Below are 115,343 nucleotides of genomic sequence, written 5' to 3' on the forward strand. Positions count from 1 at the left end.
AAGGCAGAAGGCAGAAGGCAGAAGGCAGAAGGCAGAAGGCAGAAGGCAGAAGGCAAAAGGCAGAAGGCTTTTATGTTTATTACTAGTACGTGAACGGGCGCTCTAGTGATGATGAATCGGAATCTCAACGACAAACTCCGTACCTTGTCCCGGTGCAGAATGGCACCACAACTTCCCGCCATGTTTCTCAACAATAATCTGATAGCTAATTGCCAACCCCAAGCCTGTGCCTTTTCCCACTGGCTTGGTTGTAAAGAAGGGTTCAAACAGTTGTTGTTGAGTTTTCTGCGTCATCCCAGCACCATTATCAGCAATCCGAATGAAGATGTGACTTGCTTCCACATCAGACTCTTTTTTTGGCAGACATTCCCCTATAGTTGGCTGGAGTAAGGAGTGGGGAGTAAGACTGATGGTAGGATTATCTCTACCAATGATGCCAGTGTTGATCGTAATGGTCGGTGAGAAATTAGTAACTGTTTCTGACGGATTAGTTGTTATTTCTAAAGGCTCACACTTCATCTTTTCTTCTAAAGCATCGAGCGCATTACTAATCAGATTCATGAACACCTGATTTAGCTGTCCTGGATAACACTCCACTGAGGGCAAATCTCCATACTCCTTGATGACAGAGATAGCAGGATGACCAGGCTTCGCCTTGAGCCGACTGTGGAGAATCATTAAGGTACTTTCAAGCCCTGTATGTATGTCTACCTGCTTGTTATCCGACTCATCGACACGAGAGAATGTCCGCAGCGATCGCACAATCTCCCGAATGCGTTCTGCACCCACTTTCATTGAGTTCTGGAGTTGACTCAAGTCGCTCACTAAAAAGTCTAAATCAATCGCGTCTATCCGCTCTTGAATCAGGGCTGGAGGCTTAGTATAGGTAGTACGATAAAGCTGCAACAGACCTAAGATGTCTTGGAAATATTCTTGGGCGTAGATCAGATTGCCGTAGATAAAGTTAACTGGATTATTAATTTCGTGAGCCACACCAGCAACTAACTGACCTAAGCTCGACATTTTTTCACTTTGAATCAACTGGGTTTGAGTACGTTGCAACTCCCGCAAGGTTTGTTCCAGTTTAGTGGCTTGCTCTTGGGCTTTCTGAGTCGCTGTCCGGCTAGCGGCGTAGAGTTCAGCTTGCTTAATCGCAATCAGGAGTTGGTCTTTTACCGATTGTAGAAGTTCTACTTCGCTATCCATCCAAGGACGTGGTTCATGACTCTGACTACAGCTAATCACGCCGATAGTACCTGAAGGTGTCTGCATCGGCAGCACTAACACAGAAGCACAATCAAAAGACCGGACGAACTCTCGAAAAATCGGGTCGCTCACCATCTCAATATCATCAATTCGGAGCACTTCCAGATTTAAAACCTGCTGTGCTAATAGTCCTACCGCCTCGGCTGGATAGCAACCTCTACGGTCGGGTAAATCAGAATTTCTCGCTTCCTTAACGACTTCCCAGTATGCTTCAGCATCATAGGGACAATACCAAGCAAATTGACAACGATCAACGTTCAAAATCTGGCGAATTTCCTGGACTGTAGTTTCGAGAATCGTATTCAGTTCCAGGGAATTACGGATTTGGTTCGATAAACGATTGAGTAATGCTTCCCTGGCAAAGAGTTCTCGCAGTTGTGCTTCCGAATCCCGTAGGGCGGATTCAGCCGCTTTGCGTAGGTTAATGTCTTGGACAACACTCAGGAAGTACTTCGGTTCACCTTGGGGAGTACGCACCAGCGATGCAGTGATTTGCACCCAGATTAACTGCCCATCTTTGCGAATGTAGCGCTTTTCTAGCGTATACGTTGGGATTTCATCTGCTAAAAGCGATCGCACATTTTCCATATCGATTAGTAAATCGTCAGGATAGGTAATGTCTTGGAATGTGTGTTCTAACAATTCCTCACGGGAGTAACCCATGATGTTGCAAAACTTCTGGTTAACCCGCACAAATCTGCCATCTGGTTCAGAATGGTTAATCCCAACCGCTGCTTGGTCGAAGGTAGTGCGGAAGCGTTCTTCACTCTCACGTAACTCAGCTTCAACTTGTTTGCGCTTGCTGATATCAATAAAAGAAGCAACAGCGGCATAGGGCTTTGTTTCATTAGGGTGAAACAACGGTTGTGAATTGATGCTTAGCCAAGTCAGGATTCCATCGGTTTGGAGGATTCCCATAATCACATCCGTAAAGGATTGTCCAGTCCGGAGTGTTACGTGGATTGGGTATTCCTCAGGGGGAAATAGCTTACCATCTTCCTTAACCGCAGATCTGAAAAAATCAAGACAACTTAGCCCGATTAATTGCTCCGCTGTCAGGCCCAAAATGCTTTCTGCTGCTGAGTTACAAGTGTAAACGATACCGTTAACATCGAGTAAGATAATTCCCTCTGCCATCGCTGCAACCAAAGAGCGATAGCGTTCCTCCGATTCCTTTTGCAACGCTTGCGCTTGCCGACGCTCTACTGATTCCTGTTGTAACTGCTCAATCGTCTTTGTCAGTGAAGCGGTTCCCCAAATTGCTTCGCTTGCTTTTTCTCTAAGCCAACGATAGTCTTCTTCGCTGTCTGGTTGGGACTCCTCTGTTAGACTACGATGTTCTTGAAATTCAGTGAACATCATGATTCCACCAATTTCACCTGTCCGAGTATACCAAGGTTGAAGTTCCCACTTTACCCTTTGCCAAAAGCCATCAGGTTTGATGAAATAATCGGAGTCACCTCGCTGGGGTTGTCCAGCTAAACACAAGGCATAAATTTTCTGCCACCGTTTCAGAGAGTAAGCGGTAATGGGATGATGAGAGAGTTGGGTAATATTCTCCTGCTCTCCAACTCTCGCTTGTTTCTCCTGAAATAGGGGAAAGACTTCATAATGAGAGCGACCAATCAGGTTTTGGTTATCCAGCGAGTAATCCGTCAGCCACCGACGAGATGTAAGCAGGTAACGCATGTCGTGATCAAGCATAGCAACGGCAGCAGGCGTATGTTCCACAAATGCAGAAAATATCTCTAAATTGGCTACGTCAGCGGATAGATTTCCAAGTTGCATTGATCAAACGCTCAATTTTTTTCTCTTGGGCAGCTTGTACGAGAGACAAAGACAAACTGATTGACCTTTATAAGTTAGTACATTGAACTGCAAGGTCATAGGATTTGGAAGGATTAAATCTTTTTCAAAGCCTTCCTTATCTGTCATACAAGCAAGATGACTTGATAGATCACGTCATTCAGTCGGTTTCTTAGCTTGATGTAACTGTGAATACCTTTATGAGATGATTGATAGGAATTTCCAAGGGGTACATACTTGAATGTTGCAACAAGTTTTGATGTAACTAAAGAATGATCTTGTCAAGATGTGGGAATAGAACACCAATTTCCTCACTTCTAGAAATTAAGCTTAAATATGTGCGTTCTTGTTTCCTGTACAGGTAATATTCCTATTGGCAATGGCAGCGTCAAGCGATCGCAAGAGAGGATAAGTCAAAATGCACACCTTTGACAAGGTCAACATCAAAGAGGAGGCAAAGCAAGGGACGGGCACTAAAAGTAACAGATGGAGCAAAAGAGGTGATTTCTGCATAGATATCTCCCCGAAAAACTTTCCTCCACATCTCCTGCCTTCCCTAACTCTCCTCTAGGCTTACTAAACTCCCTTTTCATAGAAAAACTTCCATAAGCTTCAAGCTGTGGGATTCTCAAAAAAGAGCAATTGCAGGATACACAAGCATCGTGACATTGAGCATCAATTCTAGTTCATCACCCAAGCCTCCAACATCGTTTCCGAGGCAGACCGAAACCCAAAGGATTTTGACATCCCCCAAGCTTTCCACAACCAAGGGGAAACCGGACTCAAGCCATCCCGCTCCCGAAGTCATGAACGCCAGTGCGAGTTCTCACACAACAAAAGTTAAGTACTCCAAAGACTTAGCGTTCCATCGTGAGTTAAAGCGCCGTGTCGAAGAATACTTTCAACAAACTGAGCTACCACAACGCGACCCTCCGCAAATGTTTCGTAAAACTGCCGTTATCTTGTCGTGGTTTGCGATTTCTTGGGTATTGCTCGTATTTGTCGCAAGTAACTGGTGGCAAGCTGGAGTGTTATCAGTCTCTTTGGGCTTGGCGATGGCAGGAATTGGTTTTAGCATACAGCATGATGGCGGTCATGGGGCTTACTCCAAGCAACAATTCGTCAATCAGCTAATGGCAATGAGCCTAGATCTGCTGGGCGGCAGTTCCTACATTTGGAAGTGGCAGCACAATGTCATTCATCATAGCTATACCAATCTTGTGGGAGTTGACCATGATATTGACCTGGGAATCTTGTGTCGTTTCGCTCCTCAGCAACGACACCTCTGGTTTCACCGCTTTCAACATATCTACCTCTGGCCGATATATGGTCTTTTAGCGTTTAACTGGCATTTCTACTCAGACTTCCAAATACTTATACAAGGTCGGATTGGGGAACATCGTTTTCCCAGACCCCAAGGTCGAGATTTAGTGGTGTTCGTGCTGGGAAAGGTAATGTTCTTTAGCTGGGCTTTCCTGATTCCTGCTCTATTTCATCCACTGTGGCAGGTAGTTGTTTGCTATGTGCTGACTGCGTTTATTGCCAGTTTTGTACTGAGCATTGTGTTTCAGGCAGCCCACTGTGTTCAGGAAGCAGATTTTCCAAGCCTTCCAGCAAACTCGAACCACGTTAACAATTCCTGGGCAATGCATCAGGTAGCAACGACTGTTAACTTTGCTCGTGATAATCGCTTATTGACTTGGTATGTGGGTGGACTGAACTTCCAAGTGGAACATCATCTGTTTCCAGATGTCTGTCATATCCACTATCCCGCTCTTGCCCCAATTGTTGAATCGGTGTGTTCCCAGTTTGGGGTTAAGTACGCTTCACACCCAACTTTTCTCGCTGCGATAAACTCCCATGCCCGTTGGCTACGGTTGTTAGGATGCGCCTAATCTTCCAACTGAAGTTAGGCAGTTTTTGGTTACGACAATAATAAACGTCGGAAGGGTTGTAATGGTTAGTGGTTAGCTAGAAAAATGTCTAATAATCACTAATCATAAATTCCCCTTACGAGCTATGTTTAGTGCTGACCACCTAACTTACTAACGTTTCATGAGTGACTTGGCTACTGCGATCGCGCAAACCACAATTAACTGGTCTAGCTTGCTGCAACAGTTACTTGATCGAGAATCTTTATCGATCAATCAAGCATCACAGCTAATGCAAGGATGGTTGAATGAGGAAATTCCTGAAGCTTTATCAGGTGCGATTCTTGCCGCTATCCAAGCCAAAGGCGTATCTGCCCAAGAACTAGCAGGGATGGCAGATGTGTTGCAATCTCAATCGTTACAAAAGACAGCAATCGACCACAAAACACCTGTCATTGATACCTGTGGCACAGGTGGGGATGGTGCATTAACCTTTAATATCTCAACGGCTGTTGCTTTTGTTGCGGCAGCGGCTGGTGTCCGGGTTGCGAAGCATGGTAATCGTTCTGCCTCAAGCCTAGTTGGTTCAGCGGATGTCCTGGAAGCTATGGGCGTTAATTTATCCGCGACTGCCGAGAAGGTGCAAGCGGCACTGGATGAAGTGGGTATCACATTTCTTTTTGCTCGTGGTTGGCACCCAGCGCTGAAAGCCGTTGGGCCACTGCGACAAACACTGAAGGTACGAACAGTGTTTAACCTTTTAGGGCCACTGGTGAATCCGTTGCGCCCTACAGGACAAGTGCTTGGGGTATTTGATTCCAAGGTTGTCGCAACTGTTGCTCAAGCGTTGTGCCAGATGGGAACTCCAAAAGCGATCGTCCTGCATGGACGGGAAAAACTTGATGAGGCAGGTTTAGCCGACAAAACTGACATGGCGCTCCTTTCGGAGGGTGATGTGCGGCTAGCAACCCTAGATCCCCAACAGCTAGGCTTAACTCCAGCACCAACAAGCGCCTTGCAAGGCGGGAATGTTGAAGACAATGTTTTGATTTTGCGGAATGTTTTGCAAGGTAAAGCAACACAGGCACAGCAGGATGCTGTGGCATTAAATGCCTCACTCGCGCTTCAAGTCGGTGGGATTATTCCTCTGGAAGACCATAAAGCCGGGATTGAGCTGGCAAAGGAGGTCATGAATAGTGGTGCGGCTTGGTCAAAGCTGGAGCAGCTAGTAGGATTTTTAAGCTAAAGATAGCCAATGCTCCAGTTATAAAAAGATTTAACGAGAGAATTTTATTTACTGGGCTAAATACACCTACCGGCTGAGTTCTGGCTACATTGGAGGGAAGACGGGTTCAAGGAATAGCCACTCCTATGCTGCAAGCAGAACAAGTATTACATGAGCGTTATCAGCTCAAGCAAAAGCTGGGACAGAATGCAGGGCGTCAAACTTGGTTGGCTGAGGATATCGGGGTGTCACCGACTGAATTAGTGGTTGTCAAACTGCTGGCGTTTGGTGGTGAGGTGCAATGGGATGATTTAAAACTATTTGAGCGAGAAGCGCAGATACTCAAGCAGCTCAATCATCCCCGTATCCCTAAGTATCGGGATTATTTTCACATTGATGAGCGATCGCTTTGGTTTGGCTTGGTGCAGGAATATATTCCAGGGAACTCTCTAAAGGCACAACTAACCCAAGGTAAGCGATTTACGGAAGAACAAATTCGTAAAATCGCTGTCGATGTTCTGTTGATTCTAAAATTTCTCCATCAACTCCTTCCCCCTGTGCTGCATCGCGATATTAAACCCAGCAATCTGATTTGGGGTGAGGATGAGCAGGTTTATTTGGTAGATTTTGGGGCGGTACAAGAGCGATCGCATCAAGAAGGAACAACGTTTACTGTGGTGGGAACCTATGGTTACGCACCGATGGAACAGTTTGGTGGCAGGGCGATACCCGCTTCCGATCTTTATGCCTTGGGTGCAAGCTTGATTCATCTGCTCACCGGGACAGCACCGGCTGACTTGCCCTCTCGAAATTTGCAAATTTGCTTTGAAGAGCGGGTACACCTTAGTCGTGGCATGGTGAACTGGATAAAGGCGCTGACAGAACCTGCACCAGAGCAACGCTTTCAGAGTGCGGCTGAAGCACTTTCTGCGCTGAAATACGGTATCGTACTTGACAAACATGAGGATAGTCGAGAGGTGCCTTTAGAACTCACCCCGATGAAATCCCCAGCATTTGTCAATAATTCTGGGAACAGTAATTTACTGGATTCTTCAGTACCCGTTCCTGATGAAATTAAGGGTTGGAATTGGGGTGCGTTTTTGATGCCGTGGTTGTGGCCGCTCACCAATCATGTTTGGATTGGGCTGTCCTCTTGGGTACCTTCTCCTAGTTGGGTAATGATTGTTGCGATCGCATTAGGGGGTAAAGGCAACGAATGGGCTTGGAAGAGTAGACGGTGGCAGAGTATTGAACAGTTCAAAATGCACCAACGCCGTTGGACAATTGCTGGAATTTTTATTTGGCTACCGATGATTTTATCGATTCTTGCCGAAGTTCTTGATTAGCGTTAGAGATTCCGATAATACATTGATTGTTAATCACCAGCTTCTAGAGGTGCAATTAATTGCGCCCCTAGGGCAAAGATATCCTGAATTAGGGAGATGCTTTTATTGCTACCTATCTACTACCCAGAGTTCTAAAAGCTAAATTAGAGGAAACTCGGCTTAGAAGCATCAAGAACCAAATGCTAAAAGCAGGACAGGTATTACAAGAGCGTTATCAACTCAAGCGAAAACTAGGGCAGAATGCGGGGCGTCAAACCTGGCTGGCAGAGGATTTGCTAGTACCAGATGAATTAGTAATTGTCAAGTTTCTTGTCTTTGGCGGCGAGGTACAGTGGGATGACTTGAAACTATTTGAGCGGGAAGCCCAGGTTCTCAAACAGCTCAACCATCCTCGTATCCCTAAGTATCGGGATTATTTTCACATTGATGAGCGATCGCTTTGGTTTGGCCTAGTGCAGGAGTATATCCCAGGCTCATCATTGAAGGAACAGCTAATTCAGGGTAAACGCTTTACAGAAACACAAGTTCGCAAAATCGCGGTTGATATTCTGAAAATACTAGAGTTTCTTCATCGCCTCAATCCTGCCGTCTTGCATCGTGACATCAAGCCCAGCAATCTGATTTGGGGTGAGGATGAGCAGGTTTATTTGGTCGATTTTGGGGCAGTGCAGGAGCGATCGCATCAAGAGGGAGCGACGTTTACCGTCGTGGGAACCTATGGTTATGCACCAATGGAACAGTTTGGCGGCAGGGCAGTGCCTGCTTCCGATCTTTATGCTTTGGGGGCAACATTGATTCATTTGCTCACTGGGTGTGCGCCTGGAGACTTGCCGCAACGGAATCTGCGGATTGGCTTTCAAGAGCAGGTAAACCTCAGCCGTAGTATGGTGCAGTGGCTCGAAAAGCTAACAGAACCAGCTCCAGAGCAACGATTTAAGAGCGCCTCACAAGCACTTTCTGCTCTGGAATCCGGCATGGTACCTGACAAACCTAGAGACAGCCAGCTCATGAAGCCAGCCGTAGCCACCGTCGTGAATAATTCAGGGTGTGGAGATTTATTTAATTCCTCAGTGCCAGTACCTGATGAAATTCAGGGTTGGAATTGGGGTGCTTTTTTGATGCCTTATTTGTGGCCGTTCACCAATAAAGTTTGGATTGGACTGCTTGCCTTAGTGCCGCAAGTTGGATGGTTAGTTGCGATCGCATTGGGGGCAAAAGGCAATGAATGGGCTTGGAAAAGTAGAAAGTGGCGAAGCATTGAACAGTTCAAAGCCCATCAACGAGGCTGGACGATTGCTGGGCTTTTTATTGGGATACCAATGGCTTGGATCTATATCGCGATCATCGCTGGTTTCCTAGGTTCTCTTTAAAAACTCTGGGTTGGGAGATAATACACATGAACTTTGGGAGTTTTTTACCCCATCACCTCATTACCCCATCGTCAAGGATAGTTATTAGAAACCTACCCTTAAAAGGAGTAGGAAAGAGAATTCAGTTTCACTAAAGATATTTGGCTTAAAACCATCAAGAACCAAATGCTAGAAGCAGGACAAATCTTACACGATCGCTATCAACTTAAACAAAAATTGGGACAAAATGCAGGGCGTCAAACCTGGCTAGCAGAGGATTTGCAAGCCATTCCCGCCGCATTGGTGATTGTCAAGCTGCTGGCGTTTGGGGGTGAGGTGCAGTGGGATGACTTGAAACTGTTTGAACGGGAAGCCCAGGTTCTCAAACAGCTCAATCATTCCCGGATTCCCAAGTACTATGATTATTTTTCAATTGATGAGCGCTCTTTATGGTTTGGATTAGTCCAAGAATTTATTCCCGGTGCCTCTCTTAAGGAGTTGCTGAATCAGGGGAAACGGTTTACTGAAAAGCAAGTTCGCCAAGTTGCGATCGATGTTTTGAATATTCTGATTTATCTGCATGAATTGAAGCCGCAGGTACTGCATCGGGATATTAAGCCGAGTAATTTGATTTTGGGTGAGGATAAACAGGTCTACTTGGTTGATTTTGGAGCCGTTCAAGACCGAGCCGTCAAAGAGGGGGCAACGTTTACGGTAGTCGGAACCTATGGTTATGCACCAATGGAACAATTTGGCGGCAGGGCAGTTCCAGCATCTGACCTCTACGCACTGGGAGCCGGTTTAATTCATCTGCTCACAGGTACCGCTCCGGCTGACTTGCCCCAAGATGATTTACGAATTCAGTTTAGCGACAAGGTAACCCTGACACCCAGCTTTAGCGAATGGCTGGAAAAACTCACCGAGCCATCCTTGAAACGTCGGTTTAGCACGGCTGACGAAGCCATGAAAGCTCTCAGCTTTGGTATTCAAACTCCTGAGAACGCGGCATTGTCTGCTCCTGTTAGTACTGGACGACTTCGCCCACCGTTTGGGACTCGCGTTCAGGTGAGTCAGTCTCCCGAACGGCTACGAATTGTCATCCCTGAACGTAGCCCAAGAGGTAAGCAAGGGCTTGTGCTGTTAGGCAGTTATGCTATGTTTGCGCTCGTTGGCATTCTCTGGATAGTGACTAATGTTGGAATCCCCTTAATTGGATTGCCATTTTTGACAGCCCTCTTGATCTTCTCAATTAAATACACACAGTTTCGCCATCAACGCACTCAAGTTGACTTCAACCGCAATACGAGCCGTTTTGAACTGCAATGGCAATGGTTTAACTACGTCATTACTCGCTATAAAGGGTCACTTTCAGACATTATGTATACGTGTTGCTACAGCAGCAAAGATGGCGCAAAAGTCCTGATTACGGGTATCGAACCCTATTCCTTTGGTCACGGATTAACGGAACTGGAATGTGCTTGGTTGGCGCAAGAAATCCAAAGCTGGTTAAACCTTAAGTAAAGACGGCTTCAGAACTACGGGGAACTGCCGCATTAACTAACGGTAACAATGGGCCGGCTTGGTCGGTACCATTCACCGCCAAGTCGCTGTGACATAGGTAAATCCGCTCACCAGCACGCCCCAATAAGTCTCGCAAAATCCGCTGCAACCGTTGACTATCCGCCGCGATTTTATCGTCTTCTGTCCAAGGGCGTCCTGACCACTCATGGAGAAATAAGTTAGCGCCAAACAGAGTCGCTGCACCGCCTTTGTCCCAGAGAGGAGAACCCGCATCAAGCCAGAAGTGCCAACGGTGGAAGCGGCGATTGGCACGGTATTGGAAGATGGTAGCTAGAGTGATGGTGTTATTCGCTGCTGGGGCAAGGCGACGAACGGGGTGAGGATTGGCGGTAACGGTACCACGACGCAGCAGTTGGATGAACTGACCAATCGTTGTGTGGGCTGGGGTATCTTTCCTCGTTATCCCGGCTTGGCTTGCGGCATCAGAGGGCGTTTTCCGGAGGCGTCCATCGACTTCCCAGTAGTGTTGCGCGGTTTCCATCAGTTCCCGCAGTGCGGCTAACTGATCGTAGGGAAGGTTACTACCATTCCACAAGAATTTCTGAATTGCTCGGTCAAGAACGACGACGCAGGAGGGAATCAGCCGTTGTTGTTGTTGCGATCGCTGTAATTCTAACCATTGCACAATCTCTGTATAAGCGGCTGTTGCACGATGCCCCAATCTGTCCCAACGGGGAAAAGATTCCACGGGTAGCAAGTTGGGTTGTTCTAGGTTAGGGGAATAGCAGTAATCAGCGAGTAATCCTGCACGAACTGGGTCAATATGAGGTGTGGTGATCGGTGATTCCCCCTCGTCTAGCGGTACCTCTTGCTTGCGACTTAGAACCACCAGCATTTCGGCAACGGCATCCCGGTCAACTAAGCGTCCTAAACTCGGATAAACCAGGGCTAAGAGCGTTAGGAGGGCACGAATCATTGGCGAACTGATCAGGGGACGCTGGTCGTTCAGCGGTTCTACGGCTATGTTATGACTGGTGAGGATTTCGGTGAGTGTATAGCGTGCGATCGCATCTAAACCAGGAGCAATAACCGCAATTTCTCCGGGTTGCACTTGTCCCGATTGTACGCCTTCAATAATCACCTCAGCCGTCTGCCTTAACAGTGCGGCACGAGAGGTGGTTTGCATGGACTGTAATGACTCCGGTAGTGTAGACAAAATCACTGAGTCGCTGACTAAATCTACAGCAATACCTCCTAAAGGTTCTGCTAGGGAACCAATCGGTAGTGTATCCAAGCTTTCAATCTGGCAACGTCCTGCCAAGCCCTCCAGGTAGTTGGGGTCAGCATTCAAGCCCAAGCGTACCTTACCATCAGGGTTGTAGGTAAATGCGCCAACCGCTCCTTGGTCTAAGAGAAGCTCAAATAAGTCGCGTGCGATCGCAGGATAATCATCTACATCATCGGCTAGTATCGCTTGACATCGCTGTCGCAAATGCTGCTGATACGTTGCATCTTGCAACAGTTCAGACCAATACAAGTCGCAAATTATTCCATACGTCAGAAACCCCTGATCGAGACACCAACGCCGCCAGTTCAGGAGCATCTGTCCAATACACTCCCAAAGTTCCGGTGTCCCCTGATCCTCCAGGAAACCCGCTTCGAGAAGGCTTGGAATATCCTCAACGGCTGTCCCACTCACCGCCGCCAACTGCAACAAGTCCAAAATCCGACGCACTTTCGCATCCTCATTCGCCCCTGGTAGCTGTGTTCCCCAGCGTTCCAACTCAGCCTGCCACAACTGGGTTGCCAACTCTTGCTCGGTTTCGGGACGTAGCCGCAAGGGAAACTGTGCCCTGAGATTCAACCGCTGAATTAATAGCGGCCAAAATAGCATCACCTCATCCTGAAAAAAACCTAATGGTGTTTTAGACAGTATTGGGTACCGTCCTTGGATTGCCATTGTCAACCGATCAGCCAAATCCCGCCGGGTATCGTCATTGGCCGCAAATACTAATATTCCTGGGGCAAGCCTTTTGTCGCGACGGCTCATCCGCGAGAAGGGACGAGAAAGCGATCGTGACTTACCGATGTCCGCTTCAATCCATTGGCAAAATTGACTCACAAGGCGAGTTGTCTTGCCACTGCGCGTTGCTCCAGTTATCCAATGTGAATGTTGAAGCACCAATCTCTTTTGTGTAAATCTGTTAACATACCACGTACATGGTATCTAAAATCTCTGGCATTACAGAATGTCAGAACTTACCGGAATTACCTTCTATTTTGAAACCTTTGTTTCGATGAAGCTAAACTTTCTCTTCCGTACTGCCAATCGATGGTTCTCCGATACACCAGAAAGAGCCTTAGACCAAGCTTACAAAGCTGCCTTAATGATTAAAGTCATTGAAGATGAGCATTTTAATGGCAAAAAAATATCCGCTGAATCTGCTAACTACGGCGATAGTGTAATTTCCTATTTCGAGTCAGAGCTAAAGAAATACTTGAAAACTGTCAAATTTAGACTGGCAGAATTTCGAGGCAGTCGCTCTATTTTCAGCAATTCTGAGCAAAGAATGCTGAATGCCAATCGTACAGATACATTTAATAATTCTAGTCAATATTATTCTAATGAACTCAATGAAAAACAGTCAATTATTTTTGAAAAACTGAATTTCATTGATGAAATAATCAGTAAGTATATAGAAAAGAAATCTCCTATACCTTCGGCTTCTTTAATCCCAATACCTCAACCCAAAGCCAATCAAGTTATCCAAACTAGCTCCAATCAACTTGTTACTGACCAAACCCCTAAACAACCCAAGTCTTTGCAAAAAGAAGCTGTAACCAAAAGGGGTGTAGTAACTAATGTTGAGACGGTTTCTGACAAGACAGGTGTATTACCCAGGTCAATTTTAAGGACATTTAATAGAATTCAGAGTGAATTAGATCCCAAAGCTGAAGAAGAAGTCGTTAAAAATTTCCGCAACTCTAAACTTAAAACAATAATTTCCCTTAAATTTATCCTTACCTTAATTATTGTTCCCATTCTAACCCATCAAGTCACAAAAACCTTAATTGTTGGTCCGGCTGTTGACCACTTCAGAAGCGATAACAACCCAGTTATCTTCTTAAACCTTGATATGGAAGAGGAAGCTTTTGTTGAATTGCAGCGGTTTGAAGAAGAACTAAAGTTTAAGAGTTTGCTAGGTTTTTCTCCTGAACTGTCTCAAGAGAAAAGGGAAGAGCAAGTGAGAGAAAAAGCCGTTGAAATGGCAAAAGAATATAGAGATCGAAGTGCCAATGCTATTAAAAATATTTTCTCAGATCTCCTTTCCCTTGCCGCGTTTGGTTTGGTTATTTTTAGCAGTAGGCAAGATATTATAGTTTTAAAATCTTTTATGGATGATATTGTTTATGGTCTCAGTGATAGTGCCAAGGCGTTTATCATTATCTTGTTTACTGATATGTTTGTGGGGTTCCACTCACCTCATGGCTGGGAAGTCATCCTTGAAGGTGTATCCAAACATCTAGGAATTCCAGAAAGCCGAGATTTCATATTTTTGTTTATTGCAACGTTCCCAGTTATTTTGGATTCGGTTATTAAGTACTGGATTTTCCGCTATCTAAATCGGGTGTCACCTTCGGCAGTGGCTACTTATCGCAATATGAATGAATAAGGATAAGCTGGTAATGCTCATAAACCGTTGACTAATTCTTTTTAAGTCAGTGCCATTCCGCTTAGATGGTCAGTCAGTAATTATTGGAACTTTGTTTTTGAAGAATATCACCACTGATTGACTCTGAGTTTTGTTGCAAAACTTCAGCCATACTCTTATAAATTAAAGCTTTGAGAATTGACTGTTCCTCTGGACAACGGTAGAGAATGGTAGGGTCTTCCGGTAAGTCTTTCATACCCTCAATAATTGTATAGTAATTGGGAATTTGGTTGAGGACGCAATTAATCAACTTATGCCGCCATTGCTGGATTGAAAAGGCTGCTTGATAGGGTTGTTTAAGACAATCTTCTAAGACACTGTCAACTTCTTTAATTACTAAATGCAAGGTTAAGTTAATTAACTTAGGAAGCATTCATTACCTCAAGTTTCAATGATTTAGTTTTGATTTGTATGATGATTGTTCTGGAGCCTTCCCTAGGTCGTAATAGCTAAAAATAGAAATTTATTAGCACTGACTCAGCCTTCAGTAACACTAAGTTGTTGGCAAGGAATAAAAGAACTGTTAGTCTTTGTGCAAACTTCTAAAAAACCTTCTAGCCCAGCATCAAACATCTCACGCTGACCAGGAAAGATAACTCGCTCAAAATTAAACTTGGGACTATTTGTAATTCGGATAACTTGAACTTGACTAGTGGTGTTGATGTAGAAACATAAAATTTTGCGATCACTTTTAAAAGCGGTGGCTTTCTCAGAGGCAGTAAGTATCGACATCAGAGTTCTGGTGAGAGTGAGTAGAAGAAAGCACCTGGGAGATAGACCGATAGGCAAGTTAGGTAGCAGTTGGCGTAGAAGACATACACATTAAAAGGTCTACCGTTTACATTTGTTCGGTACTCCCAGGTATGGCATAGGAGTTGGTCATTAAAAAGATAACTATTTCTGTATGCGTTGCACTTCTACCTAGCAACAGAACTAATGTTAACTATCTGTGTAACCTCAGTTACAACGCAGCCGAGGGAGGGAAGGTTATCTATGAAGATTTTAATTTTCTACACAACAACATTACTGCTCCTCAGCCTAGCTGCCCATCGTTTCGCGATAATGCATTAAAGTACAAACAGCTAATTCCTTACTACTCTCTCAATTGGGTAGTGTATGAAGGAAGCAAACTCTTTATGATCACCTCAAGTCAAAAGAATATTCAAGGTTTAATATGAACGTGGATATGTTTGCTAAGCAAGTACAAGCCATTCACTGGCGCTTAGCTGATATGTACCGAGGCGCAGATGGTGCGCTACAGCCAACATCAGATTTACTGCTACCCGTTGCCTTCAAAGAACTCGGTACAGCCTCAGAAGCACTACAGGTAGCTGCAGAACAACTGCTTGAGCAGACTGAAAAACTAGCCACAACACGAGCGCAGGTTGAAGCAGAACGGCAACGCTACAAAGAACTCTTTGAGTTCATGCCAAATGCTTACTTGGTAACCGATGACCAAGGGAAAATTCTGGAAGCTAATCGTGCTGCGGCTACTCTCCTCAACATTGAGCAATCATTTCTACCTGGTAAACTGCTTGTTAGCTTCATTCCTCCCCAAGAACGTCGGACATTTCGCAACAAGCTTCTCCAGATGCATCGGTCTGAATGGGTACAGGAGTGGGCACTGAGTCTACAACCCCGTCATGGTGAAGCCTTTGAGGCGACTGTGAATATATCCGTTGTTCGCGAGGTTCTAGACCAGGCGGTTACCCTGCATTGGATAGTACGGGACATCAGCGAGCGCAAGCGGGCACTTAAGGCGCTTAATACTAGTGAGTATGACTCTTACCATGATCGTCCTTGGCATTGCTATTCCAAAGGTGAGCTGATTCACCTAGAACCTTCGCTGTTGTACATTGTTCGTCAAGGTCTGGTAAAGCTAAGCACAATGAGCGAAAGCGGCGACGAGATATTGATGGGGTTGGTCGGGTCATCAATGCCTTTTGGCTCTAGCCTGACCTCACTGCCGATATACCAAGCCATTGCATTTTCGGATGAAGTTCAGTTAGTTAACATTTCCCTATCAGAAATTGCAGGTTCTCCTCATCTTACTCAAGCTCTTTTGTCGCATATCAACGCACGCTTACGGCAAACTGAATTACTTTTAGCCATTGCTGGAAAGCGACAAGTGAAAGACCGTCTATATCACCTATTGCAGTTGTTAAAAAAGGAAATTGGTCAAAGTGTTAGTCAAGGTACTCGTTTGACTGTTCGGATAACGCATCAGGACTTAGCAGATGCCTGCTGCACGACGAGGGTGACAATCACACGATTGCTTAGTAAGTTCCGCCAAGAAGGTAAGATTACTTTTGATTCTAAGCAGCACATGATTATAAAGAATGAAATTTAACGGAAGTGCTTGTTATCTGTGAACCGTTAACAGGTCATAGTTAACAAGCCTCTGAGTGTTCTTCTATACAGATTTATATGACTAATTTTATCCTTTAGATAGATGGACTTGTACAGAAAGCAAATCTCTAGATAGAGTTAAAACAAATGAGCTTTTAACTAAAACTATAAATATAGGATTTCCTAAGTACTCAGTCTCGCTAGGAAAGGCTAAATATTTTCTAAATTTGAATAGAAGGAGTTCAACATGCCTGGTCAAATGTGTTGGTTACCTGTTCTTGGAGCAGGTGAAGAAAAGGTCTTACACTTACGGAATTATCCCAATGAACCTTGGAAACCTTACACAGCTTGTTCAAGCTATTTCGTTTCTGACTACACGATACCACAGGGTTCTAAAGGATGGGCAACCTATCAAAGACTAATTAAGAATGGCTGGACTATAGTGCCCAATGCCCAAGCCTATAGTTTACAAAAATCAGCAAAACTCGAATTGAAAGTCTAGTTCCTACTGTTTGTGTCAAAAAGCTTTGCCTTCAAGAAAACGTTAAGCTGCTTATTTGACACAGGAGAGGATTAGCGCAAGGAAATAATAGGCGATCGCAAAAACCAAATAAGTAAAAGGAGGTTGAAAATCAATGAATCCAAGTTTAATAGCAACACCAAAATTTACAAGGAATCAAAGAATCCGCTTTGCTGGCAGCTTAGGCAAAATCAAAAGCTATCAGCCTGGTTCAAATACCTGGACTTATGTTGTTGAGATGGAGATGGAACAAAACCCTGATTTTGATAGAGTTGGCAACGAGGCAAGCATTCTCCTCGATGAAGCAGACATTAATGGGTATTAAAAAAAGGCAGAGGGCAGAAGGAACAAAGGCTGATACTTTCTACTTTTGGCTCCGTTGTTAACGGGTTACTTATTTCTGCTGCGCTGCACGAGGCTTCTCACTTAATCGCTTACGTTATCAACTTGCATTCTCTAAGTTTTCTCCTAAAATCTGGATGATGGGACACCATGATACATTGGTGGTGTTGGGCAATACGCTGCGTCCATAGCTGTAGGTCAGATTTAGGAGACAAAGATGTTAACGCTCTCACCAATCAGTGACATCATTCAACAGCAACGCGAATTCTTTGCCACTGGCAAAACGAAAGATGTTGCCTTTCGCCTGGAACAACTTAAGCGTCTCAAGCAAGCGATTCTAGACAACCAAGCCGCTATCCTTGAAGCCGTTAATGCTGACCTCAACAAACCTGAATTTGAGGCGTATGCAACTGAGATTGGTGTAGTTAGAGAGATTGATTACGCCATCAAGCATCTCAAGTCTTGGGTTAAGCCCAAAAAAGTCAGCACGTCTATTGAGCAATTTCCCTCCTCCGCCTGCATTTATCCTGAACCGCTGGGAGTCGTGCTGATCATCAGCCCTTGGAACTACCCGTTTCAGTTGATGATTTCTCCCTTGGTAGGTGCGATCGCAGCAGGCAATTGCGCGATTCTTAAACCCTCAGAACTTGCGGCGAATACGTCCCGCATCGTCACCCAGATTACCGAAAAAACGTTTGACCCTAGCTATATCACCTCTATTGAAGGTGGTGTGGAAACAAGCCAACAACTCCTAGCCGAAAAGTTTGACCACATCTTTTTCACAGGTGGCACGAAAATTGGTCAAATCGTCATGGAGGCAGCAGCTAAACACCTAACACCCGTAACCCTAGAATTAGGCGGCAAGAGTCCCTGTATTGTCGATTCAAATGTCCATATAGAACACGCTGCCAAACGAATTGCTTGGGGCAAGTTTATCAATGCGGGTCAAACTTGCATTGCCCCGGATTATCTTTTAGTGGATCGCACAGTTAAAAATGACCTGTTGACGAGCATCAAACAGTACATCCAAGAATTTTACGGCGATGACCCCGCTAAAAGCCCCGACTATGGCAGGATTATTAACCAACGGCACTTTGAACGGCTTGCCTCATTTTTGAACGAGGGTCAACCTTACATTGGGGGTCAAATTAATCCAGAGGAACGATACATTGCTCCTACTGTCATTGATGGGGTCGATTGGGATACACCAGTAATGCAAGAGGAAATCTTTGGCCCAATTCTGCCAGTACTGGAATACTCAGACTTGTCAGAGGCGATCGCTAAAATTAATGCACGTCCAAAACCCTTAGCCTTGTACCTCTTCTCCAAAGATCAGCAGAAGCAGGAACGAGTCTTACGGGAAACCTCATCTGGGGGAGTCTGTATTAATGACACGGTGATGCAGGTGGGTGTCTCGGAACTGCCGTTTGGTGGTGTTGGTTCTAGCGGTATTGGCAGCTATCATGGCAAGGCAAGTTTTGATACCTTTTCACACCAGAAGAGTGTATTGAAGCGATCATTTTTACTTGACCTAGATTGGCGGTATGCTCCTTATCAAGGCAAGCTAAAACTCATCAAGCGGATTATCGGGTAAAAGTTTTAAGGAAAGGTCTTGTTATTTCCGGGTAGTCTTAAAGGGGAATCTCGCTCTCGCGGGAGCAAACAGGCTATGTTTCACCTGTTCATCCCAATGAAACCCCCATTCAGGTAGAGGTGTGTGTTTTCAGGTCTTTCCCAAACTAGCTCTCGTCAAAGAAAAATTGTTAACGTTGTCCTCCGGCACGGTTGGGGTTATATGCGAGGACTTCTCCTTGGGGGGAAAACTGAAGAACCTTCACTACCCCCCCCATTAGTGCTATGTAATATATTGGTGGAGCTTGGCCCTGTCTACGTTAAGCTTGGACAACTGCTTAGTACGCGCCCCGACCTGTTACCCCCACCCTATATTGAAGCCTTAACATCCCTGCAAGCTGAAGTCCCACCAGTGGCTTGGGAAGCAGTAGAAGCGATTATCCGCAAGCAGCTTTCTCAACCAATAGAACAAATTTTTAGCATTATTCATCACCAACCTGTTGCCGCCGGATCGATCGCCCAAACTCATCGCGCTAGGCTTATTGATGGACGTGAGGTGGCATTAAAAATACAACGCCCAGGCATTGATAGAGTTGTCGAGCAAGATATTAGGTTGCTTCGCGGCTTGGCACGGTTGGTCAATCGCACGGCTGTGGGGCAGTATTACAATCTAGTCTCTGTCGTTGAGGAATTCGCGAGTGCCTTGCGGGCTGAGCTAAATTTTACCCAAGAAGCCAGTTACACTGACACGCTACGGCGCAATCTCTCCAAGAGTTTTTGGTTCGATCCGCAAAAGCTCGTTCTTCCAGAAATTTATTGGGATTTGACGAGTGAAAAGTTACTCGTTATGGAGTGGCTGACTGGCGTTCCCCTATTACAGGCAGACATGAAGGGGACAAACTATGGGGGCAATGCCAAAGCCGAACGCCAAGCCCTTGCCGATTTAATTGTTAGAGCTTATTTTCAACAATTTTATATCGACGGCATATTTCATGCTGACCCTCACCCTGGAAATCTGTTTTATATTGAGCCAGGGCGTATTGCTCTGATTGATTTTGGTTTGATGGGTCGTTTAGACCCCCGCACGCAGCAGATTTTGATCGAACTAATTTTGGCGATCGCAAACTTAGATAGCAAGCGGTGTAGCCAATTAACGCTGGAACTGGCAGAATCTACTATCCCTGTGAATCTTGCTCACTTAGAAAATGACTTTGACCGATTGCTACGACGTTACTACAACCTAAACATAGCGGAAATTAACTTTAGTCAGTTAACCTATCAGGTGTTGCAAATTGCCCAGAAACACAAAATTCGTGTTCCCAGCAACATGGGATTGTATGCCAAGACTCTTGCCAATCTAGAAGGGGTAGCTCGCCAACTCGACCCTGATTTCAATTTAATCGAGCAAGTTAAACCCCTAATGGCAGATTTATTCCGGCAACGATTAATTGGACATGCTCCCCTGCAAGACCTTTTAAGAGCAGCCCTGGATATCAAATCCCTATCCCTAGAGGCTCCTCGCCAATTGGAGATGTTATTAGATCGGGTGACTTCTGAAACATTGCAATGGAACATAGCCGTGCGAGGACTTGACCCAATTCGCCGTAGTCTCCATAGTGTAGGTAATCAACTAACCTTCGGGATTGTGACAGCCGCTATCCTGATTGGTGCTGCAATGATTTTTTCCCAAGCTCCCAGTAATCCAATTTTCTTTTGGGTGAGCGGTAGTCTCTTTGTGGTGGCTAGTGTAATCGGCTTGTGGTTGATAATCAGCATGATTAGAAGTGGACGAGTGAAGTAGTTAGAGTTCAATAAGAACTGTACGCAAACAATAAAGTTCTTTACTAAGTGGCACACAGGTACAAATACTTAGAATAGAACTGTTTACTATCTGTATGCAGGACTGCCTAGACGGAGCCAGTTCCTACGATAATCACCTTCCAAGTCGTGTTCAGAACACGTCACGCGAAGTGAGATGAGCTTCTATTTCCTGACGCGATCGCCAAACAGGACGCAACTTTTTACTCGCGAACAGCCTCAACTGCTCACCTCTATTATGGGAGTCAGGTTGAGTGGCATTGCCGTAACTCGTCAGCGCCATTGCTCGGACTGGGTTAGAAAATTCGATCGCGGCAACATAGGACTCTCCTCCAATAGCTTCAAAACGCTGGTCTTCTGATGGAACAAACCAAAGCGTTCGGAAAAGACCGAGGTCATCGGCACCCCCATTAGCAGGCAAATCCATGTCGCCAACACGCAAGCGGAAAACGTCTCCCCACGGTACGTCCAACGCTCCATAAGCAGCCTCGACCTTAGTAGCTGCGGATTCCAGTGCTGCCAGAGCGCTAGTTGGATCGGCAAGACCATCAGGTGTCGCAAATGGGGCATTCTCATCCCAAGGAATGGCAAACAAGTTGGAGAAATCGACAGCTTGCTGCCAGAAGGCAAAAAGTACTGCACCACGGCTATTGGCATCAGCCTTACGATCCCAAGCACTTAGCACATCAGCCGCCCGACGTGCCAACTCTCCACCCTGCTGTTGTGCAGCAGCAATTAGATCGTCGAGCAAGCGATCAGCTAGTTCCATGCGTGTCGAGTGCTTGTACTCGACCATTTCCTCGAAGGAAATTTGTTTATCCTCAGCAAGCATATGAGCAGAGCGTTGCGCCCGGAACTCCATGAAACTGTGTGGTGCCATGTAGGGTGGATAGTTATCCGGATTGATTGCAGGTGGGAATGTTGTTGTCCAGGGTGGATCGTTGGCATTCTGTAGCCAGCCGCTTGGTGGATCGATTACGCGGGGTAAATCGCGGTAGGGGTGAAGTTTCGTCCACAACGTAGCCGATGTGTTGCCAGGAATGATGCTTGACCAAGATTCAAAATCGCCTTGACTTCGGACTGGCACTTGACCATTAAATAGATGCAGAATGTGTCCGTCTCGATCTGCATACATCACAGTGAACATCGGAATCTGTAAGCGCTGGAGAGCAGTTTCAAATTCAACCAGGTTTTTGGCACGCGCCATATCCCACCATTCCTCCAATGCCCCAGGCTGGTCAAGTCCGACGACCCGTAAGGCAATGACTTTGCCGTCTTTCTCGGCAACAATTGGCCCGTGAACGGAGCGTCGTACTATTAATGGTTCTTGACGTAGAGTGCCGTCAGCCTGCCTAACTTTAAGGGGTTTTTCTTCTGTCTCAAAGGCTCGAACCTTACCGTCAAACTGGTATCCTCCATTTGCTAGTGTCAGTTCGTAGGCATCCCATCCATCATGGGTGTTTACGGTGTGAGTCCAGCCTTGATAATCGTTGAATGCAATGTTTAAAACGGGGATACCGACCAGTGATGCTCCATAGGCATCGATACCTGGGGCAGTCAGTTGGGCTTCATACCAAAGGAATAAATCAGACCAAAGCAGGTGTGGGTTTGCCAGCAGCATCGCGTTTCCACTGGCAGATTGGGAAGGTGCGATCGCCCAACCATTAGAACCCATTTTTTGCCCAAACGCGGTACTAGCAGACTGCTCTTCGCTAATGTCTTCCACGCGATCGGGATTGACAACAAACGTGAAATGAAGCACCCGCTGGAGGTGAGCCAGTACATCCACTGCGCTCACTGGCAGTACAGTCTCAACTTCGTCATCAATTAGCTCGGCATGTTCTTTGGCATAGGCGTTAATCCCTTTGGCGAAGGCATCTAGATAGCCGCGAAAGGTTGGGCTTTGCCTGTCGTACCATTGACGAGAGCGATCGGGAACTCCCATTGTTTGAACCCACCGATCTGACTCTAAGTAATCTTCACCCCAGTATTCTGCTGCCCGTCCTCGTGCCTGCCCGTAGAGACGCAGAATGAGGTTACCGTGACTTTGCATCTGCGCCCACCCAAAGGCGTGGAACAGCTCCTTTGCATTCTGGCTATAGATATGAGGAACCCCATAGGTGTCCCAAAGAACTTCAGTCTTTTTTGACTCAGCAGCGAGGCTGTGGATGCCTGTGAGTAAGGTAAAGACAAGAGTGAAAAGCAGGAGTAGTCGGAGCGATCGCTCAAAGGGCAACGGCAGAGGCGATCGCCTTCTAAAACCAGTTTGTTTTGACAGTACAGAGAACATTTATTTTTAAACAATGTTTGATATAAATTGACAATTTAAGCTTCCTGTGCAGTAGCTACGTGTCGAAATTAATCAGGCAAGAGCCTGCACTAGCCAACAGCAGCATCGTGGTCAGGCATTACCTTCTCCACATCCCGCAACATCGGGAAAGCGTACCCTGCCAAGCCAATGAGCAACATGCAGATAGCACAGAACACATATAGTAGTGCCATCCCTGCACCTGCCCCCGTGCCGAATATCCAGCCAAACACGGGAGCGAGACTTCCTCCCGGCTTCATTGCTGGTTCAAAGACGTAATCCGCCAGAGAGCCGCCGAGCAAGTAGCCGATGGGGGAAGTAACCATCACGCTCATGGAACTCGCAGCAAACACTCGCCCTTGCCAATCAGGTCTTACCTTGCTCAACCAAATCGCTTGAGAGCAACTGCCAAGAAAGGGGAAATTAAAAGAGGAACAGAACTGTGCTGGAACCCAAATCGACAGGTTCTGACCCAATCCAAATACAGTTTTGCTCAAGCCCGCCCCCACCATGCTCATGAGTACGGCATGGATTCGGCGCTTTGGTCCCCCCCAAGTACTCATGAGCGACGCTCCAAACACGCCACCCACACCTGCTGCCATCGACACGCTTGCTAATGCGGTGGCATTATTATCAGAGCGGGCAAGAACCATTGGCGAATAGACAGCAGCGCCAAAGTCATGAGCTAGCTGGAACACCGACATTACTACAACCAGTGCCATCAGGCTGGGACGCGCCAAGATGTAGCGGAAGCCGAAGAAAAGTTCCTGTCGGATGTTCTTTCGGGGTTGCGGTTCTGTCGGAGTGCGGGGAGGTTGGGGAATGGGTACGAGGAGTAGTGTTGTAACTGCGATCGCAAATGTTATGAAATCAATGCACAAAATTCCGCTCAGACCAATGACATAGTAGAAAGACGCTGCTAAAGCAGGGGCAATAATATCGGCACCGTAACTCGCTAGGAAATCCAAGCTGCTGGCGCGACTATATTGCTCCTTGGGAACTAGCAGCGAGACTGAGGCAGAGTAGGCAAGTAACTGAAGGCAGCTAAACGCACCGTTGATTGTGCTGGTTACATAGATATGCCAGATTTGCAGGTTGTTGGTCAGATAGAGCAGGAGGATGATGAGTGTGGAAAGACCTACTGCCGCGTCACAGGCAACAAGCAGTAATTTACGGTTCCAGCGATCGACAATCATCCCAGCCAAGGGCGAAATCAAGACGTTCGCTAGACGGTTAAAGAAATAAACCAAGGCTAATGCTGTTGCTTGCCCCGTCAGTTGCCAAGCCCAGAGGGTAAGGGCAAAGGTGGTCATGTAACTGCCGACAATTGAGGCAGTCTGACCGCTCCAGATGATGAGGAAGGTACGCAGACTAGCAAGCTGTTTTGTTATCCTCATCACGTCTTGCTTCGCTCCTCGATTAGGTACTTAAACAAGTCGTCGAGGACGAGGTTGGCTGTCAGAGGGCTACCAATAGTCCAATGGTCTTCCACCTGATAAACCCTACCTTGCTCAACTGCGTCCAGCTTCAACCAGAGAGGGTCTGACTTGAGCCGATTCAGATTCTCTCGCGCCGATCGCACGGTTGCTAGAGTATCGCTGTGACTCCACGCTAATATGACATCCCCATCGGCATAGCGCATTAGCTCCTTGCTTATCCTCTCCCCCATCATCCTGCTGTTGTCCCGAACTTGAGCCGGTGGACGAGGTAATCCGATATCTTCCAAAATTGTGCCGCCAAAGGAATTCTGGAAGAAGATGAATATCCCCTCCGGATAAACACCGATGAGTGAAATGCTTGTTTGCTTCAGTCGTCCCATCTGAGCTTTAAAGCGTTCTATACGCTCGTCGTACTGAGCCATCAATTGTTTTGCCTTATCGGTCATTCCCAGCGCCTCGGCGTGTAGCGCCAACGCTTCCTTCCATTCACCAATTCTGAAATCGGTAATAACAGTGGGCGCAATTTTCGAGAGCTTATCGTAAACTGGCTCGGCGTTCCATTTTTGAGCCAGAATCAGGTCAGGCTTCAAAAGGAGAATTTTCTCAAGGTTTACTTGTTCGCTGTAGCCGAGAATCTCAACATCCTTGAGTTTGTCGAGTACAAATGATGGCACATTCGATACTGCGCCGATAGGCTGAACGCCCAAAGACAAGAGACTTACGACTGCATCGCTAACCAGTGCAACGACTCGCTGGGGATGAGCGGGGACACAAGTTTCACCCAGAGCGTGCTTGACCATTCGGCAGGGAGATTCCAGCCGCTCTTGTGTCTTTGGAGAATCGCCATCGTGGGGTGCAGCCTTCACGGATTCAGATAACTGTGAGCCAGTAGAAACAGAATCTTGGGATAAACTGCCGCTGCAAGCGCAGACTAGCCCAAAGGCAAGCAGTGCAAACAGGCACAGTTGGATAACCCTCAGAGTCAATTTAAGCCCTGGCCAATGGCATGAAGCCGTTGGCGAATTTGAAAAACCTAACCCCCCAACCCCCTTCCCTGCAAGGGAAGGGGGAGCAGAACTCCCCTCTCCTCTTAGAGGAGGGGCTAGGGGAGGGGTCAGACCTCTCGTGAATTTTCTCTTTCTCCCCATATCCCCATCTACTATCTTTGAACGCAACTCGGTATCAATCCTTGCATCACCAGCTAACGCGGTAGCCAACACTTATTGTTCTGCCACTGGCTGGACTGACAAAACTCTCAAAGCCGCTCCGTAGCGATTGGTCGTAGGCTTGGAAATATTGATTGTCGAGCAAATTCCGGATGCCGATTTGGAGCATTCCAGGACCGAGTTGGATGCTGCCAAGATAATCCAAAACAACATAGCTCTCGACGGGTGAAAGATCGATTCCGTCTTCAAAAGCGCGATCGCGATTGCCTACTAACACAGCCTGAAGACGATTCCGCCAACCTGGAGTGGTTTGATGCTCGACAAAGGCAGTCAGCTTCAACGGTTGGATGCGATCGTTTCCGAGAGCTAAGTACCCTTCATCATCATCGGGAAGATCGACCTCCCCTTCTGACCAACCCAGCGTACCACCTAGCGAAAAACCGCCACCGGGCTGCCAATCGAGAGTTGCTTCTATGCCGTAAATCCGCTCTGGAGCGCGGACAAGTTCAAAGAAATCATCAGTAGGTATGAGGGCTGCGCCCAAATCGGATTCGTTGAAGAAACCAGCTAAAGACACCTGCACCTTAGACCAATTGCCGCGTACCCCGATTTCGTAATTGTTAACCTTTTGCGGTTGAAGATCGCGCACGCTGCTTTCAAAGTTAAATCCGGCGGGTGGCGCAAACAGAACATCTACCAGATTGGGCACTGAAAAGCCCTGAGCATAGTTGGCATACAAACTCACTTCATCGGTGGCTTGATAGACAGCACCGACATTGAAGACAATATCATCAAAGTTACGTTTGCCGCCTTCTACCTCGTCACCCAAAAAACTGGTGTAGCTGGGAACGCTAAGATCAAAGCGATCGTAACGCGCTCCACCGCTTAGAGCGACGCGATCGCTCACGTCCCATTGCAGTTGGGCAAACAAACCCAGGCTTTCGACATCATAAGGAGGAACAATAGTCTCCTCACCAATTTTGCGGAATACTCGCCCCTCACTGTTATCGAACTCTTCAGAATCGAAAAGATTTCTGAAAAAGGAGTTCTCCTCGTTTGCGTAGTCGGCTCCCCAAAGGAGGCTGACCGTTTCCTCTTGATTAAAGGGTGTCTCAATCTGCAACCGTGCGCCCCAATTTTCGGCTTCCACAACCCTTTGGTCAATACCCTGATCGCGGTTTCGCCGATCGCGACCTTCAGTGTAAACTGTGTTATCTCGGAAGTAGGCTTGCAGCCCAAGCTGACTACCGAATACATTCTGGTTCGTGTAATTGAGATTGAGGGCAGTATTGCGATCGCTTTGCGGGGAAGTGCCAATGAAGTCGATGCCCTCTTCAAAAACGATGGCGCGGGGTTTTTGTATGCCAGGAATATCGTCAATAATTGGGTCTGAGATCGCGTTGGTATCTCGTTCAGTAGAGTAGTGACTGGCACTCAGTTCCAGCCGTTGTTGGTCATTAATGTCCCATCCCACCTTACCGAGTAGGTTGAAGGTTTCGCTTTCATCTATCCCCTGAGTGATGGCAAGGCGATCGCCTTCGGCATCAAAACTTGCTCCAACATCGTCCCGCGATAGATTAATGATCAAGTCAACATCGCCTTCATTGATCTCAAGTCCATACTCTTGGTAATTACCAAAACTTTCTGCTTCCAACTCTCCTAATGCCGCCGTGACACCTACTTCTACCGTAGTCCTCAGCCGTTGCTCTTCATTGGGCTTTCGCGTAATGATGTTGATGACACCGCCAGTTGCTCCTTGACCATAGATCGCACTTGGTCCGCGCACCACCTCAATGCGCTCGATGGAAGCTGGATCGATTGTTTGTAGCTGTCTGCCAAAATTACCAGAATTCGTATTTTGAGGGACACCGTCAATTAAAACTAGGGGCGCACGACCCCGCAAAGAAGCGGTTGTATCAGTGAAAGCCCTTTCGGTAGGAGGTCCATAGCCAGGAACTGTTTGAGCAAGAATGTCTTGTACGTCCCTTGTAACGGTGGCTTGTTGCTCGATCTCGTCACGAGTAATCACCGTCACCGATCGCGGCACTTTTGGTAACTCTTGTGCCGTGCGCGTTGCAGTGACTACAATTTCAAGTTCTGTTTCTTCCCCATCTCCGATAAGCTCTTCTTCCCCATCCTCTAGCACTGGAGCCAAACTTAGAGTCAAACCGCTCTCAGTCGAAATCACCTCCACCGTCGGCGTTCCCGTCTCTCCAATGACGGCAACTTGGATACTATTCGCATCGAGCTGAGTCACACTGACAGAACTAATTCCTTCTGCTGGGTTGTCTGCGCGAAACTCGTCACCCTCTGGAAGCACTAGCACGGCATTGGGGATATCAGCAATTAAGCTATTGCCCTCACTTCGGGTTTCTACTTCTAGCGAGTCTCCATCTTGGGTTTCTAAAATGACTTCAAAGCCGATGTCTGTTGGGTTAAGTCGTACACTTGTTACTTGTGCAACACCCGACTCGACCTGAGCGACTGGTGATGAACCTGCTGAGTTTGGCACAGACTCCTGAAATAACCCCTCCGCACGGGTAAGGGGAAACTCTATCTCGCTAAGACGGGGAATCGTCGTCCTTGGGAATTGAGAACTGGAAGCCTGGGGAGAACTTTTCTCCATCTCCCCATCTGGCACTGCTGTCCCTAAAGCTTGGTTGGGATTAGGCTGAGCCGAAACGCTCAAAGGCTCTGCCAGCACTGGCGGCATAATGCCAATACTGAGCAGTGCAATGATTGAAAACGGTAGATACAGTTTCATGACTTCTCCTCACCCCCAATAGGGGCAATCGAGTGTTGATTGTTCCCTAAAGGTTTTAATAATTATTCTCAATAGCACCCGCTCAGAATAAAACGGTAATGTTACTAAGGTCAAGAAAAGGATATGAAGATTTGTATAGTATTCCTACTTTGCCAAGAACTATAATCTGTACACCCAGCCTTTGAAAGTGTGTAATGCTTGTACCACTTGCCTTGTGCGGTAACTTCTTGTCTAAATTTGAATAGGTTAAAAATAAAAGTTCTGATAACTCCTTGACGAGATTAAAAGAATTGCTGTATCTTAACAAAGTCTAATCGAAAATAACTATCAACAAGCTCATGGAAGACCTCAACTAAAAACCTCATCAGGAAACACCTTGACCCTGAGGTCACTATCTTGCAAGTTTTTCCTTGACTGTATAGGTTCACAAGACTAAAAAACAGTACAACAGTAGTGCAACCCCATAGAGTTGCAGACTCACACTGCCAAGCTAAAGCATATTGAAGCGAACAAAGACCTGTTCCGAATGCTGGTTCAAGCATCCGGGTTCCTAATAGAGAGCCTTAGATGAAAGCCTTTGTTCACAGTTCTGGCACTTCCCAGCCGCGATTAGTAATACCAATTCGCTAAATACTTGCTACAAATATTTTTCTTGCTCCACCTTAAATAACAGGGTTGGGGGTGAATGTGTAGCGCCCTAAAAGTGAAATGCAATAACTGCCAGCGAATGAGATCGCATTCGTCAGTATTTCTTCGCCTTAACGAAATTGGGTTTAACTAAACTCGCCAGATTCAAAACGTCTGGTTTGCATCGAATCGAGTACGAAAAGTAATATGGCTCAACCTTTCAATGAGTATCCAGAAATCCTCCACAACTGCTCAACTTGGGTGGATCTTCTGCGCCAAAGAACTCTACATCAACCCGAACAACTTGCTTTCACGTTTTTGCCGGATGGAGAAACAGAAGGCGAACAGCTAACCTATCGAGAATTGGATCGGCGCAGTCGAGCGATCGCATCTCAACTTCAGGCTTTAAATTTAAGTGGCGAACGTGCCTTATTGCTTTATCCCCCAGGACTCGATTATCTGGCTGCATTTTTCGGGTGTTTGTATGCAGGAGTCGTCGCAGTTCCAGCGTACCCACCGCGCAACCAACGCAACACTCCTAGAATCCAAGCAATTTTGGCAGATGCACAGGTGGCGATCGCACTCACGACAACGGCAGTTCACTCCAAGGTGCAATCCCTCCTCACACAAAAAGCTGACTTGGGGAATTTACAGTGGCTGACGACGGATAACCTGGCGAGTGGGATAGAAGAGAGTTGGCAAGAGCCTTTTATAAAAAAAGATACGTTAGCGTTTCTGCAATACACTTCGGGTTCTACAGGAACACCCAAAGGGGTAATGCTGAGTCATGGCAATTTGCTACACAATGCCGCCATGACGTACCGCGTAATGGAGCATTCGCCCAGCAGTAAATTTATTTCGTGGCTGCCTGCATACCATGACATGGGACTCATCGGTGGTATATTGCAACCGCTGTATGGGGGTTTCCCGTGCATCCTAATGCCTCCAGCCGCATTTCTCCAGCGTCCTTACCGCTGGTTGCAGGCGATTTCCCAGTACAGAGGTACAACCAGTGGTGCGCCCAATTTTGCCTATGAACTCTGCATTCATAAAATTACACCAGAGCAACTCGATACACTGGACTTAAGCAGTTGGGATGTAGCGTTTAACGGTGCTGAGCCGATTCGGCAGGATACTCTGGAGCGATTTTGTGCAAAATTTGCACGCTGCGGCTTTCGTCCTTCAGCCTTCTATCCTTGTTACGGGATGGCGGAGGCAACGTTGATGGTTTCGGGTAGCCTCAAAAGCGCTCCGCCGACTGTCAAAACAGTCCGGGTAGATGCTCTAGAATGCAATCGGATTGTCGCGGCTGATGCTGATAACGAGGATGTTCGCACCTTGGTTAGCTGCGGTCAAAGCCTGCCAGAGCAGCAAATTGCGATCGTTCATCCCGAAACATTAACCCGTTGCCAACCTGATGAGGTCGGTGAAATCTGGGTATCAAGTCCAAGTGTGGGTCAGGGATATTGGAATCGCTCTGAAGAGACAGAGCCGACGTTTCAAGCTTACCCATCCGACACGGATACAACTGTGGAGAAAGAGCCTTTTTTACGAACTGGTGACTTAGGCTTTTTGCACAATGGGGACTTGTTCATCACAGGTCGAGTCAAGGATTTAATTATCATTCGCGGTCGCAACCTTTACCCTCAGGATATTGAACTGACCTCAGAACGCAGCCATCTAGCATTGCGATTGGGCAGTAGTGCAGCCTTTGCTGTTGAGGTTGAGGGTGAAGAACGCCTGGTGGTGGTGCAGGAGTTGGAGTTTCGCCAGAAGCCGGATGTTGAGGAAGTCATTGCCGCCATTCGTCAGGCAGTGGCTGAAGAACATGAGGTGCAAGTCTACGGGGTGGTTTTAATTAAGCCTGGGAGCATTCCCAAAACCTCTAGTGGCAAAATTCAGCGCCGTGCTTGTCGAGGCAAGTTTCTGGCAGGCGAACTGGATGCGATCGCTAGCAGTATTCTAGATACTTCTATTGTTGTAAACAATGAGAGGAGTCTAACCCGTGAAACCCTACTGGCAGTAGAGCCAGAAGAACGCCAGCAGCTTTTGGAGTCTTATCTTCAAGAGCAAGTAGCGCGAGTGTTGAGAGTAGCGCTCTCTGCAATCGATTGCCAGTCGCCTTTAAGCTGCTTTGGTCTTGATTCGTTAATGGTTTTCGAGCTAAAAAACCGGATTGAGGTTGACTTTGGGGTAGAGGTTGCGATCGCAGATTTCTTTGAAGGTACGAGCATTGCCCAACTAGCGACGCAAGTACTCAACCAAGTGACAGCAGCGGATTGGAAGCCCGTTTCGGTGTCTATCGAGCGAGTTCAGAAAACCTCTGCCGTTCATCCTCTTTCTTTTGCCCAGCAGCGATTGTGGTTCATCGACCAGTTGGAGAAGGGTAACCCTGCCTATAACATTTCCGTGGGAATTCGCCTAAAGGGTTCGCTAGATGTGGGGGCACTGGAGCAGAGTTTTAACGAAATTGTGCGGCGACACGAAGCACTGCGAACTAGCTTCAGCATTGCAGAAGGTCAACCCGTTCAGGTCATTGCGCCTTCTGTGACAGTGACTCTACCAGTGGTGGATTGCCAACAACTTCTCGAATTGGAGCATGAGTCCCGATACTGTTCGGATAAAGCCGACCTAACCCCCCCTACCCCCCTTCCCTACAAGGGAAGGAGGGAGCAATACTCCCCTCTCCTTGCAGGAGAGGGGCTGGGGGAGAGGTTAATCGAACAGTATTGGCATGAGTCCGAAGTACAGCGTATCGCTACCGAGGAAGGCCAGCAGCCTTTCGACCTGACGAGAGAACCATTATGGCGTGTCAAACTGCTGCGCTTGGGTGAACAGGAACACGTACTGCTGCTGACCTTGCACCACATTATCGGTGATGAATGGTCGGTCGAGGTGTTCATTCGAGAGATGGCAGTCCTCTACAAAGCATTCTTAGCTGATAGTCCCTTACCTCTATCAGAACTGCCCGTTCAGTACGCTGACTTTGCCTATTGGCAGCGGCAATGGCTTCAGGGAGAACTGCTGGAAACTCAGCTTTCGTACTGGAAGCAACAACTCAACGGTGTTCCGTCAGTTTTGCAACTGCCCACAGACCACCCGCGACCCGCTGTTCAGACGTATCGAGGAGCGCGTCAATCGCTGGAGTTACCCAAATCACTCGCTGATGCGATCCAAGTGCTATCTCGTCAAGAGGGTGTCACGCTGTTCATGGTACTCTTGGCAGCATTCCAGACGTTCCTCTACCGCTATACAGGGCAGGACGATATTCCTGTAGGCTCACCGATTGCCAACCGCAACCGCAGCGAACTTGATTTACTAATTGGCTTTTTTGTCAATACTCTAGTGCTGCGAACTGACTTGGCAGGGAACCCCAGTTTTCGGGAACTCCTCAGTCGAGTGCGTCAAGTGGCTTTGGGAGCGTATGCCCATCAGGATTTACCCTTCGATCAACTGGTCGAGGCACTGCGACCTGTAAGGGATGCCAGCTATACGCCATTATTTCAGGTGTCATTTACACTCCGGAAAGCTCCGCAATTGGAGGAGATTCCTGGATTGGCGTTGAGCCTGTTAAACGTAGAAACGTTGACGGCGCAGTTTGATTTAAGCCTATTTGTTGACATTACAGAGCAAGGATTAATTGCCTCATTTGAATACAATACCGACTTGTTTGAGGCTGCGACGATCGCGCAAATGTTGGGGCATTTTCAGAACTTGCTAGAGGGCATTGTCTCTAATCCCAACCAACGCCTTTCGGACTTGCCACTGTTGGCTCCAAGCGAGCGGCATCAACTGCTCGTGGCTTGGAATAATACACAGGCAGAGTATCCTACAGATTTGTGTATTCATCAGCTATTTGAGGCACAGGTAGAACGGACACCAAATGCGATCGCTCTAGTCTTTGAAAACCAGCAACTAACTTACCAAGAGTTAAACAATCAAGCCAATCAACTGGCGCACTACCTGAAACAGTTGGGTGTGGAACCAGACGTGCTAGTGGGTCTGTGCGTAGAGCGCTCCTTGGAGATGGTTATCGGGATACTGGGCATTCTCAAAGCTGGAGGCGCTTATGTGCCGTTAGACACCGCCTATCAGAAAGAGCGGCTGGCTTTCATGTTGGAAGATACTGGGGTATCAGTACTGTTGACCCAGGAACGGCTTTTAGAAACGCTGCCCGAACCCACAGCTAAAGTCGTTTGTTTAGACACAGATTGGGAATCGATACAAGTCCACACTCACAGCTCAATCCAAAATCCAAAATCTAAAATCCCAAATCCTTCCAGCCTAGCCTACGTCATTTATACCTCTGGCTCCACGGGTCAACCAAAAGGCGTTTTGGTAAGCCATGCCAATGTTGTCCGTCTGTTTGCTGCTACTCAGCCCTGGTATCACTTTAACGAACAGGATATTTGGACACTCTTCCATTCCTATGCCTTTGACTTCTCCGTTTGGGAAATCTGGGGTTCTCTTCTCTATGGCGGGCGCCTGGTGGTGGTGCCTTACTGGATTAGTCGATCGCCTGAGGCGTTTTACGAGTTGTTGTGCAAAGAACAGGTAACGGTTCTCAACCAAACGCCTTCAGCTTTCCGCCAACTGATTCGGGCTGAAGAAACGTTGGGAGTTAACCCAGATCTGAGCCTTCGGCTAGTCATCTTTGGTGGAGAAGCCTTGGAATTGCAAAGCTTGAAACCCTGGTTTGAGCGACATGGTGACAAGGTTCCTCAGTTAGTCAATATGTACGGCATTACAGAAACAACCGTGCATGTTACCTATCGCCCACTAACAATGAGCGATCTGATCGGGATGAGCAGTGTTATCGGTCGCCCAATTCCAGACTTACAGGTATATGTGCTGGATCGGCATCATCAACCTGTGCCGATTGGGGTTCCCGGTGAACTGTACATAGGTGGCGCTGGTTTAGCTCGTGGCTATCTCAATCGCCCAGAATTAACGACCGAACGGTTTATTCGCAATCCCTTTGATAACCAACTAGATGCACGATTGTATAAGTCCGGTGATTTGGTACGCTATCTGCCCAATGGTGACTTAGAGTACTTAGGGCGGATCGACCAGCAAGTTAAGATTCGGGGCTTCCGTATCGAATTGGGAGAGATCGAGGCAGTGTTGGGACAGCATCCCGCAGTGCAAGACGTTGTGGTGATGGCACGGGAGGATATCCCTGGTGCTTTGCATTTGGTGGCTTATGTTGTCCCCAACCCCAAGCAAATGCCCAACATCAGTGAGTTGCGCCACTTCCTCCAAACAAGGTTGCCCGACTATATGATACCCGCCAACTTTGTGCTGCTAGAGGCACTGCCGCTGACATCAAACGGTAAGGTAGACCGTCGGAGACTACCTGCACCAGAGGGTCATCGTCCGGATTTGCAAGAGGTTTATCAGGCTCCCCGTTCTGAGGTGGAACGAGCGATCGCAACAGTTTGGCAATCAGTATTGCACCTAGAAAAAGTGGGTGTTCACGATAATTTCTTTGACCTCGGTGGTCATTCATTATTAATGGTTCAGGTTAATAACAAACTACGGGATGTTTTTAACTGCGACTTGCCCATCGTAACAATGTTTCAAAACCCGACAATCAGCTCTTTGGCTCAGCATTTAAGTCAGAAATCAGAGGAAACATCTGCTTTTGACGCTGTGCAAAATAGGGTTCAAAAACAATTAGACGCTATCAACAAACGCAAAAAATTATTAACGAAGCAACAAAACACTCACTAAAAATCGAGTGTACTGAGAAGAGAAAAGCTAATGGGTATTGCAGAACCATACGATTCAATCGAAGGAATAGCCATCATCGGCATGGCGGGTCGTTTCCCTGGAGCCAAGAATCTCGATGAGTTTTGGCAAAATTTACGAGATGGAGTGGAGTCCATTTCCTCCTTCACCGATGAAGAGTTAATCGCTGCGGGAATAGACCCAGCCGTACTGAGTGATGCCAATTATGTCAAAGCGGGTGCAGTATTAGAAGATATCGAGTTATTTGATGCTTCGTTTTTTGAAATTAATCCTAGAGAAGCTGAACTAACAGACCCACAACATCGCCTATTTTTAGAGTGTGCTTGGGAAGCCCTCGAAAGTGCTGGTTATGATTCCCAAAGGTGTGAAAGTCGAATTGGAGTTTACGCCGGGGCAAGCCTGAGTAACTATTATTCCTTTGATTTAAACCGCGATCGCATGGGTTCGGCGCAATGCTACCAGACGCTAATTGGTAATGATAAAGATTTCCTCACAACTCGCGTTGCTTACAAATTAAATCTCAAGGGACCGAGCATTACCGTTCAAAGCGCCTGCTCTACGTCATTGGTTGCTACTGCGATCGCTTGCCAAAGTTTGCTGAATTACCAGTGTGATATGGCGTTGGCGGGTGGGGTTTCCATTCGAGTACCCCAAAAAACGGGCTATGTGTACCAGGAAGGAGGAACGTTATCGCCTGATGGTCATTGTCGCGCCTTTGATGCCCAGGCTAAGGGAACAACGATTGGGAATGGTTTGGGCGTTGTCGTTTTAAAGCGGCTATCGGAAGCGATCGCAGATGGCGATTGCATTCATGCTGTGATTAAAGGTTCAGCCATTAACAACGATGGTTCTCGGAAAGTTGGGTATACAGCGCCGAGTGTGGACGCTCAAGCCGAAGCGATCGCAGAAGCGATAATGTTTGCAGAGGTTGAACCCGAAACAATCAACTATATTGAGGCGCACGGCACTGGAACCGCTTTGGGCGATCCAATTGAAATTACAGCGCTGTCCAAGGTTTTTCGCGCTAGGACTGAAAAAAAGGCTTTCTGTGCGATCGGTTCGCTTAAAACAAATATCGGTCATTTAGATGCAGCAGCAGGCATCGCAGGACTGATTAAAACTGTTTTAGCCCTCAAACACCAATCCATACCGCCGACACTGAATTTCGAGCAACCCAACCCCCAGATTGATTTCGCCAACAGTCCTTTTTATGTCAATACAACATTTTCCCCCTGGAAAGCAGGGCTGACTCCTCGCCGTGCTGGTGTGAGTTCGTTGGGGATGGGTGGAACCAATGCCCATGTAATTCTTGAAGAAGCCTTAGTGCTGCCAGCGTCTAGCCCTTCTCGTCCTTGGCAGTTGTTGGTACTCTCTGCCAAAACCGAGTCAGCACTAGAAACGGCTACAACAAATCTCGTACAACACCTCACCCAGCATCCCGAACTAAACCTAGCCGATGTCGCTCATACGCTTCAAGTGGGGCGTAGAGAATTCAATCATCGTCGAATGTTGGTGTGCCGGGATATCGAGGATGCCGTTAATGCATTAGAAATGCAAGATGCTCAACGAGTTTTTACCCACGTTCAAGAACCGTGCAACCGTCCTATCGCCTTTATGTTTCCCGGACAGGGAGCGCAGTATGTGGACATGGGCAAAGAACTTTACCAGACTGAGGCGACGTTCAAAGAGCAAGTTGATCGCTGTTGTGAATTGCTCAAACCGCACTTGGGGATAGATTTGCGATCGCTAATCTATCCCATTGAGTCTGAGGCTGAAGGTGCAGCAGAGAAACTGAAACAAACTGCGATCGCTCAACCCGCCTTATTTGTCATCGAGTACGCCTTAGCTCAGTTGTGGATGTCATGGGGCATTTCTCCTCAGGCAATGATTGGTCATAGTCTTGGGGAATATGTCGCAGCTTGCCTCGCTGAAGTCATGTCTCTTGAAGACGCTTTAGCTCTAGTTGCGGTTCGAGGGCGACTGATGCAGCAACTCCCAACAGGAGCAATGCTTGCTGTTTCACTGCCTGCAAGTGAGGTTGAAACCCTACTCGATAATCAATTATCCTTAGCTGCCAGCAATGCTCCAGCCTCGTGCGTGGTTTCGGGAACCCATGACGCTATAAATGCCTTTCAAAACAAGTTACTAGCTCAAGGGATAGACTGTCGCCACCTGCATACCTCCCATGCTTTTCATTCCCCGATGATGGATGCCATTTTGGAACCCTTTATCGAGGAAGTTAAAAAAGTCAAACTGAATCCTCCTAAAATTCCCTTTGTCTCCAACGTCACGGGAACCTGGATTATTACTGCACAAGCTACAGACCCGAATTACTGGGCGCAGCACTTACGCCAAACAGTTCGCTTTTCATCGGGTATCACCCAGTTGCTGCAAGAGCCGAATCGCATCTTGTTGGAAGTTGGTTCTGGATGTACCTTGTGTAGCTTCGCCAAAAAGCATTTAAACGGGGAAGATGGGCAGGTTGCGATCGCATCGTTACGCCATCCCAAGGATGAACAGTCTGATGTTGCATTCTTGCTGAATGCCTTGGGCAAGCTGTGGCTGTCTGGAGTCGAGGTGGATTGGTCAAGATTTTATACCGATGAGCGCCGCCATCGCCTTCCCTTGCCGACGTATCCGTTTGAGCGTGAGCGTTACTGGATTGAACGCCAAAAACGTGCGAATGCGATTGCTTCAACTCAAGATTCACTGACCAAAAAACCGGATATTGCTGATTGGTTCTACGTTCCTGTTTGGAAGCAATCTGTATCTCCAGCGTTGCTCGAACAGAAAAAGTTAGTAGCACAAAACTCTTGCACGCTCATCTTTGTCGATGAGTGTGGCTTGGGTGAAGCACTGGTAAAACAGCTCGAACTTGAGGGGCAGGACGTAATTACTGTGGCTGTTGGGTCGGGGTTGACAAATTTGAGCGAATGCGCTTTCGCCCTTAATCCCCGACAAGGCAATGACTATGAGGCTTTACTCAAGGAACTTTTAGCACAAAACAAGCTGCCCAAAACGATTGTTCATTTATGGAGCGTCACTCCTTACACTTCCACAACATCAGAACTCAAATCCCTTGAGGAAAGCCAAGCCAAAGGATTCTACAGCTTGCTGTTTTTAGCCCAGGCACTTGGGAAACAAAACACTACTGATGAGTTTCAAATTACGGTCATCTCCAACAATTTGCAGTCAGTGACAGGACTTGAAAGTTTATGTCCGGAAAAGGCAACTGTACTCGGAGCGGTTAAGGTTATTCCGCAAGAATATCCAAACATTAGCTGTCGCAGCATTGATGTTGGGTTAACCTCTCCCCCAACCCCTCTCATGAATAAAAGGCTTCGTCCTCTGTCCTCTCCCCTTGTAGGGGAGAACGAGAGGGGTGGAGAGGGGAGTATTACTCCCCCCTTCCCTTGCAGGGAAGCCGGAGCTTTAGTGAGGAGGCTGGGGGGGTTAGGTTTTTCCGCTCCGAACACTATTCCCTTAAAAGGAACTTGGGAAGAACACAACCTCACAAACCAACTGCTAGCAGAACTAACAGCCCAATCCCCTGATTCAGTTATCGCCTACCGAGGTTTGCATCGCTGGGTGCAAACCTTTGAACCAGTCCGATTGAATGCAACTCCTGAAGGGACACCAAAACTGTTAAAGGAAGGGGGAGTTTATCTAATTACAGGTGGACTCGGAGGTATTGGACTTGCTGTGGCGGAATATCTAGCCCAGACGGTACAAGCAAAACTAATCCTCGTGAGTCGTTCAGCGTTACCCAACCGAGATGAATGGGAAAAATGGCTGGTTACTCACACTCAGCAAGATAGTGTCAGCCACAAGATTCGGAAAGTGCAACAACTGGAAAAGTTGGGGGCTGAGGTTTTAGTTGTCAGTGCTGATGTGACTGAACTCGAACCAATGCGAAAAGCGATCGCGCTAGCGCACCCGCCAAGGGCGATCGCAACAGCACAGCAGGAGTTTGGTCAGATTGATGGAGTCATCCATGCAGCCGGAGTTCCTGGGGGCGGCATGATTCAGCGAAAAACACTGGAGGAAGCTGAAAGGATTTTGGCTCCCAAAGTCAAAGGAACGCTGGTTCTCCATGAACTCTTCAAAAATACCCAGTTGGATTTCTTAGTTATCTGCTCATCACTGAGTTCAATTCTGGGGGGATTCGGGCAGGTAGACTATGCCGGAGCGAATGCCTTTCTTGACACCTTTGCTCACTGGAATTATTCCAAAAACGGCACGTTTACTATATCTATTAACTGGGATACCTGGCAAGAAGTCGGGATGGCAGTCAATACAGCCGTGCCACTCAAACTCCAATCCTTGCAAGCAGAGAATCTTAAAGAAGGAATTTTGCCAAACGAAGGTGCAGAAGCATTGGGTCGTATTTTGGGGGTTAAACTGCCTCAAGTTCTAGTATCGACTCGTAATTTTCAGATGCGGGTCGAGCGAGAAAAAGATTTAGGCGCATTACTGTCCTCAGAAATTTTAGACACGGCGAACCTACCCGAACCGACACACTCGCGACCTAACTTGAATAATGCTTACATTGCTCCAAGAAATGAAATTGAGCAAACACTAGTTAACATCTGGCAAGGGTTGCTGGGCATCGAAAACGTAGGGATTTACGACAACTTTTTTGAACTTGGGGGAGATTCCCTCATGGCTGTCCGAGTCATTGCTCAAGTTCGAGAAGCCTTCCAGATAGAACTGTCTTTATCAAGCTTGTTTGAAAACCAAAATGTTGCGGGTATGGCGGAGTCTATTGAAAGAGTTCGCGGGACAGTTCAAACACTTCAGTCTTCTATCAGTACGGTGCTTGGCGATGGAGCGATCGCCAGCAAAGAAGCCGATCGCGAGGAAATTACATTATGAATCAAACAATAGAAGAATTTCTCTCTTATCTCAGTAACTTAGATATCAAATTATGGGTGGATGGCGACCGCTTGCACTGTAGCGCTCCAAAAGGTGTGTTGACAGCAACATTGCAGGCTCAACTGGCTGAACGGAAACCAGAAATCCTCACGTTTCTCGATCAATATAATTTCGATCGCTTAAGCGCTCGTTACCAACCTCTTCCAACGCTAACGCCCAATTTAGCGGAGCGATACGAGTCATTCCCTCTCAATGAAATGCAGCAAGCTTATTGGATTGGCAGAAATAGCTTCTTCGAGGGGGGGAATGTTGCCATCCATGTCTATACCGAGATTGAAAGCACTGATTTAGATTTAGAGCGGTTCAATCTGGCATGGCAGAAGTTGGTTGAACGTCATGATATGCTGCGAGCGCTCGTGTATTCTGACGGACAGCAGCAGGTTTTAGAACGGGTTCCTCCCTATCAGATTCAACTGTTGGATCTGCGGGGACAAGACTCGGATACCATGACTTCTAAATTGGAAGTTATTCGCGATCGCTTATCTCACCAAATTCTGCCGATTGACCAGTTTCCCCTGTTTGAGATTTGTGCGACTCAGCTCGATGACCACCATTTTCGCCTGCATATCAGCGTCGATGGTTTATGTGTTGACGGCTGGAGCGCTCAAGTTCTTTTGCAGGATTTGGTGAAATTCTACCAAAACCCCGACGTTACCCTGCCTTCTCTAGAGCTTTCGTTCCGGGACTACGTTCTAGCAGAGATTGCGTTTCAAGACTCCCCAACGTTCCAACGCTCCCTAGACTATTGGCAGAAGCGTCTTCCTACATTACCGCCAGCACCGGATTTACCTCTGGCAAAAGCTCCCGGTTCCCTGACACAACCTCAATTTAAGTGTTGGGATACGCAACTGGAACCGGAAGTCTGGCAACCTCTGAAGTTACGAGCCGCTAAAGCAGGTTTAACGCCCACTGGAATTTTACTTGCTGCCTATGCTGAGGTGCTGACGCTTTGGAGTAAGAGTCCCCGATTCACGATCAACGTGCCGCGTTTCAATCGTTTACCGTTACATCCCCAAGTCAACGACATTATCGGGGAGTTTGCCTCATTTACGTTGTTGGAAGTAGACAACTCCGGGCAAGAGCCGTTTGAAGTTCGGGCAAGACACTTGCAAGAACAACTCTGGAAAGACTTAGAACACCAATATGTCAGTGGGGTAAGAGTACTGCGAGAACTATCCAAAGTTCAGGGCAGGACTTCAGGCGCGATCGCACCCGTTGTATTTACCACAACTCCTCAAAGCGTAGGCAGCCATCTGGATTCTTCAAGAGCCTCCTTATTCAAAGAGTTGGGAGAGGTCGTTTACACCATTAGTCAAACGCCTCAAGTTTGGCTGGATTGTCAATACATGGAGGCAGAGGACTCCCTGTTCTTGAACTGGGATGGAGTGGAGGATTTGTTTCCTGCCGGACTGGTGGACGACATGTTTGATGCGTTCTGCTGTCTTTTAAGGCGACTTGCAACTGAGGAGGAGGCTTGGCAAAAAACAAGGCGGCAGTTGATACCGCCCAAACAGTTGGAACATCAAGCAGCCATCAATGACACTGCTGTTCCCATGCCAGAAAAGCTAATTCACACCTTGTTTGCTGCCCAAGTATCTCAGCAACCCCAGCAAGCGGCTGTGATTACACCTAACCGCACTCTTAGCTACGAAGAGTTGTACCGTCGCTCGAATCAAGTCGGTCATCGATTGCGGCAATTGGGTGCATTGCCCAACACTCTAGTAGCCATTGTGATGGAGAAAGGTTGGGAGCAGATTGTTGGTGTGATGGGTGTACTCGCGTCTGGTGCTGCCTATTTGCCCATCGATCCGGGATTACCGAAAGAACGCCTTTGGTATCTGCTGGAGAATGGCGAAGTGAAGTTAGTTTTAACTCAGTCTTGCTTGCGCGATAGCGAAGCGCTGCTGCGAAGCGCAGATCGCTTAGAGTTCCCAGAAGGAATTCAGTGCCTGTGCTTGGATAACGAGGAGTTAGCAGGTGAAAGCGACCAACCTTTAGAGCCAGTCCAAAACCCTGATGACCTTGCTTATGTTATCTATACCTCTGGCTCAACGGGTTTACCCAAAGGGGTTATGGTGGCTCATCAGAGCGTTGTTAACTTAGCGCTCCACACTAATGAGTCTTTTAAGGTGAGTGCTAGCGATCGCGTACTGGCTCTCACAGCTCTCAACCATGACCTATCCGTCTATGACATTTTCGGACTTTTGACAGCAGGCGGAACGCTCGTCATCCCCGACGCTTCAGCGCAACGCGACCCAGCTCACTGGCTAGAATTAATGCAAAAGGAACGGGTCACAGTCTGGAACTCCGTACCTCCGATGATGGAGATGTTGTTAAACTATGCCGCCAGTCGTTCTGACGTGCAGCTTCCAGATTTACGCCTAACATTTCTGGGAGGAGATTGGCTGTCGGTTACGTTGCCTAATCGATTGAAGGCTCTGGCAACAAACGTTCGCCTAGTCAGTATCGGTGGACCGACTGAAACCACTGTTTGGAATATCTGGTATCCGGTGGAAGCCGTTAACCCAGACTGGAGAAGCATTCCCTACGGTCACCCCATTGCCAACACAAAATACTACATTTTCAATGAAGCGTTGGAAGACTGTCCTGTTTGGGTTCCGGGAGAACTCTACTGTGCTGGGATGGGGCTAGCCAAGGGGTACTGGCGAAACGAAGAAAAGACTCGCGCCAATTTTATCAATCATCCTGTCACGGGGGAACGGCTGTACAAAACGGGAGATTTAGGGCGCTATCTGCCCGACGGCACGATTGAGTTTTTGGGACGAGCGGACTTCCAGCTCAAAATTCGGGGCTACCGAATTGAACCTGGGGAGATTGAAGCAGCTTTAGTACAGCATCCAACTGTGGAGGCATCGGTTGTTAAGGTAGTTGGCGAACAGCGAGGACAAGAACGCTTGGTTGCTTATCTAGTCTTAGAGCAAGAGCAAGTCCCCGCGCTTGATGAACTGCGAAGTTTCTTGAGGGAAAAGCTGCCGGAATACATGATTCCCTCTGCCTTCGTCTGGCTGGATGCCCTGCCCCTATCGCCAAATGGCAAGGTAGACCGTCAAGCACTTCCTGAACCCGACACAATCATTGCCAAGCCGGAAAAATCCTTTGTGCCACCTCATACCTCCCTTGAGAAGGTGATGGCAGGTATCTGGGCTGAAGTTCTGGATGTAGAACAGATTGGCATCCACGACAACTTTTTCTTGGATTTAGGGGGAAACTCCCTGCTAGCCACTCAGGTTATGGCTCATGTGCGTGAAACCTTGCAGATTGAGCTACCCCTGCGACATTTCTTCGAGTCACCTACCGTAGCTGAGCAAGTGGCGGTAATTCTCCAAGACTCAGCACAGCGAGCCAAAGTTGAAGCCATTGCTCAACTGGTGTTGAGTCTTGCTGAACTTTCGGATGACGAAGTGGACAAAATGCTGGCTGAAAAGACACTAAGTTAATCGAGGCATCGTAAACAAAAATGAGTTCTTTAAAGCTTTCTGCTAAACGGCGTGCGCTGCTTGAGGTGTTGCTTCAAGAAAAAGGGGTAGATTCTTCGCCTATTGAACGGATTTCTCGCAGAAACAGTAGCGACCCTGTTCCACTATCCTTTGCTCAAGCAAGGCTGTGGTTTCTCGATGAGTTAATGTCAGGCAGCCCTTTGTTCAATATCTCTACTGCCCTTCGCCTGAAAGGGTCACTCAATGTGGCGGCGTTTGAGCAGAGTTTGAATGAAATCATCAAGCGTCACGAAGCCTTACGCACCAATGTTGTCAAAGTTGATGGGCAACCCTTTCAGGCGATCGCACCGACCTCGACCTTAACCTTACCCCTGGTGAACTTACAGGAATTCTCTGACGTTGCGCGAGAAGCTGAAGTCTTAAGGTTAGCTCGTGAGGAAGCAAAACGACCGTTTAATTTGGAATGCGATCGCTTATTACGAGCTACACTGCTACGGTTGAATGAAACCGAGTATATAGTCCTATTCACCATCCATCACCTCGTCTCTGATGACTGGTCAATCGGAATACTGATTCGAGAACTAACTGCGCTTTACGAAGCCTTCAACCACAACCATCCCTCACCCTTGCCAGAACTCCCAATCCAGTATGCAGACTTCGCTCTTTGGCAGCAGCAGTGGTTGCAGGGAGATGTACTCCAGAATCAACTCTCCTACTGGAAACAGCAATTGGGCGGTCATCTTCCCATCCTCCAGTTGCCGACAGATCACCCCCGACCCGCCGTTGCTACCTTCCGAGGTGCGAGTCAATCCTTTTCCTTGACTGCCGAACTCACTGAAGCACTCAAGGTACTGAGCCAAAAAGAAGATGCCACGCTCTTCATGATTCTGCTGGCAGCGTTCAAGACACTGCTATACCGCTACACGGGAAGCGAGGATGTTGTAGTGGGTTCGCCTATTGCCAACCGCAATCGAGCGGAAATAGAAGGGCTGATTGGTTGTTTTGTCAATACCCTAGTCCTGCGAACTGAGTTGTCTGGCAATCCCACGTTTCGAGCGCTGCTGCGTCGAGTGCGCGAGGTCACATTAGGAGCGTATGCCCACCAAGATTTGCCATTTGAGAAGCTCGTTGAGGAACTCCAACCAGAGCGAAACCTGAGCTACACGCCTCTGTTCCAGGTGATGTTTGTCATGCAAGACAACGTATCGATGTCTGCATTAGAGCTGTCGGATTTGACTTGGAGTCCCCTGACAAGCAACAAAGACACCACGGATTTTGATTTGACCCTGTATGTCACAGAAGTAAGAGGAGAACTGGTTGGAACGCTGGAATATAGTACTGACTTGTTCGATGCAGCTACCATTGCTCGGATGGCAGAGCATTTGCAAACGCTGCTCTCAGGGATTGTTGCCAATCCCGAACAGCGCCTGTTTGAGTTGCCCCTACTCACAGCAACAGAACAGCATCAGGTGCTGGTGGCGTGGAATGGTACCCAGACAAACTATCCGCAGGAGCGATGCATTCACGAGTTGTTTGAGGCTCAGGTGGAACACTCGCCCGATGCGATCGCGGTGGTATTTGAAGACGAGTACCTGAGCTACCGGGAACTGAATCAACGGGCAAATAGAGTGGCACACCACTTGCAAAAGTTGGGTGTCAAGCCAGAGGTACTTGTCGGCATCTGTGTAGAGCGTTCCCTAGAGATGGTGGTCGGGATTCTGGGAATTCTCAAAGCGGGTGGAGCTTATCTACCACTAGATCCAGCGTATCCGCAAGAGCGTCTGGCTTTCATGATGGAGGATGCTCAGATCTCGTTGTTGTTAACCCAAGAGCGGTTGAAGGAATGGCTCCCTGAAAACAAAACTCAGGTCGTTTGCTTGGATGCAGATTGGGAGGTAATTCACCGAGAGAGTTTGGAGAATCTTGTTAACAGCGCTACATCTGAGAATCTGGCTTATGTGATTTATACGTCAGGATCGACAGGACAACCCAAGGGGGTGATGATTCAACATCAGTCTTTAGTGAACTACACCCAGACCGCAAGTGTTGAATATTCAATCTCATCTAGCGAGCGCATCTTACAATTTGCATCGATTAGTTTTGATGCCGCAGCCGAAGAAATATTTCCCTGCCTAGCACAAGGCGCAACCCTAGTGCTGCGTACTGATTCCATGTTGAATTCAGTACCAGCATTTTTACAACAATGCCGTGAAAAGTCGATAACTGTATTGGACTTGCCGACAGCTTTCTGGCATCAACTCACTGTCGAATTATCTGAGAAACGGTTGCAGCTACCCGATCAACTGCGTTTGGTGATTATTGGTGGAGAACGGGCGCTTCCGGAGCGGCTAGCAATGTGGCAGAAGCAGGTGGGCAAACGAGTACAACTCGTGAATTCTTACGGTCCTACGGAAGCGACTATCGTGGCAACAATGAGCAATCTGTCGAAGATGGCAGAAGTGGACGCCAGATTGCGAGAAGTACCGATTGGGCGTGCTATTCCTAATGTTCAGGTTTACGTGCTAGACCCTTACCTGCAACCCACCCCGATTGGAGTACCAGGCGAACTTTACATTGGTGGTGCAGGGTTAGCACGCGGCTATCTAAATCGACCAGAATTAACTGCCGAGAAATTCATCAATATACCGCTTGCACAAATCCAGAAGACTCCTCCTAAAGCCCCCCCTTACCAAGGGGAGATTAAGGAGGGTAATTCCAATTCAGGCAAGAAGTCTAATTTAGAGAGTTCTGAGTTAGAAGAAAACTCTTATTCAAGACGCCTCTATAAAACCGGAGACTTAGCCCGATATCTGCCCAGTGGGGAGATTGAACTCATCGGACGCATTGACGACCAAGTGAAAATCCGAGGCTTTCGCATCGAGTTGGGTGAGATTGAGGCGGTACTGAGCCAACACCCAGGTATCAGAGAAACTGTCGTGGTAGTTCGGGAGGATGAACCAGGGAATAAACGCTTGATAGCCTATGTCGTTCTTCAACCAGAGCAGATACTAACGACTACAGAACTGCGCCGCTTCCTAGAGAAGAAGCTGCCTCAGTATATGCTGCCAACGGTTTTCGTGATGCTGGATGCTCTACCGCTCTTACCCAGCGGCAAAGTGGCTCGTCACGCACTACCTGACCCTGACACAGGCAAATCCGAGTTAGAAAAAACCTTTGTGCCGCCTCGTACTGCTGTCGAGAAAGTGCTAGCCAGCATCTGGAGCGATGTTCTGAGACGGGAGTTGGTCGGAGTAGAAGACAACTTCTTTGAGCTAGGTGGAGATTCTATCCTCAGCCTGCAAATTATTTCCAAAGCTAATCAGGCAGGTCTTAAGCTTGCCCCCAAGCACCTGTTTCAGTACCAGACAATTGCTGAGTTAGCTGAAGTGGCGGGTACAACCCAGACACCGCAGGCAGAACAGGGCTTAGTAACGGGTGTAGTGCCTCTCACTCCTATCCAACACTGGTTTTTTGAGCAGGATCTTCCAGAACCGCACCACTGGAACCAAGCCGTTTTGCTGGAATTGCGGCAAGCGCTGAACCCAGAGGTATTAGATAAGGCAGTGCAGCACCTGTTGGTACACCATGATGCACTCCGTTTGTGTTTTGAGCGGCAGGCATCCCATTGGCAACAAGTGAACGCTGGTTTTGTTAAATCCGTATCCTTAACACAGGTGGATTTGTCAGCGCTGTCGGAATCGGAGCAGGGAGCGGCAATTGAAGCGGCAGCAGCCCAATTGCAGGCTAGTTTAAATCTGTCTGAGGGTTCGTTAGTGCGGGTCGCTCTGTTTGACCTTGGAGCTAACAAACCGGGGCGTTTGCTACTCGTCATCCACCATCTGGCGGTCGATGGTGTCTCGTGGCGGATTTTGCTGGAGGATTTACAGACGGCTTACCAGCAACTCAGTCGTGGAGAAAGCGTTCATCTACCACCGAAGACGACCTCTTTCAAGGATTGGGCAGAGCGACTGACTCAATACGCGAAATCGGGAACGCTAGAGCAAGAGCTGAACTATTGGCTTACCGAATCCCACACGCAAGTCTCCCCGCTACCAGTAGACTATCTGGAGGGTGACAACACCGAGGCTTCAGCCCGCACCCTATCAGTGTCGCTCAGCGCAGAGGAAACCCAAGCTCTGCTACAAGACGTACCGCAAGCCTACAATACCCAAATTAACGACGTGCTACTGACTGCCTTGGTGCAAGTTTTTGCCCAGTGGACGGGTTCGCCGTCTCTGCTCGTTGATTTAGAGGGACATGGGCGAGAAGAACTATTCGAGGATGTGGATCTATCGCACACGGTAGGTTGGTTTACGACTGTATTCCCCATCCTGTTGAATCTGGAGGAGAGTTCTCATCCAGGGGAGGCATTGAAATCAGTTAAGGAACAGCTACGCTGCATTCCCAATCGAGGTATTGGCTACGGTTTGCTGCGCTATCTTAGCGATCGCACGGAAATTACCACGAAACTGCGCGAACGTCCCCAAGCTGAGATACTTTTCAACTACCTGGGTCAGGTTGATCGCGTTTTGTCAGGATCGCCTCTGTTTCTACTGGCAAACGAGTCTAGCGGAACTGCTCATAGCCTCAAGGGAAGTCGCGGCTATTTGTTAGAAGTGAACGGGCTGGTGGTGAAGAACCAACTGCAATTGCATTGGACGTACAGCGAGACTATTCATAAACGAGTCACCGTTGAGAGGCTGGCAGAGAGTTTTGTGGAAGCGTTGCGATCGCTTATCGCCCACTGTCAGTCTTCTGATGCAGGCGGCTTTACCCCTTCAGACTTCCCACTGGCACAGCTTGGACAAGACGAACTCGATGCAGTATTGGGCATGGTTGAGTTTGAAGGAGGAGCAATCCGATGAGTGTCAAAACTGTTGAAGACGCCTATCCTTTAACTTCTTTGCAACAGGGAATACTGTTCCACAGCCTTTATGCTCCATCATCTGGGGTGTATGTCGAACAAATGAGCTTTGACCTGTCTGGAACGTTGAACGTTTCGGCATTTACCCAAGCTTGGCAGCAAGTGATAGATCGGCATTCAATCTTACGAACTGCCTTTGTCTGGGAAAAGCTTAAGAAGCCACTGCAAGTAGTGGGTCGGCAGGTAAAACTCCCCTGGGAAGAGCACAACTGGCAGGGAATCAGCCCCATAGAGCAACAAGCACGGCTGAAGAATTTACTACGAGCAGAGCGAAAGCAAGGCTTTGAGCTGTCTAAGGCTCCGCTGATGCGCTTAACCCTAATCCAGCTAACAGAGGCTACCTATCACTTGATTTGGAGCCATCACCACTTACTGCTTGATGGCTGGTCTACTCAGTTAATCTTTAAGGAAGTCATTGCCTACTATGAAGCCTTTTGCCAAGGTCAGCAACTCTCCTTAGAACGCCCCCGTCCTTACCGCGACTACATCGCCTGGTTACAGCAGCAGGATTTGTCTCAGGCAGAAGCTTTTTGGCGGGAGAAGCTTAAGGGTTTTACAGCTCCAACACCCTTAAGCGTAGACCAGGTTTTTCGGACGTTGCCCGACCAGAAGGAAGACTACGAGGAGCAGGAAATTAGGCTATCAGCCAAAACAACAGCAGCATTACAGTCACTAGGACAGCAGCAACGTCTAACGCTGAATACCCTAGTGCAGGGAGCCTGGGCTTTGCTTTTAAGTCGCTATAGCGGTGAGGAAGACGTGGTATTTGGGGCGACCGTCTCTGGTCGTTCGTCTGCCCTAGCCAAAGTAGAGTCTATGGTGGGACTGTTTATTAATACCCTACCGATACGAGTGCAGGTCGCTTCTGAAGAGTCTCTTGTGACCTGGCTACAGCAACTCCAAGCCCAACAAACTGAGGCGCGTCAGTACGAATATAGTTCGCTCGTGGATATACAGGGATGGAGTGATGTCCCTAGGGATATGCCTTTGTTTGAGAGTATTGTAGTTTTTGAGAACTATCCCGTAGAGGCACACCATAGGGAGCGAGTTGCAGACCTAGAGATTGGTAATGTTCGTGCGTTTGAACAGACAAACTATCCCCTAACTGCGATCGCATTACCCGGTTCGGAGTTGGTGCTGAAGGTTTTGTACGATTGCCATCGGTTTGATAGTGCAACCATTACCCGAATGTTAGGTCACTTCCAAACCGTGCTGGAAAACATGGTTGCCAATCCAAAGCAGCGCCTTTGTGAGTTATCGCTGTTGACCGAAGCCGAACGGCATCAACTGCTAGAAGCGTGGAATGAGACTCAAGCTGAATATCCCCAAGATTCATGCCTTCACCAACTCTTTGAAGCGCAAGTCGAGCGAACCCCCAACGCCATTGCCGCAGTCTTTGAAGACCAGCAACTAACGTATCAAGAACTCAACGCGAGGGCGAATCAGCTAGCACACGACTTGCAAAAACTGGGCGTGGAGCCAGAAGTGCTGGTGGGAATTTGTGTGGAGCGATCGCTTGATATGATTATCGGCATCCTCGGCATTCTCAAAGCTGGCGGCGCTTACGTTCCCTTAGACCCTGCCTATCCTAAAGAGCGATTGGCTTTCATGTTGGAGGATGCTCAGGTTTCGGTGCTGCTGACTCAACAGCGCCTTTTAGAAATACTTCCCGAACACACAGCCAAAATCGTCTGCCTGGATGCTGACTGGGAAATAATACAAGCCAGCGATCGCAGCTTAATCCAAAATTCACCCCCCCAACCCCCCTTGCCAAGGGGGGAGTACAAGGAAAAGCTTTTATCCTTGAGGGACACAGGGGAGTCAACGGGGGGAGTCAAAAGCCTAAATTCTTCCAACTTGGCGTATGTAATTTATACCTCTGGTTCTACAGGAAAGCCCAAGGGCGTTCAAATTTCGCATCGTGCGCTTGTTAACTTCCTATGTTCCATGCGTCTTGCTCCGGGACTGAGTGAGCAAGATATACTCCTTGCTGTCACCACGCTATCTTTTGATATTGCTGGCTTAGAACTTTACTTACCCCTAATTGTCGGTGCCCGTGTGGTCATCGCTAGTCGGGAAGTAGCGGCTGATGGCATTCGGTTGTCAGAGTTGCTGACTCACTCCGGCGCTACGGTGATGCAAGCAACGCCTGCAACTTGGCGAATGCTGCTAGCGGCTGGATGGCAGGGTAACAAGCCGCTAAAAATACTTTGCGGGGGTGAGGCTTTATCACGGGAATTAGCGAATCAGTTGCTGACTCGCTGCGATTCTCTCTGGAACTTGTACGGGCCAACAGAGACGACCATCTGGTCTACCCTCTATCAGGTAAAGTCTGGAGATGGGGCGGTTCCCATTGGTCGTGCGATCGCAAACACTCAAGTTTACATACTAGACCACCGCTTGCAACCCACTCCTATGGGAGTTCCCGGCGAACTCTACATCGGTGGCGCAGGAGTAGCCCGTGGCTATCTCAATCGCCCCGAACTCACTGCCGAACGGTTTATATCCAATCCTTTTAGCAAGCAACCAGAGGCGCGACTTTATAAAACTGGAGACTTGGCGCGTTATCTCCCTAACGGAGACATCGAATACTTGGGGAGAATTGACTATCAGGTAAAAATTCGCGGCTTCCGAATTGAACTGGGAGAAATCGAAACTGCCTTGGCTCAATACCCAGGCGTGGAACAGGCAGTTGTTCTAGCCAGGGAGGATAGCCCCGGACTCCAGCGCCTAGTCGCCTACGTTGTCCTTAACGAGCAATCCCCCAATCCAAAATCCACCCCCCCCATCCCCTTAGTAAGGGGGGAGCAAAATCCAAAATTGAGTGAGTTGCGGGACTTCCTGAAAAAGCAGCTACCTGACTACATGGTTCCTTCTGCCTTTGTGCTGCTTTCTGCTCTACCACTGACACCCAACGGCAAACTAGATCGCCGCACCTTACCCGCACCAGACGCAACGACGCTGGCAGGAGAAACAGTCTTTGTTGCACCTCGAACTCCAGTTGAGGAAGTGCTGACAAACCTTTGGGCAGAAGTCTTCAATCTAGAACAAGTTGGCATCAACGATAATTTCTTTGAATTGGGAGGACATTCTCTACTAGCCACTCAGTTAATTTCCCGGATACGAGATACATTTCAGGCGGAGTTACCCTTGCGCTGCCTGTTTGAATCGCCAACTATAGCCGAACTAAGCGATCGCATTGAGGCAACCCGTCAAACTGAATCAGAACGACACGCGCTGCCCTTAGTACCCGTTTCGCGTTCTGAGGAGTTGCCCTTGTCCTTTGCTCAAGCACGGCTGTGGTTCCTCGATCGCATCGCTCCCGGTAACTGTGCTTACAATATTCCGGCTGCTGTGCGCCTGACTGGAGTGCTGAACGTGCAAGCATTACAGCAGAGCTTGAACGAAATTGTCCGCCGCCACGAAGCCTTACGCACTACCTTTGCGATGGGGAACGAGCAACCCATTCAGGTTATCGCACCCTACCTGACTCTACCGCTACCGATAGTAGATTTGCGTGAGTTACCGGAAGTCGAGCAACAGGCTAAAGTTCAGCAACTCGCCGTCAAGGAGGCTCAATGCCCGTTCGACTTGGAGCGAGATTCACTACTGCGAGCAACGCTGCTGCAATTAGGCGAAACCGAGCATATCGTACTCTTAACAATGCACCACATCGTTAGTGATGGTTGGTCAATGGGGGTACTCGTCGGGGAAGTAGCAGCACTCTACGAAGCATTTTCCTGCGGGAAACCCTCTCCCCTCCCAGAATTGCCCATTCAATATGCAGACTTTGCGGTTTGGCAGAGGCAATGGTTGCTCCAGAAAGCGCTAGATGCTCAACTAAGTTACTGGAAACAGCATTTAGCTGGTGCTCCCGCTACACTCAAGTTACCCACGGATCGATCGCGCCCAGCCGTTCAGACGTTTCGAGGTGTCACCACTCGCTTTGTAATCTCGAAAGACTTGAGTGATGCGATCGCTATCCTCAGTCGCCAGGAGGGAGTTACTCTATTCATGCTCCTGCTGGCTGCCTTTCAGACGCTGCTGTCCCGTTACACCAATCAGGACGATATCGTTGTTGGCACCGATGTCGCCAACCGCAACCGCAGCGAACTAGAACCACTCATTGGTTTCTTCGTCAACCTTCTCGTCTTGCGGACTGACTTATCAGGCAACCCCAGTTTCCGGGAGTTGCTGCGTCGGGTGCGCGAAGTCACGTTAGGAGCCTATGCCCACCAAGACATGCCCTTCGCGAAGTTAGTAGAGGCTCTAGGCGCAGAGCGGAATCTCAACTATACCCCTCTATTTCAGGTGTTGTTTGTCCTCCAAAATGCTCCAATGCCTAGTTTGGAACTTTCAAGGCTTACCCTTACTCCCATCGAGATTGAAACTGGAACGGCGAAGTTTGATTTAGCTCTGTTTATGGAAGAAACCGAGCAAGGACTTATTGGGACTTGGAATTACAGCACCGACCTGTTTGATGCGTCCACCATCACTCGTATGTCAGGTCAGTTTGAAACGCTATTAGGCAACATTGTTAAGCACCCCGATACTCCAATCAAGGCACTAGAAATGCTCTCTGAAACTGAAAAACAACAGCAAATTCTAGAACAAGAACAACGCAAAAAGGCTAAATTCAACAAATTCAAAAGCGTTAAACCCAAGGCGGTAAGTTTACCTCAAGGAGATTTGGTAAAAACTGATTACCTAACCCAAGGCGAAACTCTACCGTTAGTCGTCCAACCAACGGGTGAAGATATTGATTTTGTAGATTGGGCAAAAAGCCATCGGGAATTCATAGAAACCCAGTTACTTAAACACGGAGCGATTCTTTTCCGAGGCTTTAATATTAATTCAGCGACTGAGTTTGAAACTGTTGCTCAAGCTATTTGTCCAGAGTTATTCGGTGAGTATGGCGACTTACCACGAGAGGGCGTTGAGGGTAAAGTCTATGGCTCCACTCCATACCCAGCAGACAAAGCAATTTTGTTCCACAACGAAAGCTCCCACCTGCAACGTTTTCCTCTGAAAATTTGGTTTTTCTGCGTCCAACCCGCACAGCAAGGTGGAGAAACGCCAATTGTAGATTGCCGCAAGATGTATCAGCTTCTCGATCCAAAACTGCGAGAACAATTGGCTACCAAGCAACTCATGTATGTTCGCAACTACATCGAAGGGCTAGATGTAAGTTGGCAAGATTTCTTCAGAACCACGGATAAAGCAGTGGTTGAAGAGTATTGCTCTAAAGCTGGAATTGATTTTGAATGGCTTCCAGAAAATGGGTTAAGAACTCGTCAAATTCGACCCGCGATCACAAAACACCAAAAAACTGGCGAACTAGTCTTTTTCAATCAAATCCAGTTGCATCACCTATCTTTCTTAGACCCAGCCGTTCGAGATTCTTTGTTATCGCTATTTGGGGAAGAAAAGCTACCACGTAACGTTTGTTACGGTGATGGTTCTCCCCTAGAAGAGTCAGTTATCCAAGAAATTACTGAAATCTATCAGCGATCGCAAGTCAGTTTCCCTTGGCAAAAAGGAGACATCCTGATGTTAGATAATATGTTGACTGCACATGGTCGCAATCCTTATGTTGGCTCACGAAAAATCGTAGTAGCAATGGGAGAAATGATAAATCTTTAAACCTTTACATCTCAACTAGGATTTTGTAGTACTATTAAGTCAGTAATCTTTGACTTGTACTCTATTTCAAATCCTTTGTTGTCTTAATAACGAAACAAGAGAAGACACAAAGAGTTGGAGAAATCAATGACAGTTAAAATAATTGAGGGATTTCAACTTTCCCCTCAACAAAAACGACTATGGTCGTTACAGCAAGATAGTCTTGCTTATCAGATCCAAGGTGCTATCCTCATCGAAGGCAATCTCAATCGAGAAGTCCTAAAAGTAGCCCTGCAAAATGTAATCAATCGACATGAGATTTTGCGGACAACCTTTCGGCGCAAGCCAGGAATTAAAGCGCCTATTCAAGTTGTAGCGGATAGTAGTGTTCTCTCTTGCCGTGACATCAATCTAAGTAATTTAGGTTCCAAGCAACAAGAATCCAAAATCGAGGAAATCCTTCAGAAAGAAAGACAGCAAGCCTTCGATTTTGTTCAAAATCCTTTATTGCGTTTCTGCCTGCTGATACTGTCAGCCCAAAAATATATTTTGCTCATCAGCCTGCCTGTCATTTGTGCTGATAGTAAAACATTAAAAAATCTAGTTGAGGAGATTTGCCAGTCTTACATCGCTTCTCTTCAAGGGGAGACATTGCCTGATGAAGATGAAATTGTGCAATACGTCCAATTTTCTGAATGGCAGAATCAATTACTTGAAGATGAGGATGGATTAGCTGGTAAAAAGTACTGGGAGAAGCAAGATTTTTCTGGGCTGACACCGTTAACTTTGCCTTTTGAAAACAAACTCAGTGATATCCCAGCCAATTTTGAATTCAATTCTATTGAGTGTAAGCTTGAGCCTGATATTGCTGCCAAAATCGAAGCACTAACGCAGAAACACGAGACTTCGGTTTCTACAGTATTGCTAACGTGTTGGCAGATTCTGCTGTGGCGGCTGACAGGGCAGCAAAATATTATCATCGGTACTACATTCGATGGTCGCCCCTATGAAGAGTTAGAGCGATCGCTAGGATTATTCGCCAAGTATTTACCCTTAACTTGCTACTTCGAGACTCACTCCAAATTTAGTGAAATCTTAAGTCAAGTTAATCAATCGGTTCATGATGCTTACGAATGGCAAGAGTACTTTACAGATACCGAGCATGATACGGATATAGGATTTTTACCTTTTGGCTTTGAGTATGAAGAATGGTCATCTCAAGACTCGGAAGCTGCTGTGCATTTTTCACTGTACAAACACTACATCTGTCTCGACCGATTCAAAGTAAAACTTTCCTGCAATCGTTACGATGACTCAATAGTAGCTGCATTTCAATACGAGAAAAGTTATTTTTTAGAAGATGATATTAAACGTCTGGCAGAACGGTTTTATACCTTAGTAGAAAGCCTTGTCAGTAATCCAGAAGCGGCTGCGATTAAGCTAAATATTTTGAGCGATCGCGAACGACAGCAGCTATTAGTGGAGTTCAATCACACGGCTGTCGATTATCCAAAAAAAACCTGCATTCACAAACTATTTGAAGACCAAGCCGCGAGAACACCAGATAATATTGCCGTTGTCTTTGAAGAGCAAGCATTAACCTACCGCGAACTCAATACCCGTGCTAACAAACTAGCCCATTACCTACAGCAACTAGGTGTTAAGCCGGATATGTTAGTGGGGCTACTTGTAGAACGCTCAATTGACCTGATTATAGGACTGCTTGGCATTCTCAAAGCTGGGGGAGCATACCTTCCCCTAGACCCCACTTTGCCCCCTTCTGGCATTGCGCTTCGGTTGCAAGATGCTCAAGTGTCATTGCTCCTTAGCCAAACATCGTTAGTTAAAAGCAAAGAACTTCTGACGAACAACCAAGAACAAAGAACAATCATTTGTCTAGATACAGACTGGGAGAAAATAGATCGAGAATGCGATCGCAATCCGGCTAGCAACGTTAAACCAGAGAACTTAGCCTACGTCATCTACACCTCTGGTTCTACTGGTGTTCCCAAAGGCGTTGCGATCGAACACCAGCAACTCCTCAACTACCTGTACAGCATCCAGGAAATCCTCAATCTTCCCACAGGTGCCAGTTATGCGACAGTGTCCACCTTTGCTGCTGATTTGGGTAAAACGGTAATCTTTCCAGCCTTGTGCAGTGGTGGATGTTTGCATATACTATCTAGCGATCGCGCTTCCGATCCGCAAGCCTTAGCCGATTACTTCCAGCGCCATCCCATCGACTGCCTCAAGATTGTTCCGTCTCACCTGAAAGCCTTACTGACTTGTGAAAATCCCCAGCAAATTCTACCTCGCCAGCGACTAGTACTCGGAGGTGAAGCTTGTAGTTGGGACTTAATCAGACAGATTCAGCAGCTAGCACCAGAGTGCCAAATTCTCAACCACTACGGCCCAACCGAAGCCACTATCGGCGTTCTCACCTATCCAATAACCAACAATCCATCCGCTACATCTACCCCTCTTTTTAACGAGGAGGAATCAAAATCCGTTGCCAAATTCTCTGCTACAGTTCCCATTGGTCGTCCCATTGCCAACACTCAAATCTATCTGCTCGACTCTGAAGGGCAACCCGTCCCCATTGGCGTACCAGGAGAATTGCATATTGGTGGTGCAGGGTTAGCACGAGGCTATCTACATCGACCAGAACTGACTGCCGAGAAATTCGTCAATAATCCTTTTATTCCTGGAGAGCGGCTTTACAAAACCGGGGATTTAGCTCGTTACTTACCCGACGGAACTCTTGAATTTCTCAGACGAATTGACAACCAAGTCAAGATACACGGCTTTCGCATTGAGCTAGGAGAGATTGAAGCCGCATTGATGAAACACCCTGGCGTCAGTGAAACCGTCGTCATAGCGCAGGAAGATGAACCAGGCAACAAGCGCTTAGTTGGTTATGTAGTACCCAAACACAAATCGGCTCCAGCTAGCAGCGAGTTGCGAAGCTTCCTGCTAGAGTGGTTGCCAGAATATATGGTGCCGTCTTTCTTCGTGCAGCTCAAGGCTCTACCGTTGACACCCAATGGCAAAGTCAATCGCCAAATGCTGCCAGCACCGGATGCGTCTAGACCTGAGTTGAAAGACACCTATGTCGCACCGCGCACTCCTTTAGAGGAAAAACTGGCAAACCTCTGGGCGGAAGTCCTCAAGGCTGAGCAAGTTGGCATTCACGACAACTTCTTTGAATTAGGCGGCGATTCCATTATTAGTATTCAAATCGTTGCTAGAGCGCATCAAGATGGCATAGAACTTGCTCCCAAGCAGCTTTTTGAAAACCAGACCATTGCCGAACTCGCAGCCGTGGCTAGCCTGAATCAGGGTGTTATGGCAGAACAAGGGATGGTAACGGGTTCAGTACCTCTCACCCCAATTCAGCACTGGTTCTTTGAACAAAATCAGCCTGACTCCCACCACTGGAACCAAGCTGTTTTGCTGCAAGTGCGTCAAGTGATCGACCCAGCGCTATTGCAGAAGGTTTTACATGGATTGCTAGAACATCACGATGCGCTACGCCTGTGTTTTGTTAAGGCGGAATCGGGATGGAAACAGATTAATGCTGATTCCAACGGGATGGTGCCATTTCAATGCCTGGATTTATCGGCAGTATCACCAGAGCAGCATAAAGCGGCTATTGAGGAAGCAGCGACTGAACTCCAAACCAGCCTAAATCTGGCAGAAAAACCGCTGATGCGGGTTGCTCTGTTTGACTTGGGTGATTCTCAGCGCCTGCTCATTGTCATTCACCACTTAGTCATTGATGGTGTCTCCTGGCGAATTTTGCTGGAAGACCTCCAAACTGCTTACGAACAGCTAAGTCGAGGTGAAGCAATTGCACTACCATCCAAAACGACTTCGTTCAAGCATTGGGCGGAACGATTGAGAGAGTACGCGCAGTCAGAAGTTGTTCGGCAAGAGCAAGACTATTGGTTGGCTCAAGCTCAAAAATCAGTTCCCCGCTTGCCAGTGGACTATGCAGGAGGCGACAACACTGAATACTACTCAGATAAGGCTGACCTAACCCCCCCAGCCCTCCTCACTAAAGCTCCGGTTCCCTACGAGGGAATGGGGGAGTCGGACTCCCCTCTCCTTGTAGGAGAGGGGCTGGGGGAGAGGTCTCTCTTGCAAGATTGTGATAACACAGTGGCTTCAGAAAAAACGGTATCGATCGCTCTGAGTGTAGAAGAAACTCAAGCTCTACTCCAGGAAGTCCCAGCCGCCTATCGAACACAAATCAACGACATATTGCTAACGGCACTCGCACAATCATTTGCACGATGGACGGGTGAGCGATCGCTATTAGTTGAATTAGAGGGTCACGGACGAGAAGATATTTTCAACGATGTCAACCTATCGCGTACAGTCGGCTGGTTTACCACCCACTTCCCAGTGCTGTTGGATATTGGGGAAGCGTCTAACCCTGGAGAAGCGCTCAAGGCAGTTAAAGAGCAACTGCGCCGTATTCCGAATCGAGGCATTGGTTATGGCGTGCTACGCTATCTGAACGAAAACCGGGAATTGACGGAGCAACTGCAAGCGTTGCAGCAACCGGAAGTGAAATTCAACTATTTGGGGCAGTTTGACCAAGTTTTATCGGAATCCTCGCTGTTTGCACCTGCTGAAGAATCTTGCGGACAAGAACGCAGTCTGCGGGGAAGCCGAAATCGCTTGCTGGTGATTAATGGATTGATTGTTTCAGGTCAGCTTCGATTGGATTGGAGCTATAGCGAGAAGATTCATCACCGAAGCACGATTGAGAATCTAGCTGAGAGTTTTGTTGAAGCGTTGCGATCGCTTATTACTCACTGTCAGTCTCCCGAAGCTGGAGGGTACACACCCTCAGACTTTCCTCAAATGCAGTTTAGCCCGAAAGAGCTTGACGAACTCCTTGCAGAACTCTAGCCAATCAGTAGGTGACTATAAATGGACAATAGAAAAAATATTGAAGACATTTATCCCCTGTCGCCTACGCAGCAGGGCATACTCTTCCACACCCTCTATACACCCAAGTCAGGAGTATATGTCGCTCAGATTAGTTGTACCTTTAGCAACTCCCTCGATGTTTCACTGCTAAAGAAAGCTTGGCAGTTAGTAATAGAGCGACATCCAGTATTGCGTACCTCTTTTCATTGGGAACGTCGCGACCAACCCTTTCAGGTTGTTTATCGGTCTGTAAACTTGCCTTGGGAGCAGTACGATTGGCAAGAAGTTTCGTCAACTGAGCAACACGAGTTGTTAGAGAATTTCCTAAAAGGCGATCGCAAACGGGATTTTGACATCAACAAACCACCGTTGATGCGACTGACGCTGATTCAACTCGCTGAGGATAAGTACAAGTTTTTCTGGAGCAAACACCATCTGATTCTAGATGGGTGGTCAACAGCCGTAGTTTTCAAGGACGTTTTTGATATTTACTCAGCACTACAACAAGGTCAAAATTTGCCATTGCTCCCCAGCAGACCTTACGCAAATTATATTGCTTGGTTGCGGCAGCAAGATTTGTCTCAAGCCGAGGCTTTTTGGCGGCGTACTCTCAAAGGTTTTACTACACCTACTCCCTTAAAAGTAGAGCGAAATTCTGGAGACTCCCCTAGCGGACAGGAAGACCAGGATGAGCAGCAAATCCAACTATCTGAAGCGACAACATCTGCCCTCAAGACTCTGGCGCAGCAGCATCAGCTAACTCTAAACACTCTCGTGCAAGGAGCCTTCGCTTTACTCTTGAGTCGTTACAGTGGCGAGGAAGATATCCTGTTTGGGGCAACTTCTTCGGGTCGTCCGACAGACCTAGCGGGAGTTGAGAATATGGTGGGTGTTTTTATTAATACCCTTCCAGTACGAGTCAGCGTTCCTTCTGAGGAGTTTCTTCTACCTTGGCTAAAGAAACTACAAGCTCAACAAATCGAGGCTCGACAGTATGAGTACAGCCCCTTAGTAGAAGTCCAAGCCTGGAGTGACATACCACGGGGGATGCCGTTATTCGAGAGTATTTTGGTTTTTGAAAACTACCCTGTGGACTCTTCCTTAGCGCAGCAAAGCGAAAGCCTGGATATGCGGGAATTTCGTTTTGTGGAATCAATAAACTACCCCTTGACTGTGGTGGTAGGGAGTGGTTCAGAGCTGTCATTAGATATTTGGTATGATTGCCAACAATTTGATGCCGCCACGATTACCCGAATGTTAGGGCATTTCCAAACGTTGCTAGAAGGGATGGTTGCCAATCCTGAGCAGCGCCTAAAGGACTTGCAGATATTGACACAAGCTGAACAGCATCAGCTACTGGTGGAGTGGAATCGCACTCAAGCTAACTATTCTCAAGGTCAGTGCATCCATCAGTTGTTTGAAGCTCAGGTAGAACGGACACCCGATGCGATCGCAGTCGTTTTTGAAGGCGAGCATCTAACCTACCGCGAACTGAACGAGCGGGCAAACAAAATCGCCCACTACCTGCAAAAGTTGGGTGTGGAACCAGAGGTGCTAGTAGGAATTTATGTTGAGCGGTCAATTGATTTGGTAGTCGGAATTTTGGGCATCCTCAAAGCAGATGGCGCTTATCTCCCGCTTGACTTAGCCTATCCACCGGAGCGCCTAGCTTTCATTTTGCAGGATGCTCAGGTATCAATCTTACTGACTCAGCAGCAACTGGTGAGGAGGTTGCCAGAACATCAAAACAAGGTTGTTTGCTTGGATACAGACTGGAAAAGTATTTCTCAGGAAAGCCTGGAGAACCCTATCAGTCAGTCCACCGATGAGAACCTAGCGTATGTCATCTACACCTCCGGCTCAACAGGTCAACCCAAGGGTGTCTTAGTCAACCATGCGAATGTCACCCGACTATTTGCAGCCACTCAGTCTTGGTTTCACTTTAATGAACAGGACGTGTGGACTTTGTTTCACTCCATTGCCTTCGACTTCTCGGTTTGGGAACTTTGGGGTGCTTTGCTTCACGGTGGCAAATTAGTAATAGTGCCTTACCTGGTCAGCCGTTCGCCCAGAGACTTCTACAAGTTGTTGTGCCAAGAGCAGGTGACAGTACTCAATCAGACGCCTTCAGCTTTTCGTCAACTGATGCGGGAAGAACCGTCTTCAGCTAATACGGACGACCAAGCGGCGGGTTGTCCTGCCCAAAATTTTTGCTTGCGCTTGGTTATCTTCGGTGGAGAAGCGTTGGAACCCCAAAGTTTGAAACCCTGGTTTGACAGCCACGGCGACCAGTCTCCTCAGTTAGTGAATATGTACGGCATTACAGAAACTACCGTACATGTGACTTATCGCCCCTTGACGGCAGCAGATACTGGGGCGTGTTTTCAAACTTCCCCGTCAGATTCAGCTCCCCCTAAATCCCCCTTAAAAAGGGGGACTTTAACTGAATTCTCTCCCCTTACTAAGGGGGGCTGGGGGGGATCTCCAGGCAGTGTTATCGGTCGTCCGATTCCAGACTTGAATATCTATTTGTTGGATAAACACTTCTCACCAGTGCCAATTGGCGTTCCCGGTGAATTGTACGTTAGTGGTGCTGGCGTGGCGCGTGGCTATCTGAATTGCCCAGAACTGACTACTGAGCGGTTTATTTCCAATCCCTTTAGCACAAATCCGAGCGATCGCCTTTATAAGTCCGGTGACTTGGCACGTTATCTACCAAATGGAGAGATTGAGTATCTAGGGCGCATTGACGATCAGGTGAAGATTCGGGGCTTCCGCATCGAGCTAGGGGAAATTGAGACAGTCTTGGGTCAATACTCCAATGTGCGGGAAACGGTAGTTTTGGTTCGGGAGGATCGACTCGGTGACAAGCAGTTGGTCGCTTATATTGTCCCCAACTCCGAGCAAGCCCCCACAAGCAGCGAACTGCGAAACTACCTAAAAGGGCAAATGCCTGAGTATATGGTGCCATCGGCTTTTGTGATACTGGAGGCGCTGCCGTTGACGCCTAACGGTAAAGTGGATCGTCGATCGCTACCCGCACCCGACACACTCAGACCGGAACTGGACGAGGCTTTTGTTGCACCTCGCACGCCTGTAGAAGAGTTATTGTCTGGCATCTGGTCTCAAGTTCTGAACCTCGAACGGGTTGGCATCCATGACAACTTTTTCCATTTGGGTGGACACTCGTTGCTGGCAACCCAAGTGATGTCCCGCTTGTATAAAACCTTCCAGATAGAGTTACCCCTACGCTGTTTGTTCGAGTTACCTACTATTGCTGGATTAGGAGAGCAGATTGAAACAGCGATAAAGGCTGGGTCAGGACTAGCCGTTCCGCCTCTTGAGCCAGTTTCACGAGACAAAGCCTTACCCCTGTCCTTCGCCCAACAACGGCTGTGGCTGCTCAACCAATTGGAGCCTAACAGCCCTTTATACAACGTTCACGCCGCTGTACGCCTGACAGGTCTACTCAACGTCACAGCACTGGAACAAAGTTTCAACGAAATTGTTAGGCGTCATGAAGTGTTACGAACTCGGTTTGTTGCAGTCGATGGGCAACCGTTTCAAGTCGTTGAACCTGCCTCAACTTTGACCTTACCAGTGGTACATTTGCATTCGCTCCCTCCCACAGAACGAGAAACTAAGGTTCAAAATCTGGCTCAAGAAGAAGCAAATCGACCCTTCAACTTAGCCGAGTGTCCATTACTGCGATGCTTGCTGCTGCAACTCGATGAAAATGAGTACGTGTTACTACTCACTATGCACCATATCGTTTCTGATGCTTGGTCTGTAGGAGTACTTATCCGAGAGATAGGAGAACTCTATAAAGCGTTCTGTGCTAAGAAGCCTTTACCACTAACTGAACTCCCTATCCAATATGCAGACTTTGCTGTTTGGCAAAGGCAGTGGTTGCAGGGGGAGATGCTAAAGACCCAACTAAACTACTGGAAGCAACAACTAGAGGGTGCTCCTCCTCTACTGCAATTACCGACAGATAGACCGCGACCGACACTTAGAACGTTCCAGGGTGCAGCGCGATCGCTTATCTTACCAAAGCCCTTAACCGAGGACATCAAAAACCTCAGTTCCCGCGAAGGAGTAACCCTGTTCATGACCCTTTTAGCAGCATTCAAGACCTTGCTGTACTGCTGGAGTGGACAAGACGATATCATAGTAGGCTCGCCGATTGCCAACCGCACGCGATCGGAACTTGAGGGGTTAATTGGATTTTTTGCCAACACCCTAGTTCTGCGTACTGATTTGTCTGATAATCCTAGTTTCCGGGAATTGCTAGGTCGAGTACGCGATCGCACTTTAGAAGCTTACACTCATCAAGATTTACCGTTTGAGAAACTAGTAGAAGAATTGCAGCCTGAACGGAATCCGGGCTACAACCCACTATTCCAAGTGTGGTTTGTCCTCCAAAATACTCCTACACCATCCTTAAATCTGCCAGATTTGAATATCGCTGCATTAAATATTGACAGCGACAGGGCAAAGCACGATTTGAGGCTTGAGCTAGAGGAAAGCGAAGAAGGTCTTAAGGGTTCATTGGGCTACAGAGTAGACTTATTCAACCCAGAAACCATCGCTCGCATAGCAGAACATTTTGAACTACTTCTGAAACAGATTACTACAAACCCCAATACTAAGATAAATAGTCTCGCAGAAATCCTTGCTGAAGCCAATAAACAACAACAACTCATCCAAGAAAAAGAGATTGAAAAGGCTAGTCGGCAGAAGTTCAAAATGACTAAGCGGAAGTCTATCAGTAACGTTTAAGTTCATTCTAAGTAAATAACTGAATCATGAAAGATGCAGAAATCAACCAATCTAGTATCAAAAAACTAGGAGCATTCAAGCGGCAAGTCATCAGCATTGCTCAAGAAGACTTGGTAAAAGCAGAATATCTAGAGCCAGGTAAACTATTACCTCTAATAGTTGAGCCTTCTATAAACGGTTTAAATCTTACTGCTTGGGCTGAGAACAATCGACCGTTTATCGAAACCAATTTACTAAAAAACGGCGGTATACTTTTCCGAAACTTTCAGGTCAATGGAGCCGCTGATTTTGAGAATTTCATTAAAGCTCTTTCTGGGGAGCTATTAGAGTACTCTTATCGCTCAACACCACGCAATCATGTCAGTGGCAACATCTACACCTCAACCGAATATCCAGCCGAGCAATCCATTCCGTTACACAACGAAATGTCCTACTCCCGCAACTGGCCTATAAAAATTGGCTTTTACTGCGTACAACCTGCACAGCAAGGAGGAGAAACACCGATTGCTGACAGCAGAAAAGTTTTTCAGCGCATCGATCCAACCATCCGAGAAAAATTTAGACAAAAACAAGTCATGTATGTACGAAACTACAGACATGGACTCGATCTTTCCTGGCAAAATGTTTTTCAAACAACCGACAAATCTGAGGTAGAGCATTATTGCCGCAACAATAGCATTGAGTTTGAATGGTACGACCAAGATAGTCTAAAAACACGCCAAATTTGTCACGCGGTTGCCATGCATCCCAAGACGGGGGAAGACGTTTGGTTTAATCAAGCCCATTTGTTTCACGTATCAAGCTTAAACTCCGCTGTTCGAGAAGGTCTTTTTGCTGGGTTCAACGAGGAAGAATTACCACGTAATGCTTATTACGGTGACGGTTCGCCAATTGAAACCTCAGTATTAGACGAAATTCGTGATATTTATAAACAAGAAGCCATTACTTTTGTCTGGCAGACAGGAGATGTATTGTTACTTGATAATATGTTGGCTTGTCACGGTCGGAATCCATTTGTCGGTCTCCGAAAAGTCTTAGCAGGTATGGCAGAACGGTTTGGCAAATAAGTCAAAATAACCAAATTAATCAGCAGAATTTAGAGCATAAATTAAAAACAGAGGTATTACTATGAAAAATGAAATCATTGAGGGATATCGACTTTCTCCTCAACAAAAGCATCTGTGGTCATTGCAACAATTTGATGCAACACTACCTTACCGCGTTCAGTACGCTATTCTTATCGAGGGAAATCTCGATCCAAAACGTTTAGAACTCGCCTTAGAGAACGTTGTCAATCGACATGAGATTCTTCGTACAACCTTCCGCTGCTTACCAGGAATGACCATTCCTCTTCAGGTCATCACTGACAGCAGTACCTTATCAATTCATTATCACGACTTAAGAAGTTTAGACACTCAAGAACAAGAGGTTAAATGTGACACCCTCTTTGATGAAGTACTTCAACGACATTTAACTCTTGAAGATGGGATATCTTTCTATGCATCTCTAGTTATTCTATCGTCTCAAAAGCATTATCTGATTATTAGTCTTCCTGCTCTTTGTGCCGATATAGCCACCCTCCTGAATTTAGTAAACGAAGTTATCAACTCATATGCTACAAATCATAAAAATGGACAATTATTAGATAGACCTACTCAGTATGTTGATATTGCTGAATGGCAAAATGAACTCTTAGAATCAGAAGATACAAAAACAGGAGTAGAGTTTTGGCAAAGACAGAACTTTGATGCTGCTTTTTGCTTAAGGCTACCTTTTGAAAATAAATTTGATGAAATAATAGATTTTCAACCTAACTCTCTGAATCTCAGATTCAATCACGATTTAGTATCAAAGATAGAAGTACTGGCTGAGAAGTATAATAGTTCACTCTCTGTATTTTTATTGACTTGCTGGCAGATTCTGCTATGGCGTGTTACCGGACAGCAAACGATTATTGTAGGTAGGGCTTTCAATGGCAGAAAATATGAGGAGTTAGAGCAAGCGCTAGGTTTGCTTGCAAAACATTTACCGATAACTGGTCATCTAGAGAGGAAACTAAAGTTCAGTGAAATTATTAAGCAAGCTGACGAATCAGTTAGTGAGTGTTACAAGTGGCAAGAGTACTTTGATTGGGATAAAGTGCTCAATTTAACTGAGAATAACCAAGAGCCAGCATTTTTCCCCTTTAGTTTTGATTATTCAGAACAGCCTGAAATTTATTGCACTAATGAACTGTCATTCTCAGTTGATAAGCAGTATGTGTGTTTTGACCGATTCAAGGTTAAACTCTCCTGTCTCCGCCAAAATGATTCTATAACCGTAGAATTTCAATACGATTCATCTTTATTGGATGTAGAAACTATTGAACGCTTGGCGAGTCAGTTTCAGACGTTGTTAGAAAGTGCTGTCAAACATCCCGAAGTAGAAATCGGAAAACTAGAAATTCTCAAGCCTAGCGATCGCAAACAACTATTAGTCGAATTCAACCAGACGCACGCCGATTATCCGCTAGATCGTTGCATCCATCAACTCTTCGAGGAACAAGCAGAACGCACACCAGACAGTGTTGCTGTTGTCTTTGAAGACCAGCAGCTAACTTATGCTGAACTAAACAGGCGATCTAATCAACTGGCTCATCACCTCCAGCGACTGGGAGTTAAACCAGATGTGTTGGTGGGACTGTTTGTAGAGCGTTCTCTCGACCTGATTATAGGACTCCTCGGTATCCTCAAAGCTGGCGCAGCCTACGTTCCGCTAGACCCTGCTTTACCCAAAGAGAGTTTAGCGTTTAGGTTACAGGATGCCGGAGTATCGGTTCTTTTGACTCAACAACAGTTAGCCGAAAAGCTTTGCGATCGCACAGCGCAGGTGATATGTTTAGACACCGATTGGGAGGTTATCGACCGAGAGAGTCAAGAAAATCTTAGCAGCGACGTTAAATCAGAGAATTTAGTCTATGTTCTGTTCACCTCTGGCTCAACAGGTAAACCCAAAGGCGTTGCTGTCGAGCATCGGCAACTGCTTAATTATGTAAATGCGATCGCAGAAAAGCTAGACCTTTCCGTCTGTACCAGTTTTGCCACCGTTTCCACCTTTGCCGCCGACTTAGGCAACACAACTATTTTCCCTTCTCTATGTAGTGGCGGGTGTCTCCATGTAATATCATCTGAGCGTGCATCCAATCCAGAAGCACTAGCCGACTATTTTCAACGCCATGCGATCGACTGTCTCAAGATTGTTCCATCTCACCTTACCGCTTTACTAACCTCTTCTAATCCCAAACGCATCTTGCCTCGGCAACGGCTAATTCTTGGTGGTGAAGCTTGTAGTTGGACGTTGATTGAGCAAATTCAACAATTAACCCCACAGTGTCAGATTTTCAACCACTACGGGCCAACAGAAACCACCGTAGGCGTACTAACCTACCCAATAACCAACAATCCATCCGCTACATCTACCCCCCTTAAAAAGGGGGGCAAGGGGGGATCGAAATTTACTGCCACTGTTCCGATTGGTCGTCCCATTGCAAACACCCAAATCTATCTGCTGGACTCTGAGGGGCAACCCGTCCCCATTGGCGTACCAGGAGAATTACATATTGGCGGTGCGGGAGTTGCCAGGGGCTATCTAAATCAATCTGAACTGACTGCCGAGAAGTTCATTAATAACCCCTTCTTAGAGAGTGATGAACTAGAAGAAAATTCTTCAATTCAAAACTTAAAACTCAAAATTCAAAACTCTTATTTGTATAAAACTGGAGATTTAGCCCGTTACTTACCAGACGGAAACATTGAGTTTATCGGGCGAATTGACAACCAAGTCAAAATTCACGGCTTCCGCATAGAGCTAGGTGAGATTGAAGCCGCCCTAAGACAACACCCTAGCATCAGCGAAACCGTAGTCATAGCGAGAGAGGACGAACCAGGCAGAAAACACCTCGTAGCTTATGTTGTCCCTAACGAACAACCTAAAAATCCAAAATCCAAACTCCAAAATCTAAAATCGAGCGACCTGCGCGGCTTCCTACAGGAAAAGTTACCCGAATACATGGTTCCATCAGCGTTCGTGCGGCTGAAAGCTCTACCCCTGACACCAAATGGTAAGGTAGACCGCCAAGCACTGCCAGCCCCGGACATGGCTCGATCTAATTTGGAAGAAACATTTGTCGCACCTCGCACGACGGCTGAGAAAATTCTGGCTGAGATTTGGACTCAGATTCTCCAACTTGAAACGGTAGGAATCCACGATAACTTCTTCGAGTTGGGTGGAGATTCCATCCTCAGTATGCAAATTATCGCCAAAGCTAACCAGGCTGGTCTGCAACTGTCCCCCAAGCAACTGTTTGAGCATCAAACTATTGCCGAACTTGCAGCCGTGGCTGGCACGAATCGAACGATTCAAGCCGAACAGGGTCTAGTGATGGGTTCAGTGCCGCTTACCCCCATTCAACACTGGTTCTTTGAACAAAATCTTCCCGATTCGCACCACTGGAACCAGGCTGTTTTGCTGGAAGTGCAGCAAGCGATCGCTCCGGTACTATTAGAGCAAGCGCTGCAGAAATTGCTCGAACACCACGATGCTCTACGCCTGCGCTTTGTTCGCCAGGAATCGGGGTGGCAGCAGGTTAACGCCAGTCCTGACGCAATCGTGCCGTTTACCCACGTCGATTTGTCAACCGTGTCAGAGATAGAGCAAGAATCTGCTATCTCTGACGCTGCTACCAAACTCCAAACCAGCCTAAATCTCTCCTCAGGGCCACTGGTGCAAGTGGTTCTGTTTGACTTGGGTGCATCTAAGAATGTATTTGAAAAGTCACCTAATCCCCCTAACCTCCTCACTAAAGCTCCGGCTTCCCTACAAGGGAATGGAGGAACTGGACTCCCCTCTCCTAAGAGGAGAGGGGCTGGGGGAGAGGTTAAGCCCAGTCGCCTGCTGATTATCATCCACCACCTAGCCGTTGATGGCGTTTCCTGGCGAATTTTGTTAGAAGACCTCCAAACCGCCTACCAGCAAATTAACCAAGGCGAAGCTATCCAACTACCACCGAAAACTACTTCCTTCAAGCATTGGGCGGAACGATTGCAGGAGTACGCACAGTCAGCAACACTCCAGCAAGAGTTGGACTACTGGCTGGCTGAGTCTCGTCAGCAGATTGTTCACCTACCGATAGACTTTCCTGGAGGCAACAATAGCGTAGCTGAAGCTTGCACAGTATCGGTAACTCTCAGTCGGGAAGAAACCCAAGTGCTGCTACAAGCAGTACCAGCAGCATATCAAACCCAAATCAACGAGGTTCTACTTGCAGCGCTGATGCAAGCGTTCGCTCAGTGGACAGGTGAACGTTCTTTGCTTATTGATCTAGAAGGTCATGGACGGGAAGCAATTTTCGATGATGTAGATTTGTCGCGGACTGTCGGCTGGTTTACGACCATCTTCCCCGTATTGCTGGATATTGAGGAAGCTTCTAGTCTGAGAGATGCCCTGAAGGCAGTCAAAGAGCAGTTGCGGCGTATCCCTAATCGAGGCATTGGCTATGGCGTGCTGCGATATCTCTCAAAATCCTTGCAACTACATTCACCGAAGGCTGAAATTCGGTTTAACTATCTGGGTCAGACTGACCAGATATTCCAAGAGTCATCTTTGTTTAAACCCGCTCAAGAGTCCTGCGGAGTGGCGCGCAGCCTGCGGGGAAACCGAAGCTATCTGCTAGATATCAATGGAATTGTTGCAGAAGGGCAACTACGACTGGATTGGACGTACAGCAAGGCAATTCATCGTCAAGCCACGATTGAACGGTTGGCTGAGAGTTTTATAGAAGCGTTGCGGGAATTGATTAACTGCTGCCAGTCCCTTGAGGCTAAAGGGTATACTCCTTCTGACTTACCAAAAGCATCTACCCCAACGGGTAAGGTAACTGTTGCAGCTTTAAACGCTGAAGCTGTACTCGACCCCAGCATCTACCCTGATACATCATTTGAGCCTACAACTGAGCCATCTCATATCTTCTTGACTGGAGCAACAGGCTTTGTAGGAGCGTTTTTACTCTACGAACTCCTCCAACAAACTACGGCTGATATTTATTGCTTAGTCCGTTCCCCCAATGCCGAGTTAGGGAAAAAGAGACTTCAAAGCCATCTCGAATCCTATTTGCTCTGGGATGAATTGCTAAGCCGCCGCATTATCCCCGTTGTGGGGGATTTGTCTCAGCCGCTTTTGGGTCTTTCTGAAGAGCAGTTTCAAGTTATGGCTGGCAAAGTTGATGCCATCTATCACAATGCTGCATCGATTAATCTCATTCATCCTTACTCTACTCTCAAGGCAGCGAATGTTCTGGGAACGCAAGAAGTGCTGAGGTTAGCTAGTCGCATTAGAGTGAAGCCCGTCCATTACATTTCGACCCTTAGCGTTTTGACTTCAGCGAGTCATGCTGAAGTTAAGGGGATTCAAGAACTTTACCGCTTTAACCACAGCCAAGTGCCATCGGGGGGCTATGGTCAAACTAAATGGGTTGCTGAGAAGTTAGTCGCCACTGCAAGAGATCGCGGATTGCCTGTTTCTATTTATAGGCTGGGGCGCGTATCGGGACACAGCCAAACGGGTGTCTGTAACACCAACGATCGCCTTTACAGAATGCTCAAAGGCTTTATCGAGCTTGGATTTGCCCCAGATGTAGATACAACAGTGGATATGACTCCTGTGGACTATGTGAGTAAAGCGATCGCTCATTTATCCAAGCAAGAACAATCCTTCGGCAAGATATTTCACCTATCTAATCCTCATCCCATCCGCTCATTCGAGTTGTTTAACTGGATTGGCGAATTTGGCTATCCTATCCAATTGATGTCTCATAATCAGTGGCAAGCCGAGTTTCTCAATGCTGCGGAGCGTTTCTCAGATAATCCTCTGTACCCACTCATCCCGTTTTTTGCTGGAATGGAAAGCGATCGCACCAGCACTCAAGACTCTTTAGAAAAAACCTCAAACTCAGCCGCATTAAAGTTTAATTGCCACAATACAACCGAAGGACTGACAAATACCTCAATCGTCTGTCCGTCAGTCAATTCTGAATTGCTCCAGACCTACTTCTCTTATCTCATTCAAAGCAGTTTTCTTCATGCCCCACATGTAAGAAATATGTCGTGTTAGCTGACAAAAATTTCCAGTCCATTTTAATGGACTTCAGCTATGAGCTAGGGATTTGAATCCCTGGCGGATTACAGCGTAGTTACAACCTCTAAAACTAACCAACATTTACCTCCATAACCCTAAAATGCAAACAACAGACAGCACAATTTCACGCCAACAAAAGTATCTACATGAACTAATTGAACGCTACACTAAGCGGACAAAAACCTCCAAACAACTCACCCAAACCTATCGTCCAGTTCTCGCAGATATTAGAGCCTCCGAAGGGTTTAGCCTCCCCTTCAAAGAACTTTTCTATCCCATCGTTGCCCAGCGCTCTCTTGGCTCCCGAATATGGGATGTGGATGGAAATGAATATATTGATATCATGATGGGCTTAGGAGTTAATCTCTTTGGTCACAATCCGCCCTTCATAAAAGAAGCCCTAGAAGAGCAACTTGAGAAAGGCATACAAATCGGCCCTCAATCAGAATTTGCTGGTGAAGTTGCAGAGTTGATTTGCGAACTCACAGGAATGGAGCGAGTTGCGTTTAGCAATACGGGTACAGAAGCGGTGATGACGGCGATACGATTAGCACGATCGGCAACAAACCGCAATAAAATTGCGTTATTTTCAGGCTCTTATCACGGTCATTTTGATGGAACATTAGTTAAAGCAAAAACAATAGATGGAAATCTACAGATAGTTCCCATTGCTCCAGGAATACCCCCATCTGTTGTAGAAGATGTTTTGGTTTTAGAGTATGGAAATCCTCAGTCACTCGATGCGATCGCAGCCCACAAGCAAGAATTAGCCGCTGTTTTAGTTGTACCTGTACAAACAACACGACCTGACTTACAGCCCAAAACATTTCTCCATCAACTGAGACAATTAACTCAAGAATCAGGAATCGCCTTAATCTTTGATGAAATGGTAACAGGCTTTCGCATTCATCCGGGTGGCGCACAGGCATGGTTTGGCGTTGAAGCCGACTTAGCCACTTATGGAAAGATTGTCGGTGGCGGTATGCCGATTGGAATTATTGCGGGAAAGGCTGCCTATATGGATGGCATTGATGGCGGTATGTGGAATTATGGCGATGCCTCCTATCCTCAAGCGAAAACAACATTTTTTGCAGGCACTTTTTGTAAGCATCCACTCACAATGGCTGCTGCACGATCTGTCCTTAAGCATCTAAAAACTCAAGGGTCTACTCTTCAAGAGCAATTGAATCAACGCACATCGCAGTTTGTTGCAGCCCTAAATAATTGCTTTGTAGAAAATGCATTGCCTATCCGCATGGCGAATTTTGGCTCACTCTTCGGTCTTGCTTCCTCAGGAAGTTCTGCCCCTTCGGAAAATTCTACATCTTCGCAGAGCATCGAGTTGTTACGCTATCACCTACTCGAAAGGGGAGTTTATCTACTCCGAGCGGGTGGTTATCTATCTACAGCGCATACCGATGCAGATCTTGACTACATTGTCCAAGCGATTAAAGATAGTGCAGAACAACTACGAAATGCAGGCTTGTTACCTCCGCTTTCTCCTAAATTGCCACACTAAACAACTGCAATGACAACGACATCAACCTCTAGCTCTTGGGTAACTTGTCCCAAGCAAAATCCTCAGGCAAAACTGCGACTATTTTGTTTCCCCTACGCTGGTAGTGGGGCTTTGAGTTTTCGCACTTGGTCTGATAGTTTGCTATCAACTGTCGAAGTTTGTCCGATTGAACTGCCTGGACGAGGAAGCCGACTGATGGAATCTCCGTTCACTCAGCTTTCTGCTCTCATCCCAGAACTCGCTTGCACCCTGCGTCCTTACTTAGACAAACCTTTTGCATTCTTTGGTCACAGTTTGGGGGGACTCGTCAGCTTTGAACTGGCTCAGCAACTCGGCAGAGACTATGGATTAAGTCCAGTTCACTTATTTGTGTCCGGTTGCCGCGCTCCTCAAATACCTACTCCACGCCCACCCATCCATGCTTTGCCGGAATCAGCATTTCTGGATGAACTGCGCCGACTCAATGGCACACCTGAAACGGTTCTAGAGAACGCTGAACTGATGCAGTTACTTCTTCCTGTTCTGCGGGCAGATTTTGCCTTGCTTGAAACTTATGTGTACGCTCCCAAACCACCGCTAGATTGCCCCATCTCTGCCTTCGGGGGCTTGCAAGATCGAGAGGTCAATTGCGACGAATTAGAAGCTTGGCGGGAGCAGACAAATGCAGCCTTCTCATTACAGATGCTTCCTGGCGATCATTTTTTCCTGCACTCAGCGCGATCGCTTTTACTACAATCGCTCTCTAACAAACTGCATCAGACCGAGCTTAGTTACGACTCAAGAAGCTAAAGGCGTTTCTTGTTCCTTGTAAATGTCATCTTCTCTGTTAATGAAGACTTCAGACAATGCCTGATAAGCTTCTGTCCAAGCAGCCATCACTTCTTCTGTAGCGGCTTCCCTCAATACATCCTTCATCGCTTGCAGTAAGCTCTCTCCTACAATAAAGTACTCTTCCGGTAAGACCTGAGTCTGCACATGGCGATGAGCAATCCTTTCAACCATTGACTTTAAAGCAGGCTGATTGTCAATTTGGCTGGCATAAGTATAGATAGCTGTTGCCAATTTTACAGGTTGAGAACCATCAGCTTGAGCCGACATATCAAACTTGTTTCTTACCTGTGGGTACTTCTGAAACATAATTTGATACATTCGAGTCGTGATTTGTTTCCCTTGATTTTTTAAGATGGGTGCTGTGGACTTGACGATCTCGATTGTTTTTTGGCTAACCATATTCAGAACTTCTCATTTAGTGAGCTTCGGTTCATCGCGGTTTTGTTTACCGCTTTGTTTCTAAGCCCAATATAGTGAGCATTCCGAATGACTTCTATGAGCTAGCTCAAACAGCAGAGCTAATCAAAGGATATCAGCGGTTCCTCAGCTTCACTCGCCGACCAATTGGCACACACATCGGCGTTCCCACGACTGGATCTGGCACAATCCGACAATCTAACTCAAACACCTCTCGTACCATTGCTTCCGTCATCACCTGCTCTGGTACTCCTTGAGCAATAATTTGCCCCTGTCGCATTGCCACTATGTTATCGGCATAGCGACAAGCTTGGTTCAAGTCGTGCAGCACCATGACAATCGTTCGTCCCTCACTCTGGTTCAACTCATAAAGCAAATCCAACACCTCGACTTGATGGGCCAAGTCCAGAAACGTTGTCGGTTCATCGAGCAAGAGAATAGGCGTATCCTGAGCTAATGCCATGGCAATCCATGCTCGCTGTCGCTGTCCTCCTGAGAGGGTGTCGAGCGCTCGGTCTGCCAACTCGATCATTCCTGTAGTCATGAGTGCCTTTTCGACAAGACACTCATCGTCTTTCGACCACTGCTGCAACCAATTCTGATAGGGATAACGACCTTGAGCCACCAAATCTCGAACGGTCAAACCTTCCGGAGCCACTGGACCTTGAGGGAGAATCCCCAGTCGCTTTGCTACAGCTTTTGTAGATAGCTTGAAAATGTCAGCACCATCGAGATAAACCGCGCCAGCACGAGGTTTCAGTAACCTTGCCAGTCCCCGCAACAAAGTTGACTTACCGCAGCCGTTGGGGCCAACCAGGGTAGTAATCTTTTCTAGAGGAATTTCCAGGTCAAGGCTCTTGATGATGGATACCCCATCATAAGCTAGAGTCAGCTTGCGAGTTGAGAGTCGGTTCATAGGGTGCATTGGTCGGTTCATCACTTGCGGTTGCGGATTAGTAGGTAGAGAAAATAGGGCGCACCAACTGCTGCGGTAATCACGCCGCAGGGAATCTCGATGGGTGCAAAGAGTATCCGCCCCAACCAGTCTGCCAGCACCACTATCAGTCCACCCATCAGTGCCGCTGTGAGCATCAACCCTTCATGATTTGGCCCAACCAACTGACGCCCCAAGTGCGGTGCCATCAAGCCGACAAGGCTAATCGTGCCTGCCGTGGCAACTGCTGCACCTGCCATTGCCGCACTCGTCAGCAATAGCAAATTCCTCTGCCACTCAACCTGCATTCCCAGTCCTCTAGCGATGTCGTCTCCCAGAGAGATTATGTTGAGTTGTCTCGCCCACACTAACGACAGTGGCACAAACACAGCCAGCCAAGGCAGCAATGATCTGAGGTGTTCCCAACTGCGTCCGTAGACACTTCCTGCTAGCCAAACCAATGCCTGAGTGACACTATCGATTTCACCAAAGGTAATCAGTAACGTTGTCAACGCGCTGATGACAGCAGCAATGCCGACACCAACCAAAATCAGACGGATTGGGGAACTACCCTTGTCCCATGCCAGTAAGTAAATGAAGATAGCGACAGCCAACGCACCAACGAAGGCAGACACAGGCAAAGCAAACAGGGGAACATTTGGAAACAGAACAATCAGGGCGACGGCAGCTAAACTCGCACCCGCATTCACGCCAATTATCCCCGGTTCTACCAGGGGATTGCGCGTTAAACCTTGAAGAATGGTGCCGGAGATACCTAATGCTACGCCAACACCGAAGGCAACTAGCGTTCGGGGTAAGCGTAGCGTGTTGATAATAAAGGGGTAGTCCGGGTTAGCTGTGGGTAATCCCACGAGAGTTTTCAAAACTTCCAAGGGTGGGATGGGATACTCGCCCTGTCCTACACTCAGTACCATTACTGCAAGAATGACCGCACCGAGTACCAACAGTGTCGATGGAACGTGTCGCTCTAGGCGGAAAGACAGAGGTAACTGCCAGGGACGAATGACCAGCCAGCTTTTTCTCATCGCTTTACCTTCCACCGAGCAAGATAGATGAAAAATGGCGCACCGACAATAGCCGTCATTACTCCTACAGGTAGTTCCTGTGGTCGGATTAGCAACCGCGCCCCAATATCGGAGATGAGCAGTAATATGGCACCAAAAACAGCACAATAGGGCAAAATCCAACGGTAATCCACGCCGATGAGAAAACGGACGATGTGGGGGATGATAAGACCAACAAACCCGATTGGGCCTGCGATCGCAACAGCACTCCCTGCTAGCAAAACGATACTCACAGCCGCGAGTACTTTCACCCACACGGTTTGTTGACCCAAGCTGCGGGCGACATCCTCACCTAGAGTAATGGTGGTGATTTGTTTGCCTAAAGCGAATGCGATCGCTAATCCGATAATGATGTAAGGCAATACTTGCGACAATAAGGTGAAATCGCTACCCGCTAAGGAGCCAGCCAGCCAGAAGCGAATTTCATCGAGTGTCCTCTGGCTGAGGATGAGGATGCCAGTCATAAGGGAATAGAACAGAGCCGTGAGAGCCGCACCTACTAGGGTGAGGTTGAGCGGGGTGAGTCCTCCACGACCGAGAGAGCCGAGAAAATAAACGCTAATGGCACTAGCTGTTGCACCGAAGAAGGCACACCCAGCATAGACACTTGGAGAGGAGGTGCCGAAGAGGAAAATGGCGATTACTACGGCTAGAGCAGCCCCCCCATTGATTCCCAAGATTTCAGGGTCAGCTAAGGGGTTACGAGTTAAGCCTTGCATGAGCGCACCAGCGACAGCTAAAGCGGCACCGACTAAAACGGCAATTAGCGATCGCGGCAACCGTACAGTGTAGATAATCAGATGGTCGGTAGAGCCATCAAACGCTGTGAAAGCGTCATAAATCGTGCTAAGGGGAATCTTAGCTGCGCCCAAAGTAATGCTCGCCACCAAAAGCGTTAGCAGAATTAACAAACTCAGTGCCAAACCGATTAGGAGTAAGGGACGCACTCGTTTTATACTTGACCCATTTGTAGTAGCGCTCTCGATTGCCAATCGCTTCTTTCCTCAATCGTTGTCGATAATAAGGGAAACTATTGTTGAAGTTCCCCATTATTCCAATTGCCTTCCACACGGGTTCCATCGGCAAAAATGTAGACACCTTGCCCCTGCCTCTGGCCGTTGCGGAATTCTCCTTGAAAGCTGTCTCCACTGGAATACTTGCAGGCTGCTTGACCGTTTAACTGACCCTCGCTAAACTTTCCTTCACAGCGATCGCCATTGGCAAACGTGTAGACCCCAGTACCGTTGAACTTCCCGTTACTAAACTCGCCCTCGTAACGATTTCCATTGGCTTCGGTGAAGACTCCTTTGCCATTAAATTGACCATCACTAAATTGACCTTCGTAGCGGTTTCCATCGGCGAAGGTGTAAACTCCTTGACCCTGTGGCTTACCGTTGCTAAATTCCCCTTCGTAGCGATTCTTGTTGGCGTATTCCCGGACACCTTTACCGTTAAATTGACCATTGCTGAATTGACCTTCGTAGCGCCCCCCTTCAGCAAAGGTGTAAACCCCTTGACCATTAGGCTGACTATTACGCAGTTCGCCTTCATAGCGGTTCTTGTTGGCGTATTCGCAAACTCCTTTGCCGTTGATTTGACTGTCGCTGATTTCTCCAGAGCAACGATCGCCATTCGCTAAGATGAAGGTTCCCGTGCTGCTGGGATTGCCATCCGTGAATTGTCCCTCGTAACGACCCCCATCGGCTCTAATGTAAGCTCCCATGCCGTTGGGCTGACCGTCACGAAACTCGCCTTCGTAGCGATCGCCATCTGCGTATACCCGAACACCTTTGCCACTCGGCGTGTCATCGGTGAACTCTCCTTCGTAACGCCCTCCTTGAGCAAAGGTGTACACTCCTTGACCTTGTTTCTTCCCGTCTGTGAAATTGCCTTCATAGCGATCGCCATTGGCGTATTCGCAGGTGACTTTGCCGTTAAGGCTACCGTTGGTCATTTCCCCTTCGCAACGTCCCCCATCGGGTAACGTCACGACGGCTGCCACTGCTGGCAGTGAATTACTGATTACGCCTGCAATCTCTAAGCTTGAAGCAATTAATAGGGTTATTCCGAAGCGCCTGATTGTCCGCAGCATAACTCTGAAAAACCTCTAAACTCCTTGATTTGGTGAACTCTTGCTGGTTGTTGTAATGTTTATGAATCACATCTGGCTTGACTAAAGGCAAATCGACATTAGTAGCGTCTATTAAGCTTATTGGGCAGGTACGGAGAGCGGAACTTCTTCCTGTTGTTCCTGACGTTCCCGTTCAAGCTGTTCTTGACGCTCCTGTTCCTGTCGTTCCTGTTCCTGACGTTCTTGACGCTGCTGTTCCTGACGCTCCTGTTCGAGTTGCGATTGGCGTTCCTGTTCCTGACGTTCCCGTTCAAGTTGCGATTGGCGTTCCCGTTCCTCGCGTTCTTGTTCAAGCTGCGCCTGACGCTGCTGTTCTTGACGTTCTCGTTCGAGTTGTGCTTGGCGTTCCCGTTCTCTCTGCTGGCGTTCGCGCTCGTTCTGTGCTTGACGTTCACGGGCTTGACGGTCAAAATCAGACCCTGCGAGCGTAAAGTTAATCGTTACTCGAACCGCAACGCGCCTTCCGCCTTCTGGTTTTGTAAACTTCATCTTTCTCGCAGCAGCGATCGCAGCTTCCCTAATTTGACTATTACCGCTACCTTCTGCGATTGCCGAATCAACGACATTGCCACTTTGATCCACCACAACCCGGACAACTGCGTTACCTTCTTTGCCATCCAGGATGGATGGATATTCAGGCGGACAGCCACTAATGCAACTCACTCCTCCTCTTCCAGAACCAGTCCCAGAACCAGTCCCAGAACTGCCTGGGACACCGTTTCCTGACCCTGGTCGTGGGGGTGCTGAACGATTAGCTGCCACCGCTCCGCCTGATGTAGGGTTAGCAATGGAATCGCCACCACCAACTGAAGTAGTTTCAGAGGAACTCCCACCACTGAAACTCTCTCTAAATTGCCGGGAGTCCGGGGAGGAACCTTGAAGTGCCTGGGAAGCACCCCTTGGTCGTGGAGGTGCTGAACGATTTGTTGCCACTGCTCCTGGGGATGCGGGGTTAGCGTTTGAGCTGCCCTCACCTGGAGATGCTGTGGGTTGGGAGGAACTGCCGCCCAGTCTTTCTCTAATTTGCCTAGCAACAGTTGAGGCATCTGAAAGTAGTCCAGAAACCCCTGTTGGTCGTGCGGGTGCTGAGCGATTCGTTGCCACTGCTCCTGGGGATGCAGGGTTGGACTCTGAGGAGTCATCCGTTGGTGATGCTGTTGATTCTGACTGAGTGGGTTCACTCAAGCGTTCTCTAACTTGCCTCGTGTCTGAGTCAGTTTGAAGCGGTTGAGAACTTCGATCTGGGCCCGGAGGTGCGGAGCGATCGATTGCTACCGACTCCGGTGGTGTAATAGGGGCAGGTTCTGAGGATTTAGAAGTCGGTTCCTGGGGAGGTGTGATAATGGGTCTGGGTTCCGTTGTCGGTTGAGTTGGCGGAGCTAGTGCGGCTGGTGCAGGTGGCGCGACGGGTTGAGGCGGCGCTGCTGGTAGATTGGGTACTGGTTGGGTCACCGCTCTTTGAGGTGCTGCGGGAGCTGAGGGTGCGGGTTGAGCTTTTTGTGTGAGAGGTACTGTGGGGATTGTGGGTTGAGGTATCGGAGGCTTGGGAGCCTCAGTTTTAATGGGTTGCTGTGGCGTCGGCTCCGGCTTTGGAGTATCTGTTAGCGGTTTCTCTTCGGTATCTGGTTCTTCAACCACGATGATTTCAATCGGATCATCGGCAAGTTCCGGCTGTTTCGCCCACAGCCAGCTTATGCCGAAACCAAGTACCACATGAAACACGGCTGAACCGACAAGGCTAATTGTCAGGAACTTCTTGAGAGCCTCTTGTTCCTTCTCGCGTTGCTCGATGCAGAAGCTTGAAATGCTCATGCCCTAAACACTTTCCCTAATTACCGGAGCGCATACCGTCTGAATCGCTCCACATTATTGCATATAAGTTGCATTAAGTGTTAAACCATAAAATGACTGAGGTGTTATTGTCAAGAAAAACAACTTGAGGCATTGCGCCAGGAGCGTTCGGCAAAAACCGAAGAATCACGACGCTTGTATTCTTTAATACCTTGACAAATAATTTCAAATCCGTTGCTCCTGTTGAAATATTTGAAGCTCAAGCACTTGACGAATGATCGCAATAATATGCTATAGGTTCAAGCCCTATTTCCATCCCTCCCCGGACACGCTGTCAAACTTCGCTCTTTAGCGCCTTCTGAAGGCTTTCAGGTAATGTCATCCCCTGCTTGGTTAAAATCTTTTTCATTAAGTCGCATGTAGTAATATGGCTTTGCGACGCCTGTCAAGTAAGAGACTTTAATGCAGTTGCAACGGATTCCAAGGCAAAAAGTGGCTTAAAACCAGATATAACAGCAGTTTTAGCCTTCAATTCGTTGCTGAAAACTTTCTCGCCACTCCCCAATACGCAAGATTTTTTCACCGGGATACTTGACAATGAGGACTATTAGCAATAATTCTATTGAAAAGAATTCTCAGCTTGTTCTCGCCCAGTAAGCCGAAAAACTGGCTGAGCTTTTTGAGTCACTATTGCCAGAAAGTGCATGCCAATTATCACGTTTTTTAAGGCAGGTGGAATTGTCGCCTGGCCTTTACTCTGTTTTTCCTTAGTGGCAGTTGCCTTGATTGCCGAACGGTTAATATTTTGGTTTCGGGTTACTCGTCGCCAACAGCGAGTTGTCCGTGAGGTTTTGAAGCTCTACCAGCAAAACCCAAACATTGCTATCAACTATCTACGGCAGAATGCCGATCTGCCTATTGCGAAAATTTTCCTCGAAGCCTTAGAACTCGATCGCCCCAACCCAGAAGAGTTCCGCCTCGCCTTAGAGAGTGCAGCACAGGCGGAACTGCCAACGTTGAAACGGTTTAATACCGTGTTTGATACGATTGTCAGCATTTCTCCACTGCTAGGTCTGTTGGGAACGATTTTGGGCTTAATGACTGCTTTTTCTTCCCTGAAGATTGGTGATGTCGGGGGTAGCCGCACGGCGGGAGTCACTGGAGGGATTTCTGAAGCCTTAGTTTCGACAGTGATGGGGTTAGTTGTAGCCATCTTCACCCTCGTTTTCGCCAACATGTTTCGTGGCTTATATCAACGGCAGCTAGCGTTGATTCAGGAGTACGGTGGTCAATTGGAACTACTGTATCGCCGTCAATACGAGCAAGGGAGAGATGTCTATGCGACTTCCCGATGAATCAGAGAAGCCAGCGGAAATCAACATCGTGCCGATGATCGACGTGATTTTCTCGATTTTGGCGTTTTTCATCATTTCGACGTTGTATTTGACCCGTTCAGAAGGGCTACCCGTGAATTTACCAGGTGCGGCAACGGCACAAAGTCAGCCCAGCACCAAAATTACTGTGACGATTCAGCCGGATGGAGAAATTGCACTCAACCGTAAGCCGATTGAGTTAGAAGCTCTTGAGCAGGAAGTGCGATCTCTTGTAGAACCGAATTCTGAATCGCTCGTGATCGTCAATGCCGATGAAAAAGTCGATCATGGTCGGGTGGTAAGTGTGATGGATCGCTTGCGTCAAGTTGAGGGGGCAAAATTAGCGATCGCAGCCCAGAGACAGTAGTCGCGATCGCTCTCGACTTTATAACCTACATTCTGCCCTTCGAGTGTCACAAACAGTCATCGCCTAATTGCGCTAGGCATTTTGTGCGATCGCTCCTCATACCAGAACTCAACCAAAAAGCGATCGCACTATGCCAAACTCATTCATTGCCAACATCACTCAATTGCCTTAAAACACTCACGCTTGAAAAATAACGGAAAGATTATTCGCTGGCATAGCATAGGTTTCGACTAGCGAAAGATTTTGGGCTTGAGCAACTGCCACCACCTCATCCAGATCCCGCACACCCCACTCCGGGTTTTGCGCCCGAAGACTCTCATCAAAATTAGCATTGCTGGGTGCTGTATGCTTGCCCCCTTGTTTGAAGGGCCCGTAGAGATACAGAACGCCATCCCGTGGAAGAATCCGTCTCGCCCCTGCCAACAATCCGAGACAGGCTGACCAGGGGGAAATGTGAATCATGTTAATGTTGACGATCGCCACAATTGGGTTTCGTTTGAAGTCTATATCCTGCAACGGTTCCGGTAGTTCATCCTGCTCCACATCCCAGATTGGGTCACGGACATCCAGTGCGATTGGGGGATACAAGTTATCCGCAGGACAGTGTTCTCGCCATGCTGCAATACTGCCTCGCGCCAATGGGTTTGGGTCAGACGGAATCCACTTACGAGGCTGGAGTCGGGGCGCAAAAAAGACTGCATGTTCTCCTGTCCCACTAGAGACTTCTAGCACTGTGCCTGTGGGTGGCAGTACTTGTAAAAGTACATTTAGGATGGGTTCTCGATTTCGTTGTGTGGCAGGGGCATACTGTCGGGCATCTAGGGATTCATTCATCTGGGCCGTGTGGATTGGTCGGAACTTAACCATTTTCACTTAGGGTAAGTCCTCTCCAGCTTATTTGCTATTGCGATCGCCCTTTACTAATTAAATCCTCCTTTTGATAGGCTTGAGCCGAAGCAGAAGCAATAATTAGAATTGAATTCAGAAGAATCGCTAAATTTTGAGTAATTTTAGCTCATGGCAGTTTCCGAAAATCGAGAAGCATATATACCCTACCGTCGTACCGATATCATCGATCTTTGCCTGAAAGATGGTCAGTTAAATCCCGCTGATACTGAAACATTTAAAGATTTTTGTCAAATTCTATCTGCTTTCTACCACTTTCGCTTCCATAAAACATTAGAAATTATCAAAGATAACTATGTGATATTCAACCCTAATGCGGACGTTCAACCCCTGAACGAGCCGAGTCTCGACCAGTACGACGAGATGGAAGCGAAAGTAGTTGCTGCGTTCAAGCATATTTTAGAAAGAGCCAACTATATTCCCTTGCCAGAATCGATCATGCAACACGCCTTAGGTAAAAAGTCTCTAATTAACCTCAGAACCCAGGTTGATTTTAATGACTTTGATGATGTTCTCTATTATTACCGGGGTGATACTGATAAGACAATTAAAGTTAAAAAATTCTTCTTCTGGAAGGAAGAAAAGACGATTGATATTTTTGAACGAATTGTTTTATTGATTAAGTTCAAAGGAGCAGGATACTTTCGTGCTAAGAAGCCAAATAAAAATAACTTAGAAGAACTGAAGTTTACTCCGGGTAAAATGTATGTCTACTTTTACAAGAATATCCCGAAGCACGATGTTGACCTACTCTTCCCAAATATTGAAACAAGTATGACTTGGAAGGATCGGCTGCTATTTGGTATTCCAGCTATTGGTGCTGCAGTTCCATTAATTCTAAAAGCATTGCCGAATATTTTATTGCTCATTGCTGCCATTTTGCTGGTGTTCAATGCACCATCCCTGGTGAACTTATTGAATGTTGAACAGGATAAGCTGCGGAATGTAATGCCTATTTTAGTAGCGACCCTATCATTGGCAATGGCATTGGGTGGATTTGCCTTCAAACAATACAGCAATTACAAAAGCAAGAGAATCAAATTTCAGAAAGACATAACTGATACGCTGTTCTTCAAGAACTTAGCCAACAATGCTAGCGTCTTTCAGATGCTTATTGATATCGCTGAGGAAGAAGAATGCAAGGAAATTATTCTGGTGTATTACCATCTCCTGACTAGCCCAAAACTACTCAATCCTGAACAGCTAGACTCTCGAATTGAGACTTGGATGGAGGAGAAATTAGGCACCAAAATTAACTTTGATATTCATGGCCCCTTGGACAATCTGCAAGATATCCGGGGAAGGGTGTTCGCGGATGTTAAAGATGCCGATGCGCCTGAAGTGCCATTGCTGTCCTATGATAACCAGGGATACTGCCACGTTCTTCCACTGAAGGATGCTAGGGTTGTGATCGATTGGGTTTGGGATAATGCCTTTCGATATAACGGAACACCTTTGTAGAAAAGCTTTTGATAAATGCGATCGCAGGTAGTTTTCTGGCAAAGGCGATCGCACTACGATATTGTTAGGTCAAGCAAGTAGGAGTCCTCACTCAATGACCACCCTAGCTAAATGGTCAGTTGCAGACTATCATCGCATGATTGCGGCAGGCATTTTGTGCGATCGGCGTGTGGAACTGCTAGTTGGAGATATTGTCCAGATGAGTCCAGAAGGGCGATTACACGCCTCGCGTATTAGAAAAGTTGCTAACTACCTCCGCAGTCTTCTCAATGACTTAGCACTGGTGTCTGAAGCGCATCCGATTACACTCGATTAAAAGGACTTGTCATTACTAGATGCACAGAATTCTTATGGCTATCAGAAGTGAAAGTTCCTCTATGCTGAACCAGCTTGGTCTATCCCTCCGCGATATGCGATCGCTCTTTACCATAGCTTGAATTGATACCAGGACATCTCACAGTTCCATTTAGAAATATTTGATCTCTCCTTTCATAGTGCTGCTGATAACCTGGGTAATCATCCGATTACGCCGTGAGATGCGTTATAAAAAAAGCCTCTCATGTTGAGAGGCTTTCTAGATTGAGATTGAGTGGGAAAGGTTAAGTATTAACCCGCAACAGCTACCGCACCTGCAATCGCTGAAGCCGCCCCAGAAACAAGTGCTGTCCAGAATAGCCACCAAGCTGCTGACGCTGCCGCTTTGCGAGTTTCTTCTGCTTGTTTTTGCGCTTGATACTTGACTTCATCAAGACGTCGTTGTGCTTCCGATTGGATGCGTTCTGCCCGTTGCAACACACTATTGCGGGTACGCTCAATTTGGTCAATGACTCGGTTAGCGTCTGCCTCGGAAATATCTTCACGAGAACTCACAATTGCAACTAAAGTGTTGCGGTCAAACTGACTTAAGCGATCGCGCATTGCGTCAAAACCCGCTTGTGGGTCATCAAACAACTTACGCAAGTCAGTCTTGATGCCATCGTAGTTGAGTTCGGGTCGCTCAAGGCTGTTGAGGTAGTTGCGGATTTTGGCAAAGGTGCGGTCAATCACAGACTGGATGCTGAGTTGCAAATCCCGCAGTTGTCCCATCACTTGGTCGCGGACACCGAGGATATTATCAACAATGTGGTTCACATCCTGCTCAGAGATATCCTCCCGTTGAGACAGAAGGGAAACTAGGGTAGAACGGTCAAAGTGAGCAAGGCGATCACTCAGACTCGACACGCCAGCACGGGGGTCATTGAGCAGGAGTTGGACATCACGCTTGATCCCTTCGGGATTCAGTTCATCCTTACCCGTGGAACGCAGGTAATCTGCGATCGCACCTTGGAAATCCTGCACCTGCTGCTGAGTCCGACGAGCAAGACGACGGGGAGCCTTAACAATGTCGCGAATGGTAGATTGTACCTGGTCAATGATCTGATTGACTTGCTCCTCACTCAAGTCCTGCCGTTGAGAGAGCAACTTCACTAAGGTATCTCGATCCATTGAGGCTAAACGTCCTCTGATCGCCAAGGCTCCACCTTTCGGGTCATTGAGCAGTCTGCTTAAGTCACGCTGAATCCCTTCAGGATTTAGTTCCGACTTACCCGTGGAGCGTAGGTAATTGGCAATTGTCGATGTTGCCTGGTCGTATTGCTCTTTCGCTTTTCCGGCGAGTTTTTGAGGCGTGTAGCTGATGCGAGTCCACGCTCCTTCGATCTGATCGAGCGTTCGATTAATCTGATCCTCGCTCAGGTCTTGACGCTGATTCAAAAGCTGTACCAAGGTATCACGGTCAAAGCGAGATGCACGGGAGCGGAGAGCGGCAAGTCCAGCTTGTGGGTTATCCAAAAGCATTTGCAGTTCCCGATTGATGTGATCGGGATTCAGTTCAGCTTTACCCGTATCGCGTAGCAAGGATTGAACCTTGAGCCACTGCGCTTCGGCTTGTGCCTTAGCCGCTTCTTGCAGTTCTTGTGATTCTCTCAAAGCGCGATCGCGTGCTGTTTCAAGCTGAGGAATGATTACGTTAGCGTCTTCTTGTGTAATGTCCCCACGCTGGCTCAGAATCTGGGCGAAGGTAGAACGGTCAAACTGGGCAAGACGATTGCTCAGTTGTCCAAAATCTGCATCCGAGTCTTCCAGAATTGGCGTGAGGTTGAGCTGAATTCGTTCTGGAGTCAGCTCTTGTTTCGGGGTGGTGAGCAGATATTGTTCTACCTGGCGCAACAGAGCAAGCGATCGCCCACGCTCTTGGGCGGCTCTGGCTGTAGTCAAAACTTCTAAGCGAATCGATTCCAACTGTGTAGTCAGCAATCGGATTTCCTTGTGGGTCAAGAGACCCCGTTGTTGTAGCACATCAGCAAAATCTGAGCGGTTTAGCTGCTCCAATTCCTGAGCAACAACTTCTGGGTCTGCTTCCGGGTCATAAAGCACATTACGGAAGTCCCGATCAACTCTTTCCCCTCTCAAATGCCAGCTAGGAGTATTGAGCAAGTAGTTTTCTACATCTGTCCGAACTGTGCTGGGGGGTAGTGCTGGTGTATTGGGATTCACCTGAGATGCAATTTTACCCGCCTGAGCACCCGCTTGGTCTCTAACTGTTTTTAGCTGACCGACAATTTTTTCGACATCAAAGTCGGAGAGGTCAGTACGTCCCATCACCATGCCAATCAAGCTGTTAACACCCATTGTCATCGCCTGAGCGACAGGACCTGTAGCTTTTTGAGGCTGACCACCACCACTGCTTTGACCAGGCAGTCCGGACTGGCGGAGTTGACGCACTTCTGAAATGAGTTCGTCCAGCTTCTGAGTAAATTGATTGCCAACTAACTGATCGGGTGTAGCTGACCTAATAAAGTCGGAGAAGCCTGCCATGGGATCGCCTTGTGGTGTCGGCAGTTGGTTCACGGTTTTCTTCCACGCGCCTTCGAGTTGGTCTGCAAGGCGATTTATATCCCGCTTGGATAAATCGCTCCGGCTGCTGATCAAATCCACAAAGGTTTGTCGGTCAATATTGCGAAGGTGATCGCTGCCAGCAATTTGCTTTAAATTCGGGTCATTCAGTAAGTTTTCAAACTCTTGCCGAATCGATTGGATATTTAATTCTGGAGGTCGTAGTGCTTGGATGTAGTCCTCTACGTTCTCCCGAAGACTAACTGGGTCAATCGCTGAGCTGAATTCACGACGCACTGCCGACGCGGCGGCTTCTGCTGTGGCAACGACTTGGCGACTCGCAGCCCCGCCCCCAATTGCGGCGGCGGCGGTTCCCACAATCGCCTGAAAACCGGAAGTCGCGGCATTCACCACTGAGCCGATTAGAGAACCCACAGTTGTTGAACTGACCCAAAATAGCAGCGAGAAGTACGTTGCCCAGATGACTAAGCCAACAATTGCCCCTAGTCCTGCACTCTCAAGCAAGCTCAGCTTCACCGCCAATAAACAACCGAGGAATAAAGCGATCGTGACCGTTATCAGAGTCCAAATCCCTACACCTGTACTGATTTTGCGGATCGTACCGCCTACGCTACCTCCTTTATCATCGTGAGTATTATCGGAGTCTGATTGATGCCCTAAGTAAGAAATACCAGCGGCAACAGATAAATTTGTTAATAATAGCTGGATGCCAAACGCCAGCAATACTCCAGCAATCAAGGCAGTCAAGAATTGTGGTCCACTAAAGACCAATGCCGCATCCTCTGCCGTATCAATATCTGGATTAACTGGCACTTGTGCTAACCACAATGCCCAGCTACTAAGCTTTAGTGCCATTCCCCCACTCTGAAACATGATTTCTTCCTCGTTCAATGTTTATGTGTCGCGTAAGTCTAAAGATTGCTGGAATAGCTCGCCCTACTTCGGCAAAAATCACAGTCTTTAAACGACAGAATCGTTGTTTACGAGGGTTATGATCATCTCCCCAAGGGGAGAAAGTTCTCAAGGTCTTGGAGAATGTCTACCATGAGAGGTAGCTAGATTATTGCAACGGGTTATTGAAAAAAGATAGTTAAAGAGGGAAACGGAGAAAGGCTGAGTGCAGGCTCGTAGAAGTTTTTAAGCAGTTCCTCGCACCAGATGAGGACATAGGGGGATTTCAACTGCATAGTTATTTCCGCGAAGCTGCACTGAGTGCCAAATTGTACAAATCAAAAAAGAGACACACCTAGGAATGTCTCTCACTGCTTTTTACTCTAGCGTCGTTTGCGACTACCGAATGAGCTAGGTGCCCTTGAAGGACTCGATCGCCTACTACTACTACCAAAACTGGGTGAGCGCTTAGCTCCTGTTGAAGAAGGTTGGTTAGAGCGGCGCAAAGTACTGGAACCGTAACCTGAACCCGTGGAGCGAGTCCCGGTTTGTGGTACTCGGCGTACCGTTGTCCGTTGACTCGATGAAGGAGTTCTTAAACGGCCTGTTGTCCGAAAACTTTGACTATTTTTGACGGCTGGTGGTGGCGCTTGATAGCGGGTTTGGTATTGCTGAACAGCTTGACCATATGTGTTGCCATAACCACCATATCCAGTCATAATCACACCGGGTTGATAAACTGGCGGCACATAGTAGCGTGGTGAAAACAGCAAGCTACCAACGGCTTGACCTGCTAACGCTCCAGCAAAAGGAGTCCAAAAGCTAGATTGCTGACGCACTACAACCGTTTCTTGTTGACCTGTTTGAGGGTTAACCTGATTTTCTGTAACGTTGTGGACGTATTCAATTTTGAAGTCTTCCGTCAGGTGCAACGCTGGCTGACCATTCTCAACATTCAAATAACTCTTCTGTCCGGCTGCAATTTCTTCGTTAGTCAGACGCGCCATTTGTAAGTCTGTCGTGCGAAATGTCGGAGGAGTCCCAGGCTGGGTATTCAGCAGCATCAGGGTGTACTCGCCATTAACGTCGTCATAGGTTGCCTGTTGCACAGGATAACGACCATCACTCACCCGTGTTGGTGCAGCTGAGGTAGTCCTATTTGTATTATTCGGATTTCCGTAAGACTGTGAGGAGTTAGGTGTACTACACGCTAATGTAGTCCAACATAAGCTCAGAGATATTAAGATGATAGTTAACTTGCGAAACATAAATCGTAAAAAACTAACACTATTCAACGGTAACTTGTAACTGTGATTCAAGTGGTTGGTTTCCTCCCCAAAAGCAGGGCGGATTTAACCCCTGTATTTCTGACAAAAACTTTTTAGTTTGATTGAATCACCACAGGATTTATATAGTACCCAAGCCAGTGACTAAACCCTATAAATGCTTATAGAGGAATGAGTTCAGGGAAATTGACTAACACTTGATCGCTTGTTAGTTCTTCACCAAACTGAGCTGGAGAGAAGTGAACTTGGATTGCACGTAATCGGCCCTGGTAGTGCAGATTAATCAAAGCTTTTAAACCTGCTTGTAGCGCACTCACATTAGATAAATCGGCTTCCAATTCAGGAACTTCACCTTCGTAAGCCACTGTAATCATTACAATCAAGTTCTGAGTCGCTGGCAAAGTTAGGGGTTCATCGCGATTAGATGCTGATTGGCTGAAGTCAGGTTCACTCAGATAACGTTGAGCAGAGTCGGTAAATAACTCAGTTACATACTCTTCAGCTTCCCCTTCACTCCAAAAAACATCACCTTCATTGGCAGCAGATTGCCAATAAGTATCTAATTGGATGAGGTTTTGGCAAATATCAACGAGTCCTTCTCCTAAGACTTGCATATCTCCGTCTTCATCAACAGCTTCTCGTGCTGCACGATTGAGAACTCCTAGTAGGGGAGCAACTTCTGCACCAGATAAATGGATGAAAATACGACAGATCACAAATCGAGTTCGACCACCTAGCTGATTAATGCGATCGCGCCAAGAATTCATTACTCTCTCTACTACTAATTGCCATTAAGTACCTATTGTTCACCATAGGAAATCAAGTCAACTAAGCCATCTATCATCGGATTGACTATGTTGTTACTTTCTCTACTACCTAAGTAGTTAATAAGCGGCGATGTGCCTTGATGAGAGGGAAAAGCACACTTTGCATCTGTACTACCAATGCTTAATATTTCGTAATTTTCCCTACACTGAGAATTGTAGAGCTATTCACAGTTCAGGATTATGTTGCTTCGACCCCATCAACGCACCAAGCTAGACGATACCAATGACACAGACTTTTACGCGATGCCACGCTTCGTCACTCATGTGGACGAAGGTTTTATCGATCAGCTAACCCAACTATATCGCGATCGCCTTAAGCCAAATACCCGCATCTTCGACATGATGAGTAGCTGGGTTTCCCACCTACCAGAGGAGATAGAATTTTCTCACGTCGAAGGACACGGGCTGAATGAGGAAGAACTTGCTCGTAATCCTCAACTCGCTCATTACTTTGTTCAAAACCTCAACGAAAATCCCAGTCTTCCCCTAGCAGATGAAGACTTTGATGCTGTTCTCAACTGTGTTTCTGTGCAATATCTACAATATCCAGATGCTATATTTTCCGAAATTCACCGCATCCTCAAACCGGGCGGCATTGCAATCATCAGCTTTTCCAACCGGATGTTCTACCAGAAAGCAATTACTGCATGGCGGGATGGTACAGAAGCTAGCCGAGTTGAGTTAGTCAAAAGCTACTTTCAATCCGTTCCAGGATTTAGTCCTCCAGAAGTCATTACTCGTCAGTCCTCTGTCCCCAACTTCCTCCAGATGCTTGGTGTCGGTGGTGGTGACCCCTTCTATGCTGTAATTGCCCAACGTTTAGGCTGAAGTTGCTAGAGAATCCCAACCACAGGTGAAAAAGTGTAATTACTCTTAGCGATTCATTCCAACATACATAGAAGTCTTTCCTTTACGAAGCCATGGCTTACCACATCTGCACTCGATGTGGTAGGACAGTTAACGCTTATAAATAGGAAGCTCTTCAGTAAACCCTCCCATCTCCGATAAGATATATAAAGGTCTTCCTTTCACTTCCTCATAAATTCGTCCCACATATTCACCCAGAATCCCAATACTGACTAACTGCACAGCACCGAGAAAGAATATTGCAATCATAATCGTGGCAAAGCCAGTCAAGGGGGAATTTGGCGAGACAATACGCCAGTAAAGTACAAGCACAGCCATCAGAATTGCTGCTACAGCCGCGGCTAAGCCAACGTAGGTTGAGAGTCGTAGCGGCAATCTAGAGAAAGACACTAGACCATTTGCTGCTAAGGAGAGGGACTTGCGAAAGGTGTACTTTACTTCCCCTGCAAAACGTGGGTCACGCTCAAACCGGATTGAAGTCTGCTGTAAGCCTGCCCAAGAACGTAGCCCCCGGATGTAGCGGTTACGTTCTGGCATCGCATTGAGGATATCGACTACTCGCCGATCCATCAAACAAAAGTCGCCCGTATCTGGGGGAATATCCACATCGGCAAGGCGCCGCAGGAGGCGATAAAACAGATAAGCAGGAAGGCGCTTCAACCAGCTTTCTTTACGCCGTTGGGTACGCTGGGCATAGACAACTTGATAGCCTTGTTGCCACTTTTCGATGAGATGAGGAATTAACTCTGGCGGGTCTTGTAAATCGGCATCGAGAATAATAACGGCTTGACCTCGTACAAAATTAAGACCCGCTGTGACAGCAATTTGATGACCAAAGTTACGGGCGAGGCTAATGTAGCAAACTCGTGGGTCTTTTTGGTGGAGGTCGCGTAATAACGAAAGAGAGCAATCGCGACTACCATCATTGATTAAGATTAATTCCGCTGAACCATCTAGCTGATCCATCACAGCAGCAACACGATGGTACATCTCAAGAATCGTTTCCTCTTCGTTATAGATCGGAACGATTAAGGAATACTTTGGGGACATAGTTCATCCATATTGATTTAAAAGGTTGGAGTATGGTGATGGATTTGAGCATAAGCGCGTACTTAATACCTGACTTTAAATTAAAACTCATCTTAAGGGGCTAATCACTGTTCTCAGTTCTAAAAAAACCAGTCCCACCAGGCAAACCGAATCGCATAGCGTCCGAGGAGAAGTGCAAAAAAGCCGATGATTGCGTATCCCCAACGAGGATGGTTGGCAAGCACTAAACCCAATGCGAGGGAGAGGGATGCGATCGCATAAACATAGCGACTGACAGATTGGAGGGCACCAGAATAAGCAATGATCGCCAAGGAGAAAACACCGTAGGCGAGTGCGACCAAGGGAAGCTTATTTCGTAAGTGCCACAGTAAGTAACCACCCCCCAGGAACATGATTAATTTAATTAAACTATCTTTGTTCCCTGATAAAGCATGGCTAGCTATATACCCCCAAGTCGGTTGATCGCCCCATGCCTCCTGTACATGAATGAACGCGATCGGGTCTCCAAAACGAAGTCCACAATAGGCACTAAATAACAGTAACCCTCCGACTGACGCTAAACCTGCTGCATAGGCAATCTTATGTCGCTTTTCTCTCCAAGCCACAAAAAGAAAGGCGGGTACCAACGCCGCCCCTGTTGCCCGTGTTGCAGTCGCTAATGCTCCCCAAAATGCTGCCCTGCCATGTTGTTGGTTATCAAAGGCTCGTAAAGCGGCTGTAGTCACTAGTAGAAACAAACCTTCGGTATAAGCGACTGTTCCAAATACAGAGAAGGGACACCAAGCCAGTACAGCCGTTGACCACCTAGCTTCCTTGACACCAAACCGTTCTTCAGCCCAACGGTATAGAAAAAATAACGCCCCAAGCAAGGCTAAATTGTTTACCAAAGGGCCTGCTACGTCAAACGGGAGACCGAGACTCATCACCCCACGGGTGATTAAGGGAAACAGAGGGAAGAAGGCGACGGGATATTTCTGTCCATCATTGGCATAGTCGTAGCCAGTCGTTGCAATCTGCCGATACCAAGCCCCATCCCAATGTGTAAAGAGTTCCCAACCTGCTTTGGGAACAAAATTGTGGGTAAAACCCAGTGGAGTGTAGTCGTAGTCTGTCGGTGGCGCTTGAATCAAGGGAGCAATGAGTTGCATCGCTACAATGATGACGAGTCGGCTCAAAAGCCACATCGCTAAGACAAAAATCCAGCCCTCGCTCCATCTTTTTCTCTTGAGCCTGTCTTCTGAATCTACAATTTCCCTCGACCTTATCGGTGTCATAGCTAAAAAATATGCGAGTTTAGAAGGCAAGCTAAGCCAGAAGTCGTAAAACGTTTAAGCTGAAATTACGCCTTGAGAACACAATTTTATTCCCTTTAAAGAAGGATTTTTCTGTTACTGAAGCCTGTTTCTTCCCCTTTCGTCATCAATAGCAACTATTAACGACCCAGCTTATTGGGAATTCCGTCACAGCCACCGGGAATTGACTTTCGGGAATTTTCCCCACACCAAGCACAGCAGTAGTAGCGTTGTTCTTCTTCAAGCCGCAGGACACCTGTAAAGTTAGCGTTTTCAACCACAGCACCCGTGTGGGCGCCTGTTTCATAATTAGGGGGTTTGGTACGGCTGCGAGGACTGGCGGTTTCTACTGAACCATAGAAGAGGTGAACTCCAAATAGGTCAGCACCACTAAGATTAGCTTCAAATAAAATTGTTCGAGCTAAGTTGGCTTTTACTAGGTCACAGCCGCTGAGATTGGCTCTCACCATGTTGGCATCGCTCAATTCTGTCCAGCGCAAATCTGTACCCGCAAGGTCTGCTCCAGCTAACATCACGTTCAAGTCAATCACACGTACGCCATCATCACGGTCTTCTAGGTAACCTCCGTTACCATCCAGCATTGGACGACCTAAGTGGCGATCGCGTTTTAATGGTGTCAGCAACCGAGACTGGGACAAAAACCGTATAACTTTGGCTTTCCCTTGAGCGTCTACACTACTTAAAATAGCCGCTGTGCGTCCTTCTGAAAATGCCCGCTCCTGTGGCCAATCTTCTAGTAATCCTTCGTTATCTAATGCCAGGTCAGAAACGCCCTGAAAGTAGGCATCAATGGTTTGCTGTTGGGTAATCGTGTTCTGTTGGATGGTTAGGTCTTTAGAAATTACATATTGTCGCCAAGCAATGTAAACAGCGAGGACGGCGATGAGAATTTGCCCTAACGCTCCAATCCACTCCGCTAGTGAGCCAATGGCTTCGGAGTTTAGCTTTTCCAGCACAGCATCAAACTTTCGATTGACACCTGTTAGGGTTGCCAAACCAAAGATTGCCGCTAGCAATCCAAAGATAGCAACGAACCGTGATTGCTCGACTGGAGAGACTGACTCACTTAACCACTGCTGCAACGGTACCCAAACAACTGGCACTGATATCAGCAAGGTGGCAATTGCTCCCGCCATCCCAATCCAGAAGTTATCAATCGTTAACCCCAAAACCAGAATTGCGATCGCAATTAGGGTAAGTATCGGGACTGAGGGATGATTAGCAAGACTCGGTTGGCTAGTTTGCCTGGATAGCACCCCGGTAGATACAGGTGGCGGCTGTCTAGTTAGTTTGATCGCTGGCGGTGATTTACCATTACCGGAGGTATTGGCAGCAGTACTAATGCCACTCTCACCGGTTGGACTATCTACTGACGGACTGGACTGGGGAGAATCAGGCTGAGTTGTCATCGTCTTCCAAGTAAAGCGGGCATGGCGGGATATATTGCCTATATATACCTAGATGATTTTAACCAAGCAACAATTTGAGCCGTCTGCCTGTTCAAAGGCTTACCGCTGTTTTGAGTAAATCCACATTCTAAGGCTTTTGTCAAGTTTTTTATTGTGAGGCAACATCAAGCTTTTTATATAGCAGTAGCCACGGATGTTAGGGCATTAACGGGAGCCAAGTTCTTTAGCTAGAGCCGATGTGACCAAAGCTGACTGCTGATTGCTATAGCAAGCGCAACCCAAGTAATTTGATTTAAGCGATCGCTGTATTCCCCATGCCTATCTGGTAGCTAGATATGACGTAAAATCTGTATAACTGCCGCAAGAGGGATGTCAAATGGAGTTTGGATATGAGTTTAGTAGTTCCCAGAATGAACTGATTAAACAGCTAGCTGACAAAATGCGATTTGTTGGCTACTTCCTAATTGGTGTAGGAGTTCTGACGGCAATCGGTGGATTATTGGCATTGAGAAATGGTGGTGTCGGTAGCATCATTAGCGGAGTTGTTCAAGTCATTATTGGGGTTTGGACTAGCAAAGCCGCATCTGCTTTCAAGCTGATCGTAGAGACTCAGGGGAATGATATTGAAAATCTTATGGGTGCCCTCGGTGAACTGAGGAAACTCTATGCTCTTCAATACTGGGCTTTAATCATCGCTATAGTTTTTGCAGTAATCGGACTTATATTGGGACTAGTTTTTAGCGCATCTTTGCCTTGAGAAACAGCACTCCAAGCTACGTTTCTGGTGTTAGTATTCAAAAGAGCGATCGCATATCAGAATCATGATTCATCTAGCGCCTGTTGTTTTGCAAACTGCTCCTTCAGTTTTCGCAGAATCGGGATTTTCTGATATTGCTCAGAGCGTATGCTATCCCAGTCCAAACCTAAGGGGCGCGGATAAATCGTCTTTGTCTCTATGATCTCTTCAGAAGTGACAACCCAATTGAGTGCCCAATCATGACTTTGCATCGGCAAACACTTTTGTTCAACAATCTGCAAGGGATGTACCGTCGTCACAATTGGCGTATCGGGTTGCACCAACCCAAACTCATAAAGCATGGCAAGTTCCAAGTCAGCAAACCCAGCGCCTTTCCCAGTCCGACCCCCATTGCGGGTCACCGCCACACAGCCTACCATCACTAAATCAATAGGTTGCATCTGGTCAAACGTCACCAATCGCCCATAAGTCAGTGCCTTATTTGCGATCGCAGCGTCTTCAAGTAAGATGTTACGCTGCTGCAAATCCTCAGCCGTCAATTCAACAAAGCAACGGGTACTCGTCAAGCGGGGTACAGCCATGTACAAGCGTTTTCCCTCTTGCAGCGCACGTAGCCGCACTGGAATTTGTGGTGAATCGGGATTGCACTTAATCGCCTTTGCCTGTTGCCAAATTGGTAAAGCTGCGAGTTGTTCAGCCGCTTGTTGGGCACCAACAAAGTTTGGGATGTGACCAAATGGGTCACCAATAGCTGCCCCTTGTTCCTTTAGCAATGACCAAATCTCAGTTCTCAGATTGTCTTTATCGGGATGATAACCACTCCAATTTGTCTTGATAGTGTTAGACATTGAATTTCATTTAACGTGTTGGCGATAGACATTGGGAGTTACTTGCAGAGTCTTGCGAAACACTGTTGTCATGTGGCTTTGATTACCAAAACCTACTTCGTAGGCAATCTCAGCAATGGATAGACTCGGTTCACGAAGCAAAGCTTTCGCTCGTTCGATACGACATTGCAGGACATATTTGTAAGGAGGTACTCCTGTTGTTGCTTTAAAGGAATGGGCGAAGTAAAAGGGACTCAATCCAACAACTCCAGCAATTCCATCAAGACTTAGCTCACGTTGAAGATTGTCTTGAATATACTCAATCGCTGTTTTAAGCATCTTAAGGGCTAAGAAATCAGGGACACGCTTGAGTTGACCAGATACATTCGACCGATGACGGATAACGTGTTCCATGATCAGTGTCGCTACTGACTCTAGATAGAGCGCTCCACCAACATGTCTATCTGTAAAAAAGTCTCGCACTGCTTGAGCTAGACGTAAGCCTTTCGCACTTGCCTGAACCTGCCCTGGTACGAGTTCAACATCTTTGTCACTGCTGTATTCAGTAAGGATTCGAGAGGCTAGCGGTTGCTTGTAAGCAAGGACGATGAAGAAACCAGCCGTTTCGATAGAGCGATAACTGCTAAATGAGGGCACAACGTCGAAACCACCTGGTTCGGCACAATAAGTCTCTAGCTTATCGGAGTTAAACGCGGCAATTCCACGACCGATCTCAAACCGAGTCGAAATCAGCTCAAAGGTAGGGGTGATATTAACCTCTAAATTTCCTGGTGGGACTAGAGCAACAATCAAACTCGGCGTTTCTAGCCAATGTCCCCACTTCGGCAACTCGCATAAGGGGGCATGGTTCAGAGGCATCCTGTACTCTGCTGATATAAATTTCTGTTCTTTTAGAACATCCACTCTTCACCCGCAAGAACTGAAAAGACAGCTTAAGCCTGTATCTGTATAGTTGGCTCTATTAAGTTTATTAAAGGACATCGAGTAACCAATGCATACAGGTTTGATTCCCATATCGGCACTCTTCATTGGGTTGAATGGTATCCTCGCCTTTGCACTTTCCTATATTGCAGCGACGGAACGGACAAGAGCGAGAGTTTGGCATGGTGAGTCAAAAGAGGACGTTACCACACAACCCGATCCGCTTGCTAATCCCAGTGCTTGGGTGGCGACAATTGAGCGTCTGAGTCAAAAGCTGTCGCTAGGAAAGGTTCAAGAAGATGGAATACTACAGCGTAAGGTACGCGCTCATGGGAATTTTGCTGAATATGTGCCGCAGGGGTTGCTTTTCCTTGTGGCGCTAGAGTTAATGAACGCTCACGTCGGGCTGATATGGCTTCTCGGCGGTACGCTTACAGTTGCTAGAGTTGCCCATGCTTACGGAGTGATTACGAAATATGGTCCTTCTATCGGGCGGGCAACAGGATTTTTCCTAACTTGGTTCGTTTACATAATTGGCAGCATCGCTTGTCTCTACTACAGCGCTAGCAGTTTGATTTGACGAGCTTTTGCTGGTTGTAGCCAAGGAGTTAAGAACGCGATCGCCTTTGCCAGCAACATTTGTGTGAGTTCCCGAATCTTTTGGGGATTGTGCGATCGCTACACTATCTCTGTATAAATAACCCACCAATCAATACTCTGCCCTGCTTTCAGAACTTGGATGAGTTCGATAATCTACTGCAATTCTCTCCTAGCGCGTACAATTACATAACACATCGACTATCAGGGTTTGCATCGATTGAAGTAGCAGTTTAGGGTGCCCATCTTGTTGCCGAAATTGACGCTCAAACGTGAAGAATAAATTTGTACGGAATTGGGATTTTAATCCAACTGGGTTACGAGTTTTAATAATCGTAGTATTACTGTTGGGGATTTTTTTCCGCTTTGGTAATCTCGATAAAAAAGTTTACTGGTTTGATGAGGCCTTTACCTCATTACGCCTTTCTGGCTATACCGAGGCAGAAGTTGTTCAGCAGCTTTCTCAAACTCCTGTGGTTGGAGTCGAAGATTTACAAAAATATCAGCGCATTAATCCAGATAAAGGCTTAAAGGATACAATTAATTCCTTAGCTTTAGAAGACATCCAGCATCCACCTCTGTATTATTTGATTGCACGATTCTGGATGCAGTTGTTTGGGAATTCTATCACCGCTTCTAGAAGTTTAACAGCTCTAATTAGTCTTCTGGCACTTCCTTGCCTTTATTGGCTATGCCTGGAATTGTTTAACTCGTCTTCAGTTGGCTGGATAGCGATCGCATTAATGGCTGTTTCACCCTTTCATGTTTTGTATGCTCAAGAAGCACGAGAGTATAGCTTATGGACTGTAACTATTTTACTCTCAAGTGTAGCCTTTTTAAAAGCTCTACAATTCAATAAAAAGAAAAGTATCACCCGTAAAGTTTCTGCTTGGGGAATTTATGCAGCAACTGTATCCTTAGGACTATACACGTTCCCTTTTTCTGCCTTAGTTACCTTTGGGCATGGAGTCTACATCTGGATAGTAGGCAGATTTCGATTTACGCAAGCTTTGAGTGCTTACTCTCTAGCTGTTCTGAGCAGTTTTATAACTTTTATTCCTTGGATTTTAGTCCTAATTAATCGCTCCTCCCAGTTTGATAAAACTTTAGGCTGGACTAATCTTGCAATGTCGCGGTTAGCGTGGATTCGGATATGGTCGCGTAGCATTAGCTGCTCTTTTATTGATTTTAATGTTGACTCTAGAACTCCTTGGGGGATATCGCTAGCTTTCGGAGTGTTATTTTTACTATTATTTACTTTAATTTGCTATGCAATTTATTTCCTTATTCGTACAAGCTCAAAACCTACATGGCTGTTTATCATTACTTTAATTGCTGTGACAGGCTTAGCCGTAGTGTTACCAGATTTAATTATTGGCGGGAGACGCTCAACGACGGCTCGATATTTAATTCCCTGTTTCTTAGGAATTCAGCTAGCTATTGCTTACCTTCTTGCCAAGAAGCTTAGCTTGATTAATTTAAATTTTAGGAAAAAGAAGTTATGGCAATCTGTTGCGATCGCACTATTTTTAGGAGGCGTTTTGTCCTGTATAGCCAGTTATCCAGCCGAAGGGTGGTGGCACAAGTCTATGAGTTATAGTATTCCTCAAGCTGGTCGTATTATTAACCAAGCTTCTCAACCTTTAGTCGTTAGTGATGCATCTGTCGCTGACTTATTATCTCTAAGCTATTATCTTGAACCCAAGGTAAAACTTCAAGTAGAGCCAAGGTGCTACACTTGCCATATCAATTCTCAAGTAGAGGATAAACCAAATCTCTCCAATGTTACCGAAGGTTTTAGCGAAGTCTTCTTATTCAAACCTAGACCTTCTGAGGCATGGTTACAGGCACTTAATCAAGAGCAATATTATACAGTCCAGCCGCTTTACAAGGGAGAGAATGGTGTCTTACTCTGGAAATTGACAAAGTAAGCAGAACTTTAAGTTTTAAATGTCATTGAAATTGTTGAACTCATGCATAAATCATGGCTTCGATTTCTAATCATTACTATATTAACGTTGGGCGTGTTATTTCGCTTTGTCAACTTAGATAAGAAAATCTACTGGCACGATGAAAACTTTACCTCACTTCGAGTTTCTGGCTACACCGAAGCTGAGATGGTTAAACAAGTCTTTAAGGGTCAGGTTAGTGATGTTAATGATTTACAAAAATATCGTTATCCCAATCCTGATAAAAATCTCCTAGATACTATCAATTCATTAGCGATAGAAGAACCTCAACATCCGCCACTTTACTATGGAATGGTGCGATTTTGGATGCAACTGTTTGGTAATCAGGTGGCTATAACGAGAAGTCTATCTGCACTAATTAGCTTGCTTGCCTTTCCTTGTATCTACTGGCTATGTCTGGAACTATTTAACTCTTCACTGGTTGGATGGATAGCTGTAGCACTAATAGCTGTTTCACCTTTTCATGTTCTCTATGCTCAGGAAGCGAGAGAATATAGCTTATGGACTGTAACCATTCTTGCATCTAGCGCTGCACTACTACGAGCCTTACGGCTTAATACGATATCTAGCTGGATTTTGTATGTTGTAACTCTATTTTTAAGTCTGTATACCTTTCTGTTTTCAGGCTTAGTAATGATTGGGCAAGCACTTTATTTATTAACTAGAGAACGCTTTCAGTTTAGTAAGGTAACCACTAATTACTTGCTGGCTTCTTTACTAGGACTGCTAACCTATGTGCCCTGGATTTTTGCCATTATAAATAACTTTTCTGAACTCGACCAAAGAACTTCATGGACAAGTGATAAAATCCCGTTCTTATCGCTAGTTAAAACTTGGGTTGCTAACCCAACCCGAATTTTCTTTGATATAAACCTTGATTCCAAATCTAATCTTATGTTTATCGTACTTCCCCTACTTATCTTATGGGGGCTAATCGGATACTCAATTTATTTTCTTTGCCGCAAAGCTTCAAAACCTGTAGTCGTATTTATTTTGGCTTTGATTGGAGTGACTGTATTAGTCTTGGTACTACCAGATTTAATAATAGGGGGACGACGTTCAAGTGTTAGTCGATATCTAATTCCCTCATATTTAGGAATTCAACTAGCTGTTGCTTATCTTTTTAGTATTAAACTGGCTAACCCTAGCCTCTCTCGTTATAGAATCTGGCAATTTGGATTTTTGTTACTCATTATTGGCGGGATTGTCTCTTGTGGAGTTAGCTCTCAGACAGAGACTTGGTGGATTAAGAAAAATCGCTTTGATACGCCTGAAAATGTTCAAATCATTAACCAATTTTCCCGCCCTCTCTTAGTTAGTAGTAATAATCGTTACAACCCTGGCGAAATCCTGACTCTCAGCTATCTACTCAACCCAAAAGTAAAACTTCAGCTAGTAACTGAACCCAATCTTCCAAAAATACCAGAAGGATTTAGTGATATATTGATTTTCAATCCATCTAAGGTTCTAAGAAAAAAGCTTGAGACAGAAGGGAACTACACGATAAAGACTGTTGCCCCAGGAAACCTTCAGATTTTCAAATTAATCAAAACGTGATGAATAAGGCACAATTTAGAAGCGATTGGTTAAATAGACTCAAAATAGCTCGGCAACTTCCTCTAGCTAACCTTAAGTTTTTCTTTGTTGTCCTATTGGTACTTGGTATATTTTTTCGCTTCGTTAATCTCGATCGCAAAATCTACTGGCATGATGAGGCTTATACTTCACTGCGGGTTGCAGGCTATACCAGTAGGGAAGTCGGTGAGCAAGTTTTTAATGGTCAGGTTATAAATGTTAAAGACTTAGAAAAATATCAGCGCATCAATCCAGAAAAAAGCTTAAGAGATACGATTAAATCTCTAGAAATTGACGATGCCCAACATCCGCCTTTTTATTACATTCTGGTAAGGCTTTGGGTGCGATGGTTTGGTAATTCTATAACTGTAACAAGAAGTTTATCTGCACTTTTTAGCGTGTTGGTGTTCCCGTGCGTGTATTTTCTATGTCTAGAATTATTTGAGTCATCATTAGTAGGATGGGTTGCGATCGCATTAATTTCTATCTCACCTTTTCATGTATTGTATGCACAAGAAGCGCGAGAGTATAGCCTCTGGACACTACTCATTCTTCTAGCAAGCTGGGCATTACCCAAAGCACTACGATTTCATGCTGAAGGAAGAAAGGCAATTCATATTACTGGGATGTGGGGAACTTATGCATCTGCTATCGCCTTAGGACTTTATACATTTCCCTTTACCGGATTAGTAGGAGTAGGACATGGAATTTATGTAATTGTAACCGAACGCTTTCGCTTAACTAAATCGGTAATTGCTTATCTATTCGCATCATTAACTGCCTTTCTCTCATTTGTACCTTGGCTACTCGTTACGCTTAGTACTTGGACACAAACAGGTGCCACCTGGACGGCTTTTCCAATCCCATTCGTAACCTTACTAAAAGTTTGGGGACTTCATATTGAGCGGGCATTTATTCTGACGATTGGAGATTTCGGATTTGATGAACCACTGATTTATATCACGCTACCTTTCTTTTTAGGTTTAACTATTTATTCAATCTATTTTCTCTGTCGTCATACACCTGTAAGGGTTTGGTTATTTGTCTTAACCTTAATGGCAACCCTCAGCCTCTTTTTATTATTACCAGATTTAATTTTAGGTGGACAGCGCTCAACAGCAGGGCGATATCTAGTTCCCTTTTATTTAGGAGTTCAGCTATCTATTGCTTATTTGCTAGCTACGCAAATTATCTCTGCGAATTTCTTCAAACAAAAGTTTTGGCAAATCGTAATGGTGATAGTCATTACAGCAGGAGTAATTTCCTGTGCAATGAGTTCTCAAGCCGTAACGTCTTGGAATAAGGTAATTAGTTATAATAATCTCGAAGTTGCTCGGATAGTCAATCAAGCCCAGGCTCCTCTACTCATTAGTAGCTCATTTGGCGTTAATTTCGGTAATACCTTCGCTCTTAGCTACATACTTGACCCAAAAGTAAAACTTCAGATTGTCACGGGTAATACGCAACCCGACTACTTAAACATTCCAAAGATACCTTCAGGCTTTAGCGATGTGTTTATCTTAAATCCTTCTGACCAGTTTCGAGAAAAAATCGAGAAAGAGTACGACACCAAGATGAATCTCCTGTTCAATGATTCTTTTCTCTTCCTCTGGAAGCTAACTACTCCTTTGCGCTAGAAGATAAAGCATGAAGGATTGGAGATTGGAGAAAGGCTTCATTAGGTAATTTCACGATATTAGAGAAGTCGTTAATATTTTAGCTTAAAAGATACATTTTTTAATAGCTAGTGAATCAATACTCAACTGGATAAATTACTATGAACCAAATCAGTTTAGAATTAGTGAATTATACAGACAAAATCTCTGAAATTAAACCGATACGAATTCAGGTCTTTCAAGTTGAACAAGGTGTTGACCCTGCTTTAGAATTTGATGGTTTAGATGAAACAGCCGAGCATATTTTGGCGTATTTAGATAATCAACCTGTTGGCACTCTCAGAATTCGCTATCTAGATAATCAGCTTGCAAAAATAGAACGCTTAGCCGTCCTCTCGGCAGCAAGGGGGCAAGGAATTGGGAGGAAGCTGACGGAAAAGGCAATAGAAGTCATAGAACAAAAAGAGATTTCAAAAGTGATGATTCATGCTCAGGAATATGCCAAAGGCTTATATGAAAAACTGGGTTTTGAACAAGTAGGGGGCATATTTGAGGAAGCGGGGATTCCCCATGTCAAGATGACTAAACACTTAAGATGAATGTCGCTGACTTAAGCCCTGAACTAAAGTTCGGGCTGAAAGCTAAAACCCGCTAAAACGGGTTGAAAGGCTAATGTAGTAAGCTTTAGCTTGACATATCTTTGAGCCTTAAATTTATTTCAAGGCTCTTATGTCAGTACCATTCCACTTAAGATAATGGCTCAGGTCAGTCTAACTGGGTTTTGAGCAGGAAGGGGAGAAATTTATAGTAGCTGGCAATCCTCATGCTCTAATCAAGATGAGGAAGCGCTGGGAAGAACTTAGGTAAATTTCGTGGCACAGCAAGACCAAGGTAATCAAAGGCAAGAGGTGAAAGATACACGGCAAACGGCTGATAAGGGAGAGAGTCTCTCCGTTTGGCAAAAGAATTCTTTTCCACTTGTACCACTGATATTAGGGGCAATATGGCTAGTAGGGGCATTATGCGATCGCCTTTGGTTAGCCTTAGACCACTCTATCCCCGCTTGGGACCCAACGAATCACCTCACTGGCTCATTAAATTATCTCAATGCGCTACAAAACGCCAAGTGGTTTTCTGGGGAATGGTGGACAAGCTTGTGGATGCTCTCTTCTAAGTATCCGCCCCTAACCTATATTGCCACGGCTCCTTTTCAACAACTCTTTGGCACTAGTCCCGACCAAGCACTGCTTGTTAATTTACTATTTAGTGCGGTTTTACTCGTCTCTGTTTACGGCATCGGTAAACACCTATTTAGTACCCAGGTAGGACTTTGGGCAGCAGGGCTATGTGTACTACTCCCCAGACTTTACATCATCCGGCTGCACTATGTACTCGATTATCCGCTCGTCGCACTTGTCGCCGCCAATTTTTGGGGCCTAACGGTATGGCGGGATAGAAAAACGCCTCGTCAGGGATGGTGCTGGGCATTAGCGTTTGGTGTTTGCTTTGGTCTAGCCATGATGGTAAAGCAGACCATCCTATTCTTTCTATTCGTACCCTTGCTGTGGCTTTTTGGAACACTGCTATGGCAACGCGCTTGGGGGCGAATCCTTCAGTTAATTAGTGCTTTCCTACTATCCCTATTCATCTTTGGCCCCTGGTACCGCACGAACTGGTTATTCGTGTTTAGCGTCCAGCAGAACAGCATTGTCATTCCCGCACTGAAAGAAGGCGACCCACCTCTCAACACCTTTGCCGCCTGGACGTATTATTGGAACGACCTTCCCCGTGCGGTAACTTGGCCGATACTCTTAGTCCCCTTAGTTGGCTTGTTGCTGTACTGGAGTCGCGTGTTTCCCAGCTTCCGCGATGGCACAAACAGCACCCACAATGCAACTTCAGCTTTACGTTGGTTAGCACTCTTTTTAGTCGGGTCTTACTTGATCAGCTCAGCAATTGTTAACAAAGACCTGCGTTATATCGCGCCTTTACTACCGATTCTCTCCGTGGTATTGGCATATGGCTTAACCCTATGGCCCAGACGACTTTGGGCAGTGCGTTGGGGGACAGTTGGCTTAGCCTTCCTCCTCATGTGCCTCAACCTCTTCCGCATCGGTGGTGTACCGGGAGATTATCTGGTAAAAGCCCTGAGTCCTAACTCTCACAGCTATCCTGAACAAGCGCAAGCCTGGCCTCATACTCAGGTAATTGATGAAATTATCCGTACTCAGCCCCAACTGCAAGCGACATTGGGCGTTTTGCCGAAAACCTCAGAAATTAACCACAATACCTTTAATTACTACGGGGCATTGCAAGATTTTCAGGTGTACGGGCGTGAAGTCGGTGTCCGCAAACGGTATCAGGCGAAAGATGTGCGATCGCTTTCTTGGTTCCTCACTAAAACTGGTGATGAAGCAACACGCAGCGAAGCCCAATCCCTTACAGTTCAAAGCATTGAGCAAAGCCCAGACTTCCAATTACAAAAAAATTGGACATTACCCGATCGCACTATTTTAAAGCTCTATCATCGTACCCCCGCCCCAATCCAAGTCCAACCGCTACAGCAACCGCTTACCAAAGTCAGCTTAGAGCGAGTCACCGTACCCCAACAAGCCCCACCTGGGATGCCAGTCCCAGTAACCTACGAATGGACAGGTGCTTGGGAGCAATTGCGATCAGGTATCGTATTGCTAACGTGGAAAAGCACCAGCAATCAAAATCCCAACTCGAATCAGACACGGTGGCTACATGACCACGGCATTGCGATGGGTGAATTGTATTCTGGACGCTCAAATCCTCAGCAATCCCCAGCGAGTTTTCGAGTCACCGAACAGATTGCCATGCTTCCCCCTACGGACATTGCCCCTGGAACTTACACGCTAGAGGCAACCTACCTAAACCGGGAAACGGGTGAGAATTACCCGATCACTGTACCAGCAGTAACGCTCAATATTGCTACCAATACCCCTGCTTTACCCGCTCCAGAATTAGATTTAGTCACCCAACTGCGAACGTTAGCGACTAGCTTACCGAAAGGGCGAGAAGCGATCGACCCGATCTTTGACGAAATTGGACGAATCAACCAGTATGACCCCGTTCAAGATTACACCAAACAAGCCGAACTCGCTCTCGCCTACCGCCTCCAGCAGGAACCACAAAACCGAGATTTAGCTTATGCCCTCGCCTTTTCAAGAGTATTGCAGGAAGATACCAAAGGTGCGATCGCAGCTTTAAAACAAGTCGTGCAACTAGACTCCCAAAATCCCTTTGCCCACGCCTATCTTGCCTTTGTCTACCTCTATGAATGGCGTGGAAAAGCAGCCCAAGAAGCACTCCAACCTGCCCTTGCCCTCAACCCTAATATCCCAGAAATCCAAGCTCTTTCCGGTGCAGCCGCACTCCTACAAGGTAATATTTTCAAAGCTTGGAGTGTCCTTCAAAAACTAAACCTTTAAATCCATTGAGCTATTTGAATAAGCCTTTCCAAAGCGTAATTCCACAAAAAGCGGCAGATGATCTGAGCCAATATTGAACCCAGTAGCACGGTTTATGGTGGTAATCGACTTACTGTGCAAACAATGGTCGATCGCAATCTTCAGCACAGACGGGAAATCAGCCGGCCAAGTCGGTTGCAAACCAAACCCTTGCTGTGAATTGTGAAGAGCGCTCTCGTGTAGAAACGAACGAAACCGACCTGACCACGGGGTACTATTAAAATCACCAATGACTACCACCTCACGTTTGTACTCTCTTTGCTAACGCAGGCTCCATTCAGCCGTGGCATCGAACTCTACATCTTGAAAAGCTGACGAATCGTGGCTCTGTGGGCGGATTATACTTAAGCCAAGAATTACAACCTCTGTACCTTCCCACCGGAGCGTTGTTTCAACCAGTGGTTGTCCTGAGTAAGGCGGCAGTGCGATAATTTGTGTCGCCACTAGCTCAAGTAACTTTGATGGAGCGATCGGCACAAGCATAGCAAGACCCGTGGAGTCCTCTTTTGGAAAAGACGTAACCACTCGGTATCGTGAGAGATTTGATTCCAGTGTGGTCAGCCATCTTGATGTGACCTCTTGTAACAAAACTAGATCAGCATTTTTTCCTTCTATGTACCGTATGGCTTGGCTCGTATCTTTATTGCTATGGTCAAGGTTAGCGTAGAGAAGGCGAAACGTACTGCCAGGGATGTGGTTAGCTTGCTCTAGGTAGGAGCCTTGAGCGGATGCAAAAAAGAGGGGGGCGAGGAGAGCGAGATTAAGCGCTAATGGTAAACACCACACAAAGCTCCACGTTCTACTTGACACTCCCCGGTCTGAAGACGAGGGGATTCTTAAGACCACAACTTGAGTCTTAAAGGCGCTGACAAATCGCCTCTACTGATTCCGCTTAGATCAAGCCCAAGCATCATCACTACTTTTTTTCCAATGTTTGCAGCGCCATTGCAGTCTGCATTGATCAGCCAGCCCTGAGCGGTTTTGTATAGACCACGCTTAACCCGTTTACCGCTTGCTTGCCACCCTTCAGGTTTTGCACCGAATGTAGGTAGCGAGTCATTATCGACAAACGAAGCCTTAGAAGAATAGGATTCTTCAGTTTCTACAAATTTGATACCGTATTGCTCACACAGTTGAGCGATTCGACCTTTCAATCTACCCGTAGGAATCTGCACAAACTTTTGGTTTGTTTTACTTCCCATGTTGGCAGAATCTTTTTGACCCTTATTCCATCCGAAAACAACCGTTCCAATACGATTCTGTAAACAGTGCTGTATCACTTTTCTCGCTGCTTTGTTGATAGCATCACGCATCTGGCGATTGCGTTTTTCAGTTAAGCTTGCAAGTCGTTTAGACCAATAGCCGTTAGCCTTTCCTTCCATCAGAAAAGCAACTCGCTTGTTGTATCCTTGGTTGATGGATTTTAGATGTTTGCCATCAACGATAAAGCTAGTGCCTACATTGCTTACACAGGTTAGCCAGTTATTCATGCCGTGATCAATTGATAGGCACTTAGCATGGTCAATGTCTGCCTGAATATCACCAGTTTTGTAGACCAACTCCAGATAGAAACAACCATTACGAGGAAGAATTCGATACTCTCGAATCGACTTGAAATCGAGGTTTGACGGTATTGGCAGATAGAACGAATCCAATCCAAACCAAGCTTTAACCTTGCTTCCAAGCGGAAATCTCAGCATCCCCTCTTTGAGCTTTACCGACCGTCCTGTAAAGGTTACTAGCGCCATTCCGCCTTGACGATACCCCGGCAGCTTGGGGCGTTGCGTTACCGTCCCCTTCTTAACGCCCCTGAGCAGTCCCAAAAAAGACTTAAAAGACTCTGCCACACCCGCTAGAATTTGCTGCGCTGTATCCGAATAGAACGCCTGGTAATGTAAGTTTTGATTCTCAGTTCCTAGAACCTTGTGTAATTCAGCGCGATTCGGGATTCTACCGATCTTGAAATACAATTGACGCGAATAGTAGATGCCGCAATTTGACAGCTTTGCAGACTCAGAACAAAGATACTCAAGAATTGCCTGAGTTTCTTTGTCCGTTTTAATTAGAACCTGTTGGCATCCAAACATTGTTTTACCTCCTTTATTTATAATAACAGAGTAATAATACTTTGTCTTGGGTTATGCCTACTAAAAAACACCCTGTTCCCGCTTATTTGGATGATTACGAATTTGAAAAGCTCGTCAAGATTGCAGCTAAATGGGGATGCAGTTTGTCAGCAGCGATAAAACGGATGATTAGAGAGAATGAAGAGGTAGGCGGCTAAAGCCGCTCGTGTGGGCTTTCCTCCCTGTCTCTTCAGAGTAGGGAGGAAAGCCCTACCGCTATTTTCTGGTGAAATGCCGCCAATGACCAACGCCGTCACTAGAACCAGGCAGTATTGTGGTCTAAGATGCTCGATAAGCTCGAAAACCCACCAAAGACTTCCAGCAAAACCCAGCACTGTTGCGATCGCGGCACCACTAGCTGCAATATCAAGTAAGAATTTAGCTGAATTGACCGCTCTTAAGACTACTGTTGTTAGCTTAGGCATCTATCTGTGGGCTGACGGCTCAGTCCAAGCTAGCACAGAGTAAATGTTGTCAAAGGGATGTGGTGATTGTGTTACAGCCGCTTATGCCCTTCAAATATTAGAAAGGCTCCCAGAGGAAGTCCTAGAAGCCTGATGTCCTATCAGTAGCAATGCCTTCGTTACCTGGCATTTGCATTAATTGGAGTTTACTACAGTAAATAAAAGTAATCATCTATCCCAAGGAATCCCCCTAATGATAGAGAAAATACAATGTTAGGAAATTTAGTTAGCCTAGCACGTCCAAGAGCATAAATCTAAAGTTCATCTACCACCTTTAACCGTCCTCTGCGTACAGCATAGAGTAGACGGTTAACTGATTGTTCCTCTTCTTCAGTTAGAGAATTATCTAATACTGATGCCATCAAGCCATAACGATTAGGAAGAGTAATTTTGCCATCTTCAGTCACGTCCGCACATAAATCTGCGATCGCATTTGGTAGAAGACAAACTTTACACAGATTAGGATTTTTCATAGTGTAGATTCTAACCCTACATCCCTAACCCTATTGTTATAAAATTGAGCCGGAATCTATCAAAGGCGAGAACCCTAACCTCTTGCCGTTACCGCCACAGAGATAACAAAGTTTGAGCTAATTCTATCAATAGGTGTATTAAATGACTCTTTTCCTTGAAACTTTATTGCTAATTTACAAAAGAGTTAAGTAGGTGGAATTGGCTCTCAGCTCAGAAAAAAATCCTTCTTGTACAAAATCATCATTGTTTGTTGAAGACGCATTAACCTGTGTTAGTAAACGAATAAAATGCAACGCAGGGTTTTTATGCCGCTTATCTATAAATTTTTCTGAACCCAGTTGGTTATAACGATAGATGAGTTGATAAACCCACTGAGGATTGTAGCCTGTGATACTAGCGGCTTCTTCCGTTGATTTTCCCTGAGCAACTAACCAAACGATTTGAAGCTGACTACGTTCAGCAGGAACCTTTGCCTGACGATAGCGCATTTCCAGTTCGTCAATACTCAGGTGAGGTTGGAGGGCAATCGGTTCCGAGATTGGGTTAAGTTGCATACTGGGAAGCTCTAAAGGTTGGGATTGATAGTGAAAAGTCCGTTTTGGAACCTTTAAGGAGTTATCTTGCCAGGACTTGCAGTATATGTGCATCTATACAAAGCTTTATATTTAGCTATGAAAAGCCAGATGGTAGGATACTGGTGGTCACTTGATAGGGGGTCAGACCCTACATCCTCAAATGGGTTGTCCGGGGAAAAGCATTGTTGGTATGAAACGCTTTTTATTAGTTCCAGTCCTGTTTGCCGCTAGTACCCTCGTCTTGGTTGACTTAGTGGGATTGGCAGCAGTTTTTAGAACATCCAGACGATTGTCTGGTTTCTCCATAGATAATCGTCACTATATTTACCTCGAAAGCTCTCGCAATTCTGTGACAGAGATTCCACTGGCACAAATACAAATTATTGACGTGGCAAATAATGCGTGTGTGAGGAATGGTTGTCTGAAAACTGACTATACTCAAGACCAGGCAAATCTTAGCAATAAAGCCGCAGAAGATGAGTTACTGCAAAGAACAGCATCAATTCGCCAGAGTTTGAGGTTAAACCAGCTAAAAGTCGGACTGCCGCTGCCAATTATTTCTCGTAAAACAAATCCTGATAGAAGCGAGACAGTTCAAGTGCGGGTGAGTACTCAAACTCAACCAATGCAGATTCTACTTCAGCAGCGCTACCTCTCACCAATCGATCCAGGAGGTGATTTTACTGTAGATCGTGCTTCCATGCGGCTCGTGATTAATTACAACAATAGTCGCCTGACGATTGGCGATTTGAACAATTACCGCGATGCAGTACAGAAATACTCAATCCGAGAAGTACGCCTATCACCAGATAGACGCAACATCGTAGTGCTAATCGACATGACTCAACCAACTTATGAGGGTGTAGTGCAGACAACCTTTGTGCAAAGCTTTCCGATTTAGAGGGTGGGGAGATAGGGAGAGGAAAATTTGCCTACCACCTACTACCTACCGCCATAAGCGATCGCATCTTTGCCATCTCGTTGTCACTTTTGCGTCACATTGACTGATTAGCTTTTAGATGGAGTAGACATAAGTCGGCTTCAGAGTCCAAACAACAAAAGCCTATTGTGCTCTCTTGATCGAAGGCAGGAGAGCATTTTTTTTGATTAGACATAAGCTAATATGCATTCAAATTGCAGTAGCGCTTGTTACTTTTAGCTTTTCTCACTGTGAATTTTGAATGCGAGAATTTTGAATTGCTTAATACAGCTATCCTTTGAAAAAAAAGCGGTATGGTTTGAGTAAGCTCAATGAATGAGCTGGCTCCAGTAGACAATTCCAATTAATCAATTTGCCAACCCTAACAATTAGGAAGCTATGGCGAAACCTGTACTCTTAACAGTGGACGACGACCCGGAAGTTTTACAAGCCGTTGCCCGTGATTTACGAGGCGAGTATGGCGATCGCTTTCGAGTCGTGCGTGCTGACTCTGGCGCATCTGCGCTAGACACACTCAAACAGTTAAAACTCAGAAACGAGGCAGTTGCGCTATTTCTCGTCGATCAACGGATGCCGCAGATGAGCGGTGTTGAGTTCATCGAACAAGCAATTACGCTATACCCAGACGCGAAGCGTGTCTTACTCACCGCGTATGCTGACACTAATGCTGCAATCCGCGCCATTAATTCAGCAAACATTGATTACTACTTAATGAAACCTTGGGAACCTCCAGAGGAGCGCTTGTATCCAGTACTCAACGATCTACTAGATGACTGGCAAGCCAACTTCCGCTCACCCTTTGAAGGAATTCGGGTAATTGGCGATCGCTGGAGTCCTTATTCCCACCAAGTCAAAGACTTTCTCGCTCGCAATCAAGTTCCATATCAGTGGTTGGATGTCGAGCAAGAAACCGAAGCACAACGTCTGCTTAGCTACGCAGAGTGCCCAAATCGTAAACTACCACTGGTACTCTTTCCGAATGGCGATCGCTTGATTCAGCCGACTAATGTCCAAGTTGCTGAAAAAATTGGACTACAAACGATTGCCCAAAAGCCGTTTTATGACCTGATTATCGTCGGTGGTGGCCCGGCTGGGCTAGCTGCTGCCGTTTATGGGGCATCGGAAGGCTTGCATACCGTAATGATTGAACGTGAAGCCCCTGGTGGACAAGCAGGAACCAGTTCCCGAATTGAAAATTACCTAGGTTTTCCAGTTGGTTTAAGCGGAGGTGATTTAGCTAGACGTGCGGTTACTCAAGCAAGACGCTTCGGTGTAGAAATTCTTACCCCCCAAGAAGCAACAGCAATTCGCACTCAAGACCAATATCGGATTCTTACCCTAAGTGATGGTAAAGAAATTAGCTGCCATGCTTTAATCCTCGCGTTGGGTGTGTCGTGGCGACGGCTGAATATCCCAGGAGTTGAAAAGCTAACTGGCGCAGGTGTGTACTATGGTGCAGCGCAAACGGAAGCACTTGCCTGTACTAACGAAGATGTTTACGTCATCGGTGGGGCAAATTCAGCCGGACAGGCAGCAATGTATTTTTCTAAATATGCCCGTAAAGTCACGATGTTAGTACGGGGTGACTCTCTGACCAAGAGTATGTCCCAGTACCTAATTGACCAAATCGAAGCAACAGACAATATCACCGTGCAAACGCATTCAAGTGTGATTGAAGCCAAAGGTGAGACAAGCCTAGAAGCATTGGTCATCGAAAACTCGCAAACGGGTGAAACACAAACTGTTCCAGCTAATTCCCTGTTTATCTTCATCGGTGCTTTGCCTCATACTGATTGGTTAGATGGAGTAGTTGAGCGAGGTGAGCGCGGCTTTATCCTGACAGGGCCCGACCTCAAGCGTGTCAGTGAAATTCAGGCTGCCCGTAACCGTATACCTGAAAACCGTCCACGGGGATGGTCTTTAGACCGTGACCCCTTCTTGCTGGAGACAAACATCCCTGGTGTCTTTGCTGTCGGTGATGTCCGTTCCGGTTCCGTGAAGCGTGTCGCTTCTGGGGTAGGGGAGGGTTCGATTTGTGTTCAGTTTGTCCATCAATATCTCAGCAAAGTGGTGTGAGGGGTAATAAGAGCGATCGCCGACTGTTGAGGTAGCGATCGCTCTTATCAGCAAAGTTCGCCAGATTCAGCGTAAGAAACAAATATTTGATGTAAGGACATATTGGAGTCAAAAAGTTTACAGCCATGACCCAAATCACTCTCACTGAAGCCTCTCAACATCTTTCTGACCTAATCGAAGCAGCACTTAAGGGCGAAGAAATCATAATCACGAAAGACAATAAACCTGTTGTAAAACTGGTAGCCGTCTCGTCTGTGAAAAAACGTTGGCCGGCTAAGGCTGGGAGCGCTAAAGGCTTAGTCACAATATCAGATGATTTTGACGAGCCTTTAGAGGACTTCAAGGACTATATGTAATGAGGCTACTACTAGATACTCATACCTTCATTTGGTTCGTTACCAACAGCCCTAAGCTGAGTGTCATAGTACGGTCATTAATTGAGGATGAGAATAACGAAAAGCTACTGAGTACAGCTAGCCTTTGGGAAATGGCAATTAAACAAAGTACAGGAAAGCTGAGTTTTAGTCTGCCCTTTCGGGAATTTATAGAGCAGCAACTTAGTCGCAACAGTACCGAGTTACTGAATATCAATTTAGACCACATCACTGTTGTGGCGACACTACCTTTTCATCATCGCGATCCTTCGATAGGCTTTTAATTGCACAGGCTATGGCGGAGCAGATACCGATTTTGAGTGCTGATTCTGCCTTTGATGCCTATTCAATTAATTACGTATGGTAAGTAAGTAGGTCAGCACTAATATTTGTCATGTCACAGCGAGAACAGGTTCTTCGTCTTATTAGTGAGTGCCTAATGCAGACTTGCAAAAACTCACAAACAATAGACCTTTGTTCTCGGAGGACAGCTATGAAACTGCTTGAAATTCAATCCAGCGTTCGTCAGGAAGGTTCCGTCTCTCGCACCCTCGCATCGAAGTTCATCCATGCATGGCGATCGCATCAGATTGATGTAAAGCAAATTCTACGAGACGTAGGAGCAAATCCCCCTAAACTACCAACCGCAGCATGGGTGGTTGCAAATTATACCCCTCCTCAAGCCCGGACTCAGGAAATGAGAGACGAGCTAGCTGAGTCAGAAATGCTTATTGAGGAACTTGCAACAGCAGAACGAATTGTGCTGGGAGTTCCTATGTACAATTTCAGCGTACCCACCAATCTCAAAGCATACATTGACAATGTTGTTCGCGTCGATCGTACATTCAGCTTTGACCGTTCGACAGGAATGTTTGGTAGTCTCCTGACTGGCAAAAAAGCCTTGATAATCAGTTCAAGGGCAGGGGGCTATGCGCCAGGTACACCGACAGCGGCAATAGACTTCTGCGAACCTTATTTAAGGTTCATTCTGAATTTCATCGGTATTGAGGATGTGGAATATATTGAAGTTCCCAATCAATTTGGGTCTAGTGAAGAACGACAGCAGGCAACAGAAACTGCTCTCGAACGTCTCATGGAATTGGCGCAAACTTGGTAACAGTGTCTTCACTTCAGTGAGCTTAGGGAGATGTGAATGCTCAAGTCGAATTTGCTGGTAGGAGAACATCATGAATCATTTAGAACAATTTGAACAGCATCGTTCTCTACTGTTTTCACTCGCTTATCGAATGCTAAGCAGCGTCAGTGATGCTGAAGATATGGTGCAAGAAGCCTTCTTGCGATGGCAGCAGGTTCCAGAAGCAACGGTGCGGTTGCCCAAAACTTATCTTTCGTCAATTGTTACTCGTCTTTGCATCGATCACTTGCGATCAGCGCGGGTGCAACGCGAACAGTATGTCGGGACATGGTTGCCTGAACCGCTAGTGACACAATCTACAACTGACCCTATCGAAGTAGCTGAGTTGGCAGACAGTCTCTCCATAGCATTTTTGGTAATGCTAGAGCGGTTGTCACCTACTGAACGAGCTGTTCTTCTACTGCGTAAAGTATTCGACTATAGCTATGCAGATATCGGACAAATTTTGCATAAAGGTGAGGTGAATTGCCGTCAAATTCTACGACGAGCCAAGCAAAAGCTCACCTCTAAAGCCTTTGATCTCAACATGCCATTACAGCAGCAGGAAGAACTGACCGAACAATTTTTGCAAACCTGGATGCAAGCCGATATGCAAAGTCTGCTCACACTCGTTGCAGAGGGCGCTACATTTTGGGCAGATGGTGGTGGTAAGGTTGTGGCAGCAGTAAATCCCCTATACGGCGCAAGGAAGATTGTCCGATTTTTGATTGCTACCCGTCACAGCAAAGTTTTACCTGATGTAACCTCACAACGGATTTATATGAATGGTCAACCTGGCATCATTAACTCCGTCAATGGTCATCTACACAGTGTATTTAGCTTTGAGTTTGCTAATGGGCACATTCAGTCTATCTTTGCGGTTGTCAATCCCGATAAGCTTCAGCAAATCTTAGAGCGACAGCCTCGTTTAGAGATATAAAGTTTAACGGTCGAAAAATACGTTGGAGCGGCGAGAAGGATCTGTAGTATTAGTAAGGAATAGCACTTCACGCCTATACTTCGCTTCCATTGTTTATAAAATCTCAGCAAGGTGTTGTGATGCTAATTGAGGCTTTACGTCAGGTGCCAGTTTTCTCAAAATTACAAGAGGATCGGTTGCAGTGGTTATCTAAAGTAGGTAAGGAGGCTTGGTTAGAACCAGGTGAACTGCACCGGGGAGAAGGCAGTCCTGCCGATCATGTATTTGTGCTGCTTGAGGGTGAAATTCGGATTTACCAAAAAGTGGATGAGCAAGAAGTCGTACTCACCACGTACAAACCCAACGAATTGTATGGCGAGTTGCCTGTTTTGACGGGTGACGAATATCTTTGGGCAAGTGGACGCGCCGTAACACACTCCTATGTCTTCGAGTTACCAAAAGATGCCTTTTGGCAATTGCTCTCAAGTTGTTCTTGCGTAATGACAGCAATTTTAGGCACGATGGCGCGTCGGATGCAAGACAT

Annotated in this window: 72 protein-coding genes (1 of these 72 only partly in view); 41 read left to right on the forward strand and 31 right to left on the reverse strand. The window is 46.7% G+C overall.

Annotated elements, in window-relative coordinates:
* Positions 1 to 102: 102 nt before the first annotated feature.
* Positions 103 to 3,054 (reverse strand): PAS domain S-box protein, encoded by a 2,952-nt coding sequence (locus AC5JL3_RS14110; protein WP_496075073.1) that lies wholly within the window; start codon positions 3,052 to 3,054, stop codon positions 103 to 105.
* Between the two features lie 406 nt (positions 3,055 to 3,460).
* Positions 3,461 to 3,616, reverse strand: a complete 156-nt coding sequence (locus tag AC5JL3_RS14115) for a hypothetical protein (RefSeq protein ID WP_192219605.1) — start codon at positions 3,614 to 3,616, stop codon at positions 3,461 to 3,463.
* A 118-nt stretch (positions 3,617 to 3,734) separates the two neighbouring features.
* On the opposite strand from AC5JL3_RS14115, the gene AC5JL3_RS14120 reads away from it, so the two are divergent.
* The 5 genes from AC5JL3_RS14120 (at position 3,735) to AC5JL3_RS14140 (ending at position 10,384) form a co-directional block, all read left to right on the forward strand.
* Positions 3,735 to 4,967: a fatty acid desaturase family protein gene (locus tag AC5JL3_RS14120; protein WP_496075074.1), complete on the forward strand. Its 1,233-nt coding sequence runs from the start codon at positions 3,735 to 3,737 to the stop codon at positions 4,965 to 4,967.
* Between the two features lie 160 nt (positions 4,968 to 5,127).
* Positions 5,128 to 6,189, forward strand: coding sequence for an anthranilate phosphoribosyltransferase (gene trpD, locus AC5JL3_RS14125; protein ID WP_496075075.1), 1,062 nt, complete (start codon positions 5,128 to 5,130; stop codon positions 6,187 to 6,189).
* A gap of 125 nt (positions 6,190 to 6,314) precedes the next feature.
* Positions 6,315 to 7,514: a serine/threonine protein kinase gene (locus AC5JL3_RS14130; RefSeq protein WP_496075076.1), complete on the forward strand. Its 1,200-nt coding sequence runs from the start codon at positions 6,315 to 6,317 to the stop codon at positions 7,512 to 7,514.
* Between the two features lie 179 nt (positions 7,515 to 7,693).
* Complete coding sequence (locus AC5JL3_RS14135) at positions 7,694 to 8,884, forward strand: serine/threonine protein kinase (protein ID WP_496075077.1); 1,191 nt, start codon at positions 7,694 to 7,696, stop codon at positions 8,882 to 8,884.
* A gap of 165 nt (positions 8,885 to 9,049) precedes the next feature.
* The gene (locus tag AC5JL3_RS14140) at positions 9,050 to 10,384 is read left to right on the forward strand and encodes a serine/threonine protein kinase (protein ID WP_496075078.1); all 1,335 of its coding nucleotides are present in this window, start codon (positions 9,050 to 9,052) and stop codon (positions 10,382 to 10,384) included.
* Here the strand turns inward: AC5JL3_RS14140 and AC5JL3_RS14145 are convergent.
* Entirely contained in the window at positions 10,377 to 12,566 is a 2,190-nt protein-coding gene (locus tag AC5JL3_RS14145; protein WP_496075079.1) for a recombinase family protein, read from the reverse strand. The genes AC5JL3_RS14140 and AC5JL3_RS14145 overlap by 8 nt on opposite strands.
* Positions 12,567 to 12,681: 115 nt before the next feature.
* On the opposite strand from AC5JL3_RS14145, the gene AC5JL3_RS14150 reads away from it, so the two are divergent.
* The gene (locus AC5JL3_RS14150; RefSeq protein ID WP_496075348.1) at positions 12,682 to 14,058 is read left to right on the forward strand and encodes a proton extrusion protein PcxA; all 1,377 of its coding nucleotides are present in this window, start codon (positions 12,682 to 12,684) and stop codon (positions 14,056 to 14,058) included.
* A 73-nt stretch (positions 14,059 to 14,131) separates the two neighbouring features.
* Here the strand turns inward: AC5JL3_RS14150 and AC5JL3_RS14155 are convergent, their stop codons facing one another.
* Positions 14,132 to 14,470, reverse strand: coding sequence for a hypothetical protein (locus AC5JL3_RS14155; protein WP_496075080.1), 339 nt, complete (start codon positions 14,468 to 14,470; stop codon positions 14,132 to 14,134).
* A gap of 104 nt (positions 14,471 to 14,574) precedes the next feature.
* Entirely contained in the window at positions 14,575 to 14,829 is a 255-nt protein-coding gene (locus tag AC5JL3_RS14160) for a DUF1830 domain-containing protein (protein ID WP_496075081.1), read from the reverse strand.
* A 442-nt stretch (positions 14,830 to 15,271) separates the two neighbouring features.
* Here AC5JL3_RS14160 and AC5JL3_RS14165 point away from each other — a divergent pair, with 442 nt between their 5' ends.
* The 5 genes from AC5JL3_RS14165 (at position 15,272) to AC5JL3_RS14185 (ending at position 20,681) form a co-directional block, all read left to right on the forward strand.
* On the forward strand, positions 15,272 to 16,447 hold the full coding sequence (locus AC5JL3_RS14165) for a PAS domain S-box protein (RefSeq protein WP_496075082.1): 1,176 nt from the start codon (positions 15,272 to 15,274) through the stop codon (positions 16,445 to 16,447).
* A 246-nt stretch (positions 16,448 to 16,693) separates the two neighbouring features.
* On the forward strand, positions 16,694 to 16,948 hold the full coding sequence (locus AC5JL3_RS14170) for a hypothetical protein (protein WP_496075083.1): 255 nt from the start codon (positions 16,694 to 16,696) through the stop codon (positions 16,946 to 16,948).
* 133 nt (positions 16,949 to 17,081) lie between these two features.
* Positions 17,082 to 17,291: a hypothetical protein gene (locus AC5JL3_RS14175; protein WP_496075084.1), complete on the forward strand. Its 210-nt coding sequence runs from the start codon at positions 17,082 to 17,084 to the stop codon at positions 17,289 to 17,291.
* A gap of 234 nt (positions 17,292 to 17,525) precedes the next feature.
* Entirely contained in the window at positions 17,526 to 18,902 is a 1,377-nt protein-coding gene (locus tag AC5JL3_RS14180; protein ID WP_496075085.1) for an aldehyde dehydrogenase, read from the forward strand.
* A gap of 123 nt (positions 18,903 to 19,025) precedes the next feature.
* Positions 19,026 to 20,681, forward strand: a complete 1,656-nt coding sequence (locus AC5JL3_RS14185; RefSeq protein WP_496075086.1) for an ABC1 kinase family protein — start codon at positions 19,026 to 19,028, stop codon at positions 20,679 to 20,681.
* A 150-nt stretch (positions 20,682 to 20,831) separates the two neighbouring features.
* Here AC5JL3_RS14185 and AC5JL3_RS14190 read toward each other — a convergent pair whose 3' ends face one another.
* From AC5JL3_RS14190 to AC5JL3_RS14205, 4 genes are all read right to left on the reverse strand, one after another.
* Entirely contained in the window at positions 20,832 to 22,988 is a 2,157-nt protein-coding gene (locus AC5JL3_RS14190) for an acylase (RefSeq protein WP_496075087.1), read from the reverse strand.
* 89 nt (positions 22,989 to 23,077) lie between these two features.
* Positions 23,078 to 24,403: an MFS transporter gene (locus AC5JL3_RS14195; RefSeq protein ID WP_496075088.1), complete on the reverse strand. Its 1,326-nt coding sequence runs from the start codon at positions 24,401 to 24,403 to the stop codon at positions 23,078 to 23,080.
* A complete protein-coding gene (locus AC5JL3_RS14200; RefSeq protein ID WP_496075089.1) occupies positions 24,403 to 25,431 on the reverse strand; it encodes an ABC transporter substrate-binding protein in 1,029 nt (342 codons plus the stop codon). Before AC5JL3_RS14200 ends, AC5JL3_RS14195 begins: the two co-directional genes overlap by 1 nt.
* A 208-nt stretch (positions 25,432 to 25,639) precedes the next feature.
* Positions 25,640 to 28,375 (reverse strand): TonB-dependent receptor domain-containing protein, encoded by a 2,736-nt coding sequence (locus AC5JL3_RS14205; RefSeq protein WP_496075090.1) that lies wholly within the window; start codon positions 28,373 to 28,375, stop codon positions 25,640 to 25,642.
* 834 nt (positions 28,376 to 29,209) lie between these two features.
* On the opposite strand from AC5JL3_RS14205, the gene AC5JL3_RS14210 reads away from it, so the two are divergent.
* The 11 genes from AC5JL3_RS14210 to AC5JL3_RS14260 all read left to right on the forward strand — a co-directional run bounded on the left by AC5JL3_RS14210 (position 29,210) and on the right by AC5JL3_RS14260 (position 72,893).
* Positions 29,210 to 34,735: an amino acid adenylation domain-containing protein gene (locus AC5JL3_RS14210; RefSeq protein ID WP_496075091.1), complete on the forward strand. Its 5,526-nt coding sequence runs from the start codon at positions 29,210 to 29,212 to the stop codon at positions 34,733 to 34,735.
* A 30-nt stretch (positions 34,736 to 34,765) separates the two neighbouring features.
* A complete protein-coding gene (locus AC5JL3_RS14215) occupies positions 34,766 to 39,628 on the forward strand; it encodes a type I polyketide synthase (protein ID WP_496075092.1) in 4,863 nt (1,620 codons plus the stop codon).
* Positions 39,625 to 43,146: a non-ribosomal peptide synthetase gene (locus tag AC5JL3_RS14220; RefSeq protein WP_496075093.1), complete on the forward strand. Its 3,522-nt coding sequence runs from the start codon at positions 39,625 to 39,627 to the stop codon at positions 43,144 to 43,146. Before AC5JL3_RS14215 ends, AC5JL3_RS14220 begins: the two co-directional genes overlap by 4 nt.
* Before the next feature lie 20 nt (positions 43,147 to 43,166).
* Positions 43,167 to 48,011 carry an amino acid adenylation domain-containing protein gene (locus AC5JL3_RS14225; protein WP_496075094.1) on the forward strand — a complete coding sequence of 1,615 codons (4,845 nt, stop codon included), beginning with the start codon at positions 43,167 to 43,169 and terminating at the stop codon, positions 48,009 to 48,011.
* The gene (locus AC5JL3_RS14230) at positions 48,008 to 53,713 is read left to right on the forward strand and encodes an amino acid adenylation domain-containing protein (protein ID WP_496075095.1); all 5,706 of its coding nucleotides are present in this window, start codon (positions 48,008 to 48,010) and stop codon (positions 53,711 to 53,713) included. The genes AC5JL3_RS14225 and AC5JL3_RS14230 overlap by 4 nt, the downstream gene beginning before the upstream one ends.
* A 126-nt stretch (positions 53,714 to 53,839) precedes the next feature.
* Positions 53,840 to 58,612 (forward strand): amino acid adenylation domain-containing protein, encoded by a 4,773-nt coding sequence (locus AC5JL3_RS14235; protein WP_496075096.1) that lies wholly within the window; start codon positions 53,840 to 53,842, stop codon positions 58,610 to 58,612.
* 21 nt (positions 58,613 to 58,633) lie between these two features.
* Positions 58,634 to 63,415 carry a condensation domain-containing protein gene (locus tag AC5JL3_RS14240; protein WP_496075097.1) on the forward strand — a complete coding sequence of 1,594 codons (4,782 nt, stop codon included), beginning with the start codon at positions 58,634 to 58,636 and terminating at the stop codon, positions 63,413 to 63,415.
* A gap of 26 nt (positions 63,416 to 63,441) precedes the next feature.
* Positions 63,442 to 64,482, forward strand: coding sequence for a TauD/TfdA family dioxygenase (locus AC5JL3_RS14245; RefSeq protein ID WP_496075098.1), 1,041 nt, complete (start codon positions 63,442 to 63,444; stop codon positions 64,480 to 64,482).
* 61 nt (positions 64,483 to 64,543) lie between these two features.
* Positions 64,544 to 70,561, forward strand: coding sequence for an SDR family oxidoreductase (locus AC5JL3_RS14250; protein ID WP_496075099.1), 6,018 nt, complete (start codon positions 64,544 to 64,546; stop codon positions 70,559 to 70,561).
* A gap of 124 nt (positions 70,562 to 70,685) precedes the next feature.
* Positions 70,686 to 72,104: an aspartate aminotransferase family protein gene (locus AC5JL3_RS14255; RefSeq protein WP_496075100.1), complete on the forward strand. Its 1,419-nt coding sequence runs from the start codon at positions 70,686 to 70,688 to the stop codon at positions 72,102 to 72,104.
* Between the two features lie 9 nt (positions 72,105 to 72,113).
* Positions 72,114 to 72,893, forward strand: coding sequence for a thioesterase II family protein (locus tag AC5JL3_RS14260; protein WP_496075101.1), 780 nt, complete (start codon positions 72,114 to 72,116; stop codon positions 72,891 to 72,893).
* Here AC5JL3_RS14260 and AC5JL3_RS14265 read toward each other — a convergent pair.
* From AC5JL3_RS14265 to AC5JL3_RS14290, 6 genes are all read right to left on the reverse strand, one after another.
* Positions 72,882 to 73,334 carry a globin domain-containing protein gene (locus AC5JL3_RS14265; protein WP_496075102.1) on the reverse strand — a complete coding sequence of 151 codons (453 nt, stop codon included), beginning with the start codon at positions 73,332 to 73,334 and terminating at the stop codon, positions 72,882 to 72,884. The genes AC5JL3_RS14260 and AC5JL3_RS14265 overlap by 12 nt on opposite strands.
* 133 nt (positions 73,335 to 73,467) lie before the next feature.
* Positions 73,468 to 74,268: an ABC transporter ATP-binding protein gene (locus tag AC5JL3_RS14270; RefSeq protein WP_496075103.1), complete on the reverse strand. Its 801-nt coding sequence runs from the start codon at positions 74,266 to 74,268 to the stop codon at positions 73,468 to 73,470.
* 20 nt (positions 74,269 to 74,288) lie between these two features.
* The gene (locus AC5JL3_RS14275; protein ID WP_496075104.1) at positions 74,289 to 75,332 is read right to left on the reverse strand and encodes a FecCD family ABC transporter permease; all 1,044 of its coding nucleotides are present in this window, start codon (positions 75,330 to 75,332) and stop codon (positions 74,289 to 74,291) included.
* Complete coding sequence (locus AC5JL3_RS14280; RefSeq protein WP_496075105.1) at positions 75,329 to 76,363, reverse strand: FecCD family ABC transporter permease; 1,035 nt, start codon at positions 76,361 to 76,363, stop codon at positions 75,329 to 75,331. The genes AC5JL3_RS14275 and AC5JL3_RS14280 overlap by 4 nt, the downstream gene beginning before the upstream one ends.
* Before the next feature lie 38 nt (positions 76,364 to 76,401).
* The gene (locus tag AC5JL3_RS14285) at positions 76,402 to 77,463 is read right to left on the reverse strand and encodes an MORN repeat-containing protein (RefSeq protein WP_496075106.1); all 1,062 of its coding nucleotides are present in this window, start codon (positions 77,461 to 77,463) and stop codon (positions 76,402 to 76,404) included.
* Between the two features lie 117 nt (positions 77,464 to 77,580).
* Positions 77,581 to 79,314, reverse strand: coding sequence for a TonB family protein (locus AC5JL3_RS14290; protein WP_496075107.1), 1,734 nt, complete (start codon positions 79,312 to 79,314; stop codon positions 77,581 to 77,583).
* 683 nt (positions 79,315 to 79,997) lie between these two features.
* Between AC5JL3_RS14290 and AC5JL3_RS14295 the strand changes: the two genes are divergently transcribed.
* Positions 79,998 to 80,648 carry a MotA/TolQ/ExbB proton channel family protein gene (locus AC5JL3_RS14295; protein WP_192219570.1) on the forward strand — a complete coding sequence of 217 codons (651 nt, stop codon included), beginning with the start codon at positions 79,998 to 80,000 and terminating at the stop codon, positions 80,646 to 80,648.
* The gene (locus tag AC5JL3_RS14300) at positions 80,632 to 81,033 is read left to right on the forward strand and encodes an ExbD/TolR family protein (RefSeq protein ID WP_496075108.1); all 402 of its coding nucleotides are present in this window, start codon (positions 80,632 to 80,634) and stop codon (positions 81,031 to 81,033) included. Before AC5JL3_RS14295 ends, AC5JL3_RS14300 begins: the two co-directional genes overlap by 17 nt.
* 177 nt (positions 81,034 to 81,210) lie before the next feature.
* Here AC5JL3_RS14300 and AC5JL3_RS14305 read toward each other — a convergent pair whose 3' ends face one another.
* On the reverse strand, positions 81,211 to 81,867 hold the full coding sequence (locus AC5JL3_RS14305) for a DUF938 domain-containing protein (protein ID WP_496075109.1): 657 nt from the start codon (positions 81,865 to 81,867) through the stop codon (positions 81,211 to 81,213).
* Between the two features lie 183 nt (positions 81,868 to 82,050).
* Between AC5JL3_RS14305 and AC5JL3_RS14310 the strand changes: the two genes are divergently transcribed.
* Together AC5JL3_RS14310 and AC5JL3_RS14315 are read left to right on the forward strand one after the other, a co-directional pair.
* On the forward strand, positions 82,051 to 83,400 hold the full coding sequence (locus AC5JL3_RS14310; RefSeq protein WP_496075110.1) for a TMEM143 family protein: 1,350 nt from the start codon (positions 82,051 to 82,053) through the stop codon (positions 83,398 to 83,400).
* Between the two features lie 94 nt (positions 83,401 to 83,494).
* Entirely contained in the window at positions 83,495 to 83,716 is a 222-nt protein-coding gene (locus tag AC5JL3_RS14315) for a hypothetical protein (RefSeq protein WP_496075111.1), read from the forward strand.
* Positions 83,717 to 84,006: 290 nt separating this feature from the next.
* Here AC5JL3_RS14315 and AC5JL3_RS14320 read toward each other — a convergent pair whose 3' ends face one another.
* The 3 genes from AC5JL3_RS14320 to AC5JL3_RS14330 form a co-directional block, all read right to left on the reverse strand.
* Entirely contained in the window at positions 84,007 to 87,168 is a 3,162-nt protein-coding gene (locus AC5JL3_RS14320; protein ID WP_496075112.1) for an MFS transporter, read from the reverse strand.
* Between the two features lie 401 nt (positions 87,169 to 87,569).
* Positions 87,570 to 88,454, reverse strand: a complete 885-nt coding sequence (locus tag AC5JL3_RS14325; RefSeq protein ID WP_496075113.1) for a hypothetical protein — start codon at positions 88,452 to 88,454, stop codon at positions 87,570 to 87,572.
* 179 nt (positions 88,455 to 88,633) lie between these two features.
* Positions 88,634 to 89,239, reverse strand: a complete 606-nt coding sequence (locus AC5JL3_RS14330) for a DUF1517 domain-containing protein (RefSeq protein WP_496075114.1) — start codon at positions 89,237 to 89,239, stop codon at positions 88,634 to 88,636.
* Positions 89,240 to 89,479: 240 nt separating this feature from the next.
* On the opposite strand from AC5JL3_RS14330, the gene AC5JL3_RS14335 reads away from it, so the two are divergent.
* Positions 89,480 to 90,127: a class I SAM-dependent methyltransferase gene (locus AC5JL3_RS14335; protein WP_496075115.1), complete on the forward strand. Its 648-nt coding sequence runs from the start codon at positions 89,480 to 89,482 to the stop codon at positions 90,125 to 90,127.
* Between the two features lie 129 nt (positions 90,128 to 90,256).
* Here the strand turns inward: AC5JL3_RS14335 and AC5JL3_RS14340 are convergent, their stop codons facing one another.
* The 3 genes from AC5JL3_RS14340 to AC5JL3_RS14350 form a co-directional block, all read right to left on the reverse strand.
* On the reverse strand, positions 90,257 to 91,216 hold the full coding sequence (locus AC5JL3_RS14340; RefSeq protein ID WP_496075116.1) for a glycosyltransferase family 2 protein: 960 nt from the start codon (positions 91,214 to 91,216) through the stop codon (positions 90,257 to 90,259).
* 119 nt (positions 91,217 to 91,335) lie between these two features.
* Positions 91,336 to 92,490 (reverse strand): mannosyltransferase family protein, encoded by a 1,155-nt coding sequence (locus tag AC5JL3_RS14345; protein ID WP_496075117.1) that lies wholly within the window; start codon positions 92,488 to 92,490, stop codon positions 91,336 to 91,338.
* 158 nt (positions 92,491 to 92,648) lie between these two features.
* The gene (locus AC5JL3_RS14350; protein WP_496075118.1) at positions 92,649 to 93,938 is read right to left on the reverse strand and encodes a pentapeptide repeat-containing protein; all 1,290 of its coding nucleotides are present in this window, start codon (positions 93,936 to 93,938) and stop codon (positions 92,649 to 92,651) included.
* Positions 93,939 to 94,314: 376 nt separating this feature from the next.
* On the opposite strand from AC5JL3_RS14350, the gene AC5JL3_RS14355 reads away from it, so the two are divergent.
* The gene (locus tag AC5JL3_RS14355) at positions 94,315 to 94,695 is read left to right on the forward strand and encodes a hypothetical protein (RefSeq protein WP_496075119.1); all 381 of its coding nucleotides are present in this window, start codon (positions 94,315 to 94,317) and stop codon (positions 94,693 to 94,695) included.
* 62 nt (positions 94,696 to 94,757) lie between these two features.
* Here the strand turns inward: AC5JL3_RS14355 and AC5JL3_RS14360 are convergent, their stop codons facing one another.
* Together AC5JL3_RS14360 and AC5JL3_RS14365 are read right to left on the reverse strand one after the other, a co-directional pair.
* Positions 94,758 to 95,543 carry a 5-formyltetrahydrofolate cyclo-ligase gene (locus AC5JL3_RS14360; protein WP_496075120.1) on the reverse strand — a complete coding sequence of 262 codons (786 nt, stop codon included), beginning with the start codon at positions 95,541 to 95,543 and terminating at the stop codon, positions 94,758 to 94,760.
* A 6-nt stretch (positions 95,544 to 95,549) separates the two neighbouring features.
* The gene (locus AC5JL3_RS14365; protein ID WP_496075121.1) at positions 95,550 to 96,401 is read right to left on the reverse strand and encodes a helix-turn-helix transcriptional regulator; all 852 of its coding nucleotides are present in this window, start codon (positions 96,399 to 96,401) and stop codon (positions 95,550 to 95,552) included.
* A gap of 133 nt (positions 96,402 to 96,534) precedes the next feature.
* Here AC5JL3_RS14365 and AC5JL3_RS14370 point away from each other — a divergent pair, with 133 nt between their 5' ends.
* From AC5JL3_RS14370 to AC5JL3_RS14395, 6 genes are all read left to right on the forward strand, one after another.
* The gene (locus AC5JL3_RS14370) at positions 96,535 to 97,044 is read left to right on the forward strand and encodes an MAPEG family protein (RefSeq protein WP_496075122.1); all 510 of its coding nucleotides are present in this window, start codon (positions 96,535 to 96,537) and stop codon (positions 97,042 to 97,044) included.
* A 289-nt stretch (positions 97,045 to 97,333) separates the two neighbouring features.
* The gene (locus AC5JL3_RS14375) at positions 97,334 to 98,992 is read left to right on the forward strand and encodes a glycosyltransferase family 39 protein (RefSeq protein ID WP_496075123.1); all 1,659 of its coding nucleotides are present in this window, start codon (positions 97,334 to 97,336) and stop codon (positions 98,990 to 98,992) included.
* Between the two features lie 42 nt (positions 98,993 to 99,034).
* The gene (locus tag AC5JL3_RS14380) at positions 99,035 to 100,588 is read left to right on the forward strand and encodes a glycosyltransferase family 39 protein (RefSeq protein ID WP_496075124.1); all 1,554 of its coding nucleotides are present in this window, start codon (positions 99,035 to 99,037) and stop codon (positions 100,586 to 100,588) included.
* Positions 100,588 to 102,243 (forward strand): glycosyltransferase family 39 protein, encoded by a 1,656-nt coding sequence (locus tag AC5JL3_RS14385; protein WP_496075125.1) that lies wholly within the window; start codon positions 100,588 to 100,590, stop codon positions 102,241 to 102,243. Before AC5JL3_RS14380 ends, AC5JL3_RS14385 begins: the two co-directional genes overlap by 1 nt.
* A 140-nt stretch (positions 102,244 to 102,383) precedes the next feature.
* Positions 102,384 to 102,821 (forward strand): GNAT family N-acetyltransferase, encoded by a 438-nt coding sequence (locus AC5JL3_RS14390; RefSeq protein WP_496075126.1) that lies wholly within the window; start codon positions 102,384 to 102,386, stop codon positions 102,819 to 102,821.
* Between the two features lie 273 nt (positions 102,822 to 103,094).
* On the forward strand, positions 103,095 to 105,677 hold the full coding sequence (locus tag AC5JL3_RS14395) for a phospholipid carrier-dependent glycosyltransferase (RefSeq protein ID WP_496075127.1): 2,583 nt from the start codon (positions 103,095 to 103,097) through the stop codon (positions 105,675 to 105,677).
* On the opposite strand, the gene AC5JL3_RS14400 is transcribed toward AC5JL3_RS14395, so the two are convergent.
* The 6 genes from AC5JL3_RS14400 to AC5JL3_RS14425 all read right to left on the reverse strand — a co-directional run bounded on the left by AC5JL3_RS14400 (position 105,666) and on the right by AC5JL3_RS14425 (position 109,334).
* Positions 105,666 to 105,956: an endonuclease/exonuclease/phosphatase family protein gene (locus AC5JL3_RS14400; RefSeq protein WP_496075128.1), complete on the reverse strand. Its 291-nt coding sequence runs from the start codon at positions 105,954 to 105,956 to the stop codon at positions 105,666 to 105,668. The genes AC5JL3_RS14395 and AC5JL3_RS14400 overlap by 12 nt on opposite strands.
* A 21-nt stretch (positions 105,957 to 105,977) precedes the next feature.
* Positions 105,978 to 106,502 carry a hypothetical protein gene (locus AC5JL3_RS14405; protein WP_496075129.1) on the reverse strand — a complete coding sequence of 175 codons (525 nt, stop codon included), beginning with the start codon at positions 106,500 to 106,502 and terminating at the stop codon, positions 105,978 to 105,980.
* A gap of 50 nt (positions 106,503 to 106,552) precedes the next feature.
* Positions 106,553 to 107,803, reverse strand: a complete 1,251-nt coding sequence (locus AC5JL3_RS14410; RefSeq protein ID WP_496075130.1) for an RNA-guided endonuclease InsQ/TnpB family protein — start codon at positions 107,801 to 107,803, stop codon at positions 106,553 to 106,555.
* Between the two features lie 146 nt (positions 107,804 to 107,949).
* On the reverse strand, positions 107,950 to 108,267 hold the full coding sequence (locus AC5JL3_RS14415) for a hypothetical protein (RefSeq protein WP_496075131.1): 318 nt from the start codon (positions 108,265 to 108,267) through the stop codon (positions 107,950 to 107,952).
* A gap of 293 nt (positions 108,268 to 108,560) precedes the next feature.
* Complete coding sequence (locus AC5JL3_RS14420; protein WP_192217138.1) at positions 108,561 to 108,779, reverse strand: hypothetical protein; 219 nt, start codon at positions 108,777 to 108,779, stop codon at positions 108,561 to 108,563.
* Positions 108,780 to 108,953: 174 nt separating this feature from the next.
* Positions 108,954 to 109,334 carry a helix-turn-helix domain-containing protein gene (locus AC5JL3_RS14425; RefSeq protein WP_496075132.1) on the reverse strand — a complete coding sequence of 127 codons (381 nt, stop codon included), beginning with the start codon at positions 109,332 to 109,334 and terminating at the stop codon, positions 108,954 to 108,956.
* Positions 109,335 to 109,545: 211 nt separating this feature from the next.
* Here AC5JL3_RS14425 and AC5JL3_RS14430 point away from each other — a divergent pair, with 211 nt between their 5' ends.
* The gene (locus AC5JL3_RS14430; protein WP_496075133.1) at positions 109,546 to 110,256 is read left to right on the forward strand and encodes a DUF2259 domain-containing protein; all 711 of its coding nucleotides are present in this window, start codon (positions 109,546 to 109,548) and stop codon (positions 110,254 to 110,256) included.
* A gap of 417 nt (positions 110,257 to 110,673) precedes the next feature.
* On the forward strand, positions 110,674 to 112,371 hold the full coding sequence (locus tag AC5JL3_RS14435) for an FAD-dependent oxidoreductase (RefSeq protein ID WP_496075134.1): 1,698 nt from the start codon (positions 110,674 to 110,676) through the stop codon (positions 112,369 to 112,371).
* Here the strand turns inward: AC5JL3_RS14435 and AC5JL3_RS14440 are convergent.
* Entirely contained in the window at positions 112,355 to 112,498 is a 144-nt protein-coding gene (locus tag AC5JL3_RS14440; protein WP_496075135.1) for a hypothetical protein, read from the reverse strand. The two genes, AC5JL3_RS14435 and AC5JL3_RS14440, sit on opposite strands and share 17 nt — an antisense overlap.
* On the opposite strand from AC5JL3_RS14440, the gene AC5JL3_RS14445 reads away from it, so the two are divergent.
* The 5 genes from AC5JL3_RS14445 to AC5JL3_RS14465 form a co-directional block, all read left to right on the forward strand.
* Positions 112,497 to 112,727 carry a type II toxin-antitoxin system Phd/YefM family antitoxin gene (locus AC5JL3_RS14445; RefSeq protein WP_192217142.1) on the forward strand — a complete coding sequence of 77 codons (231 nt, stop codon included), beginning with the start codon at positions 112,497 to 112,499 and terminating at the stop codon, positions 112,725 to 112,727. The genes AC5JL3_RS14440 and AC5JL3_RS14445 overlap by 2 nt on opposite strands.
* A complete protein-coding gene (locus AC5JL3_RS14450) occupies positions 112,727 to 113,029 on the forward strand; it encodes a type II toxin-antitoxin system VapC family toxin (protein ID WP_496075136.1) in 303 nt (100 codons plus the stop codon). Before AC5JL3_RS14445 ends, AC5JL3_RS14450 begins: the two co-directional genes overlap by 1 nt.
* Positions 113,030 to 113,238: 209 nt before the next feature.
* Entirely contained in the window at positions 113,239 to 113,862 is a 624-nt protein-coding gene (locus tag AC5JL3_RS14455; RefSeq protein WP_496075137.1) for an FMN-dependent NADH-azoreductase, read from the forward strand.
* Positions 113,863 to 113,932: 70 nt separating this feature from the next.
* Positions 113,933 to 114,820, forward strand: a complete 888-nt coding sequence (locus AC5JL3_RS14460; RefSeq protein WP_496075138.1) for an RNA polymerase sigma-70 factor — start codon at positions 113,933 to 113,935, stop codon at positions 114,818 to 114,820.
* 119 nt (positions 114,821 to 114,939) lie between these two features.
* Positions 114,940 to 115,343: the 5' portion of an ATP-binding protein gene (locus AC5JL3_RS14465; protein WP_496075139.1), read on the forward strand. The gene runs 991 nt beyond the window's last position; 404 of the gene's 1,395 nt are visible here — the first part of the coding sequence; its start codon is at positions 114,940 to 114,942; the stop codon falls past the right edge of the window.

Source organism: Symplocastrum torsivum (assembly GCF_059505465.1).

Bases quoted from the DNA above. Each gene is read 5' to 3' on its own strand.
- AC5JL3_RS14110 (WP_496075073.1), bottom strand. From the start codon at position 3,054: ATGCAACTTGGAAATCTATCCGCTGACGTAGCCAATTTAGAGATATTT.
- AC5JL3_RS14115 (WP_192219605.1), bottom strand. From the start codon at position 3,616: ATGTGGAGGAAAGTTTTTCGGGGAGATATCTATGCAGAAATCACCTCT.
- trpD (WP_496075075.1), top strand. From the start codon at position 5,128: ATGAGTGACTTGGCTACTGCGATCGCGCAAACCACAATTAACTGGTCT.
- AC5JL3_RS14130 (WP_496075076.1), top strand. From the start codon at position 6,315: ATGCTGCAAGCAGAACAAGTATTACATGAGCGTTATCAGCTCAAGCAA.
- AC5JL3_RS14135 (WP_496075077.1), top strand. From the start codon at position 7,694: ATGCTAAAAGCAGGACAGGTATTACAAGAGCGTTATCAACTCAAGCGA.
- AC5JL3_RS14140 (WP_496075078.1), top strand. From the start codon at position 9,050: ATGCTAGAAGCAGGACAAATCTTACACGATCGCTATCAACTTAAACAA.
- AC5JL3_RS14150 (WP_496075348.1), top strand. From the start codon at position 12,682: ATGAAGCTAAACTTTCTCTTCCGTACTGCCAATCGATGGTTCTCCGAT.
- AC5JL3_RS14155 (WP_496075080.1), bottom strand. From the start codon at position 14,470: ATGCTTCCTAAGTTAATTAACTTAACCTTGCATTTAGTAATTAAAGAA.
- AC5JL3_RS14160 (WP_496075081.1), bottom strand. From the start codon at position 14,829: ATGTCGATACTTACTGCCTCTGAGAAAGCCACCGCTTTTAAAAGTGAT.
- AC5JL3_RS14165 (WP_496075082.1), top strand. From the start codon at position 15,272: ATGAACGTGGATATGTTTGCTAAGCAAGTACAAGCCATTCACTGGCGC.
- AC5JL3_RS14170 (WP_496075083.1), top strand. From the start codon at position 16,694: ATGCCTGGTCAAATGTGTTGGTTACCTGTTCTTGGAGCAGGTGAAGAA.
- AC5JL3_RS14175 (WP_496075084.1), top strand. From the start codon at position 17,082: ATGAATCCAAGTTTAATAGCAACACCAAAATTTACAAGGAATCAAAGA.
- AC5JL3_RS14180 (WP_496075085.1), top strand. From the start codon at position 17,526: ATGTTAACGCTCTCACCAATCAGTGACATCATTCAACAGCAACGCGAA.
- AC5JL3_RS14190 (WP_496075087.1), bottom strand. From the start codon at position 22,988: ATGTTCTCTGTACTGTCAAAACAAACTGGTTTTAGAAGGCGATCGCCT.
- AC5JL3_RS14195 (WP_496075088.1), bottom strand. From the start codon at position 24,403: ATGAGGATAACAAAACAGCTTGCTAGTCTGCGTACCTTCCTCATCATC.
- AC5JL3_RS14205 (WP_496075090.1), bottom strand. From the start codon at position 28,375: ATGAAACTGTATCTACCGTTTTCAATCATTGCACTGCTCAGTATTGGC.
- AC5JL3_RS14210 (WP_496075091.1), top strand. From the start codon at position 29,210: ATGGCTCAACCTTTCAATGAGTATCCAGAAATCCTCCACAACTGCTCA.
- AC5JL3_RS14215 (WP_496075092.1), top strand. From the start codon at position 34,766: ATGGGTATTGCAGAACCATACGATTCAATCGAAGGAATAGCCATCATC.
- AC5JL3_RS14220 (WP_496075093.1), top strand. From the start codon at position 39,625: ATGAATCAAACAATAGAAGAATTTCTCTCTTATCTCAGTAACTTAGAT.
- AC5JL3_RS14225 (WP_496075094.1), top strand. From the start codon at position 43,167: ATGAGTTCTTTAAAGCTTTCTGCTAAACGGCGTGCGCTGCTTGAGGTG.
- AC5JL3_RS14230 (WP_496075095.1), top strand. From the start codon at position 48,008: ATGAGTGTCAAAACTGTTGAAGACGCCTATCCTTTAACTTCTTTGCAA.
- AC5JL3_RS14235 (WP_496075096.1), top strand. From the start codon at position 53,840: ATGACAGTTAAAATAATTGAGGGATTTCAACTTTCCCCTCAACAAAAA.
- AC5JL3_RS14240 (WP_496075097.1), top strand. From the start codon at position 58,634: ATGGACAATAGAAAAAATATTGAAGACATTTATCCCCTGTCGCCTACG.
- AC5JL3_RS14245 (WP_496075098.1), top strand. From the start codon at position 63,442: ATGAAAGATGCAGAAATCAACCAATCTAGTATCAAAAAACTAGGAGCA.
- AC5JL3_RS14250 (WP_496075099.1), top strand. From the start codon at position 64,544: ATGAAAAATGAAATCATTGAGGGATATCGACTTTCTCCTCAACAAAAG.
- AC5JL3_RS14255 (WP_496075100.1), top strand. From the start codon at position 70,686: ATGCAAACAACAGACAGCACAATTTCACGCCAACAAAAGTATCTACAT.
- AC5JL3_RS14260 (WP_496075101.1), top strand. From the start codon at position 72,114: ATGACAACGACATCAACCTCTAGCTCTTGGGTAACTTGTCCCAAGCAA.
- AC5JL3_RS14265 (WP_496075102.1), bottom strand. From the start codon at position 73,334: ATGGTTAGCCAAAAAACAATCGAGATCGTCAAGTCCACAGCACCCATC.
- AC5JL3_RS14270 (WP_496075103.1), bottom strand. From the start codon at position 74,268: ATGAACCGACTCTCAACTCGCAAGCTGACTCTAGCTTATGATGGGGTA.
- AC5JL3_RS14275 (WP_496075104.1), bottom strand. From the start codon at position 75,332: ATGAGAAAAAGCTGGCTGGTCATTCGTCCCTGGCAGTTACCTCTGTCT.
- AC5JL3_RS14285 (WP_496075106.1), bottom strand. From the start codon at position 77,463: ATGCTGCGGACAATCAGGCGCTTCGGAATAACCCTATTAATTGCTTCA.
- AC5JL3_RS14290 (WP_496075107.1), bottom strand. From the start codon at position 79,314: ATGAGCATTTCAAGCTTCTGCATCGAGCAACGCGAGAAGGAACAAGAG.
- AC5JL3_RS14295 (WP_192219570.1), top strand. From the start codon at position 79,998: ATGCCAATTATCACGTTTTTTAAGGCAGGTGGAATTGTCGCCTGGCCT.
- AC5JL3_RS14300 (WP_496075108.1), top strand. From the start codon at position 80,632: ATGCGACTTCCCGATGAATCAGAGAAGCCAGCGGAAATCAACATCGTG.
- AC5JL3_RS14305 (WP_496075109.1), bottom strand. From the start codon at position 81,867: ATGAATGAATCCCTAGATGCCCGACAGTATGCCCCTGCCACACAACGA.
- AC5JL3_RS14310 (WP_496075110.1), top strand. From the start codon at position 82,051: ATGGCAGTTTCCGAAAATCGAGAAGCATATATACCCTACCGTCGTACC.
- AC5JL3_RS14315 (WP_496075111.1), top strand. From the start codon at position 83,495: ATGACCACCCTAGCTAAATGGTCAGTTGCAGACTATCATCGCATGATT.
- AC5JL3_RS14320 (WP_496075112.1), bottom strand. From the start codon at position 87,168: ATGTTTCAGAGTGGGGGAATGGCACTAAAGCTTAGTAGCTGGGCATTG.
- AC5JL3_RS14325 (WP_496075113.1), bottom strand. From the start codon at position 88,454: ATGTTTCGCAAGTTAACTATCATCTTAATATCTCTGAGCTTATGTTGG.
- AC5JL3_RS14330 (WP_496075114.1), bottom strand. From the start codon at position 89,239: ATGAATTCTTGGCGCGATCGCATTAATCAGCTAGGTGGTCGAACTCGA.
- AC5JL3_RS14335 (WP_496075115.1), top strand. From the start codon at position 89,480: ATGTTGCTTCGACCCCATCAACGCACCAAGCTAGACGATACCAATGAC.
- AC5JL3_RS14340 (WP_496075116.1), bottom strand. From the start codon at position 91,216: ATGTCCCCAAAGTATTCCTTAATCGTTCCGATCTATAACGAAGAGGAA.
- AC5JL3_RS14345 (WP_496075117.1), bottom strand. From the start codon at position 92,490: ATGACACCGATAAGGTCGAGGGAAATTGTAGATTCAGAAGACAGGCTC.
- AC5JL3_RS14350 (WP_496075118.1), bottom strand. From the start codon at position 93,938: ATGACAACTCAGCCTGATTCTCCCCAGTCCAGTCCGTCAGTAGATAGT.
- AC5JL3_RS14355 (WP_496075119.1), top strand. From the start codon at position 94,315: ATGGAGTTTGGATATGAGTTTAGTAGTTCCCAGAATGAACTGATTAAA.
- AC5JL3_RS14360 (WP_496075120.1), bottom strand. From the start codon at position 95,543: ATGTCTAACACTATCAAGACAAATTGGAGTGGTTATCATCCCGATAAA.
- AC5JL3_RS14365 (WP_496075121.1), bottom strand. From the start codon at position 96,401: ATGCCTCTGAACCATGCCCCCTTATGCGAGTTGCCGAAGTGGGGACAT.
- AC5JL3_RS14370 (WP_496075122.1), top strand. From the start codon at position 96,535: ATGCATACAGGTTTGATTCCCATATCGGCACTCTTCATTGGGTTGAAT.
- AC5JL3_RS14380 (WP_496075124.1), top strand. From the start codon at position 99,035: ATGCATAAATCATGGCTTCGATTTCTAATCATTACTATATTAACGTTG.
- AC5JL3_RS14385 (WP_496075125.1), top strand. From the start codon at position 100,588: ATGAATAAGGCACAATTTAGAAGCGATTGGTTAAATAGACTCAAAATA.
- AC5JL3_RS14390 (WP_496075126.1), top strand. From the start codon at position 102,384: ATGAACCAAATCAGTTTAGAATTAGTGAATTATACAGACAAAATCTCT.
- AC5JL3_RS14410 (WP_496075130.1), bottom strand. From the start codon at position 107,803: ATGTTTGGATGCCAACAGGTTCTAATTAAAACGGACAAAGAAACTCAG.
- AC5JL3_RS14415 (WP_496075131.1), bottom strand. From the start codon at position 108,267: ATGCCTAAGCTAACAACAGTAGTCTTAAGAGCGGTCAATTCAGCTAAA.
- AC5JL3_RS14420 (WP_192217138.1), bottom strand. From the start codon at position 108,779: ATGAAAAATCCTAATCTGTGTAAAGTTTGTCTTCTACCAAATGCGATC.
- AC5JL3_RS14425 (WP_496075132.1), bottom strand. From the start codon at position 109,334: ATGCAACTTAACCCAATCTCGGAACCGATTGCCCTCCAACCTCACCTG.
- AC5JL3_RS14430 (WP_496075133.1), top strand. From the start codon at position 109,546: ATGAAACGCTTTTTATTAGTTCCAGTCCTGTTTGCCGCTAGTACCCTC.
- AC5JL3_RS14435 (WP_496075134.1), top strand. From the start codon at position 110,674: ATGGCGAAACCTGTACTCTTAACAGTGGACGACGACCCGGAAGTTTTA.
- AC5JL3_RS14445 (WP_192217142.1), top strand. From the start codon at position 112,497: ATGACCCAAATCACTCTCACTGAAGCCTCTCAACATCTTTCTGACCTA.
- AC5JL3_RS14440 (WP_496075135.1), bottom strand. From the start codon at position 112,498: ATGGCTGTAAACTTTTTGACTCCAATATGTCCTTACATCAAATATTTG.
- AC5JL3_RS14450 (WP_496075136.1), top strand. From the start codon at position 112,727: ATGAGGCTACTACTAGATACTCATACCTTCATTTGGTTCGTTACCAAC.
- AC5JL3_RS14455 (WP_496075137.1), top strand. From the start codon at position 113,239: ATGAAACTGCTTGAAATTCAATCCAGCGTTCGTCAGGAAGGTTCCGTC.
- AC5JL3_RS14460 (WP_496075138.1), top strand. From the start codon at position 113,933: ATGAATCATTTAGAACAATTTGAACAGCATCGTTCTCTACTGTTTTCA.